Source organism: Microvirga splendida (assembly GCF_016427565.1).
Taxonomy (GTDB): Bacteria; Pseudomonadota; Alphaproteobacteria; order Rhizobiales; family Beijerinckiaceae; genus Microvirga; species Microvirga splendida.
The window spans coordinates 1-110,238 of the sequence record NZ_JAELXT010000004.1 but is presented as its reverse complement, the minus strand read 5'-3'; the positions used below and the strand labels follow the sequence as shown (position 1 = coordinate 110,238).

The window sequence follows — 110,238 nt, the reverse complement described above, 5'->3', positions numbered from 1 at the left end:
CGTCCTCCATGACGGGCAGGAAGGCGTCGAGCTGGGCGCGGTTGAAGCGGTGGATCTCATCGACGAAGAGCAGCGTGCCCTTGCCCATGGAGCGACGGTGGCGGGCGGCCTCGAAGACCTTCTTGAGATCCGCCACGCCGGAGAAGATCGCGGAGATCTGGTCGAAATGCAGATCCGTCTCATGGGCCATCAGGCGCGCCACGGTCGTCTTGCCCGTGCCGGGCGGGCCCCAGAAAATCAGGGAGCCCAGGGACTTCGAGGCGATGAGCCGGGTGAGGATGCCGTCGGGACCCACGAGATGGTCCTGGCCGACCACTTCGGAGAGCTTGGTCGGCCGCATCCGGTCCGCCAGCGGACGGGGTGCGCTCTGGTCGAGGCCAGCGGAGGAAAACAGGTCGCTCATGATGAACAGGGACTCAAATCTTGTCCCGTCATCCATACCCGATCCGCAGGCTGCCGTCGCGCTTCGAGCATCGGACCCAAAAGTGGATTTGCACTTTTGGGATCTATCCGATGCTTATCCTTTGAGAGCGCATCGTTCGGTGCGGACCCGGCGGGCCGCACGCTGCGCTAACGCCCCAAGACGGTGGTGAAGACCCGGCCTCCGCGGCTGACGGTGATCTCCCAATAGCCGCCGTTCCGGTTGATCAGTCGATCCGCATCCCGCGTGTTCGCAAGGCGCTCGCCGTTGATGGCGACGATCTGGTCGCCCTTCTCGAAGCCGACGCTGGCGGCGACACTGCGCTCCTCCAGGTCGACAACGACGACGCCGTCATCCGCGATATCGATCTGAAGCTCGTCGGCGACCGCCGGCGACATGTTCACGAGGGTCGCACCGGCAAACGGCGTGCGTCCGCGGCTGCGCACCGGATCCCGCGGCGGGTCCTCGGGCGGCGGCATGAGCCTCACCTGGAGGATCGCCTGCTTGCCGCCGCGCAGAATGGTCAGGGGAGCCTGCCCTCGAATCCCTTTGAGGGTGAAGCGGTAGCCGAAGGAATCCGGGTTATCGACCGGCTGCCCGTCCACGGCCAGAATGGCGTCGCCGCGTTTGAGGCCGGCTTCGGCCGCGGGGCCCCGGGCATAGACGGCGGTGACCAGAACGCCCGCCGGGCGCTCCAGTCCCAAACCGCTCGCGATATCGCCGTCCACGGGCTGGAGGCGGGCGCCGAGCCAGGGACGGACGACGTTCTTCGCCCCGCCCCTGGCGGAGTCGAGCACGACACGGACCATGCTGGACGGAACGGCAAAGCCGATGCCGATGCTGCCGCCCGACCGGGAATAGATCGCCGTGTTGATGCCCACGACCCGGCCGTTCATGTCGATGAGGGCACCGCCCGAATTGCCCGGGTTGATGGCCGCGTCCGTCTGGATGAAGAACTGGTAGTCGGAGATGCCGACCTGGGTGCGCGCCAGGGCCGAGACGATGCCCTGCGTCACCGTCTGCCCGACCCCGAACGGGTTGCCGATGGCGAGCACGATGTCACCCACCTGCAGGGCTTCCGAATCGCCCAGCTCCACGGCCTGAAGGTTGCTGGCGTCTCGCAGCTTGAGCACGGCGATATCCGTGCGCGGGTCGCGCAGGAGGATGTCGGCCTCGAACTCCCGCCGGTCGGCGAGCGCCACCTTCACCTCGGTCATGTTCTCGATCACATGGTTGTTCGTGATCACCAGGCCCGACGGATCGACGATCACGCCGGAGCCGAGGGAGCTCTGCGACCGGCCCCGCGGCATGCCGGGTGCGTTGTCCCCGAAGAAGCGGCGGAAATACTCCTCGATGGCGGCATTCTGCCGGCGGTCGCTGCGCTTGGCGTAGACGTTCACGACGGCCCCTGCCGTCTGCCGGACGATGGGCGCGAAGGAGAGCTGAACCTGGGCCTTGCTCTCCGGCACGACCCGCTGGGTCTGGGCCTGCACCCCGGCTCCAAGAGCGAGCACGGCAACGGTAACGGCAAGGCGAAGCAGCGAAATGCGCATGGCCACGAATCCCTCGATCAGCGATGCCCCTCGATAAAACGCAAGGCACGAAAGTCCAAGCCTCAACGGGAGCATATGGGGAGACGAGCGCGCAAACAAAAAGGGCGGCCCGAAGACCGCCCTTGATCCGATTGGCTGCGCCGAGACTTACTCGGCGGCCTCGATGATCTCTTCCTTCATGGTCGGGCCCGAATCCTGGCCGCGCGCATCGACGTCGCGGTCAACGAACTCGATCACGGCCAGCGGGGCGTTGTCGCCGTAGCGGAAGCCGGCCTTCAGGACGCGGGTGTAGCCACCCTGGCGGTCCTGGTAGCGCTTGCCCAGCACGTCGAAGAGCTTCTTGACCATGGTCTCGTCGCGCAGCTTCGACATGGCGAGGCGGCGGGCATGCATGTCGCCGCGCTTGCCGAGGGTGATCAGCTTCTCGACGACCGGACGCAGGTCCTTGGCCTTCGGGAGCGTCGTGACGATCTGCTCGTGCTTGATCAGCGCAGCCGCCATATTGGCGAACATGGCCTTGCGGTGTTCGGTCGTGCGGTTGAAGCGACGACCACGGAATCCGTGACGCATTGGCTTTCTCCTAAATCTTCCGGCCGCCGTGCCAAGGGACGGACCGTCTCTCTTTTGATCCGCCGGTTTCCGGCGGGGCTTGATCGAAACCGCCCATCAAGGATAAGGGGCGGCTTCGGAATTCTCAGTAGTGCTCTTCGAAGCGCTTCGCGAGGTCTTCGATGTTCTCCGGCGGCCAGCCCGGCACGTCCATGCCGAGGTGCAGGCCCATGCCGGCGAGAACTTCCTTGATCTCGTTGAGCGACTTGCGACCGAAGTTCGGGGTCCGGAGCATCTCCGCTTCCGACTTCTGGATCAGGTCGCCGATATAGACGATGTTGTCGTTCTTCAGGCAGTTCGCCGAACGGACCGACAGCTCGAGCTCGTCGACCTTCTTGAGGAGCGCCGGGTTGAAGGGCAGCTGCGGCGCGGCGGCGGCAGCCTCTTCCTTGCGGGGCTCTTCGAAGTTGACGAAGACCTGCAGCTGATCCTGCAGGATGCGGGCGGCATAGGCCACGGCATCCTCAGGCGTCACGGCGCCGTTGGTCTCGACGGTCATGATCAGCTTGTCGTAGTCGAGAATCTGGCCCTCGCGGGTGTTCTCGATGCGATAGGAGACCTTCTTGACCGGGCTGTAGAGCGAGTCGACCGGGATCAGGCCGATCGGCGCGTCCTCGGTGCGGTTGCGCTCGGCGGGAACGTAGCCCTTGCCCGTGTCGACCGTGAACTCCATGCGGATCTCGGCGCCGTCGTCGAGGGTGCAGAGCACGAGCTCGGGGTTCAGGATCTGGACGTCGCCGACCGTGTTGATGTCGCCGGCCGTCACGGCGCCAGGGCCAGTCTTGCGGAGCGTCATGCGCTTCGCGCCTTCGCTCTGCATCTTGATGGCGATCGTCTTCACGTTGAGGACGATGTCCGTCACGTCCTCGCGGACGCCCGGGATGGAAGAGAACTCGTGCAGCACGCCGTCGATATGGACCGCCGTGACAGCGGCGCCCTGAAGCGACGACAGCAGGACCCGGCGCAGGGAGTTGCCGAGCGTCGTGCCGAAGCCACGCTCGAGCGGCTCCGCGACGACCGTCGCGATGCGCTTCGGGTCGTCGCCCGGAGAGACTTCGAGCTTGTTCGGCTTAATCAGCTCTTGCCAGTTCTTTTGGATCACAACCACACCTCATGAGGTACGGCTTGAAGGGAGGCTTCAGCCGTCCCTTTAAACCGGAACGCGCGTGGGTTTGGGCCCACGCGCAGGATAACCTTAGACGCGGCGACGCTTGCGCGGGCGGCAGCCATTGTGCGGGATCGGCGTCACGTCACGGATCGAGGTGACCGTGAAACCGGCCGACTGCAGGGCGCGCAGGGCGGACTCACGGCCGGAGCCGGGACCCGACACCTCGACCTCGAGGGTGCGCATGCCATGCTCGGCAGCCTTGCGGGCTGCGTCTTCAGCGGCGATCTGAGCCGCATAGGGGGTCGACTTACGCGAGCCCTTGAAACCCATCGCGCCGGCCGAGGACCACGAGATCGTGTTGCCCTGGGCGTCCGTGATGGTGATCATGGTGTTGTTGAACGAGGCGTTCACATGCGCCACGCCGGAAACGATGTTCTTGCGTTCGCGGCGGCGGACGCGGGTAGCTTCTTTAGCCATTCCAAAGATCCTTCAAGCGCGCCCGTCATGCCAGGCGCTCGGGAGAGAGGGCCACCCGCCGGGGGTGGCCGCAAAAAATTACTTCTTCTTGCCGGCGATCGGCTTCGCCTTGCCCTTGCGGGTGCGGGCGTTCGTGTGGGTGCGCTGGCCGCGGGTCGGCAGGCTGCGGCGGTGGCGCAGGCCACGGTAGGCAGCCAGATCCATCAGGCGCTTGATGTTCATGGAGACTTCACGGCGCAGATCGCCTTCGACGATGTAGTCGCGGTCGATCGTCTCGCGGATGGCCAGAACTTCGGCGTCGGTGAGCTGGTTCACGCGGCGCTCGGCCGGGATGTTGACCTTCTCGACGATCTCCTGGGCCTTCTTGGGCCCAATGCCGTGGATATACTGAAGCGCGATCACAACGCGCTTGGCGGTCGGGATATTGACGCCTGCTATACGGGCCATCGTCCGTCTCCATGTGGGAAGCAATAAGCTTCGGTTTATGTTTATCGCGCGTCCGGTGGAGGCCGGCCCTTGCGCGGGCTTATGCGAAACACAACAATCCAGAGCGGCCCCTCATGAAGCCCTCTGGATATGCAGGTTCTTGTGCAAGAGCTTGCCCCTAACGGAAATTAACCCGCCGGTCAAGCCCCCTGCCCCTCAGCGACCGAGGATTTCCTTGATCGCCTGGGTCACGTCGTCGATGGGCTTCATGCCGTCGACGGTCTTCAGCATGCCCGTGCGCTCGTAATAGGCCGAGAGCGGGGCTGTCTGATTCCTATATGCTTCGAGCCGGGTCTTGAAGACCTCGGGGTTGTCGTCCTTTCGGACCGGCTCCCCGCGCGCCTCGGTTTCCTGGGCGCGCCGGACGATGCGGTCGACCAGCTCGGTCTCGTTGACCTTGAACTCGATCACGGCATCCAGCTTCAGGCCCTTGGCGGCCAGCATGGAATCGAAGGCTTCGGCCTGGGCGACGGTGCGCGGGAAGCCGTCGAGGATGAAGCCGTTCCTGGCGTCCGGCTCCTCGATTCGGTCCGCAATGATGCCCACGACGATGTCGTCGGACACCAGCTCGCCCCGATCCATGACAGCCTTGGCCTTGAGGCCGACCGGTGTGCCGGCGGCCACGGCGGCGCGGAGCATGTCGCCGGTGGACAGCTGGGGAATCCCCAGCCGCTCGACCAGACGCACAGCCTGAGTGCCTTTGCCGGCCCCTGGCGGCCCCAGCAGGATGATCCTCATCGACGCCCCCCTGACTTCGTCGAGAATGCTCGCCTTCAGGCGAGGTGTCCATTCCTAGAGCTGCCCCCTTGCGGGGATCAGCTCTCTTCTTCCCCTTGGCGCATTGTCCGGCGGCGGACCGGGTCCGCTTCGCCTGAAAATGCCTTAGCGTCTGCGCGCGCCCTTGAGCTTCGCCTTCTTGACGAGACCCTCGTACTGGTGCGCCAGCAGGTGACCATGCACCTGAGCGACCGTGTCCATGGTAACAGACACCACGATCAGAAGCGAAGTGCCGCCAAAGTAGAATGGCAGGGCCGCGTAGGACACCAGCAGTTCGGGAATCAGGCAGATGATCACCAGGTAAATCGCGCCCAGCACCGTGATGCGGGTGAGAACCTGGTCGATGAAGTCCGCCGTCCGCTCGCCCGGACGGATGCCCGGAATGAAGCCGCCCTGCTTCTTCAGGTTGTCAGCCGTCTCGGTCGGATTGAACACGATGGCCGTATAGAAGAAGGCGAAGAACACGATCAGCGCCGCATACAGGAACATGTAGGCGGGCTGGCCGTGGCCGAGATAGGCGGTCAGGGTGGAGATGAACCCGGTCCCGTCGCCGGTGCTCTGGAAGCTGGCGATGGTGGCCGGCAGCAGGAGCAGCGAGGAGGCGAAGATCGGCGGGATCACGCCCGAGGTGTTCAGCTTGAGCGGCAGGAACGAGGTCTGGCCGTCATACACCCGGTTGCCGACCTGGCGCTTCGGGTAGTTGATGAGGAGGCGGCGCTGGGCGCGCTCCATGAACACCACGAAGTAGATGATGGCGACGGCCATCACGATCACGCCGATGATCAGGCCCGTCGAGATCGCGCCCTGACGGCCGAGCTCCAGGGTGCCGGCGATGGCCGACGGCAGGTTCGCCACGATGCCGGCGAAGATGATCAGCGAGGTGCCGTTGCCGATGCCCCGGGACGTGATCTGCTCGCCCAGCCACATGAGGAACATGGTGCCGCCGGTGAGCGTGATCACGGTGGAGATCAGGAAGAACGGACCGGGCGCATCCACGATGCTGCCGGAGCTCTGCAGGCCCACCGCGATGCCCCAGGACTGGAACACCGCCAGCATCACCGTGAGATAGCGGGTGTACTGGTTGAGGATCTTGCGGCCGGCCTCCCCTTCCTTCTTGAGCGCCTCGAGGGAGGGCAGCACGGAGGTGAGGAGCTGGATGATGATCGAGGCCGAGATGTACGGCATGATGTTCAGGGCGAAGATCGCCATGCGCTCCACGGCGCCGCCCGAGAACATGTTGAAGAGGCCGAGCACGCCGCCGCTGGCGTTCTGGAAGCTCTGCGCCAGGGCTTCCGGGTTGATGCCGGGCAGCGGGATGTAGGTGCCGAGACGATAGACGATGAGGGCGCCCAGGGTGAACCAGATGCGCTTCTTCAGCTCATCGGCCTTGGCGATGGCGCCGAAATTGATGTTTGCCGCAAGTTGCTCGGCTGCTGAGGCCATAGTGTTGTCCCCGAAATACTTGAACCGTGACGGTCATCACGCAAACGGCGGCCACGCGATCAGACGCGGGCCGCCGCTTGGATCCTAGTCAATGTGGGCGCTGGCTCACGCCTGCGCAACGCCACCCAGCAGGGTGACCGAGCCACCAGCCTTCTCGATCGCTTCGACGGCCGACTTCGACGCGCCGTGAACCTGGAAGGACAGCTTCGTCTTGAGTTCGCCGACGCCGAGGATCTTCACGCCGTCGCGCGGCTTGGAGACCACACCGGCGGCCACCAGTGACTCGACTGTGACGGCAGCGCCCTTGTCGAGCTTGCCGGCTTCGATCGCCTGCTGGATGCGGCCGACATTGACCTCGTTGAGGTCGATCTGGTTCGGCTTGTTGAAGCCGCGCTTCGGCAGACGACGGTGCAGAGGCATCTGACCGCCTTCGAAGCCCTTGATGGACACGCCGGTACGGGACTTCTGTCCCTTCACGCCGCGACCACCGGTCTTGCCCTTGCCGGAGCCGATACCACGGCCGACACGCATGCGGTTCTTGGTAGAACCTTCGTTGTCACGAATTTCGTTGAGTTTCATGACGCTCTCCTCACTGCCCGTCGACAACGCGCACGAGGTGCTTGACCTTTTCGATCATGCCGCGAACTGCCGGCGTGTCTTCCAAGGTCGAAGTACGGTGAAGCTTGTTGAGCTTGAGACCGATCAGCGTCTGGCGCTGCTTGGCCTCGCGGCGGATCGGCGAACCGATCTGCTCAACGGTGACGGTGGATGCTGCAGCAGCAGGCTTCTTTGCCATGGTTACAGCCTCCCTTACGCTTCAGCGCCAGCGGCTTCGCTGGTGTCTGCATCGCGGCGGCGAGCCTGCAGCGTCGAGACCTTCAGGCCACGGCGAGCGGCGACCGAACGCGGGCTGTCCTCGTTCTTGAGCGCGTCGAAGGTCGCGCGGACGAGGTTGTAGGGGTTCGACGAGCCGAGCGACTTGGCGACCACGTCCTGCATGCCCACCACCTCGAAGACGGCGCGCATCGGGCCGCCGGCGATGATGCCGGTACCCTGCGGAGCGGCACGCAGCACGACCTTGCCGGCGCCGTGGCGGCCGTTCACGTCGTGATGGAGCGTGCGGCCTTCGCGCAGCGCAACGCGGATCATGGAGCGCTTGGCAGCGTCCGTGGCCTTGCGGATGGCTTCCGGCACTTCGCGGGCCTTGCCGTGGCCGAAGCCGACGCGGCCCTTCTGGTCGCCGACGACGACGAGAGCAGCGAAGCCGAAGCGACGGCCGCCCTTCACCACCTTGGCGACGCGGTTGATGTGGACCAGGCGGTCCACGAATTCGCTGTCGCGCTCTTCGCGATCAGCACGTTCTCTTGGTTCTCTAGCCATGAGACCTCTCACTTGCGCGGGCGGCGGGCCCGCTCGCTAAGGGTTGCTTGGATTACACCCGCCGTTAGAAATCCAGACCGCCTTCACGGGCAGCGTCGGCCAGAGCCTTGACGCGGCCGTGATAGAGGTAGCCCGAGCGGTCGAAGATGACCTGCTTCACGCCGGCAGCAACCGCGCGCTCAGCCACGAGCTTGCCCACTTCCTTCGCCGCATCGACGGTGGCGCCGGTCTTGAGCTTGCCCTTCAGGTCAGCCTCGAGGGTCGAAGCCGCAGCGACCGTGTGGCCGCGAACGTCGTCGATAATCTGGGCGTAGATCTGCTTGGACGAACGGAAGACCGACAAACGCGGACGACCATTCGCTGCCTTCTTGATCGCACGGCGCACACGGGCCTTGCGGCGATCTTCAGCGCCTTTCTTCTCAGCCATGATACGTCGTCCTTACTTCTTCTTGCCTTCCTTGCGGAAGATGAACTCGTTGGCATACTTGACGCCCTTGCCCTTGTAGGGCTCCGGACCGCGGTATTCGCGGATCTCGGCGGCGGTCTGACCAACGACCTGCTTGTCGATGCCGGCGACGATGACTTCCGTGGGCTTCGGCGTCGTGATCGTCACGCCGGCCGGGATCGCGTAGTCGATGTCGTGGCTGTAGCCCAGCGAGAGCTTCAGCACCTTGCCGGCAACGGCGGCCTTGTAGCCGACGCCGTTGATCTCGAGGCGCTTCTCGAAGCCCTTGGACACGCCTTCGACCAGGTTCGACACCTGGGCGCGGGACATGCCCCACTTCGCACGGGCCGTCTTGGACTCGTCGCGCGGGTTCACCGACACGGCGCCGTCCTCAAGAACAACCGACACTTCCTCGGGAACGAGGAACGACAGTTCGCCCTTCGCGCCCTTAACCTTCACCATTTGACCGTCGACGGTCGCCGTCACACCTGACGGAACCGGAACGGGCTTCTTGCCTACTCGGGACATTTTCGAATCTCCGTGGTTCTGTGCGGGTGCCTGGCCTTAGAAGACCTTGCAGAGCACTTCGCCGCCCACGTTCTTCTCCCGGGCCTCGTGATCGGCCATCACGCCCTGGGGCGTCGAGAGAATGGTGACGCCCAGGCCGTCGGCCACGCGAGGCATGGTGTCGACGGAGGCATACACGCGGCGGCCCGGCTTGGAGACGCGCTCGATCGAGCGGATCACCGGCTGGCCGTCATAGTACTTCAGCTCGATCGAGAACTCGGTCCGGCCATTGCCGAACTCCGTCTGCGAGAAGTCGCGGATGTAGCCCTCGCTCTTGAGAACCTCAAGAACGCGAGCCCGCAGCTTCGAGCCGGGGGTGGAAACGGTACCGCGACGGCGCATCTGCGCGTTGCGGATGCGGGTGAGCATATCGCCCAACGGATCGTTGATCATATGATGCCCTCCCCCTTACCAGCTGGACTTCACGAGGCCCGGAATCAGGCCCTTGTTGCCGAGCTCGCGCAGAGCGATACGGGACATGCCGAGCTTGCGGTAGTAAGCGCGCGGGCGGCCCGTGATCTCGCAACGGTTGCGGATGCGGGACGGGCTCGCGTTGCGCGGGAGCTCGGCCAGCTTGAGGCGCGCCTCGAAGCGCTCCTCCATGGACTTCGACTCGTCGTTGGCGACCGCCAGGAGGCGCTCGCGACGGCCGGCGAACTTCTTCACCAGCTCACGACGATGCTTGTTCTTCTCAATAGCGCTTTTCTTAGCCATGCTTTTATCTCCAGTGTCCGCGTTTGAGGACAGTTATCCTCACTGCCGGAACGGGAAGTTGAAGTGACGCAGCAGGGCGCGGGCTTCGTCGTCGGTCTTGGCCGTCGTCGTGATGATGACGTCCATACCCCAGACCTGCTCGACCCGGTCGTAGTTGATCTCAGGGAACACCAGGTGCTCCTTGATACCCATTGCGTAGTTGCCGCGGCCGTCGAACGACTTGGGGTTCAGGCCCCGGAAGTCGCGGACGCGCGGGAGTGCGATGGTCACAAAGCGGTCCAGGAACTCGTACATGCGAGCCTTGCGCAGCGTAACCTTGGCACCGATCGGCATTCCCTCGCGGACTTTAAACTGCGAGATCGCCTTACGGGCCTTCGTGATCACCGGCTTCTGGCCGGCGATGAGAGCGAGATCGGCAGCGGCGACCGATGCCTTCTTCGAGTCAGCGGTCGACTCGCCAACGCCCATGTTGAGGACGATCTTCTCGATCGTCGGCACTTCCATGGGGTTCTTGTAGCCGAATTCTTCAATGAGCTTCGGACGCACCACTTCCTCGTAGTGCTTCTTCAGCCGCGGCGTGTAGCCGTCCACCTGAGCCTTAGCCATCGATCAGGTCCCCCGAACGCTTGGCGAAACGGACCTTGCGGCCGTCTTCGAGAACTTTGAAACCAACCCGGGTCGGCTTGCCGTCCTTCGGGTCCGCGTAGGCCAGGTTCGACAGGTGGATGGCGGCCTCTTTCGAGACGATGCCGGCCTCCTGGCTTGCCGTCTGGCGCTGGTGACGCTTCACGACGTTGACGCCGCGGACGACCGCGCGCTCTTCCTTCGGAAGCACCTGGACAACCTCACCGGTCTTGCCCTTGTCGCGACCGGTCAGAACGACGACCTTATCGCCCTTCTTGATCTTCGCGGCCATTAAAGCACCTCCGGCGCAAGCGAAATGATCTTCATGTGATTCTTGGCGCGCAGTTCACGGGGAACGGGGCCGAAGATACGAGTGCCGACCGGCTCCTTCTGATTGTTGATCAGAACGGCGGCATTACGGTCGAAACGGATGACCGAGCCGTCAGCGCGGCGGATGTCCTTGGCGGTGCGCACGACGACCGCCTTCATGACGTCGCCCTTCTTCACGCGGCCGCGCGGGATAGCTTCTTTCACGGATACGACGATGATATCGCCCACGGAAGCGTACTTACGCTTCGAACCGCCGAGAACCTTGATGCACATCACGCGACGGGCGCCGGAATTGTCGGCGACGTCAAGATTCGTCTGCATCTGGATCATGGCTTTGATCCTTTCCTTTGTTTCAGACAGGTTTCCAGGCCGGCAGGATTGCCTCCCGGACTACGCCTGACGGGGATCTGATGTCCCCTGCCCTTCATATGTCGAGAAAGGCGGCCGTATACACGAACCGCCCTCGTTAGACAACCCCTAAGGGAAGGCTTTTAGGCCTTCGCTTGGTCGACGAGCACCCAGGTCTTGAGCTTGGAGAGCGGCCGGGTCTCTTCGATGAAGACCGTGTCGCCCACCTTGGCATTGTTGTTCTCGTCATGAGCATGGTAGTTCTTCGTCTTACGCACGGTCTTTTTCAGAACCGGGTGCGTAAAGCGACGCTCCACCTTCACGACGACCGTCTTGTCCTGCTTGTCGCTGACAACGACGCCCTGCAAAACGCGCTTCGGCATCTTGATCCCCTTTAAGCCTTCGCCCCAGCGGCCTTCTGGCGCTGCAGCGTCTTGACGCGGGCGATGTCCCTGCGGACTTCGCGAACACGTCCGGTGTTCTCGAGCTGGCCGGTCGCGCGCTGGAAGCGGAGGTTGAACTGCTCCTTCTTCAGGTTCAGCATCTCGTCCGTCAGCTGGTCGGGCGACATCGCCTTGAGGTCGGAGGCTCTCTGCTTAGACTTCATGATCCCCTCCTTACTCTGCAATGCGCTGGATGAAGCGCGTCTTGATCGGAAGCTTCGCAGCGCCGAGGCGCAGGGCCTCGCGAGCGATATCCTCAGGCACGCCGTCGATCTCGAACATGATACGGCCAGGCTTCACCTTGGCCGCCCAGAATTCGGGAGCGCCCTTACCCTTACCCATACGCACTTCGGTCGGCTTCGACGACACCGGCACGTCCGGGAAGATGCGGATCCACACCCGACCCGCGCGCTTCATGGCGCGGGTAATGGCGCGGCGAGCCGCCTCGATCTGGCGAGCGTTGACACGCTCGGGTTCCATCGCCTTCAGGCCGAACTGGCCGAAGTTGAGGTCCGTACCGCCCTTCGCAGTGCCGGAAATGCGGCCCTTGAACTGCTTACGGAACTTGGTTTTCTTCGGTTGCAACATGGCAAACCTCTCCTGACCTCTCGGTTACGCCGCTTGCTCGCGGCGGCCACCGGAGCGGCCTCCTTCGTCGTTCATCCGCTTGTCCTGGGCCATCGGGTCGTGCTCAAGGATTTCGCCCTTGAAGATCCAGACCTTGATGCCGCAGGTGCCATAGGTGGTGAAAGCCGTGGCCGTTCCGTAATCCACATCCGCACGCAGGGTGTGCAGCGGAACGCGGCCCTCGCGGTACCACTCAAGGCGGGCGATTTCAGCGCCACCCAGACGGCCCGAGCAGTTGATACGGATGCCCTCGGCGCCCAGACGCATGGCCGACTGAACGGCACGCTTCATGGCGCGGCGGAATGCAACGCGGCGCTCGAGCTGCTGGGCGATGGAATCGGCCACCAGCGTCGCGTCGACTTCCGGCTTGCGGACTTCGACGATGTTGATCGCCACATCCGCGTCGGTCATCTTGGCGACGAGCTTGCGGAGCTTCTCGATGTCGGCACCCTTCTTGCCGATCACCACGCCCGGACGACCCGAGTGGATGGTGACGCGGCACTTCTTGTGCGGACGCTCGATGACGATCTTCGAGACGGCGGCCTGCTTCAGCTGCTTCATCAGCGCTTCGCGGATCGCCATATCCTCATGCATCAGCTTGGCGTACTCGCCCTTGCCGGCGAACCAGCGCGAGTCCCAGGTCCGGTTGATGCCGAGCCGAAGACCGATCGGGTTAACTTTCTGACCCATCTGGTTCTCCTTTATGCCTGTTCGGCAACTTCCCGAACCACGATCGTGAGGTTCGAGAACGGCTTTTCGATACGAGCACCCCGGCCACGGGCCCGGGCGTGGAAGCGCTTCATGACGAGCGCCTTGCCGACGAAGGCCTGGCTGACGACGAGATCGTCCACATCGAGGTTGTGGTTGTTCTCGGCGTTGGCAATGGCGCTCTCGAGGCACTTCTTCACGTCGCGAGCGATGCGCTTGCGGGAGAACTCGAGATCGGCGAGAGCCGCAGAAACCTTCTTGCCGCGGATAAGGGCCGCAACAAGGTTGAGCTTCTGGGGGCTGACGCGCAGCATGCGAGCGACGGCTTGTGCCTCTGTGTCGCTCAGTGCGCGAGGAGTCGCGGCCTTACCCATCTTACTTCCTCTTCGCCTTCTTGTCCGCCGCGTGGCCGTGGAACGTGCGGGTCGGCGAGAACTCGCCAAACTTGTGACCCACCATTTCCTCGCTCACGTTGACGGGAATGTGCTTCTGTCCGTTGTAGACCCCGAACGTGAGGCCAACGAACTGCGGGAGGATCGTGGAGCGGCGGCTCCAGATCTTGATAACCTCGTTGCGGCCCGAGGAACGGGCAGCCTCGGCCTTCTTGAGGAGGTAGCCGTCGACGAACGGACCCTTCCAAAGCGAACGTGCCATGACGTGCCTCTATCCTTACTTCTTCCGAGCGTGACGGCTCGACACGATGAACTTGTCGGTCCGCTTGTTCGAACGGGTTTTCTTGCCCTTGGTCGGGACGCCCCAGGGGGACACCGGATGGCGACCACCGGACGTGCGACCCTCACCACCACCGTGCGGGTGGTCGATCGGGTTCATGGAAACGCCGCGGTTGTGCGGACGCTTGCCAAGCCAGCGGTTACGACCAGCCTTACCGATCGAGGTGTTCATGTGGTCCGGGTTCGACACCGCGCCGACGCTGGCGAAGCACTGGCCATGGACCAGGCGCTGCTCGCCGGAGTTCAGGCGGATCGTCACGTAGCCCTGGTCACGACCCACGATCTGGGCGTAGGTGCCGGCGGAGCGGGCGAGTGCGCCACCCTTGCCGACCTTCAGCTCCACATTGTGGATGATCGTTCCCACCGGCATGTTGCCGATCGGCATCGCGTTGCCCGGCTTGATGTCGACCTGCTCGCCGGCCGACACCTGATCGCCGACAGCCAGACGCTGCGGGGCCAGGATGTAGGCCTGCTCGCCGTCGGCATAGCCGATGAGCGCGATGAAGGCGGTGCGGTTCGGATCGTACTCGATCCGCTCCACGGTCGCCACATCGCCCATACGGCCACGACGCTTGAAGTCGACCAGGCGCAGGGTGCGCTTGTGACCACCGCCACGGAAGCGGACGGTCACGCGACCCAGGTTGTTGCGGCCGCCGGAGGAGCTCTTGCCCTCCGTCAGCTTCTTGACCGGCTTGCCCTTGTAGAGCTCGCTGCGGTCCACGATCACCAGCTGGCGCAGGCCGGGGGTGATTGGTTTGAAGGTTTTCAAAGCCATCGGATCACTCTCTCAACCGATCAGAGGCCCGTCGTGACGTCGATGGTCTGGCCCTCAGCGAGGGTTACAACCGCCTTCTTCACGTCCGACCGCTGGCCGCGGGTGCCGCGGAACATCTTCACTTTGCCCTTGGTGAGGATCGTATTCACGCTCTTCACCTTGACATCGAACAGCTTCTCAACCGCTTCCTTGATCTGCGGCTTCGTCGCATCCAGTCGAACCTTGAAGACGACCTTGTTCTGTTCGGACAGGGCCGTGGCCTTCTCGGTGATGACCGGGCTCACGATTACATCGTAATGGCGCGGGTCCAGGCTCATTTGAAGCGCGCCTCCAGCGCATCGACAGCCGCCTTCGTGAGAACGAGCTTCTCGCGACGCAGGATGTCATAGACGTTGATGCCCTGCACCGGCAGGACGTCGATGTTCGGGATGTTGCGAGCAGCCCGCTGGAAGTTCGTCTCGATCTCGGCGCCGCCGATGATCAGGGCGTTGCCGAGGCCGAGCTTGCCGAAGCGCTCGACGAGAGCCTTCGTCTTGGGCTCGGAGAGCGTCACGTCGTCGATTACGACGAGCGAGGCGTCCTTGGCCTTGGACGAGAGCGCGTGCCTCAGAGCAAGAGCGCGGACCTTCTTGGGCAGGTCGTGCGCATGGCTGCGGACCTGCGGGCCGAAGGCACGACCGCCGCCCCGGAACTGGGGAGCGCTCGCGGCGCCGTGGCGGGCGCTGCCGGTGCCCTTTTGCTTGTAGACCTTCTTCGTGGTCCGATCGATGAGCGAACGGTTCTTCACGGCGTGCGTGCCGGCCTGGCGCTTCGCGAGCTGCCAGCGGACGCAACGGGCCAGAAGATCGGCGCGCGGCTCGAGACCGAAGATGGCCTCGTCCAGGTCGACCGAACCTGCGGTTTTGCCCTCAAGCGTGGTGACATCAAGTTTCATCACGCATTCTCCTCTTGGGCCTGCTCAGCCTGGGCGGCCGGCGCAGCATCGTTGGCCGTGCGGAACTTGCCGGGCATCGGCACTTCCGCGGGCAGCTTGCGCTTCACCGCGTCGCGGACGAAGATCCAGCCGCCGGCCACGCCGGGAACGGCGCCTTCGACGAGGATCAGACCGCGCTCGACGTCGGTCGACACCACGCGCAGGTTCTGCGTCGTGACGCGCTCGACACCCAGGTGACCCGGCATCTTCTTGTTCTTGAACGTCTTGCCCGGATCCTGGCGTCCACCGGTCGAACCGATCGAGCGGTGGGAGACCGACACGCCGTGCGTGGCGCGCAGTCCGCCGAAGTTCCAGCGCTTCATGCCGCCGGCGAAGCCCTTACCGGTGGTGATGCCCGTGACGTCCACGAACTGACCGGCAATGAAGTGATCAGCGGTGATCTCTGCGCCGACCGGGATGACAGCATCCTCGGAGACGCGGAATTCCGCGAGCTTGCGCTTCGGCTCGACCTTGGCGACGGCAAAATTGCCGCGCTCGGCCTTCGAGACGTTCTTCACCTTGGCCTTGCCGACGCCGACCTGCAGCGCGGTATAGCCGTTCTTTTCCTTGGTCCTGTGGGCGACGACCTGGCAGCTGTCGACCTTAAGAACCGTGACGGGGATGTGTTCGCCGGCATCCGTGAAGATGCGGGTCATCCCGAGTTTCTGTGCAATGACGCCTGAGCGCATGTGCGTATCCTCTCGGCGTGTCTACCGAAAGCTCCTAGCCTAACGGCTTAGAGCTTGATTTCCACGTCCACACCAGCAGCGAGATCGAGCTTCATAAGGGCATCAACCGTCTGCGGGGTGGGGTCCACGATATCGAGAACACGCTTGTGAGTGCGCATCTCGAACTGCTCGCGCGACTTCTTGTCGATGTGCGGCGAGCGAAGCACCGTAAAGCGCTCGATGCGCGTCGGCAGCGGGATGGGCCCGCGCACCTGGGCGCCGGTCCGCTTCGCGGTCGACACGATTTCCCGTGTCGAAGCGTCGAGGATCCGATGGTCGAACGCCTTAAGGCGAATACGAATGTTTTGACCGTTCATGGTTGATCCATTCAACAAGGGAAGCGGCTAGGCCGAAGCCCGGCCGCTGTCCTTTGATCCTCTTGATTAGTCCATCACGGCGGCGACGACGCCAGCGCCGACGGTGCGGCCGCCTTCACGGATGGCGAAGCGCAGCTTCTCCTCCATGGCGATCGGCGCGATCAGCGTCACTTCCATGGTGATGTTGTCGCCCGGCATCACCATCTCGGTGCCCTCAGGCAGCGTCACCACGCCCGTCACGTCGGTCGTGCGGAAGTAGAACTGCGGACGGTAGTTGCCGAAGAACGGCGTATGACGCCCGCCCTCCTCCTTCGTCAGGATGTAGGCCTCGGCCTTGAACTTCGTGTGCGGCTTGATCGAGCCCGGCTTGCACAGCACCTGGCCGCGCTCCACGTCCTCGCGCTTCGTGCCGCGCAAAAGAACGCCCACGTTGTCGCCCGCCTGGCCCTGGTCGAGCAGCTTGCGGAACATCTCGACGCCCGTCACCGTCGTCTTCACGGTGTCGCGCAGACCCACGATCTCCACTTCCTCGCCGACCTTCACGATGCCGCGCTCGACGCGGCCCGTCACCACCGTGCCGCGGCCCGAGATCGAGAACACGTCCTCGATCGGCATCAGGAACGGCTGGTCGATCGGACGCTCCGGCTGCGGGATGTAGGCATCCACCTCGGCCATCAGCTTGAGAACCGCGTCGCGGCCGATCTCGGGCTGGCGGTCCTCAAGAGCGCAAAGAGCCGAGCCCTTCACGATCGGAATGTCGTCGCCGGGGAAGTCGTACTTCGACAGAAGCTCGCGCACCTCGAGCTCGACCAGGTCGAGCAGCTCGGCGTCGTCCACCATGTCGACCTTGTTCATGAACACCACCAGGGCGGGCACGCCCACCTGGCGGGCCAGCAGGATGTGCTCGCGGGTCTGCGGCATCGGACCGTCGGCCGACGACACCACCAGGATCGCGCCGTCCATCTGCGCCGCACCCGTGATCATGTTCTTCACGTAGTCGGCGTGGCCGGGGCAGTCCACGTGGGCATAGTGACGGTTGGCCGTCTCGTACTCCACGTGCGCGGTCGAGATCGTGATGCCGCGCGCCTTCTCTTCCGGAGCCTTGTCGATCTGGTCGTACGCCGTGAACTGCGCGCCGCCGCTCTCAGCCAGAACCTTCGTGATCGCCGCCGTCAGAGACGTCTTGCCATGGTCCACGTGACCAATCGTCCCAATGTTGCAGTGCGGCTTATTCCGCTCAAACTTTTCCTTCGCCATCGTGGCACCCGTTCCTTTGATCGTTCAATATTTGCTTAGTGGGTTCAGGCGTACTTCGCCTGAACCTCGGCAGCCACGTTCGACGGCACCTGCTCGTAGTGGTCGAACTGCATCGTGTAGCTCGCACGACCCTGGCTCATGCCGCGCAGGGTGTTGACGTAGCCGAACATGTTGGCGAGCGGGACCATCGCGTTGATGACCACGGCGTTGCCGCGCATGTCCTGACCCTGGATCTGACCACGCCGGGAGTTCAGATCACCGATCACCGAACCCGTGTAGTCTTCCGGAGTCGTGACCTCGACCTTCATCACCGGCTCGAGCAGAACCGAAGCGCCCTTCTGGAGGGCTTCACGCAGAGCCGCACGGGAAGCGATTTCGAAGGCCAGGGCCGACGAGTCGACTTCGTGGAAGGCACCGTCGACGAGCTCGACCTTGAGGTCCACCACCGGGAAGCCGGCGACGACGCCAGCACCCACGACCGACTGGAGGCCCTTTTCGACGCCCGGGATGTACTCCTTGGGCACCGCGCCGCCGACGATCTTGGACTCGAAGGAGAAGCCGGCGCCCTGGTCGTTCGGCTGAACGACGAGCTTGACGCGGGCGAACTGGCCCGTACCGCCGGTCTGCTTCTTGTGGGTGTAGTCCACCTCGGCCTTCCTCGAGATCGTCTCGCGGTAGGCCACCTGGGGAGCGCCGATATTCGCGTCGACCTTGTAGGTGCGGCGGAGAATGTCGACCTTGATATCGAGGTGAAGCTCGCCCATGCCCTTCAGGATCGTCTGGCCCGACTCCTGGTCGGTGGAGACGCGGAAGGACGGGTCCTCGGCGGCCAGCTTCGACAGGGCGAGGCCCAGCTTCTCCTGGTCGGCCTTCGACTTCGGCTCGATGGCGATCTCGATCACCGGCTCCGGGAACTCCATGCGCTCCAGGATCACAGGCTTAGCCGGATCGCAGAGCGTGTCGCCGGTGCGGACTTCCTTGAGGCCTGCGAGAGCGACGATGTCGCCCGCATAGGCTTCCTTGATGTCCTCACGGTTGTTCGCATGCATCAGCAGCATGCGGCCAACGCGCTCTTTCTTGTCGCGCGAGGAGTTGAGGAGCGTCTCGCCTGCATTCACCTTGCCGGAATAGACGCGGCAGAAGGTGATCGTGCCGACGAAGGGGTCGTCCATGATCTTGAAGGCGAGCATGGAGAAGCCTTCGTCGTCCTTCGGCTTACGGGTGGTCGGCTCTTCGGTCTTGAAGTCGATGCCCTGGATAGCCTCACGGTCTGCCGGGGACGGCAGGAAGTCCACGACGGCGTCGAGCAGGGGCTGAACGCCCTTGTTCTTGAACGCGGAGCCGCAGAGCACCGGGTGGAAGGCACGACGCTGCACGGCCGTGCGGATCAGACGGCGCAGGGTCGCCTCGTCCGGCTCCTGGCCGTCGAGATATGCAGCAAGAGCGTCGTCGTCCATTTCGACGGCGGCTTCGACGAGCTTCGCGCGGTATTCCAGCGCCTGATCCTTCAGGTCGGCCGGAATCTCGACTTCGTCGAAGTTGGCGCCGAGCGCCTCGCCGGACCAGATGAGGGCCTTCATCTTGATCAGATCGACCATGCCGCGGAAGTCGCTCTCGGCACCGATCGGGATCTGAAGGCAGACGGGCTTGCCGGCCACGCGCTTGATGATGTCGGCGACGCAGTTGAAGAAGTTCGCGCCGGTCTTGTCCATCTTGTTGACGAACACGACACGCGGAACGTCGTACTTGTCGGCCTGGCGCCACACGGTCTCGGTCTGGGGCTCGACGCCCTGGTTGCCGTCGAGAACGCAGACGGCGCCGTCGAGCACGCGCAGCGAACGCTCGACTTCGATGGTGAAGTCGACGTGGCCGGGGGTGTCGATGATGTTCAGGCGCTTGTCGTTCCAGAAGCAGGTGGTCGCAGCGGACGTGATCGTGATGCCACGCTCCTGCTCCTGCTCCATCCAGTCCATGGTGGCAGCACCCTCGTGCACTTCACCGATCTTGTGGGACTTACCGGTGTAGTAGAGGATGCGCTCGGTCGTGGTGGTCTTGCCGGCATCGATGTGCGCCATGATGCCGAAGTTGCGGTAGTCCTCAATCGCGTGCGTGCGGGGCATCGCTCAGCTCCTCAGACCTTTACCAGCGGTAATGCGAGAACGCACGGTTGGCTTCCGCCATACGGTGGGTGTCTTCGCGCTTCTTCACGGCATTGCCGCGGTTGTTCGATGCATCGAGCAGCTCGGCGGAGAGGCGCTCGATCATGGTCTTGTCGTTGCGGCCGCGGGCGGCCTGGATGATCCAGCGGATCGCGAGGGCCTGGCGGCGCTCGGTACGAACCTCGACCGGGACCTGGTAGGTCGCACCGCCGACGCGGCGGGAGCGGACCTCGATCGCCGGAGCGACGTTGTCGAGGGCTTGCTTGAAGACCTCGAGCGGGTTCGCCTTGGCACGGCTCTCGATGCTGTCGAATGCACCGTAGACGATGCTCTCGGCAGCGGACTTCTTGCCGTCGTACATGATGGAATTCATGAACTTCGTGACGACCACGTCACCGAACTTGGCGTCCGGGATGATCTCACGCTTTTCGGCGCTATGGCGACGGGACATGAGCTGACCTCAATGACAGTTGACGGCTTACTTCGGCCGCTTCGCGCCGTACTTCGAACGACGCTGCTTACGATTCTTCACGCCCTGGGTGTCGAGGACACCGCGGAGGATGTGATAACGGACACCCGGAAGGTCCTTCACGCGGCCGCCGCGGATCATGACCACGGAGTGCTCCTGAAGGTTGTGACCTTCACCCGGGATGTACCCGATGACTTCGAACCCGTTCGTCAGACGAACCTTGGCGACCTTACGCAGAGCCGAGTTCGGCTTCTTCGGGGTCGTGGTATAAACACGCGTGCACACGCCGCGCTTCTGCGGGCAGGCCTCAAGCGCGGGAACCTTATTCCGGCTCTTTTGCGCCGTCCGCGGCTTGCGGATCAGCTGAGAGATCGTTGGCATCCTGTGCCCTCTTTCACCAGCCACCGACCCGGTGGCCTTTGAGTGTCTTCAACGGTTGAACGCCGCACCTCGACGTTTCTGCGGGCCTTTTGGGCTGCACAAAACGAAGCCACGCCATTGACTTGGGTAAGCCCCTGGCGCGGTGCGATTGCAGAGGACCACGATCATTCTCACCGCGGTCGTGCCCTAAATCTGACGAGTGTCAGTCAAGGTTGAGTTCGGCAGCGTTTAGGTCGCATCGGTCGAAGCTAGGCGCCTCGACTGGCGAAAACCTACGGCCAGCCGGAAAGTCCGGTTTCTCTAGCGCCCGAGTCGCGCAAAGTCAACACTTTTCGGTAACGATCCAGAAAGGCGCCTCTCGACGGCGGGAGGCGGTCCGGTCTCTTCCTTCTATATGGGTTTCCCGCCATGCGCTACAAGGTTATGGAGTAACCATGAACAACAGGGGCGGACGGTGACAGCGGCGATCCATTTCGAGACCGAGGCTTTCGACGTGACTCATGGGAAACCGATGGGCCGCCACTTCGCCGGTCATGGCTTCCTCTCGGCCTTTGCCCGCCATTCCTCCGGCGATACGCCCACGGGATATGTGGGAAATGCCAAGCTCGGCGCGGAATTCTGCAGCTTCGTCAAGGAGTTCCGCCCGGAGAGCTCGCCGCGCTTCATCGTGGCCGCCAAGGCGGGCGCTCTCCGGCAGGTCGGCTGCCTCTTCACTCCCAGCCCGATCAACCCGGCGCAGACCTGGCAGCGGGAGCTTCACGGGGCACGGTCCTGGAGCCTGTGCGGGGTCAATCACACCCTCTCCTCTGCACGGGCCATGGATGGGCTCACCTCTCTCCTCACGGCTGCGGTGCAGCCCTGGGACGCGATCATCTGCACATCGACGGCCTCCCGCGCGGTGATCGAGACGCTGTTCGCCCGCCAGGAGGATCATCTGTCGCGGCGCCTGGGCGCCACCCGCTTCGTCAGGCCGCAACTCCCGGTGATTCCCCTCGGGGTCGATTGCGAGGCTCAAACCCGGCGGTCGGAGCGCAGGGACGAGGCGCGCTCATCCCTTGACATCGAACCGGGCGACTTCGTCGTCCTGTTCCTCGGGCGCCTCTCCTTTCATGCCAAGGCCAACCCCACGCCCATGTACCTGGCCTTGGAGCGCCTCGCCAAGCGTCACCGGGTCGTCCTGATCGAGTGCGGCTGGGCGGCCAACGACCACATCACCCAGGCCTTCTCAGATGCCAGGGCGAAGCTCTGTCCGTCGGTGCGCTCCATCGTGCTCGACGGCCGCGTCAACGATGTCCGGGACACGGCCTGGGCGGCGGCAGACGTCTTCTGCTCCCTGTCCGACAACATTCAGGAGACCTTCGGCCTCACGCCCATCGAGGCCATGGCGGCCGGGCTTCCGGTGGTGGTGACCGACTGGGACGGCTACAAGGATACCGTCAGGAACGGCATCGACGGATTTGCCATTCCAACCATGGCCGTTCCACCGGGTGCGGGCCAGCACCTTGCCACGCGCCATGCGCTCGAGGTCGACAACTACGATTCGTATATCGGCCAGGCTTCGACCGCCATCGCCGTGGACGTGGATGCGACGGCGGCGGCCTTCGAGCGCCTCGCAGCCGACCCGGACCTGCGCCGCCGCCTGGGCGCGAACGGGGCGGCCCGCGCCAGGGAGCGTTTCGACTGGAAAGTCATCGTCGAAGCCTATGAGGAGCTGTGGCGGGAACTTGCCGCGATGAGAACCGCCGGACAGGAAGCACCCTCCCCTGAATCCATGCGGGGGTTCTGGCCGGCTCGCCCCGATCCGTTCGAGCTCTTCGCCAGTTTTCCCTCTGTGCCCTTCTCCAACCAGCAGGTTTTTGCTCAGGCGGCCGACGTTACCGAGGCCGAGGTGCTGGAACGGCTGAGCCTGAGGGTTGCCCTGGTGAATGCGTCGCCGGATATCGCCTCCGCGTTTCTCCTTGCCGTGTGGAAGCTGGCCGGCAGCCAGGGCACGACAGTCCGGGGCGTCCTGGCCGCGCACCCGAACACCGCGCCGGCCCTGGCGGTCAGAGCCCTCCTGTGGCTGGCCAAGCTCGGCCTGCTCAAGGCCGTCCCCAGGGGCTAGCGGCTTGAGGCCCTCGCCCATGAAAAAGGCCGCCCGGAGGCGGCCTTTTTATTCTTGTCGTGCCCTGGCGGATTATTCGGCCGCGGGGGGCAGTTCGCTGACCTGAGCCTGGGACTCGGAGCGCTTCTGCTGCAGGATCAGCTCGTCGCGGTGGGTCGCGACGGCCTTGATCTGAGCGGTGAGCGCGCCCGTGCCGGCCGGGATCAGGCTGCCGACGATGACGTTCTCCTTGAGGCCCTCGAGAGTATCGACCTTGCCGTTGACCGCCGCCTCCGTGAGGACGCGGGTGGTCTCCTGGAAAGACGCCGCCGAGATGAAGGAGCGGGTCTGCAGCGAGGCCTTGGTGATGCCGAGGAGAACCGGCACGCCGACGGCGGGCTTCTTCTTCTCGGACACGAGGCGCTCGTTGATCTCCTCGAATTCGAGGCGATCCACCTGCTCGCCGGTGAGCAGCTCGGAGTCGCCGCCCTCGGTGATCTCGACCTTCTGCAGCATCTGGCGAACGATCACCTCGATGTGCTTGTCGTTGATGAGCACGCCCTGAAGGCGATAGACCTCCTGGATCTCGTTCACCAGGTAGGCGGCGAGTTCCTCGACGCCCTTGATCGCCAGGATGTCGTGCGGGGCCGGGTTGCCGTCGACGATGAAATCGCCGACCTCGACCACGTCGCCGTCCTGCAAGTGGATGTGCTTGCCCTTCGGGATCAGGTACTCCACCGGCTCGGAGCCATCGTGCGGGTTCAGCGTCAGACGACGCTTGCTCTTGTAGTCGCGGCCGAACTGGATCGAGCCGGACTTCTCCGCAATGATGGCCGCGTCCTTCGGACGACGGGCCTCGAACAGCTCCGCCACGCGCGGCAGACCGCCCGTGATGTCGCGGGTCTTGGCGCTCTCGGTCGAGACACGGGCGAGGATGTCGCCGGCCTTGACCTTCGAGCCCGGATCGGCCGCGAGGATCGCGTCCACGGGCAGCAGGTAGCGGGCGTCGCCGCCGCGGGCGACCTTGGCCACCTTGCCGCCGGCACCCTGGATGACCACCGCCGGACGAAGGTCGGCCGTGCGCGGAGAACCGCGCCAGTCGATGACCACGCGCTTGGCGATGCCGGTCGACTCGTCCATCGACTCGATCATCGACGCGCCGTCCACGAGGTCCTCGTAGCCCACCGTACCGTCGATCTCGGTGAGGATCGGACGGGAGTAGGGATCCCACTCGGCAATACGCTGGCCGCGCTTGATCGTGTCGCCCTCGTCCACCTTCAGGCGGGAGCCGTATTGCAGGCGGTGAACCGCCCGCTCGGCGCCGTCCGAACCGATGATCACAACCGCCACGTTGCGGCCCATGACGACGAGATCGCCGTCGGAATTGCGCGCAATGTTCTTGTTGCGGAAGCCGATGGTGCCTTCGAAGCTCGACTCGATGAAGGACGAGTCGGCGATCTGGGCCGCGCCGCCGATGTGGAAGGTACGCATGGTGAGCTGCGTGCCCGGCTCGCCGATGGACTGCGCCGCGATGACGCCGACAGCCTCGCCGTGGTTGACCGGGGTGCCCCGGGCCAGGTCGCGGCCGTAGCAGGTGGCGCAGACGCCGTTCTTCGACTCGCAGACGAGCACGGAGCGGATCTTCACCTCCTGGATGCCGGCAGCGCCGATCGCCTCGAGATGATGCTCCTCGATCATCGTGCCCTTGGGCACGATGACGGCGCCGTCCTGGGCCGTCAGGTCCTCGGCCGTGGAGCGGCCCAGGATGCGCGAGGCCAGCGACGCGACCACCTGGCCGGCGTCGATGATGGCGCGCATCTTGATGCCGCGCTCGGTGCCGCAATCCGGCTCACGGATGACCGCGTCCTGCGCCACGTCCACGAGACGGCGGGTCAGGTAACCCGAGTTCGCGGTCTTGAGCGCGGTGTCGGCCAGACCCTTACGGGCGCCGTGGGTCGAGTTGAAGTACTCGAGAACGTCGAGGCCTTCCTTGAAGTTCGAGATGATCGGCGTCTCGATGATCTCGCCCGACGGCTTGGCCATGAGGCCGCGCATGGCGGCGAGCTGCTTCATCTGGGCCGGCGAACCACGGGCGCCCGAATGGGACATCATGTAGATCGAGTTGACCGGCTTGTCGCGGCCGTTCTCGTCCTTCTGCACCGTGGAGATGCGGTTCATCATCTCGCCGGCGAGACGGTCCGAGCACTTCGCCCAGGCGTCGACGACCTTGTTGTACTTCTCGCCCTGGGTGATGAGGCCGTCCTGGTACTGCTGCTCGTAGTCCTTCGCGAGGGCACGGGTCTCCTCGACGATCTCCCACTTGTTCTCCGGGATCACCATGTCGTCCTTGCCGAACGAGATGCCGGCCTTGAACGCATTGTAGAAGCCGAGGCCCATGATGCGATCGCAGAAGATCACCGATTCCTTCTGACCGCAGTGCCGGTACACGGCATCGATCATGTTGGAGATCTCCTTCTTCGTCATGAGCTTGTTCACGACGTCGAAGGGGAGCATCGGGTGCTTCGGCAGGAGGCGCGAGAGCATGACCCGGCCGGCCGTGGTGTCGACGATCTTCGACACGGGCTTGCCGTCCTCGTCGAGGCCTTCCCAGCGGTAACGGATCTTCGTGTGGAGCGTGATGACCTTCTCGTTCAGGGCATGCTCGATCTCGCCCATGTCGGCGAAGGCCTTGCCCTGGCCGGGCTGGCCGTCGGACACGATGGAGAGATAGTAGAGGCCGAGAACGATGTCCTGCGACGGCACGATGATCGGCTGACCGTTGGCCGGGTGCAGGATGTTGTTGGTCGACATCATCAGCACGCGGGCCTCGAGCTGGGCCTCGAGCGAGAGCGGCACGTGGACGGCCATCTGGTCGCCGTCGAAGTCCGCGTTGAACGCGGCGCAGACGAGCGGGTGCAGCTGGATCGCCTTGCCCTCGATCAGGGTGGGCTCGAAGGCCTGGATGCCGAGACGGTGCAGCGTGGGCGCGCGGTTCAGGAGAACCGGGTGCTCGCGGATGACCTCGTCCAGGATGTCCCAAACCTCGGGCTTCTCCTTCTCAACGAGCTTCTTCGCCTGCTTGACGGTGGCGGAGAGGCCGCGGGCGTCGAGCTTGGCGTAGATGAACGGCTTGAAGAGCTCGAGCGCCATCTTCTTCGGCAGGCCGCACTGGTGCAGCTTGAGTTCGGGACCCACCACGATCACGGAGCGGCCCGAGTAGTCGACGCGCTTGCCGAGCAGGTTCTGGCGGAAGCGGCCCTGCTTGCCCTTCAGCATGTCGGCGAGCGACTTCAGCGGGCGCTTGTTGGCGCCGGTGATGACGCGGCCGCGGCGGCCGTTGTCGAACAGGGCGTCGACCGCCTCCTGGAGCATGCGCTTCTCGTTGCGGACGATGATGTCCGGCGCACGCAGCTCCATGAGCCGCTTCAGGCGGTTGTTGCGGTTGATGACGCGGCGGTAGAGGTCGTTCAGGTCCGAGGTCGCGAAGCGGCCGCCGTCGAGCGGCACGAGCGGACGCAGGTCCGGCGGGATCACCGGCACGACCGTCATGATCATCCACTCGGGCTTGTTGCCCGACTGGACGAAGGCCTCGATGATCTTGAGGCGCTTCATGAGCTTCTTGGGCTTCAGCTCGGAGGTGGTGACCGCGATCTCCTCGCGGATCTCCTGCGCGGTCTTCTCGAGGTCGAGCTCCTGCAGGATCCGGCGGATGGCCTCCGCGCCGATCATGGCCGTGAAGGAATCCTCACCGTACTCGTCCTGAGCGCGGATGTACTCCTCCTCGGAGAGGAGCTGACGGTCCTTGAGCGGCGACAGGCCCGCATCGACGACGATGTAGGACTCGAAATAAAGGATGCGCTCCAGATCCTTCAGGGTCATGTCGAGCAGCAGACCGATGCGGCTCGGCAGGGACTTGAGGAACCAGATGTGAGCGACGGGCGCGGCGAGCTCGATGTGGCCCATGCGGTCGCGACGGACGCGGGCCAGCGTCACCTCGACGCCGCACTTCTCGCAGATCACGCCCTTGTACTTCATGCGCTTGTACTTGCCGCACAGGCACTCGTAGTCCTTGATGGGGCCGAAGATGCGCGCGCAGAACAGGCCGTCACGCTCGGGCTTGAACGTACGGTAGTTGATGGTCTCCGGCTTCTTGATCTCACCGTAGGACCAGGACAGAATCTTCTCAGGGCTCGCGATCGAGATCTTGATCTGATCGAAGCTCTGCGGCTGGGCCGTCTGGTTGAAGAGATTCATGACCTCTTGATTCATCGCCGTCTCCTGAGCTGGAGGGCGCTAGATAAGCACCCTCACCGGCAATTGCATGGGGCCGCGGCATCATCGCCGCGGCCAAACGTCAAACTTGAAGCGTAGCGTTTACTCGGCTGCCTCGGACGGGGGCAGCTGCCCCGCTTCGTTGGCGGCCTTCTTGGAATTGGTCAGCTCCACGTTGAGGCCGAGCGAACGCATTTCCTTTACGAGAACGTTGAAGCTCTCCGGAATGCCCGACTCGAAGGTGTCGTCGCCACGAACGATGGCTTCGTAGACCTTCGTGCGGCCGGCCACGTCGTCCGACTTGACCGTGAGCATTTCCTGCAGGGTGTAGGCGGCGCCGTAAGCCTCCAGGGCCCACACCTCCATCTCGCCGAAGCGCTGGCCGCCGAACTGGGCCTTGCCGCCCAGCGGCTGCTGGGTGACGAGGCTGTAGGGGCCGATGGAGCGGGCGTGGATCTTGTCGTCCACGAGGTGGTGGAGCTTCAGCATGTAGATGTAGCCCACGGTCACCTTGCGATCGAAAGGCTCGCCGGTCCTGCCGTCATAGAGCGTGACCTGACCCGACGGATCGAGGCCGGCCTTCTGCAGCATGGTCTCGATGTCCGATTCCTTCGCACCGTCGAAGACGGGCGTGGCGAACGGAACGCCGCGGCGCAGCTTGTTGCCGAGTTCGGCCAGCTCATCGTCGGAAGCCTGCTCGATTTCCGGCAGATTGCCGTAGATCGACACCAGCTGATCGCGAAGCCCCTTGGATTGGCCCGACCGCATGTAGGCATCGACCGCCTGGGCGACCTGCTTGCCGAGACCGGCAGCAGCCCAGCCAAGGTGCGTCTCGAGGATCTGGCCGACGTTCATACGGCTCGGCACGCCCAGCGGGTTGAGCACGATGTCCGCATGCGTCCCGTCCTCGAGGAACGGCATGTCCTCGATCGGAACGATGCGCGACACGACACCCTTGTTGCCGTGACGGCCGGCCATCTTGTCGCCCGGCTGGATCTTGCGCTTCACGGCGACGAAGACCTTGACCATCTTCATGACGCCCGGAGGAAGCTCGTCGCCGCGCTGCAGCTTCTCGACCTTGTCCAGGAAGCGCTGCTCGAGACGCTTCTTCGACTCGTCGTACTGCTTCTGCATGGCCTCGATTTCGGTCATCAGAGCATCGTCTTCGACCGCGAACTGCCACCACTGCGACCGCGGGTGCTCGTTGAGGAGCTCGCGGGTGATCTTCGTGTCCTTCTTGAAGCCCTTCGGGCCCGCAACCGCGCTCTTGCCGGTGAGGATCTCGGCCAGACGCGCATAGGTGTTGCGGTCGAGGATCGCCTGCTCGTCGTCGCGGTCCTTCGCGAGACGCTCGATCTCCTCACGCTCGATGGCCTGGGCGCGTTCGTCCTTGTCGACGCCGTGACGGTTGAAGACGCGGACTTCCACAATGGTGCCGGTCACGCCCGGGGGCACGCGCAGCGAGGTGTCGCGAACGTCGGAGGCCTTCTCGCCGAAGATGGCGCGCAGAAGCTTCTCTTCCGGCGTCATCGGGCTCTCGCCCTTCGGCGTGATCTTGCCGACGAGGATGTCGCCCGCATGGACCTCGGCGCCGATGTAGACGATGCCGGCTTCGTCGAGGTTCTTCAGCGCTTCTTCCGACACGTTCGGAATGTCGCGCGTGATTTCCTCAGGACCCAGCTTCGTGTCGCGGGCCATCACCTCGAACTCCTCGATGTGGATCGAGGTGAAGACGTCTTCCTTCACGATCCGCTCGGAGAGCAGGATCGAGTCTTCGAAGTTGTAGCCGTTCCACGGCATGAACGCGACGAGCACGTTCCGGCCGAGCGCCAGCTCGCCGTACTCGGTCGACGGGCCGTCGGCGATGATGTCGCCCTTGCGCACGAGGTCGCCGGCGCGCACCAGCGGCTTCTGCGTAATGCAGGTCGACTGGTTGGAGCGCTGGAACTTCTGCAGGCGGTAGATGTCGACGCCCGGACGGGTCGGATCCGTGTTCTCCGTCGCGCGGACGACGATACGGGTTGCGTCCACCTGGTCGACGACGCCGGTGCGGCGGGCCGCGATGGCGGCGCCGGAATCCCGGGCCACGACCGCTTCCATGCCGGTGCCGACGAACGGAGCGTCCGCCTGCACGAGCGGCACGGCCTGACGCTGCATGTTCGAGCCCATGAGGGCGCGGTTCGCGTCGTCGTTCTCGAGGAACGGGATGAGCGCGGCCGCAACGGACACGAGCTGCTTCGGCGAAACCTCCATGAGGTCCACGCGGTCCGGAGCCACGACGATGTTGTCACCGGCGCGGCGGCAGATCACGAGGTCTTCCGTGAGGGTGCCGTTGGCATCGAGCGTCGAGTTGGCCTGGGCGATGTTGTACTTCGCCTCTTCCATGGCCGAGAGGTAGATCACCTCGTCGGTCACGCGGCTGTCGCGCACGCGGCGGAACGGCGTCTCGATGAAGCCGTACTTGTTGACGCGGGCGAAGGTGGCCAGCGAGTTGATCAGACCGATGTTCGGGCCTTCCGGCGTCTCGATCGGGCAGATGCGGCCGTAGTGAGTCGGGTGCACGTCGCGCACCTCGAAGCCGGCGCGCTCGCGGGTCAGACCGCCCGGGCCAAGCGCCGAGAGACGACGCTTGTGCGTGACCTCGGAGAGCGGGTTGGTCTGGTCCATGAACTGCGAGAGCTGCGAGGAGCCGAAGAACTCGCGCACGGCGGCGGCCGCAGGCTTCGCGTTGATCAGGTCCTGCGGCATGACGGTGTCGATATCGACCGACGACATGCGCTCCTTGATCGCGCGCTCCATGCGGAGCAGGCCCAGACGGTACTGGTTCTCCATGAGCTCGCCGACCGAACGCACGCGGCGGTTGCCGAGGTGGTCGATGTCGTCGATCTCGCCCTTGCCGTCGCGCAGGTCCACGAGCGCCTTCGTCACCGCGAGGATGTCCTCGCGACGCAGCGTGCGCACGGTATCCTCGGCGTCGAGGTCGAGGCGCATGTTCATCTTCACGCGGCCCACGGCCGAGAGGTCGTAGCGCTCGGCGTCGAAGAACAGCGAGTTGAACATCGCTTCCGCGGTGTCGAGGATCGGCGGCTCGCCCGGTCGCATGACGCGGTAGATGTCGAACAGCGCGTCCTCGCGGGAATTAGCCTTGTCGATGGCCAGCGTGTTGCGGATGTAGGGGCCCACGGTGACGTGGTCGATGTCGAGAACCGGGATCTCGGTGAAGCCGGCTTCGCCCAGGCCCTTCAGCAGCTTCTCGGTGATCTCGTCGCCCGCTTCGGCGTAGATCTCGCCGGTCTGCGGGTTCACGAGATCCTCGCCGATGTACTGGCCGTAGAGGTCCTCGTCCGTCGCGCGCAGGTTCTTGAGGCCCTTCTCGGCCAGCTGGCGGGCCGCGCGGGCGGTCAGCTTCTTGCCGGCTTCGAGCACGACCTCGCCGCTGGCGGCGTCGATCAGATCCACGGAAGCCTTGAAGCCCTTCATGCGCTCCGCATCGAACGGCACGAACCAGGCGTCGCCGTCACGGGTATAGGTGATGCGGTTGTAGAAGGTGGTGAGGATCTCCTCGCCGTCGAGGCCCAGCGCGTAGAGCAGCGACGTGACCGGCAGCTTACGCTTGCGGTCGATACGCGCATAGACGATGTCCTTGGCGTCGAACTCGATGTCGAGCCAGGAACCGCGATACGGGATGATGCGGGCGGCGAACAGCAGCTTGCCGGAGGAGTGCGTCTTGCCCTTGTCGTGGTCGAAGAACACGCCCGGCGAACGGTGCATCTGCGAGACGATCACGCGCTCGGTGCCGTTCACGATGAAGGTGCCGTTGTCGGTCATGAGCGGCATGTCGCCCATGTAGACGTCCTGCTCCTTGATGTCCTTCACGGAGCGGGCGCCGGTATCCGGGTCCACATCGAACACGATCAGGCGCAGCGTGACCTTGAGCGGCGCAGCGAAGGTCATGCCCCGCTGGCGGCACTCGTCCACGTCATACTTCGGCGGCTCGAACGTGTACTTCACGAACTCGAGCAGGGCAGTATTCGAAAAGTCCGAAATCGGGAAAACCGATTTGAAGACGGCTTGCAAGCCCTCTTCCGGCCGGCCACCCTTTGGCTCTTCGACCATCAGGAACTGGTCGTAGGATGCCTTTTGAACCTCGATGAGGTTCGGCATCTCCGCCACTTCCTTGATTTTCCCGAAGAACTTGCGAATGCGCTTCCGGCCGATCAGTGTATTGGCCATCTGGACCTCGTTCCTCATACACGGCTAATCGAGAACCCCGGGATCGGGACCCTGGATTAGCCGCCCGGCAGAAAGGCCGGTTTTTCGAACCAATCCGGGCTCGGTGCGAGCCCTTCCAACAAGCCGTCAAAGAAGCCCGGCCTCTTTGACGACACAACGGCCCCAAGCGAAAATGCCTGGGACCGTGTGTTTTTGAGCCCCGATTTCTCGGGGATAACCCTGCGGCCCCGAAGCATCGGACCCAAAAGTGGATCCCACTTTTGGGATCAATCCGATGCTCCACTCCTTAGAGAGAGCATCGTTGGGCGCGGAAAACCGGAAACCACTTTTCCGCACGATGCACTAGGGCCGCAAAATTACTTAAGCTCGACCTTGGCGCCGACCTTCTCGAGGGTCGCCTTGATCTTCTCGGCTTCGTCCTTGGCAACGCCTTCCTTAACGGGCTTCGGCGCACCTTCGACGAGGTCCTTAGCTTCCTTCAGGCCCAGGCCTGTGATGCCACGGACTTCCTTGATGACCTCGATCTTCTTGTCGCCGGCCGAAGCCAGGACGACCGTGAACTCGGTCTGCTCTTCAGCAGCCGGAGCACCGGCGCCAGCGCCGGGAGCGGCAGCAACGGCAACAGCAGCGGCGGCGGAGACGCCCCACTTCTCTTCGAGCATCTTCGAGAGCTCAGCGGCCTCGAGAACGGTCAGCGACGACAGATCGTCAACGAGCTTGGCAAGATCAGCCATTTTCTAGTTCCTTAGGTTCAGTTCGAACGATTGATGGTTTTGAGGTACGGCCTCACGCCGCTTCGCCTGTTTTGGCATAGGCCCCGAACACGCGGGCGAGCTTCGCCGCCGGCGCAGTGCTGAGCTGAGCGATCTTCGTAGCCGGAGCCTGGATAAGGCCGACCAGCTTGCCGCGCAGTTCATCAAGGGACGGCAGAGTGGCAAGCGCCTTCACTCCGTCCACGTTCAGGGAGGTCGCGCCCATTGCGCCGCCGAGGATCACGAGCTTGTCGTTACCCTTGGCGAAATCGACAGCGACCTTTGGAGCCGCGACCGGATCGCTCGAATAAGCGATCAGGGTCGGGCCTTTCATAAGGCCCGAGATGGACGCGACGTCCTTGCCTTCGAGAGCGATTTTGGCGAGGCTGTTTTTTGCGACCTTCACGGTGGCGCCGGCCTGCTTCATCTGCGCGCGCAGCTTCTGCATGTCGGCGACCGTGAGGCCAGCATAGTGGGCGACGACGACAACGCTCGTGGTGTTAAACACGTCGTTGAGAGTCGAGACGAGCTCGCGCTTTGCTGCTCTTTCCACTGGGCTCTCTCCGGTTGGCGGGAATATCCGCCGGTTGCATTTGCCGTTCAAGGCCCGGACTTGCATCCGAGGCATCCTGAACGACGCTCTCGCAAGCCCTGTCCCCCAAATGAGCCTGGCGGCACACCGGGTGAGATGGTTCGAACCGACTCCCGTCATCTGCGTTAAGCAGATGGTAAACTCGGCTTCCCCGTCTATGCAGGCCCTCTCGAATTAAACCGGCAAGCCGGCACCTGCAGTCTTGGACAGGACATAGCCGGAACGCGCCAAAAGTTGCCTCTTGGCTCGCCGGCCTGTCACCGCCCCGTCTCCGGGACGGATTCTCAGCCTGACGCTCACGCAAAAGCGGAGCCTCGGCCTATGTTGGAAACTCAACGCGTTCTATTAAGCCTTTTGGAGGCATTTGCCAAGGGGCTTTTTGCCGGGCAGTCGATATTGTTTGACGTTACGGAGTTGCATTAAGCCGCCGTCCCGCCCCCTCATTATCCCAGATGGCCCATATAGCGCTGGCCATATCTTACTTCCTGCCCCCCATTCTCCACAGGCTCTCACCAGCAGGGGAGCGATGGAAGCATTTGTAGCGAGTTACTTCAGGAAAACGAAGCTATCCAGCCGGAACTCGCCATCACGCGTGAACAGGCAATTGAAATTACCGCTTTGGATGACCCACTTCGTATCAGGCAGGATGTCCCGAATTTCGAAGTCGACACCGCGAGTACTCAGGAAAGCGGCGAAGTCGCGAAGGCTCATTTCGGGCCTTAGCTCTTCCAAATCTATATTGAACTCATCCGGCAGCATGATCCGGCTTTGATCGACGGAACCGGCATAAATGTAGATGTGATAAAGGGCCCAGGTGCGATCATCTACTCGCTGTCTGAAGACGAGGCACAAATCGTCAGCCGTCAGGAACCTTGCGGTTTCATTTTGGTCTTCTTCGTAGGCGCCCACAAGGCGGGACACAACGTCGTCGTAGTTCATTCCAAGTTCTACGATCGGAAAAGTCCCCGTTTTGAGGACTTCACTGATACGAATTGCCTTGTCCGAGGCCGACATAGCCGCATCCCTCTTTAACCTGACTCGGCCACATACCGATTTCGGATCCGGTCAAGCTATGCCATTACGACTGAAGCAGCAAAAAGGCCCGGCACTTTCGTACCGGGCCTTTTTTGAACCTTGGGGGTTCTCGTCTTAGCCGTTGAGAACCGAAGCCGGATCGACCTTCACGCCCGGGCCCATCGTCGAGGAGACGGCGACGCGCTGGATGTAGGTGCCCTTGGCGCCGGTGGGCTTCGCCTTTGAGACGGCATCGGCGAACGCCTTGATGTTCTCCACGAGCTTGCCCTCGTCGAAGGACGCCTTGCCGATGCCGGCATGCACAATGCCAGCCTTCTCGACGCGGAACTCGACGGCGCCGCCCTTGGCGGCTTCCACGGCACCCTTCACGTCCATGGTGACCGTTCCGACCTTCGGGTTCGGCATCAGGCCGCGCGGGCCGAGCACCTTACCGAGGCGGCCGACGAGCGGCATCATGTCAGGGGTGGCGATGCAGCGGTCGAAGTCGATCGTGCCGCCGTTGACGGTCTCGAACAGCTCCTCGGCGCCCACGATGTCGGCACCGGCCGCCTTGGCCTCATCGGCCTTGGCGCCGCGGGCGAACACGGCCACGCGAACCGTCCGGCCGGAGCCGTTCGGCAGGTTGCAGACGCCGCGGACCATCTGGTCGGCATGGCGGGGATCGACGCCGAGGTTCATCGAGATCTCGATGGTCTCGTCGAACTTCGCCTTGGCGCGTTCCTTGATCAGCTTCACCGCGTCCTGGATCGGATACAGCTTGGTGGCATCGACGCCCTCGCGGGCGGCACGGATGCGCTTGCCTTCTTTCACAGCCATCATGCCCTCCTTATGCCACTTCCATGCCCATCGAGCGCGCGGAGCCCTCGATCATGGCCATGGCGGATTCAACGGTGTCGCAGTTGAGATCGACCATCTTCTTCTCGGCGATCTCGCGGATCTGGTCGCGGGTCACGCGGCCCACATTGCCGCCCTTGCCGGGGGTCTGCGAACCCTTGTCGATCTTCGCGGCCTTCTTGAGCCAGTACGAGACCGGGGGCTGCTTCATCTCGAAGGTGAAGGAACGGTCCTGATACGCGGTGATGATCACCGGGATCGGGGTGCCCTTCTCCATCTGCGCCGTCTTCGCATTGAAGGCCTTGCAGAATTCCATGATGTTCAGGCCGCGCTGACCGAGCGCCGGACCGATCGGCGGCGACGGGTTGGCTGCGCCTGCGGGCACTTGAAGCTTAACGTAGCCCGAGATTTTCTTTGCCATAGGACTGCTCCTAATGGACCACCCGCCCGGAGCCAACCAGGCGGAATGGCAGTTGCAGATCGCGGTGCAGCCTGGATTTCCCGGATGGCGACCGGGCAGACCTCCCGCGGATGAAAGGCCCTGTCAAAGGACCTGGAAAGTGCCACCAATCAGGTGCCACTTCCTTCCGGTCAGACCTTTTCGACCTGACCGTATTCGAGTTCGACCGGCGTCGCGCGGCCGAAGATGGACACCGCCACCTTGAGGCGGGCCCGGGCGTGGTCGACTTCCTCGACGACGCCGTTGAACGAGGCGAACGGGCCGTCCGACACGCGAACCTGCTCGCCGATCTCGAAGCTGACGGATGGCTTGGGGTGATCGACACCCTCGGCCACCTGGCCCTTGATCCGCTCGGCCTCACGATCCGGGATCGGAACCGGCTTGGACTTATCGGCGCCCAGGAAGCCCGTCACCTTGGGCGTATTCTTGATGAGGTGGTAAACCTCGTCGGTCAGGTCGCACTTCACCAGGACGTAGCCCGGGAAGAACTTACGCTCGGTATCGACCTTCCGGCCGCGGCGCACCTCGACGACCTTCTCGGTCGGCACCATGACCTCGTCGAACTTGTCCTCAAGGCCGCGCTGGGCCGCCTGGTCCTTGATCGACTGGGCGACCTTGTTCTCGAAGTTCGAATAGGCGTGGACGATGTACCAACGCTTCGTCATTCCACCCACCCCTTAACTACCAAAGCCGAGCAGCACCGAGCGGACGCCCCAGCCGATCACCTGATCGACGACCAGGAAGAAGATGCTGGCAAGAACCACCATCACGAACACCATCGCGGTCGTGATCATGGTCTCCTTGCGCGTCGGCCAGGTCACCTTCGCGGCTTCCGAGCGGACCTGCTGTATGAAATCGAACGGGTTCGTCTTCGCCATTTCACTGCGCCCGCACCGCCTTTGAGAGCGGCGGCGAACGTCCTCTGAGGGCACGCTTGAGCCCAAATTGAAGGGGCGCGAGGCTGCTTTTTCAAGCCTCGCGCCACCTGTTCAAACCATCTGCGGGCCGCTCTTTAAAGCAAAATGCCCGCTTTGTCGACCGCTGGCAGGAGTGGAGGGACTCGAACCCCCAACCCCCGGTTTTGGAGACCGGTGCTCTAGCCGATTGAGCTACACTCCTCCGGCGGTCAACAGGCGGCGGGTTCCCGCCGCCTGGATCTCATTAGTCCATCACGGCGGCGACGACGCCGGCGCCGACGGTGCGGCCGCCTTCACGGATGGCGAAGCGCAGCTTCTCCTCCATGGCGATCGGCGCGATCAGCGTCACTTCCATGGTGATGTTGTCGCCCGGCATCACCATCTCGGTGCCCTCAGGCAGCGTCACCACGCCCGTCACGTCGGTCGTGCGGAAGTAGAACTGCGGACGGTAGTTGCCGAAGAACGGCGTATGACGCCCGCCCTCCTCCTTCGTCAGGATGTAGGCCTCGGCCTTGAACTTCGTGTGCGGCTTGATCGAGCCCGGCTTGCACAGCACCTGGCCGCGCTCCACGTCCTCGCGCTTCGTGCCGCGCAAAAGAACGCCCACGTTGTCGCCCGCCTGGCCCTGGTCGAGCAGCTTGCGGAACATCTCGACGCCCGTCACCGTCGTCTTCACGGTGTCGCGCAGACCCACGATCTCCACTTCCTCGCCGACCTTCACGATGCCGCGCTCGACGCGGCCCGTCACCACCGTGCCGCGGCCCGAGATCGAGAACACGTCCTCGATCGGCATCAGGAACGGCTGGTCGATCGGACGCTCCGGCTGCGGGATGTAGGCATCCCCCTCGGCCATCAGCTTGAGAACCGCGTCGCGGCCGATCTCGGGCTGGCGGTCCTCAAGAGCGCAAAGAGCCGAGCCCTTCACGATCGGAATGTCGTCGCCGGGGAAGTCGTACTTCGACAGAAGCTCGCGCACCTCGAGCTCGACCAGGTCGAGCAGCTCGGCGTCGTCCACCATGTCGACCTTGTTCATGAACACCACCAGGGCGGGCACGCCCACCTGGCGGGCCAGCAGGATGTGCTCGCGGGTCTGCGGCATCGGACCGTCGGCCGACGACACCACCAGGATCGCGCCGTCCATCTGCGCCGCACCCGTGATCATGTTCTTCACGTAGTCGGCGTGGCCGGGGCAGTCCACGTGGGCATAGTGACGGTTGGCCGTCTCGTACTCCACGTGCGCGGTCGAGATCGTGATGCCGCGCGCCTTCTCTTCCGGAGCCTTGTCGATCTGGTCGTACGCCGTGAACTGCGCGCCGCCGCTCTCAGCCAGAACCTTCGTGATCGCCGCCGTCAGAGACGTCTTGCCATGGTCCACGTGACCAATCGTCCCAATGTTGCAGTGCGGCTTATTCCGCTCAAACTTTTCCTTCGCCATTGATCTCTACCTTACAGAGGCCAGGAACAAAAAACCCAGGGGCGTCCGATATTGCGGTTGGGCTCTTTGTGCAAGAGCCAATTTCGATATTGCAGAACCTAATGCCCGATAACCTGACCCGATGGCTCGCCAAGGACCAGGTTATCGAACACCCATCCGGGGCGGTTTCGGCCTGTATAAAGGCGCTGCAGGCCAGAATTACAAGCGAGACAGGAAGTGTAGAGGAGGTGGAGCGGGTGAAGGGAATCGAACCCTCGTATTCAGCTTGGAAGGCTGCTGCTCTACCATTGAGCTACACCCGCATGCCCTTCTGATTGGGTGGTGGGGGAAGTAGGACTCGAACCTACGAAGGCATAGCCAGCGGATTTACAGTCCGCCCCCTTTGCCGCTCGGGACATTCCCCCTTAGAACCCAACCCGAACGCACAACGCCGAGGCTGTTCCGCGGACCGCTTCACTCAGGGCTCGGCGCTCCGTGGCGCTCTTATGGTGAGGTGGATGGCCGGTGTCAACCTCAAAGCGCGATGAAATCGGGTGGTCGTGAACGGCGGCTCCCTATGCTATGGCGCTCTGAACGATACGTGAGATCCAACGAGCATGAGCGAGCGCCCCTTCCCCTCCCGCAAGCCCCGATTCCAGCGCCCTCATGGGAAGCAGGGGCGTCGAGACCCCAAGGCCTGGCGGCCGAACTTCGAGATCGACACGACCATTCTCTATGGCTGGCACCCAGTCTTCGAAGCCCTGCGCAACGGCAACCGCACGATTCGCCGCCTTCTGGCGACCGAGAACTCCGCCCGCCGCCTGAGCGAGGAGTTGAATGCCCCGCTGCCTATCGAACCTGAGATCGTCCGGCCGGACGAGATCAACCGCCTGCTGGAGCCGGATGCCGTCCATCAGGGCCTCTATGCCGAGGCGGATCCCCTGCCCTCCCCGTCGGTCGATACCTTGAGCGGCAAACGCGTCGTGCTAGCCCTCGACCAGATCACCGATCCCCACAATGTCGGCGCCATTGTCCGCACCGCGGCAGCCTTCGACGTGGAGGCCATCATCACCACGGCCCGGCATAGCCCCGCGGCGACAGGGGTCCTGGCCAAGTCCGCCTCCGGGGGCCTCGAGCATGTGCCCTTCATGATCGTTCGCAATCTCAGCGACACCCTGACGGCGCTGGGGGAGCGCGGCTATCAGCGAATCGGGCTCGATTCCACCGGCGAAGCCGATATGGACGAGGTGGAGATCCGCCTCCCCGTCGTTCTGGTGCTCGGCTCGGAGGGCAAAGGATTGCGCCAGAGAACGCGGGAATGCTGCGACGTGATCGGCCGCCTGGACATGCCGGGCGCCATCAAGAGCCTGAATGTCTCGAACGCCGCCGCAATTTCCCTTTTTGCTGTGGTCAGAGGCGCCTCCCGCAACGTCAGGAAATAGCCTCATCCCGGACACTAAGTGTCTGAGGCATATCGATAAAGGCCGAGCAGCAGCAACTTCTTAGACGGAAGTCGCAAATACCAATTGGGAATTGTGGAAAGAAAGGCCGGAGGTAGCCTCCCGTTCGATGGATTCTTGGCTGCGCAGAGCAGTCACGATGCCTCGGCTCAAAGCTCGATAGCGGAGCTTGCGGCCCAGAACCCGGATCAGACCGGGCACATCAATGGAAGGGAACCCTATGGCAACAGCAGCAACCACGCCGCATTCGGCCGCCGCACCGCGGCCGATGACGCGGGAGGAGAGGAAGGTCATCCTGGCCTCCTCCCTCGGCACCGTCTTCGAATGGTACGATTTCTATCTCTACGGCTCTCTGGCCACGATCATCGGCGCGCAGTTCTTCTCCGCCTTCGACGTGACGACCCGTAACGTCTTCGCGCTCCTCGCCTTCGCGGCCGGCTTCCTGGTCCGCCCGTTCGGCGCCATCTTCTTCGGCCGCATCGGTGACCTCGTCGGCCGCAAGTACACCTTCCTTGTCACGATCCTGATCATGGGCTTCTCGACCTTCCTGGTCGGCCTGCTGCCCAGCTACAATCAGATCGGCTGGCTTGCTCCCGTCATCCTGATCGCGCTGCGCATGCTCCAGGGCCTCGCCCTGGGCGGCGAGTACGGCGGCGCTGCGGTTTACGTGGCCGAGCACGCGCCCGTGGGCCGTCGCGGCTTCTACACCAGCTTCATCCAGACCACGGCCACGGTCGGCCTGCTGCTGTCCCTGGCGGTCATCCTCGTTCTCCGCACCTGGATGGGCGAGAAGGGCTTCCAGACCGGTGAAGGCTGGCCCATCGCCGGCTGGCGCATCCCGTTCCTGCTCTCTGTCGTGCTTCTTGGCATTTCGGTCTGGATTCGTCTCCAGATGAACGAATCGCCGGCCTTCAAGAAGATGAAGGAAGAAGGCACCCAGTCGAAGGCGCCCCTGAAGGAGGCGTTCGGCCAGTGGGGCAACGCCAAGATGGTGCTCATCGCTCTGATCGGTCTCGCCATCGGTCAGGCCGTGGTGTGGTACACGGGCCAGTTCTACGCCCTGTTCTTCCTCCAGAGCATCCTGAAGGTCGACCTGCTCACCTCGAACGTGCTGATTGCCTGGTCGCTGATCCTCGGCACCGGCGGCTTCATCGTGTTCGGCATTCTCTCCGATAAGATCGGCCGCAAGCCGGTGATTCTCGGGGGCTGCCTGATCGCGGCGATCACCTACTTCCCGCTCTTCGGCGCGCTCACGAACATCGCCAGCCCAAACCTGAACCAGGCTCTGGAAACGGCGAAGGTCCAGGTCGTGGCCGATCCGGCTGCATGCGGTTCGGTGTTCGACCCGGTCGGCATCCGCAACTTCACCGCGAAGTGCGACATCGCCCGCGTGGCTCTGGCCCGTTCGGCGGTCAAGTACGAGCTCGTTCCGGCTGCCGCCGGCACCGAGCCGCGGGTAACCTTCAACGGCAGGGATATCCCGATTGCTGATGGCATTCCGGCCAACATCACGGCGTTCTCGGCCGCGGCTGGCGAAGTGGGCTACCCGAAGGCCGGCGACCCGAGCATCCTGAAGGTGAACGGCTTCTTCTCGGCCCTCAGCAACCCTCAGGCCCTGAAGGCCATCGGCATCCTCTGGATCCTCGTGATCTACGTCACGATGGTCTACGGTCCGATCGCGGCGGCCCTGGTGGAGTTCTTCCCCACCCGTATCCGCTACACCGCGATGTCCCTGCCCTACCACATCGCCAACGGCTGGTTCGGCGGCCTGCTGCCTCCCACCGCCTTCGCGATGGTGGCGGCCACGGGCGACATCTACTACGGCCTGTGGTACCCGATCGTGATTGCCCTGGTGACCTTCGTGGTCGGCCTCCTCTTCGTGCCGGAGACCAAGGACCGGGACATCATGACCTACGAGGGCGCGAGCGCGAGGCGCTGAGCATCCTGACAATCTCTGAGAAACAGGAAAGCCCCGCCGAAAGGTGGGGCTTTTCATTGAATCCGACGAAAACGCCGGTCAGTAGCAGGTGGTCACGCGGCGAACGATCCAGCCCTCGCCCTCGACGAACATGCGCTTGCGGGAAATATCGCAATAGGCATCGCTGCCGGTGTTGGCTTGGACCGACGACGTGGTCTCCACATCCTTGGCGGAAACTGCCGTCACTGCCGCCTTGGACGGCTTTGCAGCGGCACCGTGGCTCGCCGGCGCAGCCTGCGCGGCTCCGACCAGACCTAAACCAGCGAAGACCGACAGAATGGCGAGAAGCTTGATGCCGCTTTGCAGCGGCGAAACTCTCGGCTGAACAGAAGCCCCTGAGGCTTTCATAGGACCAACTCCTTGGATTACCATTTGCTTGACAATTCCAGAAACAAGGGTTGGTTTCGGTGTGCTGGAGCACTTAATATTTACATTTGGATGGAACTTGCGTCCCGCTTCGCGTGCTGCTACCTCAGCCACAGGACTTCAGCCGGTGTAGCACAGCGGTAGTGCAGCGGTTTTGTAAACCGAAGGTCGGGAGTTCGATCCTCTCCACCGGCACCATCCTTTTTCGAAAGCATGGATTGTAAAAAGCCCCGGCAAAATACCGGGGCTCCGTGCTTTTCAGTGCTCAGGCATGAATTAGCCGCCACCGGCGGAACCACCGCTGGATCCGCTCCCCTGGCCGCCTGAGCCGCCGGTGTTCTGGTTACCTGTCGCGGGCCCTCCAGCGGGGCCTCCACTTTGCCCGGTGGAACCGCCCGTATTCTGGTTGCCCGTCGTGGGCCCACCGGTACTTCCCGTCGTGTTCGGCTGCTGGAGATTGTTGGTGCTCGGCCGGTCAGGCGTTCCGGTCAGGGGCTGACATATGCCACCGACCTCCCGCTCGCCGGGCATACAGGCTCTCGTGGCTGGGGTCGTCTGAGCGCTTGCCGCTCCGCTCACGCTTGCAAGGAGAAGTCCGGCGAGTACTGGTCTTATATAGCTGCTCATGGTCTATCCTCTCGTCAGGCCTTCCTACCGACGGGCGAGAGCGCATTTTGTTTCCATGTGAGCTCGATTTTTGGCTCGCTCGGCCCGGCCTCAAATGGATGTCGCTTTCGGGAGCCATCGGGAGCCATGCCACCCGCCGAGGTAGCCCGTCTTCCCAGGCAGTGATTTTCGCGATCACACCTAAGCTCCTCCCGCTTGCACCGGAGGCACCCATGGAAGCGATCCTGCTGAACATGATGGGCTCGGCCGCACTCGCTTCTGCGGTCATCGCCGGGGTCTTGGCGACGCGGCTGTCACGGGAGATGGCCTGCCCCTCGGGCAGCCACCCCGAGTCTCCGCGACCCGACCGAAGCACGAGCAATTGAGCAGCACGCCGCAGCCGCAGCAACGATCCAGCGGCGGGAGCGTCCCTGTACGCTGAGACCCGAGATTTCTAGCGAATCTGCTCCTTGCCCCAGTTCTTGTGCGCGACCTCGTCGGAGATCTTCTGCTCGGTTCGCGTCAGCCTGCGGCGTCGGCTGCTGGCTACGGCCATGAAGATGCCGATCAGCAACGGACCGCCGACGATCACCAGTGCCCAAACCCAACCATCGGCTATGTCCCACATCGTCCTACTCCTTCGGTGGGCCGGCAGATGCGGCCCTGACTGTCCTTAGAGGGCTAACCGGAATGGAAAGTCCTTGTTCCGCCCGGCACTGCGCATAGGCAAAGCTGCGATCCGGGATTAGACAGGCGGACCACCGACAGCGCCTCGTATCCCGGCGGAGTTCCATGCTGGTTGCCATCTCAGATCCTGACGATTCGCGAATCGAAGCCTACCGTGCCGTTCGGGAGAGGGATCTCGCTGGGCGCCAGCACCGCTTCGTGGCGGAGGGCGAGGTGGTTCTGAGGGTTCTGCTCAGGCAGCCCCGCTTCGAGATCGAATCGCTTCTCCTGGCGGAGGGCCGGGTGGAGACCTTGAGCGACGCGCTCGCCCTCCTTCCCTCGAACGTTCCGGTTTACACGGCGAACCGGCAGGTCATGGACGCGATCGTCGGCTTCCCGATCCACCGGGGCATTCTCGCCGTTGCCCGGCGCCCGTCCCTGCCTCCGGTCGAAGCCCTTCTTGCAAGCCTGCCCGAGAAGGCGCTCGTGGTCGGGCTGATCGGGCTCGCCAACCACGACAATGTGGGCGGGATCTTCCGGAATGCCGCCGCCTTCGGGGCCGATGCCGTCCTGCTCGACCAGGAAACCTGCGACCCGCTCTACCGAAAGGCCGTGCGCGTCTCCGTCGGCGGAGCCCTGGTGGTCCCGTTCACGCGGGCTCCGTCGGCGGATGCTCTTGTGCAGGCCCTGGAGGCCGCCTCCTTCGAAGTGATGGCCCTCTCCCCCTCAGGCATGCAGGTTCTCTCGCAGGTCCGACCGGCCCGGCGAACGGCCCTGCTCCTCGGGGCCGAGGGGCCGGGGCTTCCGCCCGAACTGCTGGCGCGGGCCCGAACCGTCTCTATCCCCATGGCCGGAGGCTTCGACTCCCTGAACGTCGCGACCACGAGCGGCATCGCCCTGCACCATCTCACTCAAGGCAGATAAGAACCGCGACCTGTCGCGCTCGCTGACTTGTGAAAGACGGTTCCCTTGCCTGAAAGCATGGCCGTTCTAGGGTTCTGCTCTCACGCCTGGAGACGCTCATGACCATCACACGCCGCACCGTTCTCGCCAGCACCGCTCTTGCCGTCGCGCCCATGGCCGGGCCAGCCCTGGCCCAGACGGCCTCCTCGGCCCCCGCATCGACCCCTGCCCAGGGATCGGGCTCACGCCAGGCGCCGGGCTTCTACCGCTACAAGGTCGGCGACATGGAGGTGACGGCGATCAATGACGGCTTCGCCCAGCGTCCCCTTGAGGGCTTCGTTCGCAATGCGGAGCTGCCCCAGGTTCAGCAGGCGATGCAGGAGGCCTTCCTGCCCACCAACGCATTGCCGATCCCTTTCAACACCCTCGTGCTCAACAACGGCGGCCGGTTGACCCTCATCGACACCGGCAACGGCGACATGGGAGCCCCGACCTCCGGTCGCATGATGGCGAACTTCCGGGCCGCCGGCTTCGACCCTGCCCAGGTGAACACGGTCGTGATCAGCCACTTCCACGGCGATCACATCAACGGCCTGCGCCTGAAGGACGGCACAGCCGTTTTCCCGAATGCGGAGGTGATGGTCCCGGCGGCGGAATGGGCCTTCTGGATGGACGATGCGCGCATGAACCAGGCGCCGGAGGGCATGAAGGGCGCCTTCCAGGGCGCACGCCGCGTCTTCGGCCCCATCGCGAACGATGTGAAGCGCTATGAGATGGACAAGGAGGTCGTGCCGGGCCTCACCACCGTGGCCGCTCCCGGCCATACGCCCGGTCACACGGTGTACATGCTGTCTTCCGGCAACGACCGGATGATGATCATGTCCGATACCACGAACCACCCGGCCCTGTTCGTGCGCAATCCGGACTGGTCGGCGGTGTTCGACATGGATGCCGACCAGGCCCGCGCCACCCGCCGCCGCCTGCTGGACATGGCCGCATCCGACCGGGCGCAGGTCGCCTTCTACCACGCTCCGTTCCCGGCCACGGGCCACATCGCCAGGGAAGGCAACGGCTACCGGTTCGTGCCGGTGCAGTGGAGCCCGGCCGTCTAAGGCAGCTCGCCGGCGGTCTCCGCAACAAGCCACTCCAGGGTGGCCGCATCCCCGCCGGTCGGCTCGATGAAGAGAACGACCGGCGTTTCGTACGGGTGGCGTTCCCTCAGCGCCCGATGCACCTGATCCTGAAGGCCCTTGCGGGTCTTCAGGATGGCAACGGCCTCCTGCCCCCGCTCGATGGCCCCCTTCCACGCATAGACGGACCGCATCCCCGGCAGCACGTTGATGCAGGCGATCAGCCGGTCGCGAACCAGCCCCTCCCCGATCGACAGCGCGATGTCCACATCGGGAAAGGTCGTATAGACGAGTAGCGGGCGATCCATGCTATGCCTTTCCTCCGCAGCCTATGGAATGCAGCGAGGGTAACTGGGCATGGCCCGTCGTTTCAACAACATCGCATTCGTGGCCAGCGCCGCCCCTGACGCTCAGAGTGCGCTCCAGGTCCTGCAGGACCGCTACGCGAACGTTTCGCCGGAACTGGCCGATGTCATCGTGGCGCTCGGCGGCGACGGGCTGATGCTGCAGAGCCTCCACCAGTTCATGGGGACGGCCAAGCCCATCTACGGCATGAACAAGGGCACCGTCGGCTTCCTGATGAACGATTTTCGGGAGGATGACCTGTTCGAGCGCCTGGAGGCGGCGGAGCGCAGCGTGGTTCACCCGCTCCTGATGGTCGCCTGGGACGTGATGGGCGTGTCCCACACGGCACGGGCCATCAACGAGGTCTCGATGCTGCGCCAGACCTATCAGGCCGCCAAACTGCGGGTGAGCGTCGATAACCGCGTGCGGATTCCAGAACTGAGCGCGGACGGCATCCTGGTGGCGACCCCGGCCGGGTCGACCGCCTACAACCTGTCGGTCGGCGGGCCGATCCTGCCGCTGAACGCGCCGTTGCTCGCCCTGACGCCGATCTCCGCCTTCCGCCCGCGCCGCTGGCGCGGCGCCCTGCTTCCGGATTATGCCAAGATCCAGATCGAAGTTCTGGAGTCGGGAAACCGCCCCGTGAGTGCGGTCGCCGACCACACCGAATTCCGCAATGTGTCCCGCGTGGATGTCTCCATGGACCGCAGCGTCGATCTCGTGATGCTGCACGATCCGGGCCACAGCCTTGACGAGCGCATCCTGCGGGAGCAGTTCGGATATTGACGACCAGGAAGGCACGGGCTCCAACGTGCCGATCAACAATGCGAGGTCAACGTTATGAACGACGAGAGCAGGCACCCGAGAGGCGGCCTCTATTTCGAGGACTTCACAATCGGCACCACCATCAAGCACCGCCTGACCCGGACGGTGACGCAGATGGACAACATGCTGTTCTCCAACATGACCCTGAACCCGCAGCCGCTCCACATCGATGCGCATTTCTGCGCCACGGAAACCGAATGGGGCAAGCCGCTCATGAACTCCCTGTTCACCCTGGGGTTGCTCATCGGCATTTCCGTCAACGACACGACGGTCGGCACCACCATCGCCAATCTCGGCATGACGGATGTGACGTTCCCGGCGCCCGTGTTTGAGGGCGACACGATCAATGCGACCACGGAGATCGTGACCAAGCGCGAATCCAAGTCGCGTCCCGATGCAGGCATCGTCGAGTTCATCCATCGCGCCTACAAGCAGGACGGTACCCTCGTGGCCGAGTGCCGCCGTCAGGCCTTCATGCGCAAGAGGAGCGCCTGATGCGCTCTTTGCTGTTCGTGCCGGGCGACAGCCCCCGGAAGCTCGAGAAGGGCCTGACATCCGGAGCGGACGTCCTCCTCATCGACCTCGAGGATTCGGTGGCCTTGTCCGCCAAGGAGGAAGCACGGCGCGTCACGGCAGAGTTCCTCTCCGCGCAGCGCACGAACACCGAGCGCCCCCGTCTTTTCGTGCGCGTCAACGGCCTGACGACCGGCCTCATCGATGCGGATCTCGACGGCGTGATGCGCGCCGGGCCCGACGGGGTCGTTCTGCCGAAGACCGTCGGCGGCACGGACGTGGCGCATCTGGGCGCCAAGCTCGCCGTGCGCGAGGCGGAGTTCGGCCTCGATGATGGCGCTACCCGCATTCTTGCCATCGCGACCGAGAACGCAGCGGGCGTCTTCGCGCTCGGTACCTTCACGGGCGCGAGCCACCGGCTCATGGGGATTGCCTGGGGCGGCGAGGATCTGTCCGCCGATCTCGGAGCCGAGACAAACCGAAATGCGGATGGCGCCTACACGGACCCGTACCGCCTCGCCCGCTCGCTCACCCTGCTGGGCGCCACGGCTGCGAGCGTCGATGCGGTCGACTCCGTCTTCACCAACTTCCGCGACATGGCAGGGCTGGAAGCCGAGTGCCGCGAGGCACGGCGCGACGGCTTCGTCGCCAAGATGGCAATTCATCCGGCCCAGGTTCCGATCATCAACGAAGCTTTCACGCCGTCTCGGGAGGCGGTCGAACGGGCTCAAGCGGTGATCGAGGCTTTCAAGGCCACTCCGGGAGCCGGCGTTGTCGGCGTCAACGGCGAGATGCTGGACCGGCCACACCTGCTGCGGGCCGAGCGCCTGCTGAGGCGCGCTGGAAAGCATTAAGGGGGCTTGTCCGGGAAAGCCGGACGAGCTTGCGGCACCATCTTTGCTACTTACAAGCAAGAACAAACTATACTTCAACCATCAGTTATAATTTCAGCGATCTATTCCTTAGCCCTAGCCATCATCAAGCATAAAGCCGCAGAGTAAGCAGCCAAAACAACCTTGATCCTCTTCAAACAGATAGTCGACATCTGTTCGATTCCCCATCGATATGAAGAGCACTCCGCTCTTCAACTGCATCGTCAACGCTTGGCGAGCGGAATGTTATTGGCATCGTCAGAGGACGCCACGCACAAACAGGCACGGGGGTTCGGATGTCCGATGCGATTGTTGCGGTCTTCAATGAAGCGACCACTTGGGCTCAAGTCCTGACCGCCATCGAAAGCAATGCCGCAGCGCTTCTCGAGACCTTCCATATAGAGAAGCTCGCCTCCTTACGGGCCGACGGAGATCGCGAACAAGCGCTCGGTCTCGGGGTCAACGAGATCAAGATCTTGTTTGGGAATTTCGCATCCCTCACGCAGATCAAGGCGGTCGTAGAGCGGCAGATCGATATCGAATATGCCAAGCACGATTTCGTCTTCGCCTTTCGAACGGCGGGCACCGCGGAGGACATCCGGATCGCCCTGGAACGGATTCAACCGCTCTACGACGACCGGGAAGGTATCATCCAGGAATGGTCCTCAAGCGATGACCCGATCGTCAGAGCCCGGGCTGCCGAACTCGAAGCCGAACTCTACACGACGGTTTTGAGAACAATCTCCGCCCGGCTCGGCGACGGAGCCTACCTCGATGCTCTGGCGGCCCAAATGATGTTAGCCCATCAGGAGAATGGGCCTTTCGATAATCTCGACAGCGTTGTCCAGGCTCTCGACGATGCCACTGATGCGCTCGAATCCAGGAGCATCATCACGTCCTTCAATGAAGCGGCAGACTGGGAGGCGATGCTCGCCGCGATCATAGGCAACGCATCTACTCTGCTCGATCCCTATCATCTCGCAAAGCTTGAGCAGCTTTATGTTGACGTTGCGTATGTGGAGGCGATCGGGCTTGGGGTGATTGAAATCAAAACGCTGTTTGGAGACTTCACCTCGCCTGAGCAGATTACAGCGGCAGTAGGGAGGCAGATCGACATGGTACATGGCCGTTTTGCAGCTCTTACGGCGATCAATGGCTCGCAGGACGCCAATTCCATGGGTTTGGCACTGAGTATCCATGTCGCACGGATCAATCAGCACCGGCAGGCCCTGATTGCCGAGTGGCTCGCCAGTAGTGACCCGGATGCAGTTGTGCGGGCAAATGAGCTGAAGGCTGAAGCCTATACCACCATACTGAGCGAAGTCAGCTCGCATCTGGGTAACGAAGATTATCTGGCGGAGCTTGCCGACAGGATGCAGTCCGCACTCCAGGGCGATTTGTTCCACGACACAGATGCTTTGATCGCTGCGCTCGACTTGGCAGACAGGGCTATCGATGCTGCTCACGACGCCGTAATCTCCGGCGCCAGTTCCGGCGCGATGAGTGAGGACGACCAGCAAAGCATCGGGGGGCTCCTGACCATCGAGGACGGCGATTGGGGCGAAAGCCGATTCAAGGCCGTCGCAGAAAGCGAGCTTCAAAAGGAGTACGGGACATTCACCTTCGACAGCACCACCGGTGAGTGGACCTTCACGCTCAACAGTGCAGCACAATCCCTCGGGAAGAATCAGCAGATAGAGCAGACGCTGACGGTTGAATCCTTGGATGGAACCGCAGCCACCACGATAACGGTTACCGTCACGGGGCAAAACGATGCCCCGGAGGCAGCGGAAACGGGCAACCGCGCTTCAAGCGCTGAAGACACCGTCATGACGGGACAGGTTCCTCCTGGCGCGGACATCGACGGTGGAGAGCTGACCTACACGCTGGTACAGCCCGTCCAAGGCCTGAAATTCAATGATGACGGAGCCTTCAGCTACCAACCGGTGGCCAACTTCAATGGCACCGTGACATTCCAGTATCAGGTGGTTGACGCCGACGGTGCCCAGAGTCCGCCGAGAACGTTCACGATCACCGTCAGCCCGGTGAACGACAGGCCGCACGACATCGTTCTGTCGAACACCGCCGTGGAGGAGAATGCCACGGCCGGAACGCTCGTGGGAGCGCTTGAGGGATTCGACGTCGACCGTGACACCCTTACCTTCTCCCTGACGAACGATGCCGACGGGCGCTTCGCCATCAGCAATGGTCGAGTCGTGGTGAAGGACGGTGTCAGGCTCGACCATGAACAGGCGACGGCACACACGCTGACTGTCCAGGTGAAGGACGGGTCCAATGCCGCCTACCAGGAGACCTTCATCGTCGATGTGAAAGACGATCCACGCGAGAGAGCCATAGGCTCGTCCTCTTCAGATCTTCTCAAGGGCGGCTCAGGCCGCGATACGCTCTGGGGCAGACTCGGCAACGATCAGCTGACAGGTGGGTCAGGCAAGGACGTCTTCGTGTTCGACACCAAGCCACACAAGAGCAGGAACAAGGACAAACTCGTCGATTTCAAGGTCGAGGACGACACGATCTGGCTCGACAACAAAGTCTTCACCAAGCTCGGCAAACAGGGGACGGAAAAGAAACCGGCCAAGCTGATCAAAGATTTCTTTGTCAAGGGCGCCAAGTCCAAGGACAAGAACGACTACGTGATCTACGATAGCAAGAAGGGCAAACTCTTCTACGACCCTGATGGCTCCGGGAAAAGCAAGCAGGTGGAGATCACCGCTCTCTCCAAGAACCTGAAGATGACTGAAAAGGACTTCCTCGTCATCTAGGGCGGATAAACACCCTTAGTTGAGGTCAGATAGGTCGGAGAAGCGGGAAAGCAGACTGACCAATTGGGCTTGGTGATGCGTGCTCGTCTTGGCGAAGATCGATTTCAGATGATAGCGAACGGTATTGGCACCAATGCCGTGCTCGCTCGCGATCTGCTGTGTGTCCAGGCCTTTTGCAAGCTCTGCGGAGATACGGATTTCGGAGGGCGTCAGCTGAAACATCTGCTGCAATGCTCTTGCGTCGAGGATCCGCTGCTCTGCTGGATCGCTGAGCAACAGAAGGCCGGAGGCTCCCTGGAAAACATCGGATGCCTTGCGCACAATGGGATGAGCATGAACGACAAGGGGAAGTTCGTTGGGGCGGTGCAGCAGGGCGGACGTAATGGACTTTTCACCGCGCTCGCCAAGCGGCTGTGTGCAGGTAGCCACAAGCTCCTGCAGGGTCTTTCTGTTCTCGCGGTGCCTTGACCGGAGGCGTGATGAGGTGACCTCGATGTGGCTCCCGACGTAACCCTCAGCTTTCTTGTTCATGCGAATAACGCGGCCAAGCCAGTCGATCAGGATTGCGCCACAGGCTAGCCGCTCTAGGCTGTCGACGAGACCTTCGGCATAGGAGATGCGAGCCTTCGCGGCGAGGCGAGCGGCCCTTTTCACATGCGGGAGGTCGCGCTGAATGCGGGCGAGATCCGCCTGCAGGAACGGATCTCTGCCGGCTTTCCGATGAACGGAGAGGGTGATCTGGGACCCGCCTCCCTCAGCCAGGAGACCACCGGCGAACCAGTTAAACCCCATAGAGTCGAGAAAGTCGCGATAGAAAGGAAGCTGTTTCAGTTCATCCGGCGTGAAAAGATCGAGATCGGTGGCGAGTTCATTGCCTTTGCGCACAAAGGCGAGACCGCGGACTGCCCGGATATCTTGCTTGTGCCAACCTTGACTGACGAAGCGACTGCAGAACTCCTCCATCCCGTCGGATGGCAGATAGCCGCTCAGGCACTCGGGGTACGAGGACACGATGATGCCGTCTGCGCCCCAGGCCTCAGTTGCCTGGTTCAGCGCCTCCTTCCACAGCTCTGGAATGATGGCAGCCTCATAGAAAGCTTCTGTCACCGGCATCTGCGGTCAACTCTACACTAAAAACTACCGACCAGCCCGAAAGGTCTTCTTAAACCCTGCCGGTTAAGGATGTTGGCATCCCTTGACGGCTGTAGCCTTACCAAACTGTATGCCCTTGAGCACCTGCCCAAATAGGCAGGCACTTCCCTCGGGACACTACTTATTTATACAGTTTTTGAAACGTTATCAACTCCCCATATGGGTAATGAGCGACTCCCCATCGCTGTGCTCTTTAACGTTACGAAACCACACATCGCCCTCTCCCCGCGTGGTTGTTAGCGGCAGGGCAGACAAAGAACCGAGAAACGCTGAAGCGGCCGGCCCAGGTGGCCGCCGCTGTGAGAACCTCGCCAGCAGGCGAGTTTGGGGGATTTCAAATGTCTGACGCTTTGATTGCCGCATTCAACACGGCCGCGACCTGGCAAGATGCTTTGGCTGCGATCAAGAACACCGAGTACTCCGCAATTCTGTTCACTGGGGAAACCCGTGACGCATACCTGCAGAAGCTCGTCGACCTTCCCGACGATCAGGGCCGCGAACAGGCTATCGGCATGGGAATTGTCCAGTTCAAGCAACTCTTCGGCAACTTCACTTCGGTCGAAGGCATCGCGGAAGCAGTCAAGAGCCAGATCGACACTGAGCATGCCAAGTTCGAATTCATCACCGCACTTGATGGCGCCACAACGGCCACAGAGATGGCTGCCGCTATCAAGGAGACGGTGGAACTAGTCAATCAGCATCGCCAGGATCTGATCGCCTTCCTGCTGGCCGATGGCCTGAATTCCGAGGCCGTCAATCTTGCCGGTGTTCTTCAGCAGTCTGCCTACACCACTGTTCTGGCAGAGATCGTGACCCACCTCGACGACGATGCATATATGGCACAATTGGGTGCCCGTATGCTGACGGCCCGAGATGCCCTTGAGGGCGGCCAATTCTTCGGCGACAGCAGAATTATCCCAGCGCTTGCCACGGCCGACGAGGCCATTGATGCTGTGGTGGTCGCGTTCAACGAGGCCGACACCCCAACCGAGGTCTTGGCGGCCATCAAGGACAACGCCTCAATTCTTCTCGGCACAGATCACGTTTTGAAGCTCGATGAGCTTCCTGACAACCAAGGCCGTGAGGTTGCCATTGGTCTGGGAATCCTCGAGATCAAGACACTTTTCAACGACTTTGCATCTCTCGATTCTATCGTTGCTGAAGTCCGGCGCCAGATTGACGTCGAGCACGCCAAGTACGTGTTCATCAACGCTCTCGACGCAGCCACGACGGACGAAGGTATGGCGGCCGCCATCAAGTCGACCGTCGAACTCGTCAACGATCACCGTCAAGACCTTATAAATGAGTGGGATGCCATCGAGGGCAATGACGCTCTCGACGCCCGCGTCACGGCTCTCAAGGCCGACCCGTACACGAAGGCTCTCGCCGAGATTGCAACCCACGTGAACGATGCAGCTTACATGGCTGAGTTGGGTGCCCGCGTGCTGGCAGCCCGCGAGAATCTTGCAAACGGCAAGTTCTTCGGCGTGGTCAAGATCTCCGATGCTTTCCTCGCCGCAGACGCTGCGATGAAGGCGGAGTTGCTTGAGGTAATCAACGACGCCACGACCGACGCCCAAGTTCTGGCGGCCATCAAAGCCATCCCCTCGCTTATGCTTGACGCGGATGCCCTCGCCAAGCTGAACGAACTGCCCGACAACCAGGGTCGTGAGAAGGCCATCGGCTTGGGTATACTTGAGGTCAAGACTCTGTTTGGTGATTTTGCCTCCTTCGAGGCTATCACGGCCGAGGTAAGGCTGCAGATAGACGTCGAGCACGCCAAATTCGAATTCATCACCGCGCTTGATGCTGCGACCACAGCCGAGCAGATGACGGTCGCCATCCGGGAAACGATTGAGCTCGTCAACAACCATCGCCAAGAACTCATCGAGAAGTGGTCTTCAAGCTCAGATCCTGACGCGGTCGCCCGTGCGGCAGTCCTTGCGGACTCCGCATTCACCAAGGTCTTGGCCGACGTCGTGACGGACCTCGACGACGATGCCTATATGGCCGCGCTTGGAGTTCGCATGCTGGCGGCCAGGAACGACCTCGAAGGCGGCAAGTTCTTCGGCGACGGTAAGATCGTCACGGCGCTCGCCGCGGCTGATCGTGCTATCGAGGCCCCCGTTGTCGCACCAACCCAGGACGTCACCACGAACGAGGACACCGTCTTTGTCGGCGAGATCGGCGCCACTGATCCGAATAATGATGTACTGGAATACTCCCTCAAAGAGGGCGCCCATCCGCAGAAGGGTACGGTAACCTTCTCTGCCGACGGCAGGTTCACCTACACGCCGGCAAGCAACGTAAACGGCACGGACACCTTCACCATCCTGGTGCAAGATTTAGATGACGGGTACACAACCGAGCAGGTCGTCACCATCACAATCAATGCAGTCAACGACGCGCCCGCCGATATTACCCTGTCCAGCAACAAGGTGCAGGAGAACTCGGTCGTCGGAACCCCGGTCGGCCAGCTCACCGGCTCTGACCTTGAAGGCGATGCCCTCACGTTCGCTCTGGTGGACAATGCTGGTGGGCGCTTCGCTCTCAAGACGGAGAATGGCGTAACGTCCATCGTCGTCGCTGATGGCTCCAAGCTCGACTATGAGCAGGCCACGTTCCACACGATCCGCGTTCGGGCGACGGACTCGGAGAACAACTCCTATGAGGAGACCATCACCATCGACCTGACGGACGTTGCCGGCGAGAAACTCACCGGCACCTCGACCTCTGATGTCCTCTCGGGCAACGTGGGCAACGATGTGCTCAAGGCTGGCGCCGGCAACGACACGGTCTCCGGCGGCGCAGGCAACGACAAGCTTTATGGTGGCTCGGGCAGCGACAAGATCTGGGGTGGCCTTGGCAAGGACACCCTGAAGGGTGAGTCGGGCAGGGACACGTTCGTGTTCGACACCAAGGCGGCCAAGTCGAACGTGGACAAGATCCTCGACTTCAAGGTCAAGGACGACAGCTTCTGGCTCGACAATGCCGTGTTCAGCAAGCTCGGCAAGAAGGGCACCGAAGCCAACCCTGCGAAGCTCAACAAGAAGTTCTTCACAATCGGCGACAAAGCCAAGGATAAGAACGACTACGTGATCTACGACAGCAAAAAGGGCAAGCTCTTCTACGATGCCGACGGCTCCGGCAAGGGCAAGCAGGTGGAGATCGCCACCCTGTCCAAGAACCTCAAGATGACCGAGAAGGACTTCTTCATCATCTGATCCAGCCGACGTTCGAAGCCTGAACAAGCGAAAGGCCCGCGATGGTTTCCCATCGCGGGCCTTTTATATTCTCGGGCGGAGAGGCTCGGCCGGTGAGAACCGAGGCTCGGAGTGTCAGCCCCCTGGCCGCGTGATCGAGAACTTGGTTTCCGGGGTGGCCACGAAGTAATCGCGGTAGCCGGAACGGGCGATGGGACGCATGGCGGCCGTGTCGACGAGGCCGTCGACGATGTAGCGGTCGTCGATATGGATCCCGACCACCTGGCCGATCACGAGAAAGTAGGACGGATCGCCGCCGCCCAACGGATTGAGCGGCACGGTCTGGAGCCACCGGCATTCGAGCGCCGCCGGTGCCCCCGCCACCCGCGGCGGCCTCACCAGCCGGGACGGTGCGGACCCGAGGCCCGCATGCTCCATCTCGCTCTCGCCGCGCGGCAGAACCGCCGAGGTAAGGTTCATCTTCTCCCGCAGGTCGTAGGTCGCCAGGTTGCAGACAAACTCACCCGTCTCCTCGATAAAGGTGAGCGCGTCCTTCTTCCCCGCCGAGGAGAAGGCCACCATGGGCGGGCGCTCGGAAACGGCGTTGAAGAACGAATAGGGCGAGAGGTTCACCTCGCCCTTTGCGCTCATGGCGGTGATCCAGCCGATGGGCCGGGGCGTGACGATAGCCTTGAACGGATCGTGCGGCAGGCCATGGGCGTTGGCTGAGGTTTCGTAGAACATCACATTAATACCGAGTCACGATATCATCGAGGCTGGGCCGGTCCCGGTCGCCTGGGGTCTCCTTGGCCGTGCCGATATGGATGAATCCGGCGATCCGCTCATCAGGCTTCAAGCCCAGTGCGTCGAGCACCCGCCGGTCAAAGGCGGCCCAGCCGGTGAGCCAGGAGGCGCCGTAGCCGAGGGCCGTCGCGGCGTTGAGCAGGTTCATGCAGACGGCGCCCGCCGAGAGGACCTGCTCCCAGTCGGGGATCTTCACGTGCGGCACGACGCGGGACACCACGGCGACCACCAGGGGCGCCTGGGCGAAGCGCCCCCGCTCGGCCGCTACCTTGTCCTCGCCGGCCTCCGGGTTGTCCGCCTGGAAGGCTGCGGCCAGCACCTCGCCGAGGCGCTGGCGGGCCTCGCCCTGGATGAGGATGAACCGCCAGGGAACCAGTTTGCCATGGTCCGGCACCCGCGAGGCTGCCCTCAGGAGGGTCGCGATCTCCGGCTCGCTCGGCCCCGGCTCGCCCAGCCAGCGCGGCGGGACGGAGCGGCGCTGCAGAAGGCGGGAAAGGCTATCGTTCATGGGCTCTTCATCCGGCTTGAATAATGTGGAACAATGAAGGTGATGCTCACGAAGGCTGCGAGCAAGGCGGGCCTCAGGCCTGCCATGGTCTCGCCGTCTTGATGCGCTTGAGGGAGCGCGGGCGTCCAAAGGACGGGCCGCTGCCACAGAAGAAGCAGCAGCGGATGTATAGGGGGAGTGCGGTCAGACGCCAAGCAGGTTTCAACCCTGGCGGTTCCGGCAGCCTGCGGCGGCAGGTCGAGGGGCAGTGCCGGAGGGTGAGACGGACCGGCGCGACGCCGCTTGAAAGCAATGCAGACATCCTTATTCGGATCCGATAGCCACGCCTCTCCGGACGCCTGGTCGCGGCGCGAGACGCTCATTGCCTTCGGTCTCATCCTGGCCGCCTGGGCGCTCGCCGCCTCGGTCTGGCCCCTGACCGGAACGGTCGTCCCCTGGGATTCCAAGAACCAGTTCTACCCGACCCTGCGCTACCTGGGCACCGCCCTGGCCCACGGGGAACTGCCGCTCTGGAACCCCTACCATTTCGGCGGCCACCCCTCGGCGGCGGACCCTCAATCCCTTCTCTTCACGCCCACCATGCTGCTGTTCGGGTGGCTCGTGCCCGAGCCGTCCATGCAGGTCTTCGACGTGGTAGTGTTCGCCCATTTCCTGCCCGGCGCCCTCGCCTTCGTGCCGATCTTCCGCCGGCGCGGCTGGCACTCGGCCGGCGCCGTGGCGGCCGCGCTGGTCTTCATGCTTGGCGGCTCGGCCACGGCCCGGCTCCAGCATACGGGCATGATCTTCAGCTACGGCTTCTTCCCCCTGGCCTTCTGGCTCCTGGAGGAGGCGCTCGACCGCCGCTCCTATCGCTATGGCGTGCTGTTCGCGCTGAGCGCGGTCCTCATGGTCCTCGGCCGGGATCAGGTCGCCTTCCTCTGCGCCCTGACCCTCATTGCGGCAGCCGCTCACCGCGTCTGGACCGCTCCCCGTCCCCTTGCCTATCTCCGGTCCCGCTTGGGACTGCTCCTCTCCATGGGAGCCATCGGTGCCGCGCTGATGGCGGTGCCGGTCGTCCTGACGATGCAGTTCCTCGCCACTTCGACGCGCCCCTCCTTCGGCTTCGGCGTGGCCGCCATGGGGTCGCTTCCGCCTGAGAGCCTGGCCACCGTGCTCTTCGGCAATGTGTTCGGCTCCCTGCGCTGGACCTACGATTACTGGGGTCCCGACTGGCACAGCCTCGCGGAGGGAACCTGGACCGACCGGGCGACGAACTACCTCTTCATCGGCACGATCCCGGCCCTCCTGCTGATCTGGCACGGCATCGCCGGAGGGCGCCTGTTCGCCCGCGAGTTCCGCTTCTTCCTCGCGACCGGCATCGCCGCCCTGCTCTACGCCCTCGGGCGCTACACCCCTGGCTTCGAGTTCATCTTCGATCACATGCCGGGCGTGAACCTCTACCGCAGGCCGGCGGACGCCACCTTCCTGGTCAACATCGCCTTGGCCTTCGCGGGCGGATATCTGGTGCATCGCTATGCGGTGGAGGGTCTCCCGAGATGGAACCGGCCCTCCCTCGGCCGCTTCTGGGCCGTCCCGCCCCTGCTCGCCTTGGGGCTCGTGATGGCCGCCATCGCCAGCGCCCTGTCCTTCGCGGTCAAGGGCGGGCATGTCTCTCCGGCCCTGATCGAGATCGGCGTGAGCCTTGCAGTTGCCGCCGCAGCGGCTCTGGCCATCGCCAAGATGAGCGGAGCTCCGCGCTGGCGTGGCGCCATGGCGCTCGTGCTGGTCAGCCTCACGGGCGCCGAGCTGATCGGGCGCCATGCGGCCTCCGCTCTCAATGCGGAACCGGCCGAGCGCTACACGGTCTTCACCAAGCTGCCGCCCGAGCAATTGCAGGGCCTCCAGATTCTCAAGCGCGAACTCGCCGAGCGGAATGCCCGTGGCGAATACCCCCGCGTCGAGATTCTCGGCCTGCAGGGAGCCTGGCAGAACGCATCCATGGTGCTCGGGATTGAGGATATCATCGGCTACAACCCCCTCCGCCTCGCCGATTACGAGCGGGCCATCGGGCCGGGAGAGAATGCCGAGGACCCCAACCTGCGCCAGTTCCCGACCAGCTTCCGCGGCTACGAATGCGATCTCGCGAGCCTGCTCGGGCTCGACTACCTCGTCCTCGACCGCCCCGCCGACAAGCTGCCCCGTCACTTCCCACGCCTGACCGATGCCGAGGTGGTCTACGGTGCCGGGCGCATGTGGATCTACCGCCTGAACGCCTCCGGTCCACGCGCCTATGTGGCCCATCATCTGAGCCCGGTGGATTCGGAGGCCGTGCTCGGCGAGGAGGAACTGCCGGAGTTCAACCGCGAGACGGAAGCCCTCATCGATCATGAAAGCCTGCCGCTCCTCAAAGCCCGATACTCCCCGGCCGGCTCCAAGACGGAAGAAGCCAAGGGCCAGGCGCGCATCGTCAGCTACCAGAGGAACTCGGTGACGCTCGAGGTCGAGAGCAGCGCCGACGGCGTGCTGGTGCTGCACGACATCCATTATCCCGGTTGGGAAGCCTGGGTGGATGGCGAGCGCCGCCCGATCCTGCGGACCAATCTCCTGTTCCGCGGGGTCGAGGTCGGCCCGGGACGGCACCGGGTCGAGTTCCATTTTCGCCCGATGTCCCTGGAAAATCTTGTTGCAGCCGCGTCCGATATCGTGAAGAGCGAGGACGAGACGATTCAAACCGCCATTGCCTCCCCGCTCCGGTAACGGGCGCACTTTTCGAATGATGCTCCTTTTCGTGAACCCACGCTCCTGCATTCCCGGTCTTCTGGCTCTCCTGGCCGCGTGCCCAGTCTCGGCCCAGTCTCCTGCCGTGCCGTCCATGTCCCAGAACCTGCCCCCGATCTCCATCGGGCAGGTGACGGTGAATGCCGGGGCCACCTTTGCCGGGAGCAACGAGCCGATCCGCTCGGGGTTGGTCTGGCGGATCTACGAGGATCGCGGGGACGCCTCCCAGCCGGTGATCGTCGCCCGCTCCACCAGCCCGGCGCCGAGCTTCACGCTCTCGCCCGGCAACTACATCGTGCATGTGGCGTACGGGTTCGCCAGCGCCTCGAAGCGCATCAGCGTGCAGCGCGGCAATCTCAACGAACGCCTGGTAATCAATGCGGGCGCCCTTCAGCTGAAAGGCGCGGTCAGCGGGAGCCCGATCCCGGCAAACCGCCTCGCCTTCTCGGTCTATGTGCCCGAGGCGCAGAACTCGGAAGGGCGGCTCGTGATCGCAGACGCCAAGGCGAACGAGATGATCCGCCTGCCCGAGGGGACCTACCACATCGTTTCCACCTACGGCGATGCCAATGCCATCATGCGTAGCGACCTGAAGGTGGAGTCGGGCCGCGTCACCGAGGCAACCCTCAACCACCGAGCCGCCATCGTGACCATGAAGCTGGTCGCATCGGAAGGCGGCGAAGCCTTTGCCGGCACGGCCTTCAGCGTGCTCACCCCCGGCGGCGACGTGATCCGTGAGGCCATCGGGGCGTTCCCGTCCGTGACGCTGGCCGAGGGCGAATACATCCTGATCGCCCGACACGAGGGCAAGGTCTATACCCGCGAGTTCAAGATCGAGAGCGGCCTCGACCGCGACATCGAGGTTCTCGCCAAGCCCTGATTCCTGAACCTTTCCGGCCTCGCGGCATTGACCGAACACCGATGACAGGTCGCGCCGCGCATGAGCCCGCACTCCCAAGGCGTGACCTTGCAGGAGAGGAAGCTCATGAAAGTCGCAGAGATCATGACCCGCAACGTGCGCGTGGTGAGTCCGGAACGGACCATTCAGGAAGCGGCACGGCTCATGGATGAAATGAATGTCGGCGTCCTGCCCGTCTGCGACGGGCGGCGCCTGCGCGGCATGGTGACGGACCGCGACATCACCGTCAGGGCCACGGCGGCCGGCCTTGCCCCGGATAGCACCCGGGTGCGGGACATCATGTCCGACAATGTATGGTGGTGCTTCGACGACGATGATGTGGACCACATTGTCCAATTGATGAGCGACCACCAGATCCGCCGCCTGCCCGTGGTCGATCACGACAAGCATCTCGTCGGCATCGTGGCGCTCGGCGATCTGGCGACCGACGTCGAGGATGAGGCCTCCCAGGCCCTGCATCGCATTTCCATCCCGTCCGAGCCCGACCGCTCCGGCACGCCCACGCGTGCCCGCGCCGACCAGACCCGAGGCGGCGGAGAGGCCCGCCTGACGGCGGATGAGCGCCGCGAACTGGAGCGGCGCATGAGCGACGCGAGCCGGGATGATGATTACCGGCACCGCCCGCACGATTACCGCGCGCACGGCCGTGGCCAGGAGGATCGCTCCCGGAGCCGGAACAGCAGGCTGTTCCGCTTCCGTGAGGAGGACGACGTGCGCGCCGCCTTCGGCAGCTTCGGCTATCCCGGCCAGGAAGGCGCCCGCGACTCCCGCATGCGCGGCGGCTTCGGCGGCGAAGGCTACCAGAGCTACGGCGACGAGTTCGCCGGTCGCGGCTCCGCAGGCAGGGGCCTTCACCCCCCGCGCTACGGCGCTTCGACCATCACGGGCGAACGCGCCCGGCCCGGCGACGACAGCAGCGAGGACGACCGCCGCATGCAGGATCGCGAACGGACTTGGAGCCTCGTCAACGAGCGCCGGGACCACAGCAACTACGGCATGGGACCCGGCAACACCCGCTTCGGCAACGACGCCACGGCCAGCCGTGGCGAGGTCCGCCGGGGCGAGCACCAGGGCCGCGGTCCGAAAGGCTACCAGCGCTCGGATGACCGCATCCGCGAGGACATCAACGAGCGCCTGACCGACGATGCCATGCTCGACGCCTCGGAGATTGAGGTGCAGGTCCAGAACCGGGAGGCGACGCTGACCGGCACGGTGCGCGACCGCAACGAGCGGCGTCGGGCCGAGGACATCGCGGAATCCGTCTCGGGCGTGACCCACGTGCAGAACAACCTGCGCGTCGGCCAGCGCCAGGGCACGCATGCCACGGGCACGGAGGCCGGGGATGCGGGCGCCGCCACGGGCAATCCCGGCAGCGGGTCGGCTGGAACGACGGCCGACACCGCACCGGGCGGCCGCACCAGCGGACGGCAGCGCCAGACGAGCTAAGGCCGCCTCCTCTCATTCTGCTCTCATCCTGAGAGGCTGGCTCAGACAGGACCGGCAGCCCCCTCGCGTCATCACCGGCCTTGTGCCGGTGATCCCGATGCGGTGAGGCGCAACGCTTTTCAGCATCGGGATGGCTGGGACTGATTCCCGGATCAAGTCCGAGGACGGCCGTGACGGAAACTGAGGCATGTTCCGTTTTATGAGCCAGCCTCTCAGGATGAGGTTGAGTTTGATAAAAAAGGCGGTGCTTCCGGTTGGAAGCACCGCCTTCATTTGCTCAAACGAATTTTAAGCGACCGTCCGCTCGACCACGTGATGCCCGTCGAGCGTCGCGTGGCCTTCCGGCTCAGAGACCGCTCTCGCAACCCGCCTGAGATCCGGTGTCACGGCCTCGGCCGCGAGCGCCTTCAAGGCTTCATCGAGGGTCATGGTCTTCTGCTCGGGGCTGCCGAGGCGGCGGATGGAAACCGTCCGTTCGGCGGCCTCCTTGCGACCCACCACGAGAAGCACGGGCACCTTCACGAGCGAATGCTCGCGGACCTTGTAGTTGATCTTCTCGTTGCGCAGGTCGGCCTCGACGCGCAGGCCGGCGGCCTCGGCGGCGCGCACCACCTCCATGGCGTATTCATCGCCCTCGGACGTGATGGTAGCGACCACCGCCTGCACCGGCGCGAGCCAGAGTGGGAAGTGACCGGCGAAGTGCTCGATCAGGATGCCGGTGAAGCGCTCCATGGAGCCGCAGATCGCACGGTGCACCATGACAGGCGTCTTCTTCTGGCCGTCGGCATCGACATAGAAGGCACCGAACCGCTCCGGCAGGTTGAAGTCCACTTGCGTGGTGCCGCACTGCCAGTCGCGGCCGATGGCATCGCGCAGCACGTACTCGAACTTCGGCCCGTAGAAGGCGCCCTCGCCCGGGTTGATCGCGGTCTTGATGCGCCCGCCCGACTGATCCTCGATCTGCTTCAGAACGCGGGTCATCACGTCCTCTGCATGATCCCACATCTCGTCGGTGCCGACGCGCTTTTCAGGGCGCGTGGAGAGTTTCACGACGATCTCGTCGAAGCCGAAATCGGCGTAGGTGGAGAGGATCAGGTCGTTGATCTTCAGACACTCGTCCGCAAGCTGCTCTTCCGTGCAGAAGATGTGCGCGTCGTCCTGCGTGAATCCGCGCACGCGCATAAGGCCATGCAAAGCGCCGGACGGCTCGTAGCGGTGCACGTTGCCGAACTCGGCCAAGCGCAGCGGCAGGTCGCGATAAGACTTGAGACCATGCTTGAAGATCTGCACGTGGCCCGGGCAGTTCATCGGCTTGATCGCGAAGACCCGGTCGTCCTCGGTCTGGGTGGCGAACATGTTCTCGCGATACCAGCCCCAGTGACCGGAGGTCTCCCACAGGGCCTTGTCGAGGATCTGCGGGGCGTTGACCTCCTGATAGGTGCCCTTCAGGCGGCGGCGCATGTAGGAGATCAGCTCCTGGAACACCGTCCAGCCCTTCGGATGCCAGAAGACGACGCCCGGCCCCTCCTCCTGGAAGTGGAACAGGTCCATCTCGCGGCCCAAGCGGCGGTGGTCGCGCTTCTCGGCTTCCTCGAGCTGGCGGATGTAGTTGTCCAGCTCCTCCTGAGAGGCCCAGGCGGTTGCGTAGATGCGGGTCAGCATCGCGTTGTTCGAGTCGCCGCGCCAATAGGCGCCCGCCACCTTCATGAGCTTGAAGGCGTTGCCGATCTTGCCGGTGGAGCCCATGTGAGGGCCGCGGCAGAGGTCGAACCAGTCGCCCTGGAAGTAGATCTTAAGGTCCTGGCCTTCCGGGATCGCGTCGACGAGCTCGACCTTGTAGGACTCGCCCTTCTCGGCAAAGATTTTCTTGGCCTTGTCGCGGCTCCACACTTCCTTCGTGAAGGGCTTATCGCGCGCGATGATCTCACGCATCTTCGCCTCGATGGCCGGGAAGTCCTCCGGGGTGAAGGGCTCGTTGCGCGCGAAATCGTAGTAGAAGCCGTTCTCGATCACCGGGCCGATGGTCACCTGCGTTCCCGGGAACAGCTCCTGCACCGCTTCCGCGAGCACGTGCGCGCAATCGTGCCGGATCAGTTCCAGCGAGCGCGGGTCCTCGCGGTTGAGAAACTCGATCTTGGCATCGCGGGTGATCGGGTCGGCGAGATCGGCGACCGTGCCGTCGAGGGCCATGGCGACGGTGCGCTTGGCCAGCGACTTGGCGATGCCTTCCACGATCTCGCGGCCGGTGATGCCGGATTCGTACTGGCGCTGGGCGCCATCGGGAAATGTCAGGGTGATCATGTCAAAACGTCTCCTTGGCTCACTCCTGCCAACGAAGCAGGTAAGCGTGGTCCCCACGATCGGGGTTTTTTAGAAATCGCGGCGGTCGTTAGGTTCGACCGCCTCACAGGTAATCGCGGAGGGATTTTTCGGCGCATTCACGCCCCTCCAGCGACCATAAGCCCACGGCTTATACCAGGAGGCGCCCCCGGGCAACGTTTCAGGCACCAGATCGAGCCCGTGGGTGCCGAAGGGCCCGCAGCGGCAGATCCGCGCCACGCCCATCCAGCCCCCGGGCCAGAAGCCGTGCCGCTGGATCGCTTCGTCCGTGTATTCGGAGCACGAGGGCAGATGGCGGCACTGGCGGCCGATAAGGCCGGACAGGGTCAGCTGGTAGCCTCGGATCGCCCAATGGGCCGCCTTCTGAACGGGGCTCGGCATTATTCCGTGCCCGCAGCCCGGCGTGCTTCGATCTGGTCGAGGGCATCCACGACGGCGTCGAAGGTGAGCAGGATGGAGGCGTGGCGGGCCTTGTAGTCCCGCAGGGGCTCCAGAACCTTCAGATCCTCCCACTTGCCCTCGGGCGCATCTCCGCCGGCCTTGAGCAGGCGGGTGGCCGCCTCGCGGATGTCCCGCAGTTCCCCCACCGTCGAGCCGACCACATGGCGCCCCAAGATGGAGGACGAGGCCTGACCCAGGGCACAGGCCTTCACGTCGTGGGCGAAAGCCGTCACCACATCACCGTCAAGCTTCAGATCGACCGTCACCGTCGAACCGCAGAGCTTGGAGCGCGCCGTCGCCGAGGCATCGGCGTCGGGCAGCCGCCCGAGATGCGGGATGTCGGCGGCGAGTTCGAGAATGCGTCGGCTGTAGATATCGTTCAACATAACGGGATGTGACATTACGTTTGGGAATATACCCTTTAACTCCGGCTGGGTATCTAATACACAAAATGGGTATCGAACCCATATGATGGTAGCTGACCTCCGAAACGAGCCTCTGACCAGCGCGAGCGGAGAAGAAGCTAGAAAATTTGGAAGCCGCAACGCTTCCTGAATTGAAGAATGACGAAAGGGGCCCCTTCGTGAGTGATGTCGTCAAGTCCTTGTCCGTGCGCCTGAATCCAGCCGCCGACAAGCCTGTTGCGGCCCCGACCCGGGAGGAGGCCGAGGCGGCGGTCCGCACCCTGCTCCGCTGGGCCGGCGATGACCCGACGCGGGAGGGGCTTCTGGACACGCCCAAGCGCGTGGCCAAGGCCTTCCGGGAATTCTATTCAGGATACGACCAGGATCCGGCCGAAATCCTCGACAAGGTCTTCAGCGAGGTCGAAGGCTACGACGATATCGTGCTCGTGCGCGACATCCCCTTCTACTCGCACTGCGAGCATCACATGGTGCCCTTCTTCGGCGTGGCGCATGTGGCGTATTACCCCACGAAGGGGGTGGTCGGCCTCTCCAAGCTCGCTCGCCTCGTGGACGCCTATGCGCGCCGCCTGCAGACCCAGGAGACCATGACGGCCCAGATCGCCTCGGCCATGGTCAAAGCACTGGAGCCGCGCGGCGTGGCGGTGATGATCGAGGCCGAGCACATGTGCATGTCCATGCGCGGCATCCAGAAGGCTGGCGCCCTGACCTTGACGACCCAGTTCACAGGTGTCTTCAAGGAGGACCCCGCCGAGCAGGTGCGCTTCCTCACCCTGGTGCGCAACGGCCGGGGCTGAGGCCCTCACATGACCCTATCCACTCCGTTCCCACCCCCCGGCTCCAAGGCCGAGCTCGAGGAGGGCAGCACCCTGTCTCCCCGCTTCGGAGCGGACGGGCTGGTCACGTGCATCACCACGGATGTCGCGACGGGCGAGATCCTCATGGTCGCGCACATGAATGCGGGGGCCCTGGCGAGGACCCTCGAGACCGGCGAGGCCTGGTACTGGTCCCGCTCCCGCGGGGAGCTCTGGCACAAGGGCGCTACAAGCGGGCAGGTCCAGACGGTTCTGGAGATGCGAATCGACTGCGATCAGGACGCGCTCCTGCTGAAGGTGAAGGTCGCGGGCGACGGCGGCTGCTGCCATACGGGGCGCCGCTCCTGCTTCTACCGCAAGATGGAGATCACGGACGGCAAGCCCCGCCTCGTGGTCGATTGACAGCGCCAGCCCTCGCGAAATGCGGGGCTGCCCTCCTCCATGAAACGAGTGCAGATTCCCGGCATACGCGATAGGGACGCCGCATGACACGACGTGACCTTCTCCTCGCGCGGGTGGCGGCCAGCGCCATCTTCTTCGGCAACGGCTTCGGCATTGGCACCTGGGCGGCGCAGCTTCCCCGGTTCAAGGTGTCTCTCGGCCTGTCCGACGGGCAGCTCAGCCTCGGGCTCTTGGCCTTCTCCCTTGGGGCCGTGGCGCTGATGCCGGTGATCGGCTGGGCCGTCGCGGTTGTCGGCAGCCGGGCGATGACCCTGGTGGCGGCCTTCTCCTTCGCGGCCGCCCTGCTCCTGCCGGGCCTTGCGCCGAGCCTGCCGCTCTTCGTCGCCGCCTCCCTTGTGGCGGGAGCCTGCAACGGCACCATGGACATCGCCATGAACACCAACGCCACCGTGGTGGAGAGGACCTGGGGCTCGGCGATCATGTCATCCTTCCACGCCTTCTTCAGCCTCGGCGGCCTGGCGGGAGCAGCGGCGTCCGGTCTCCTCATCCGGTTCGACGTCGGGATCGTCCCGACCCTGCTGATCTGCTGCGGCGCCATGGCGTTGCTGTTCCTCGTGACGGGTTTCTGGACTATGAACGAGACGGAGAAGGCGTCCGACGGGCATGGCTTCGCCTGGCCTCGCGGTCCGGTCATTCTCCTCGCGGTGCTCGCCATGTTCTGCTTCATCGTCGAGGGCGCCGTCGTCGACTGGTCGGCGATCTACCTTCAGACGGTGGCCGGCGCGAGCCTGGAGGCGGCCGTTTCTGGCTTTGCAGCCTTCTCGCTCAGCATGACGATCTGCCGGTTCATGGGGGATTTCGTCGTGCGCCATCTCGGCCGGGTCCGTACCCTGCAGGTCGGAGGCCTGCTCTCGGCCCTCGGACTCGCCCTGGCGATGATCCTGCCCTCGCCCCTGGCCGCGTCCATCGGCTTCGCCCTGGTGGGTATCGGCCTCGCCAACACGGTGCCGGTTCTTTTCAGCACAGCCGGTCAGATGAAGGGCATTCCGCCGAGCATGGGAGTCGCCATGGTGGCGACGTTCGGTTACGGCGGATTGCTGCTCGGGCCGCCGCTGATCGGCTTCGGCGGGGAACTCCTCAGCCTGCGGGCCATGCTCGGCCTGCTGATCGCCTTCGCCTTCATCATCATCATAATGTCGCAGCGGGCTCTTCAGCGTCCCACTGTTCAGTTTTCCTGAACCAGTCCTAGTTGAAACATGAGGGCATGTTCATGCGGGTTTCATGTGGGACCGGCATGAATGGACAGCATGCCTTGGAGTCGATCAATGTTGTGGGACGGGATTGCCCGGCGCAGCGCCGGTTCGGGGGGTGGCGGCGGAGTGGCGGAGATCAAGGTGCCTGCCGAACGGGAGGTTCGGGGCAAGACCCGGATCGGCCTGGCGCTCGGCGGAGGCGCGGCACGCGGCTGGTCCCATATCGGCGTCCTGCGGGTCCTTGAAGAGGCCGGAATCGTGCCGGACGTGATCGCCGGCTGCTCGATCGGCGCCGTCGTCGGCGGCTGCTATGCGGCCGGCAAGCTCGACGAACTGGAGGCCTTCGCCCTCTCCCTGACCAAGCGTCGCGTCATGGGCCTCCTCGATTTCCACTTCAGCGGCGCGGGCCTCATCGCCGGCGGCCGCCTGCAGAGCCTCCTCGACCGGGACCTGACGGATCGCCGCGTCGAGACGCTGCCGGTCAAATTCTGCACCATCGCGACCGAGCTGGTGAGCGGCCACGAGATCTGGCTGACGCGCGGCCCCTTGGTTCAGGCCATGCGCGCCTCCTACGCCCTTCCCGGCGTGTTCGACCCTGTCCTGATCGGCGGGCGCTGGCTCATGGACGGCGCGCTGGTCAATCCTATTCCGATCACGGCCGCCCGCGCCCTGGGGGCTGACATCGTGATCTGCGTGAACCTCAACGGCGAGGTGCGCGTGCGCGGCACGGTGATCCAGTCTTACGATGCCGGAACAAGCGACGAGCAGGAAATCGAGCAGGTGATCGACGAAGCCCCGCGGCGCTGGGGCATTTTTCCGGGCAGCCGCGGAGAGAAGCAGAGCAAGCCCAATGCGCCGGGCATGGCGACCGTGATGGTGGACGCCTTCAACATCACCCAGGATCGCATCGCCCGCTCGCGGCTGGCCGGCGACCCGCCGGATATCATGGTCGCGCCGAAACTCGCCAAGATGGGACTGTTCGAATTCCACAGGGCCCAGGAATGCATCACCCTGGGCCGGCAGGCCACGGAACGCGCCCTGCCGGACATTCTCGAACTGCTGCAGGAATCGCAGCCGCGGTAGCGCATCGTGCGGAAAAGTGGTCCCGGTTTTCGCTAGCGCGGCCCGCTGGGTCCGGTCCACACGATGCGCTCTTCTAAGAAGGAGCATCGGATAAGCCCCAAAAGTGCAAGTCCACTTTTGGGTCCGATGCTCTAGGCGGTCGCGATATATTCCTTGATCGCCGTCGCCTCCGCCTCGACCTCCTCGAGACGCTCCTTCACCACGTCTCCGATGGAGACGATGCCCACGAGGCGCCCGCCCTCGACCACAGGGACGTGCCGGAACTTCTGCTGGGTCATCAGTTCCATCACATCCGGAATGGAGGTCTCCCCGGTGCAGGTCAGCACCTTCTCCGTCATGAAGCGGGAGACGGGCTCCTCCAGGGCCTTTGCGCCATGGGTGGCGACCGCCCGGACGATGTCCCGCTCGGAGATGATGCCTGAGACCGGCCTCTGACCGTCGACGATGAGAAGGGCACCTATCCTGCGCTCGGCGAGAACCCTGGCCGCTTCGCTCAAGGTCCGGCTGGGTTCGATGGTCGCGACGTCGCGACCTTTGAGCGAAAGAATGCGATTGACGATCATTGATTCCCTCCCGTTGCGCGAACGGCGAAGGACCGTCAGCCTTCGCATCCGCAGGCTGAAGTCGGGCTCACCCCCATGACTTTGGGCGATCACCCTACGTCAGAGAAGGAATGATCGGTGGAAACCGTGTCGGTTTCAAGCCGAGATCCGCTTGGCTCGCGCAGGAAGCGGGTCGACCAGAGGGAAAAGGAGAAGACCTGCGAAGAAGCCGCCGAGATGCGCTTCCCAGGCGATGCTCGCATCCGTGAGCCCCAGAGGCTGGACGAAGGCGAACACATAGTTGGCGGCGAACCAGATCCCGAGGAAGATCAGGACCTGCCGGTTGCGGACCATGTGCGCCAGGGTTTCACGAGGCCGCTCATGAGGCTGCGTCAGGCGCCCCTCCCAGTGCCATGAGGCGGGGGCGAACATGAACCAGGATGCCGCCGCCATCAGGCCCGACACGGCTCCGGATGCCCCGATCATCGGCAAGACCTGCAAGGGGTTCATGGCAGCATAGACAATAGCTCCGGCCACCGCCGCAGCCGCTGACAGAACGAAGAACCGTCCGGCGCCGCAGCGGCGGACGATGGGCGTCCCGAAGGCCGCCAGCCAGACACTGTTGATCAGCACATGCGCCCAGGACCCATGGAGGAAGGCGTAGGACAAAGCCGTCCAGGGCCGTCCCTCCTGCCCCTCCAGAACGTACTGGGCCAGAGCCATCAGGGGGGTGATCGTGTCTTCCGGCACGCCTTCGCGCAGAGCGCGCATGACGTCCTCGACCTGAAGGCTCCCGAAGGCCACCGACCAGCGGGCCGGAATCACCGACCAGTCGATGATCAGCATGAAATCCGATTCTTCGGACAGCAGCAGCCGCGCGGCGTGGATGCCGATCAGCGCCAGAAGGCACAATGTGATGACGGCCGGAAGGTTGAGGATCGGCTCACGGGCGCGGGTGGGGTTCGGCGACATGCAATGCTTTTGTATGAGACAGCCAGCCGGGCAATCCGGGCGGGCATGATGAAAGGCTGGTGCGACCTAACCCCTATTTGGTCGCTCGGTCGAGAAAATCCAACAACTTAGCTATGGCCAAGCTTAACGGAGAGGAAGTCCGGCCTTCCTGGCGCGTGACCGTTAAAGATTTTTGTTAACCATAACGGAACCGGCTGAAGCGCGACGCGTTAACTCACCTTTTACTTTCCGCTTGAGCCTAAAATGCAACCATGTCAGTTTGGTTAAAAGAACATTAACCGGCTGGTGGGGCATGCGGCAGGATTATTTCAAGAACGGCCTTTTCTGTGGCGCGAATGAGAAGTCGGCGTTTTCCGGCAAGTTCATCAAAACAGTTCTCCTGGGTTTCTCTCTCCTCTTTTCCGGCGCTGCCGCTCAGGCCCAAACCCTGGCGTCACTGCCCGTGAGCAGCGTCCCGATTTCGAGCGTCGGCATGGCCAAGCCCATCCTCGGCTGGTCACAGTTCTGCGAGAAGTTCCAGTCCGAGTGCACCGTCGACGTGACGGAGGCCGACAGGATCGATCTGACGCCTCAGACTTGGAAGACGATCGTGTCGGTCAACCAGCGCGTGAATTCCGGCATCAAGGCCGTGACGGACGCGGATCACTTCGGCGTGGTCGACACCTGGGGCTTCCCCGATGACGGTAAGGGCGATTGCGAGGACTTCCAGCTCCTGAAGCGCCGCCTTCTCGTGGAGGCCGGCCTGCCCCGCCGCGCCATGCGCATGACGGTCGTGATCGACGAGCTCGGCGAAGGTCACGCGGTGCTGATGGTCCGCACCAACCGGGGCGACTTCGTCCTCGACAACAAGACCTCCTCGGTCCTTCCCTGGCACCGCACGGGCTATGTCTACATCAAGCGCGAGAGCCAGGACGCGGTCGGCTGGGTCTCCCTGGGCGGCATCGTGTCGTCACCGACCACCACCGCGAACCGGTAAAAAACTCAAAGCCGGCGCTTTCAGACGCCGGCTTTTTCCATTTCCCAATCGATGTCAGAAGACTTGGGGCGGATCAGTCGATCCGCCTCATTTTTTTAGCGAAACGCTGCCAGTTCTCCACGTAGCTCCTGGCCGACAGCCGAAGCCGCTCGACGGCCTCTGCATCGAGCACCCGGATGGCCTTGGCCGGAGCGCCGACGATCAGGGAGTTGTCCGGAAACTCCTTGCCCTCGGTGACGAGCGCATTCGCCCCCACGAGGCAGTTCGCGCCGATGCGCACATGGTTGAGCACGGTGGCGCCCATGCCGATCAGGGAATTCTCCCCGATTGTGCAGCCATGGAGAATCGCCTTGTGGCCGATGGTGCAGCCCGCGCCGACGGTCAGGGGCGCACCCATATCCGTGTGGAGCAAGGCCCCTTCCTGGATATTCGTGGCCTCGCCGATATCGATGAGTTCGTTGTCGCCCCGCAGCACGGCGCCGAACCAGATTCCCACATCGCGCCCGAGCCGCACCTTGCCGATCACATGAGCGTCCGGCGCGATCCAGAAGCGACCGGACTCGGGGAGGATCGGAGCAGCATCGTCGAGGCTGTAGATCGGCATCGGTGATCCAGAACGAAAAGCAGCAGAACCTCGGGGAAGGCCTGCTGCGAAAAGCGTTTAGTCCTCGAGGTCCGTATCGAGGATCGCCATGGTGAAGTTGAAGGAACGGTCCCCATCCTCGTCGTCGACGAAGAGAACGCCGACGAATTCCTCACCGATGTAAACTTCCGCCGAATCGGTCTTCTTGGGCCGGCCGACGACGCGGAGTGAGTGGTTCGCAAAGGTCTGGCGCAGGTAGCGCTCGACTTTAGCCATCTCGGTTTTATCCACTACAGGTCCTTTCTTATTGTCACGGTTGCTGCACTTGCCATGCCGGGCAAACGCGAGCAAGCCGCCTTGGGTCCCGGATGGGAGCCTTCCTCAGATTCCGTCCGTCTCGGAGAAGCAATGGTCCATGGACCGGGCCGGCTCCGCGCACCCGGCCGTGCCGATGACCTTGGCGGGAACGCCCGCCACCGTGGCGTTATGGGGCACAGGCTTGAGCACGACAGACCCGGCGGCGATTCTGGCGCAATGGCCGACCTCGATGTTGCCCAGGATCTTGGCGCCTGCGCCGATGAGAACGCCCTGGCGGATCTTGGGATGCCGGTCGCCCCGCTCCTTGCCGGTGCCGCCCAGCGTCACGTCCTGGAGCATGGACACATTGTCCTCGATGACCGCTGTGGCGCCGACCACGAGCCCGGTGGCGTGGTCGAGGAAGATACCCCGGCCGATGCGGGCTGCCGGGTGGATGTCCGTCTGGAACGCCTCGGACGAGCGGCTCTGGAGATAGAGGGCGAAATCCTGCCGTCCCCTCGTCCACAGCCAATGGGCCAGGCGGTGTGTCTGGATGGCGTGGAAGCCCTTGAAGTAGAGCACAGGCTCGACCGCCCGGGTGACCACGGGATCCCGGTCGAGCACGGCGCTGATATCGGCCCGCATGGCCGTTCCGATGCTGCGGTCGTTCTCCACGGCCTCGGTAAAAATCTGCTCGATGATGTCGGCAGGAACAGCCGCATGGCCAAGGCGGGAGGCGACCCGGTGAATCACCGCAGCCTCGAGGCTCGGCTGATGCAGGATGGCACTCAGAACGAAGCCGGCCATTGCCGGCTCGGCCTGGACGATGGCCTCGGCCTCGGAGCGGAGACGGTCCCAGATCGGGTCGACCGTTCCGGCCACGGCATCCGGGGCTCCCGGCTTCAGGCGCGTCTGTGTCATGGTCGTCTCCTGCCGGCTTCGCAATCGCCTCAGGTCTAGATAAGAAGCCCCTGCCCCTTACCACAGATCCAAGCGAGCCATGACCTACTCTTTTTCGCCGGCGTCGTCCAAGCTTGCCGTGTCCTCCAGCGCCGGCATCGCAACGGTGACCATCGACAACCTGCTCAAGCACAACGCGCTGGACCTGGAGATGTGGAAAGCCTTCCCGGCTCTCATGGAGGCTCTCGACCGGGATCCCCAGGTCCGGGTCGTCATCCTAAGAGGTGCCGGGCAGGAGTCCTTCGCCTCAGGGGCGGACATCGCAGAATTCGCCACGGTTCGGGCTGATGCCGAGGGCGGACGGCTCTACGAGGCGGCCAATGAAGCGGCGTTCTGGGCCGTCGCCCATTGCTCGAAACCGGTCATCGCCATGATCCGCGGGTTCTGCCTCGGCGGCGGCTTTGGCCTCGCCCTCTCCTGCGACCTGCGGGTCGCCTCGGAGAGCGCCATCTTCGGCATCCCGGCAGCACGGCTCGGGGTGGGATATCCTCCGGGCGCCATGAAGCTCGTGACGGCGGCCGTGGGCGCTCCCGCGGCCAAGGACCTGTTCTTCACCGCACGACGGATCGGCGCCCAGGAAGCCTATCGGCTGGGGGTCGTGCAGCGGCTGGTTCCCGATGCCGAGCTGGAGCAGGCAATCCAGGCGCTCGCCGAGAGCATCGCGGAGAACGCTCCCCTGACGATCAGGGCCGCCAAGGCCGCCATCGACGATGCGGTCGGCGTCGGGCACCCGAATGTCGATCCCCTCGCTCTCGCGGATCGGTGCTTCGACAGCGCAGACGCCGTGGAGGGTCGCGAGGCCTTTCTGCGGAAGCGCCGGCCGGTGTTCACCGGGCGATAGGTTCAGGCGTTGCGGCGATACACGAAGTAGCGGCCCTCCGGCACGCTCGTCTGGGATGAGATGTCGGTGCAGGAGGGCATCTCGAAGGCACGATCCGCGATCAGCAGCCCTCCCGGCTGGAGCAGAGAATCGAGCAGCGGCGACAGCCGCAGGGCGAGCTGGCGGTTCGCCGCCTCGTCGCCGGTTCCGATGTCGGTGTGGATCAGCGCCGCCGATCCTTGCCCCACCCGCTCGATGAAGATCGGCAGGGTCTCGAAGATATCGCCGACGATCAGGTAGCCCTCAGGCGGATAGCAATCCGGATGGGCCGCCGGAGAGCGCTCGAAGGCGTAGATCTCGCGGCCGGGCAGCTTGGTTCGCAGATGATCGTAGGTTCGACCGTTGCCGAGGCCGAGTTCGAGAACGAGGCCTGTCGGGCCGATTTCGCCGGCCGCCCAGTTCAAGAGGTCGCGCTGGGCCGTCAGCCGTCGGATCACGGAATCGAGTCGGGTCATTGGTCACTCCTGCCGCAGGGATATGGGGAGGAGCCCTTCAAAGCAAAGGTTAGGCGGTCACGGACGCTGCGCCAGGAAGTCGAGCACACCCTGCTTGTGCACCTTGTCGCCCACGGCGAGATTGTGGTCGCGCCCCGGAATGTCGAGCGCCGTGGCGTTCGGGATCAGCCTCGCGAGTTCCGGCCCCGAGCCCGACACGTCGTCCCTGGTGCCGACCGACACCAGGGTCGGCAGCGTGATGGAGGCGACCTCTTCTCTCGTCAGCACCTGCCGCGACCCGCGGATGCAGGCGGCCAGGGCCTTGAGGTCGCTCCCGGTCTGCTCGGCGAAGGCCCGGAACATGCGCTGCATGGGGTCGGTCAGGTCGGCGAGAGAAGGCACCTCCATGGCATCGGCGATGCCGAGCGGCAGGCCGACGCCTTCGACGAGATGAATCCCTAAGCCGCCGAGGAGCATGGAGCGCATCCGCTCCGGCGCCGTGAGCGCCATATGGGCGGTGATCCGCGCCCCCATGGAATAGCCCATCACGTCGGCCCGCTCGATGCCGAGATGGTCGAGCAGCCGGCAGCCGTCCTCCGCCATGCGGTAGGAATTGTAGGCCTCGGGATCGTAGAGCTTCTCGCTCTGCCCATGCCCCCGGTTGTCGAAGGCGACGACCCGGTATCCGGCCCGCGTCAGGGTCTTCACCCAGAGCGTATTGCCCCAATTCACCGCATGGTTCGAGGCGAAGCCGTGGATGAGCAGGATCGGATCGCCCTGCCCCTCGTGAGGCGGAACGTCGACATAGGCGATGCTCACGCCGTTGGAATTGAAATAGCGCATCGGACCGGCTGGGGTTGGAGCCTGAGGGAAAGCCGGTGCAACCTAAGCACCGGAGGCGCGGGATGCAACGCTTGGAAATTTGCTCTAGGCGCATGGCCGATCGGCCATTATGGTGCGCCAAATTTCAACGCTTCAGAGCAACGGCAATGGCTGACAAAGGCACTCCCCACTTCCACAACGATCCGGGCGTTCCCGTCATTCACGTGGGCTCGAAGGAGTTCATGTGCATCGGCGCGACGCCGCCCTTCGATCATCCCCATGTGTTCATCGACATGGGCTATGATACGGAGACGATCTGCTCCTACTGCTCGACCCTGTTCAAGTACGACCCCTCGCTGAAGTTCGACGAGGCTCGCCCGGCCCAGTGCGTCTGGGAGCCCGATTTCGCCGGCTCGGCAGCTTCGCGCTAAGTGTCCAAACTATCGATTGCAGTCGTCGGCGCCGGCATCGGCGGCCTGACGGCGGCTCTGGCCTTGGCCCGGCAGGGCCACACGGTCACGCTCGTCGAGCGCCGGACCGGCTTCAGCGAGGTCGGGGCCGGCCTCCAGCTTTCGCCCAATGCCAGCCGCATCCTCATCAGGCTTGGCCTCGGCCCGGCGCTTCGCCGTGTGGCGACGGAGCCGGAGCGGGTCGTGGTGCGCGCCATCCGCTCAGGCAAGCCCATTGGCGAGGTGGCGCTGGGGGCCTTCATGCGCGAGCGGTTCGAGGCGCCCTATTGGGTCGTGCACCGGGCCGATCTCCAGACCATCCTGCTCGATGCCGTCCGCTCGGAGCCGTCGATCCGCCTTGTCATGGGTCGGGCAGTGGAGAGCGTCGAGAGCGACCCTTCTCAAGCCGCCCTCACCTGGATCTCCGCCGGCGGTGCCCGGGAGACCATCACCGCCGACCTGATCGTCGGGGCTGACGGCGTCTGGTCGAAGGTGCGCCAGCAACTCGGCGACGGGACGCAACCCACCTATCGTGGCTATATCGCCTGGCGGGCCACCTTGGACCGCAGCGCCGCCCCGGCCAAACTCGCCGGCGACGAGACCGGCCTCTGGCTCGGCCCGCAGGGCCATGTGGTGCATTACCCCATTGCCGGCGGCAGGCTCGTCAATGTCGTGGCCATCGAAAGGAATCCGGCGCCCGTGGACGGCTGGGCCGCTCCCGGCCGGCGGGAGGACCTGCTCGCCCGCTATGCCTCTGCCGCCCCTGCCCTGCGTGAGCTTCTCGCGCAGCCGCAGGAATGGCTGCGCTGGTCCCTGTTCGACCACCCGGCCGAGCGCCTCGCCAAGGGCCGGATCGCTCTTCTCGGCGATGCCGCGCACCCCGTCCTGCCCTTCCTCGCCCAAGGCGCCGCAATGGCAATCGAGGAGGCGGCGACCCTCGCCTCTCTGCTGCGCGAGGCCCGGTCCGACATCCCGCAGATCCTCTCGGCCTATGAAAGGCAGCGCCTCGGCCGCGCAGCCCAGGTCCAGAAGGAGGCCCGCACGAACGGGCGCATCTACCATGCCGGTGCCCTGATCGCGTTCGGGCGCGACAGGGTCATGCGCCACCTGGGCTCCGAGGGCATGACGAAGCGTTACGACTGGCTCTACGGATTCCGCACCCCGGAGTGATGCAGGCACCGGCGCGCACGCTTTGACTTGCGCTCGAGCCCGCCTCCCGATAACCCTCTTCTCCGAAGCGGACGTGGCGAAACCGGTAGACGCAAGGGACTTAAAATCCCTCGGGCTATGCCCGTGCGGGTTCGACCCCCGCCGTCCGCACCAACCCCCTCGACAATTCTCAGCCTCCAGGAAGCTATCGTGCTTCGAGGCCTTCGATTACCTGTTGGGCTAAAAGACCCGCTTTGTGAATCCGATGGGATGTTCAGAAGCGGCAAGGCTCAGGTAGCGGTCTTTTGATGCAGAGTGGAACGCCGGAGCCATCAGCAAAGTTGATGATGTTGCCGACCTTTGGGCGGCGCCAGACCGTCGAGTTGCTCAAGGAGCGTTCCATGCCCACCGTCATTGCCATCGAAGCCAAGCCCGTTGAATTTGAAGGGCTGAACACCGGTTTTTTCCATCTCTACCTCGTCAAGACGGTCACGGATGAGCAGGGGCGTGTCGTCTCGGAGAAGGTCATTCGAGGCACCGCAGGATCGAACGGCGATCTTGAGACGCTGGCGGATGCCAACCTGGCTACCTCGCCCGACCGGAGAGGCTCGGATACCCCTGAGGAGAGGCACCGCAAGGTCCTCGATCTCGGCACAAGGGACGCCGACGACGTCTGGAAGGTAATGGTGCGGCATGCCAACAACATCGAGAACGCGGACCTCGACTACAGCATCGACATCTTTCGCGAAGCTCCCGGAGGAGACCTGAACAGCAACTCGGTCGTCGCATCGGTGCTCCATTCGGTCGGCCTGAACTTGAGCGCAAGCTTCCCGGACGGGATCAGCCGGTCGGATGCTCCTCTCTACGGCCAGCTCCAATACATGTACGTGGACGATGCGCTCTTCGGAACAGCGAATAGGGACTGGATCTTGGGCGGCGTCGGGAATGATCGCCTCTATGGTGGCCATGGGAATGATCGCCTCTACGGAGAGGATGGCAATGACCGCCTTCACGCCAGCAACGGCAATGATGCCCTGTATGGCGGCGACGGAAATGACCGCGCGGATGGCCGAGCCGGCAACGATGCTGTGTACGGGAACAGCGGCAATGACCGTCTTTATGGTAGCTTCGGAGATGATTATCTCAGCGGCGGAAGTGGGAACGATCGGCTTTACGGCGAGGCAGGCGCAGACATCCTCCGAGGCGGTTCGGGTCGGGATGTCTTTGTCTATAATGCCGTTCCAATTGGCCCCGAAGGCGTTGACACTATCCGAGACTTTTCGGTCGCCAATGACACCTTCTGGCTGAACAACCGGGCATTCGCCGCCCTGGGCAGCGAAGGCCGGCTGAAGTCGGGAGTGTTCCGCACGGGTGATCAGGCGCGGGATTCGACGGATCGCATCATCTACGATCGTGACGACGGGATGCTGTACTACGATGCAGACGGGACCGGCGCGAGCGAGCAGGTTGCGGTCGCAAAGCTCTCCGATGGTCTGAGACTGACGTCTCTGGACTTCCTGATCATCTAGCCGGAAACCACAGGAGCCGGGGAACGCCGGTGGTGTGATCGAAAGATGCTGATGTGCATGCCAGCACATCAAGCAATCCGGCTGACCGATATGGTCGAGAGTGCAGTCGATCAGCACCATTGGAGACGAACGATGCTCTCCGGCTTCTTCTCGCCTCGCCGAATGGGTGTAGCGGCAATCTTGGTCATTGCATCGACAAGTGCCGATGCATGGGCGCAGAGCAATCCGCTGACCTTGAGAATGTCATGCGCTCAGGCGCGGAGCCTTGTCGCTTCGCAAAGAGGCATTGTCCTCAACACGGGCCCTCTCACCTACGACCGCTATGTCGGATCGTACGGCTCCTGCGCTGTCGGGGAAACTCTGGACCCAGCATGGGTTCCGACGGCCGATACGGCCCAATGCCCCATCGGATACCGTTGCGCGCCCCGCTCTCCGCCCTCACGGAACTAGGCACCCTCTGGGGTCACAGGAGTCCTCCGATTGCGGTTATACATTAGCCGCTGGAGGCCGTTAGCGGCTGTGCCAAGCCCTGAGGGCCAGCAGAGGCGTCAGAATCGGCCAGCCGAACCCTGCGATCAGGATGTGGTCGAGGCCGATCTTCTCCTCGTCGTTGATCATGGTGGAGACTGCAAGGAGCAGAATCACGCCGGACAAATAGATCATCAAAACTTCACGCATCCCGCAGCCCCGCAGCAATCTTGAAGCTGAGCTTTGACGCATGACGGGGATCAAGCCAATGCGACCGGCAGTCGCCTGCTTCGCTACGAAGGCGTGAGACGCTGGGATGAAGCGTGCAGGATCTCTGCCGAGACCGACACAAGAAACTTTACTGGATGAAAAATTCAAATTCGTCAGAAACTTAACCGCAACTCAATCGGACCTCGCCCGTTCCTCGATCACCACGAGCAACTCCCAGGGAGGTCATCGATGCCAAAGCGGCACCACCCTTATGCCGCAGGAGGCAATGCCGGTTGGAGCATCGGCTCCAATGGCCTGACGGCAGCCGGGCAATCCGAACTGCTGAAGGATCTTGGGCGTCAACTTCAGCACAATTACCAGGGCATCCTGAAGGAGCCTGCGCCGGATCGCATCAGGCAATTGCTGGAGAGACTTGAAAGGGCTCACCGCCGCGAAAGGGGTGAGGACCACTGAGACCATCGGCCCAGGATCCGGTCCTCACCTCTCTCAGCGAGTATCAGCGCCTGCGGCGCTTCCGGGGATGAGCGTGGCCCTCGGAGTCCGACTCTTTCGGAATGAGGCTATAGATCAGAAACCCCGCCAGAATTCCGGCCCCGAGCAGAACGAAGGGATACGACTTGGCGGTCTGAACGACCCCGGATGCGGTCTGCCGCATGGCATAGACCGGCCTGGAGGCATCATGGATCAGGCGCTCGGCCCGTCTGACATTCTCCTGTCGGGTGTGGATCTCCAGGTCGTAGCCCTCGTCGTCGTCATGGCGATGAAGCTCGATGCTGTTGCGGGCGAAGCCGGCCGAGACAAGGCGCTGGATCGCCTGGTTGGCCTCGCTGCGAGACTGGAAAGATCCTGTAGCAATAGACGTGTTCGGCATCAGTCAATCCTCTTTGAACTGCAGACGCCAATTCCCGGCAAGCGCCTAGGTTCCACGCCTGCCCGATACACGGTGCGGAAACGTATCGAAGCAGAAGGCCTTCAGTGCCCGCGATAGGATTGAGACGCGGCCCTCTCGGCCTCCATCAGAACCTCAAGGGCTCTCCAAGGCTTCGGCAGGAAACGGACGTCCCGCGGAACATCCCCCGCCTCATCGTCGAGGGGCCCGCCGGATGTCAGCACTGTGCGGACCCAAGGCCATTTGAGCCGGACAGTCCGCGCAAGGTCCAACCCGTTCATGAGACAGGGAAGCCGGAGATCGGCAAAGAGGAAGGCGACTTCCTCCGAATGTCGGTTCAGGTAATCCAGAGCCTCCTCCGCGCTGGACGCTTCGACGACCTTCAGATCGGTTTCCTCGAGAAGAGCTGCCGCTAAGCCCCTGACCTCGAAATCATCCTCGACGATCAAAGCTACACGATAAGGCTCTATTCCCTGTCCCATACGTCGTCTCCTCTTCCGGTTTGCAGTTCCTTGAGCCCTGTTATGCAAGGAGCAACGATCCTCAGGCTCTTTTGTCTGACGGGAGAAATCCGGCTCCGGAAACGCGATGCGGACAGCCGGTACGATACGGTCCGAACTCATCATGCGATCGGAAGCGGCAGGGCTTTCGAGCGCACTTTCTACAGGACCGTGAATAATCAACTTTCCCGAGCGCAGGCGCGATCGGGCTAATACCCTCATCACAGAACGGTGAATACCGCCGTCTGTTTCAGCTTGGCCTTACAGAAAATTTCCTGAACAGTCTTTTTGCCCTAGAGGAACCGTCCTCCAAGCTGTAGCTTAAGCTTGAACCGACTGTTCTCACGTGAGATCCCCACCGTGTTCAAGGAGACCCAGCTTCACCAGGAGTTCTTGGACCTGGAGCATCACATGCGGCTTCTCGACCGCAGGCTGGCCGATGCCCTCCACCGGATCCGTCATGGCTCCTCGGCGGAACTGGTCGAGCAGGCCCGCCAGGATGAACGGCATCTTCTTTCCGAACTGGACCGGCTGATGACGAGGATGCGGGCGATCGAAGGGCAACTCCTCCAGATCCAGAAGGGTGCGACGCGCCACTAAAGCATGGGACCCAGATGTGGACTTGCACTTTTGGGATCCATCCGATGCTTCCTTCTTGGAACAGAGCATCGTCGGGACCGACCCAGCGGGCCGCACGATGCTCTAGCGACAGCTGGAGCCGCAGGCCTGTGCGATACCGCACGTCGGAGCCGCTGCGCTGGGATCATCCTGCCATTCCTAACGCAAGGGAAGCCCAAGGAGCACGAGGGATGACCTTCAGAGAATGTTGTTCAGGGAGCGACGTTGAAGTCGCAGGAGGGGCTGAAGCGCTGCACCGGCGGTGCATTCCGCTGTTCCCGGTCTTGCTCGTCCTCTTGGCCGCGACGAACGTCGCGTCAGCGGTGTTCGTTCTTCTGGAATGAATGGCCGCTCCTCCGCAACTCTCGGCAGCATCATCACAGGTAGTCGCACCGGGCGAGAACTGCAGGACAGCGCATGCAATGCGAAGGTCTGTCCTGCAGGTTCACCGTTCGTCTTCAGCGCATACCGAGGAACGACAGGATAGCCAGAACCACGACGATCGCGCCGATAAGCCAGATGATGTTGTTCATGAGTATTCTCTCCCAAATGGAATTGACCTCATGCCAACGGTCAAGGTGCAGGTTCGTTCCTTGGCTCCGCGCACCGTCCTACTCGGAGCGGCACGCGATCAGACCGCCTCCGCTGACATGGCCCGAGGCGGCGATCTGCCTTTCGCTCATGCTCGTGCAGGCCTCATGGGTGAGTCCCTGGACCGGATCCGCCTGGATTCGGCTCTCCTGAATGCGGGTGGTCTCGTAGCCGGGACCTGACCGGTACTCCCAGGTGGAGACTCCCGCCGTCCCGATGCATCCGCCGAGCCCGAACGAGAGCAATGCGGCAGTGGCGGCGCCAAGGATCTTCGGCATGGTTTCACTCCTCCCGTGCGAGCGCTCAGGCGGCAGATAGCGCCCCACGCCGTTTTCGTCATGGCCTGAACGAAAAAGCCCCGGCAGCGGCGCCGGGGCTTTCCGATCGATGGGAGAAGGCCGATCAGAAGTCGCGCTGAATGCGCAGGCGGCCTTCCCAGGCATCATCGTCATTCGCGCCGACGATGCCGCGCGGGTTGAGGTTGGAGTAGAGAGCCTCCACGCCGATATCGAGACCGGCGACCGGCGACCAGATCACGTTGGAGCCGACGCGCCATTCGGTGAAATCGGCGGACGGAGCGGCGGTGCCGTACTCCACGCGGGCATAGGAGCCGAACAGGCTCTGCCGGATGGTGGGCGTCCAATAATGGTTCAGACCGCCGGCGAGCGACCAGCCACGACCGGTTTCGATCTCGCCATCGGGGCCGATATACGCGTCCAGGACCGTGCCCGAAGCGATGCCGACCGAGATATCGGGGTCGAAGCCGAGATAGCCGAGGGCGCCGTCCGCATAGGTGGCGGCAAGCCACAGGGCGTCGCCCTCGCCCAGCATCGGCAGGTTCACGTTGAACATGCCCGACATGGCCCAGCCGAGTTTGCTGTCGGGGTAATCGCCGCCGACAACCACGTTGCTGCGGACCTGGTGCAGGGCGCCGGAGAGCTGAGCCGAACCCCAGGTGCCGGTATACTTCAGGTTACCGACGAGGTCGGGCAGCCTCTGGCCGGCACCCAGGTCTGCCGCGTCGGCCAGGGCGGTGGTCGCGAAGGAGCCCTCTTCCAGCGACAGGGTGGCCGAGAAGCCGTTGTCGAAGGAGAAAGTGTAGGCCAGCAGGTTCACGTCCGGAAAGTCGTAGAAGCGAACCGTGCCCCAATTCTCGTTCGGGATATCGCCGTTGGTGAAGAACGAGGTCGTGCGACCGGCGGTCAGGCCGCCGAACTGGATGTAAGCCTGGGCGATGTTCGTCGAGGTGCCCGACCCATACAGGCCGGACTGACGGTCCATCTCCATACGGACGAAGGCGCGCAGGAGGCCGTAGGCGGTCGCCGTGCGGGCGTCGAGCTGGACGCGTCCGCGGGCCAGGAAACCGATCGTATCGTCCTCGCGATTCCTGGGTTCGAGATACGCGTATTCGGCACGGACGCGACCGCCGACGCGGAGGCAGGTTTCCGTGCCCGGGATGTAGAAGAAGCCTGCGCCATAGGTGGAGCAGACGCGAACGTATTCGACCGGTGCGGCCTTGACGACCGGCAGATCGGCAGCTTGTGCCCCCATGACAGCCGCGAGGCCGGCGACTGTTCCAAGGAAGAGGCTCTTGGCGAGCTTCATGATTGTCTCCAGAGAGATCCGGGTTCGAGCCCCGTTACAGTCTCGACCGTACCGGGCCTCAAAACCGACGCAATACAGGTCCGCTTCAGTTCCGCTCAAGCAATGCGCACCCTGCTCAATAGATAAGCATTCCGGGAGGATGCGCATGCTTATTCCCGAGTGTGTGGCCCAAATTCAACAAACCGAACCGGCCCCTCCAGAGGCCTCCGGACCGGACCGTCAGTCGCCGAAAAAGTCCAGCTCGAACTCACGGCAGGTGTATCCGACAGGGCATTGGGGCGTATCCCGGGTCGGCACGAAGGCGGGCTCGATCATCTCGGTGCGCAGGCAGAACCGCTGGTCCCTGACGTAGCGGTCATACGTGTATGTGCCGGTGCCGAGAACGACCGAGCCCCGCGCCAGGACGAGGCCGCGGGCTTGGTTGCAGGTCATGCTGGGCGTCATCGGCCGCGGCTGCTGAGCCTGAACGCTCGAGGCGGCGACCAGAAGCGCCAACACACAGACTGTCTTTCGCATCGTCATACCCGTCGCACGGACGGCCTCAGGAGAACACTTTTGCCTGAGACAACGCGTCAAGCAGAGCTTTGTTACCGAAAGGGCCGGTGGCCCGCAGAGGACATCGGGCCGCTGGAGCATCGTGCCGACCCGGAGGGCCGCGCTCAACGATGCTCTTATTCAAAGAGGAAGCATCGGATGGATCCCAAAAGTGCAAATCCACTTTTGGGTCCGATGCTTCAGAGCATCGGCTGCAGGCGCGTCGCCAGGTCGACCGCAGCGGCATAGTCGGTCTTTCCGGAGCCGAGAACGGGAATGCTCGACACGAGAATGGAGCGCGGGACCCACAGCTCGGGGAAGCCGTGTTCCTGGGCATGGGCCAGGAGCACGTCTCGATCCGCGTCGTGCTTGTCGGTGATGAGGACGATCTGCTCGCCCTTGCGCGGATCCGGGATCGCCACCACCACATGGCTGCTGTCGGGCCACAGGGACTGGACCGTCGCCTCGATGGCTGCAAGCGACACCATCTCGCCCGCGATCTTGGCAAAGCGCTTCGCCCGACCCCGGATCGTCACGATTCCACCCTCGACCGTCACGATGTCGCCGGTGTCGTGCCAGCCCTCGGCCGGTGCCCGGATTCCGCCCGGCGCAGACGGGTCGAGATAGCCCTTCATCACGTTCGGACCGCGCACGTGCAGGCGTCCGCCCTCATGGATTCCCTGCACGGGTTCCAGCCGCCACTCGATGCCGGGCAGGACATGCCCCACCGTCCCGGGATGGTTGTCGTCGGGAAGGTTGCAGGCGATGACCGGCGCGCACTCGGTGGCCCCGTACCCTTCCACGATGACCGTGCCGTGCTGGTCCCAGAGGCGGCGCGTCTCGTCCTTCACCCGCTCAGCCCCGGCGATCACGAAGCGCACGCTCGCCAGGTCGTCCTCGCCGGCCGCGCGGGCATAACCCTGCAGGAAGGTATCGGTGGCGAGCATCACCGTGGCGCGCGTTCCCGCGACGAGCTTCGGGATCTGCCGGTAATGCAGCGGGCTCGGATAGAGCACCGACTTCATGCCGTTGAGCACCGCTGTCAGGAGCCCTGCGGAGAGGCCGAAAGAATGGAAGATCGGCAGCGGGTTGAAGAAGACATCGTCGTCCCTCAGCACGTCGCCGGCGAGCGCCTTGACCTGATAGGCATTGGCCACGAGGTTGGCGTTCGACAGCACCACCCCTTTCGGCACCCCCTCCGAGCCGGAGGTGAAGAGCAGCACGGCCGGATCGTCGGGCTGAACCCTAGCCCCGGCATGGACGCGCCGCGCGATCCAGGAATCCACGAGGCCGCGCAGCTTGTCGAGGCTGGTGAGCTCGGTGCGGACATCCTCGAGCCACAGGATCCTACGCCCCTCTCCCAGGGCCTCGACGATGTCGTCGAGCTTGCCCTGCTCGACGAAGCGGCGCGACGTGACGATGGTGCCGATCCCGGCCACCTCGCAGGCGGCCTTGAGGTTCTTGATGCCGGCCGTGAAGTTCAGAAAGGCCGGCACGCGCCCGAAGGCGTTGAGCCCGAACAGGGTGACGGCGATGGCCTGCACGTTCGGCAGCAGCACGCCGACGGGCTCGCGCTCCTTCGTCAGGCCTGCAAGCTTGCGCCCGAGCACCAGCGAGCCGAGGACGAGGCGGCCGAAGGTGATCGGCTGGCGCTCCAGGTCCTCCAGGGCGACCTTGTTGCGGCCGAAGCGATCCCTGGCGTCGAGGAGCGCCCCGAACAGGGTTTTGCGCGTCCGCGCGATATCGAATTCGGCCACGGGCGCGCTCCTGACAGGTTAGCCGGCGGAGCCTTCGCGGATGGGCGCCTGGTAGGCCAGGCCCATGTCCCAGGGGAAGTAGATCCAGGTGTCCTGGCTCACTTCCGTCACGAAGGTGTCGATGAGGGGGCGTCCGGCCGGCTTGGCATAGACGGCGGCGAAATGCGCGTTGGGGAGCATGTCACGCACGATCTTGGCGGTCTTGCCGGTATCGGTCAGATCGTCGATCACGAGCACGCCCTTGCCCGTCCCGTCGCCCAGAGCCTTGATGGCGGGCGCGATGTCCTTGAGCACCCGCAGCTCGCCCTGGTTCTTGTAGTCGTGATAGCTCGCGATGCACACGCTCTCGATCAGGCGAACATCGAGCTCGCGCGCCACGATGGCGGCGGGCACGAGGCCGCCGCGGGTGATGCAGACGATCGCCTCGAAGGGACCGGCCGAGGCCAGGCGCCAGGCGAGCGCGCGGCAATCGCGGTGGAACTGGTCCCAGGAGACGGGGAAGGCTTTGGGAGAGGTCGGGGACATCGGCTGGCTCTTCGTTGGTGTGTGAGGAGAGAACTCTTAAAGGGGCGCCCGGTCACCTTTGAGGTGAACGAGATGATCGCGGATGGCCGCAGTCGCCTGAGCAACAGTCTCAGGATCCTTGCCGCGCACGACGATCTGGTTGCGGAAGCCGCTGGTCGAGAACGACGGATAGGACCCGATGGAGACGCTCGGGAACGACGAGGCGATCCGGCTCAGGCCCTCGGCATAGATGCCCTCGGCCAGCCCCTCCGCCTCGATGGTCTCGATGATCATGCGCGCGCCGGTCTCCAGGGTCGGGGCGATGATGTCGAGCATGGCCTGCATGATCGACGGCACGCCCGCCATGACGAACACGTTGCCGATGCGGAAGCCCGGCGCCTTGGAGATCGGGTTCTCGATCAGGCTGGCGCCGTCGGGAATCCGGGCCATGCGCATCCGGGCCTCGTTGAGCTCTTCGGGGGTGTAGCGCTCCCGCAGCATGGCGACCGCTCTGCCGTCGTGGCCGATCCCGACCTCGAAGGCCTTGGCGATGCAGTCCGCGGTGATGTCGTCGTGGGTTGGCCCAATGCCGCCGGTGGTGAAGAGATAGGTGTAGCGGGTGCGCAGAGCATTGACCGCCGCCACGATCTCCTCCTCCACGTCCGGCACGACGCGGACTTCCCGCAGGTCGACGCCGATCCCGGTCAGGTACTCGGCGATGTAGCCGATGTTCTTGTCCTTGGTTCGGCCCGTGAGGATCTCATCACCGATGATGAGAAGGGCGGCTGTAACGGAGACGGCCATGCGCAGCGATCCTTTTGAGGGGCTTTAGCCTCAGAAACGGCAATTCTCAAGCGCAGGCAAGGGTTCATCCCTGCGCCATCCCCGGCCTTACGCACTCCTCTACTATTCCTCGCCGTCAGCGCGGACTTGTATAGGGAATGGCCGTGACGGGAGGTGCTGATGTCAAAGAGCCAGCGCCTGTGGGCCCGCAGCTGATGCTGCGAGCCTGTGAGGCAATCGAGGGTGGCGCGAATGGCAGCCCGGCTCGATGATGGATGGTGATTGGGAAGAGCCGGAATGCCTCTTCGCGCACGGCTTCTTTAGGCGGACAAGCGGTGCCAGCCCGGTGACCGCTCAAGGCGGGGTCCGTCTGCTCGACGGGGGCCTTGAACCGATTCCGACTACCGGCACGCAGCCTGGGCCTCCCGTCGATGCCGCTTGCGAGGCAACACCACGGGACCGTGCCTGCCTCCACACTGCGACGCCTCGCGAGCGCGCCCCTCATTAGAGGCAGGTCTACACAACGATATAGCCGAGGTTAGGAGAATTGTCAAGAACGAAATGAGAACATGCGCCGCCTGCCCTCTCCCCTCTGCGGGAGAGGGGCCGTGCTTGCCATCAACGCCCCTCTGCCGGCTCGCTCCGCTCGCCACCCTCCCCCGCACTCAAGTCGGATGTTTCCGACTTGAGCACGAGGAATGTCCAGATCGGGAACACCCGATCTGGATGGGGGGAGGGACATCAGCGCTCTATCCTGCACGCGATCCCGGATCGGCTGCACCGTCCGGGATGACGGTGGTGGGGATGAAGTTGTTGGGGGGCATAGCGGGGGTCATTCCCGGCCGGAGATGGCGCAGCCATCGGAGGGGAAGGGAATCCACGATCAAGCGCTGCGCTATGGATCCCCTTCCCGGCCTGCGGCCGCCGGGGATGACAACGTGCGGAGCGGGTTGAACCGCCCCCTTCCCCCCTGCTACCAGGGTCTTTTCCAGTCGAATGTTGGTTTTGAATGCGTTTTCAGGAAACCCTGCTCGAGGGTCGTCTTATCGAGCGTTACAAGCGATTTCTGGCGGATATCGAGCTCGACACCGGCGAGGTGGTCACCGCCCATTGCGCCAATCCCGGGGCCATGATGGGCCTGAAGGAGCCCGGCAGCCGGGTGTTCCTCTCGCGGGCCACGAACCCCAACCGCAAGCTCAAGTACAATTGGGAGTTCGTGGAGATCGCGGCCGGCGGCGGTCCGCTCCAGCTCATCGGGATCAACACCTCCCGGCCCAACCTGCTGGTGGCCGAGGCCCTGCGGGAGGGGCGGCTTGAGCCCTTCGCCCGCTACGACCGGGTGCGGCCCGAGGTGAAGTACGGCAGGAACAGCCGGGTCGACTTCCTGCTGGAGAAGGACGGCGAGCCGCCCTGCTACCTGGAGGTGAAGAACTGCCACCTCATGCGCGAGGCGGGCTTCGCCGAATTCCCGGATTGCGTCGCCGCCCGCAGCGCCAAGCACCTCTACGAGCTGGCCGACATGAAGGCCGAAGGCGCGAGGGCCGCCCTCGTCTACGTGATCCAGATGGATGCCGAGCGCTTCGACGTGGCCCGCGACATCGACCCGGCCTACGACAAGGCCTTCCGGCACGCCCTCGCGGCGGGGGTGGAATCCTACGCCTATGTCTGCCGCATCACCCCGCAGGAGGTGACGATCGACCGGCCGGTGGCAATCGTGACGCCGCGATAGGGCTCCTAGGAAACGGGTTCACAAACACTCGGCCTCATCAGAGTCCGGCTCGTAGAAGACCGGCAGCCCTCCTCACGTCATCACCGGCCTTGTGCCGGTGATCCCGATGGCTTGAAACGCCGCGCTTCACAGGATCGGGATGGCCGGCACAAGGCCGGCCATGACGAGGGGCCATGACCCAAGCCGAGGCGTGTTCCTCTTCATGAGCCAGCCTCTCAGGATGAGGGCTCAGGTATGGCCGCGTTTGCGCCGGATTTTCAGGAACGCTCGAAAACCAGGTTCATCTTGGTTTCGAGGATCTGCCGGTAGCCTTTGCCCGTGAGGAGCCCGACCACGTCGGCCTGCCAGCGTTCCGGAACGTTCGCCACGATGAACACGGACGGGTAGAGCGAGGCCGGCGCATCCCGGAAGAACGGGCCGAGGACAAGGTCTTCCGCCCCCTCCACGTCGAGCTTGATCGCGTCCACGCGGGTCAGGCCCTCCCGGCTCAAAAGGTCGAGCAGGGTCACGGCCGGGACCCGGATCGCGTCCGTCTGGCTGGAGTTCACGATCTTGAGGCTCGCCTCGCCCCGGTTGAGCGGGTCGAGGAACAGGGTGAGCTCGCCCGTCTTGTCGGCGATCGCGCAATCGACGGCCTTGATCGTGCAGGAGGGGTTCTGGCGGATGTTGTAGATCAGCCGGTCGAAGATCTCCGGCTGCGGCTCGACGGCCAGGATCCGGGTCGAGACGGCGGGGCCGGCCTCCTGCGCCAGGAACAGGGCGTACCAGCCGACATTCGAGCCCACATCGATGAAGGTGAAGCCGTCCTTGATCCGCGAAGCCAGGATCTTGAGCTCGTCCGCATCGAAATATTGCGGTGTGAAGAGGAGCCGGCGCTCGCAGACGTTCTTATGGGGATAAAGCCGCATCCTGACGCCGAACGTCTCGAGATCGAGCGGCGGGCCTTTCAGCATCTTCATGGCCAGATGGCGCAGCATCAGGGCGAGCCGGCGCCCCGCCCAGCCCTCGGGCAACCCGCGCGTGCGGTCGATCACCCAACGGGTGAGACCTGAAGGCGCAAAGTCCCCGAAGGGGCGGGTATCATTCATGGGCGAGGAATCCAGAGCCACGAACCGGACGAACAGGGTTGCCTCATGACACCCCCGGGCGCCAATCGCAAGCGCGGCATCAGGTCTTTGCTTGCGTCAGCCGCGCCAATCCTTACATTCCGGACAACAGATCCAAGGATTGAGAATGACCGAAACCGATGTTGTCGAGCGCAGGCGCGGCGCCGAGATCCCGCTGCACGGCCCTGCCGATTTCGAGGGGATGCGACGCGCCGGCCGCATGGTGGCCGAGTGCCTCGACATGCTCACGGAATACGTGAAGCCCGGCGTGACGACCGAGTTTCTCGACAAGCTGGCGTTCGACTTCATCCGCGATCACGGCGCCTATCCGGCCTGCCTGCACTACCGCGGCTACACCAAGACGATCTGCACCTCGATCAACCACGTGGTCTGCCACGGCATTCCCAACGACAAGCCCCTGCGCGACGGGGACATCATGAATGTGGACGTCACGCTGATCCTCGACGGGTGGCACGGCGATTCGAGCCGCATGTACTATGTGGGCGAGGTGCCGCGCCGGGCGCAGCGCCTGTGCGAGATCACCTATGAGTGCCTCCTGCGCGGCATCGCGGCCGTCAAGCCGGGCGCCACCACCAACGACATCGGGGCTGCGATCCAGACCTATGCGGAAGCCGAGCGCTGCTCCGTGGTGCGGGACTTCTGCGGCCACGGCATCGGCAAGGTCTTCCACGACTCGCCCACGATCCTCCACTACGTGGAGCCGGCCTACAACGTGGAGCTGAAGGCCGGCATGTTCTTCACCATCGAGCCCATGATCAACTTGGGCAGACCGCAGGTGAAGGTGCTCGCCGACGGCTGGACCGCCGTGACCCGCGACCGCTCCCTCTCGGCCCAGTTCGAGCACATGGTGGGCGTAACGGAGACCGGCGCGGAGGTGTTCACCTACTCGCCCAAGGGCTTGGACAAGCCGTCGTAAAGTTAGCTCGACACTAGCCTGCCGCATCGCTTCTGGTCTACAAGGTAACAATGATGCTTCGGAAACCTCCCGGAGCCTCTTGAGGGCACGCAGCGACGACCGGCATGAGCGACGACCTTCCCCATTATCACGGCCATCGCGACAGGCTGCGCGCCCGCTTCATGGAAGTCGGCGGCGATGCGGTGCCGGATTACGAGTTGCTGGAACTCGTGCTCTTCCGCTCGATCCCGCGCCGGGATGTGAAGCCCATCGCCAAGGAACTGCTCAAGCGCTTCGGCTCCTTCGCCGAGGTGCTGGCCGCCTCCCCGGCCCGGCTCATGGAGGTGGACGGGATCGGCGAGAGCGTGGTCACGGACCTGAAGATCGTGGAGGCCTCCGCCCGGCGTCTCGCCAAGGGCGAGGTGGCCAAGCGCCCCGTCCTGTCCTCCTGGACCTCCGTTATCGACTATTGCCGCACCGCCATGGCCTTCATGGACAAGGAGCAGTTCCGCCTGCTTTTCCTCGACAAGCGCAACGCGCTCATCGCCGACGAGGTGCAGCAATCGGGCACCGTCGACCACACGCCGGTCTATCCGCGCGAGGTGGTGAAGCGCGCCCTCGAACTCTCGGCCTCGGCCCTGATCCTCGTGCATAATCATCCCTCGGGGGATCCCACACCCTCCTCCGCCGACGTCAAGATGACCCGGGAGATCATCGATGTGGCGAAACCCCTCGGCATCACCGTGCACGACCACATCATTGTCGGCCGCGAGGGCCATGCGAGCCTCAAGGGCCTGCGGCTGATCTGAGCTTGACCGCAGAACCAACCTCCCTCCGTCGCGTTACACCACCGTCAAAAACGCAATCGGGAGATGATGATGATAAAGCTGCTGACGGCGGGCCTGCTCGGCTCCACCCTCCTGGCCTCGGCCGCCATGGCCCAGACCGCGCCGTCCACGACGGCCCAGCCCTCCTCCGGCGCCAATGCGCCTGCCGGCATGAACTTCATGACCCGCCTCGAGGCCGGTCAGATGCTCGTCTCCAAGATCATGGATGAGGATGTGGTCGGCGCCGACAACAAGGACATCGGCGATCTCGAAGACCTGGTGTTCGACCGCAGCGGCCGCATCGTCGCCGTCGTGGTCGAGGTGGATGAGGGCCTCGGCGACCGCACCGTGGCCCTGCCCGTGAGCGCCGTCCAGATGAACGGTCCAGACGCGGCGACCACCGGTTCCGTCCAGGGCTCGAGCCCGAACTCCGCCCGCAGCAGCGACGACATGCGCATCGTCGTGACCATGCCGGTGGATCAGCTCAAGTCGGCTCCGGAATTCGAAGAAGACGACGACTAAGGCATTCCGATCCTGCGGCCGCCCAGGGTGGCCGCAGGCCCCCTCAGATCAGCGTGTCGATCCCGGTGAAGATCGCATAGACGAAGCCGAGGCTGAGGGTCAGGCCGATGGAGCCGATCAGAAGGCCTCCTACGACCACAAGGCCATCCCGTTCGACGAGCCCCAGGCCGACAAGGCATACGGCGAGGCCCAGGGGGATCTGCCCCACGAAGGGCGGCGCGAAGAGAAGCCCCAGCGACAGGACCAGAACGACCGCGCCCATGAGGCGCATGGCGAGCGGCGTGTCGAGGAATGTCATGCGCGGGCGGGAGATGCGCTCCAGGCGGCGGAAAGCGGGAACGGCCCGTCCGACCGCCCGCTCCACGTCCTTGCGGGCCATGGAGCGGTTCATGAGCTGGCTCGGAAGCCAAGGCGCCTCGCGGCCGAAAACGATCTGGACGGCGACAAGCGCCAGCAGCAGGCCGCAGACCAGCGGAATCGGCGGCGGCATGGGAAGGCAGTTGGGCAGCCCGAGCAGGACGATGAGGAGCGCGAAGGCCCTGTCCTGGAGCACCGCCATGATCTCGCGCACGGTGAGGCGCTCGCCTGGCTGGGACGCGAGGGCGAGCAGGATTTGGGACGTGCGCGCGTTGGAAAACAAGGAGCCCTGGCAGGTTCGAGGATGCTCAGGGCGCCTCTCTACCTGACTTAACGTCCGGGGCCAAGGCGTATCAATGAATGTTGATCTCTCCCTCGATGGCCCGGAACTCGGCGGGGCGGATCAGCTGCGCATGCGTGACGGTGACCGAGTGCAGGGGGCCTGCGAGCTCCCGTTTCCAGAAGTCGAGGAAGTCGATGAGCACGGGAAAGCGGGGAGCCAGATCGTATTCCTGCCAGATGTAGGTCTGAAGGAAGGTCGGGTGATCCGGCATGCGGTACAGGATCTGGGCGGTCGTCAGCCCGTAGCCTTCCATCTGGCGGATGAAATCATTTGAGACCATGCGAACTCCTTCTCAAGCCCAAGCGAGCCTTGTCGACAGGAATCCACCCGAAAAGCGCAGGCGGTCTCCTGCCCTATGCTCAAGGCTAAATCTTGAGTGCACTTTGAAGTTCCCGCAAGCGCATCGGACCCAAAAGCGGAAGGCACCTTCGGAATCCATCCGATGCTCATTATCCTAAGCGCATCGTCCGATGCGCGAATGGACTTGCACATCCCCGCGATCTTGCGTTGAGTGCTCGGGCCAGAGCCCGAACGGAAGCATCGTGAAAGGAGATCGCCGGGAATGCGCTTCGCCTTCGCGGGAATCGATTTTCTGGGAGATGTTTTCGAGACGTTCCTCGCCAGGGGCTGGGAGCCCGTCAAACTCTTCAGCCGCCCTTGCGACAGCATCTACGACTTCAACGACGTGACCCTGTCGCGCGCCCGCTCGCTGCGCCTGCCGGTGCAGATGTCGCGCATCCTCCCGGCCGACCTCGCCGGCCTGAAGGCCATGGGCTGCGAAGCCCTGGTGGTTGCAGGCTATCCGTGGCTGATCACCGGCTGGGAGCGGCATATCCCCCATGCGGTCAACTTCCACCCCTCGCCCCTGCCTCTGGGACGGGGTCCCTACCCGCTCTTCCAAGCCATCCTCGACGGTTTGCCCGAGTGGGGCGTGACGGCCCACGCGCTGGAGCCGGCCTTCGACACCGGCGCCATCGTGGCCCAGAAGCGCTTTGCCCTGAGCGGCGCGGAAACCCACGACACCCTGCTGTCCAAGTGCCAGATGGCCGCCAAGGAGCTTGCGGCGCAACTCGCCGAGGAGCTGCCCCGTCTCTGGGCCGAAGCCCGGCCGCAGGGGCCGGGCACCTACTGGCCCAGGGTCACGCAGGCGCAGCGGACGGTCGACTGGAACGGCAGCGTGCAGGACGTGCTGCGCACCATTCGCGCCTTCGGATCCATCGAAGCCTTTGCCCAGATCGAGTCCCGCTACGTCTATGTGCGGGAGGCCTCGGGCTGGGAGGAGCCGCACCGCTACAGGCCCGGCACCCTCGTCCACCGCCACCGCAGGCACATAGTGGTCGCCGCCCGCGACGGCTTCGTGCAGATCGACGGGTGGAGCCCCTATGCGCCGGGCTCGGCGAGGCAAGGATAGAAGGCCAGCCCTCTATCGCCGGCGCCTGATCAGCTTCCAGGCCTGGCGAAGGAGGAAGATATTGCGAAAGAACCTGAACATCGGATCACCTTTGTAAACCACGTGCTGGTCAAAGGCCTTCTCCGGTGGATGGTTCCAATCCCGTCGCACGCTCATCGCCGCGCGTGAATACCTTAGAGGCTGGCTCATAAAGGGCTGGCAGCTCTCCTCACGTCATCACCGGCCTTGTGCCGGTGATGACGTGAGGAGAGGCGCAACGCTTTTCAGCATCGGGATGGCCGGGACTGATCCCCGGATCAAGTCCGGGGCCGGCCATGACGGAAACCGAGGCGTGTTTCTCTTTATGAGCCAGCCTCTTAGGACAGCGGAGCGTCCACGGTGCACAGGACGCCGGCGGGATCGAATTCGATCCGGACGTTCCCGTTGAGCTCGCGCGCGAGGCTGCGTTCGATCAGGCGGGAGCCGAAGCCCTGTCGGGCGGGCGGCTGGACCGTCGGGCCGCCGCTTTCCTGCCAATGCAGGTGCAGGTGGCTTCCGGCCTCCCCTCGGACGACATCCCAGACGATATCGACCTTTCCCGTCGCGTTCGACAGGGCGCCGTGCTTCACGGCGTTGGTGGTCAGCTCCTGAAGCGCCATGGACAGGGCCAGGGCGATGCGGGGCGACAGGCGCGTCTCGGGCCCGTCGATGGTCAGGCGGTTCTCCCCCAGGGCTCTGTAGGGCTCGACGGCCTGGGCGACGACATCCTTGAGCTCGGCCCCTTCCCAGCTCTCCGTCGTCAGCACGTCATGAGCCCGTGCCAGCGCCATCAGGCGCCCTTCGAGAGCCTCCTTGGCCTCCAGCGCCGTCCCCGCATTGCGCAGGGTCTGAGCGGCGATGGACTGCACCGTGGCCAGGGTATTCTTCACGCGGTGGTTCAGCTCGTTGATGAGAAGCGTGCGCTGCTCCTCGGCCCTCTTCCGCTCGGTAATCTCGCGCTGGATGCCCCAGAGCCGCTTCAGCTGCCCCTCCTCGATGATCGCGATCATGCTGTTCTCGAAGTGCTTCGGATGCCCAGCCGCATCCTGCTCGACGGATTCCACGCCGGTGACACTGTACCCGGAGGCGATGATGCCCTTGAGATAGGCCCTGGCCCCGGGATCCGATGACGGCAGGGGAAAATCGAGGGTCTTGCCGATGAGGTCCTCGGCCCGGTCCAGCCCATACATGCGCGCCATGGCGTCGTTGCAGTCCACGAAGCGGCCGCTGCGATACGCCTGCTCGACCTGTTCCTCCACCGGCAGGCTCGTGTCGAGCGGGGGAGTGAACTCCAGGAGCCATATCCCCTCGGAGCTGTGGGTGATGAACGAGCGGTAGCGCTCCTGGCTGTCACGCAGCGCCGCCTCGGCATCCTTCTCGGCGGTAATGTCCCACTGGGCCCCGAGGGAGCGGACGAAGCGCCCGTTCGCATCCCGGACCAGCTTGGTGCGCGCCCTGATCCACCGCATCTCGCCGGTATCGGCGCGGGTGATCCGAAAATCGTATTCGAGGTGGCAATGGGCAGGATTGGCGACCACCCGGCGTGTCTCGGCTTCGATCCATTCCCGATCCTCAGGATGCACGAGGCAGATCCATTTCATGTACGAGAATGCATCGGCTTCGTCGTTCGGCAGCCCATAGAGATCCAGGTACTCCGGCGACGCGACGGCCTTGCCGGTTTCGCGATCGAATTCGAAGCTGCCGATCCGAGCCGCCTCCTGGACCTGCCTGAGCCGCTCCTCCGTGGGAGCATGGCTGGTTGCTTCGACCCCGGTCCCGTAAAAGCCGGCGACCCGGCCCATGTCGTCCCTGACGGGGGTGAGGGAGAACGTGAAGCCGCCGATGGGCCAGCCCAGCCGCCCGCCCGGTGAATCCGGTTGCCCGGCGGCGTCCTGCGCGTCCCCCGACAAAGCCGATTCGATCATCGCGCGATTCCGGCCCCAGATTTCGGGCCAGACCTCGCGCAAGGGCCTGCCCAGCGCTGCCGGATGGCCGGGTTCGAGGACCGACCGGAAGCTCTCGTTGTAGAGCAGCGTCAGCTCGGGGCCCCATACGAGAAAGGCAGGCTGCCCGGCGCCGATCATGAGGTCGGCAAGGGTGCGAAGGCTCTGGGGCCATGACGGCAGAGGACCGAGAGGGGTGGCCGCCCAGTCATGCGCCCGGATAAGGCGCCCCATCTCGCCCCTGCCCCGCAGCCAGGAGACGGCCCCGGCCGTCTCCGGTCCGCTGACGTCTTCGGGCTTTGTGAGAGGGGGCGCCTTCCCTGCCAGCAGGCCGTCGCTCATGGAGGGCCTGCGTGGTACGCCGGTGCGGCTAATCCTTCGACCATGGCAGGATCGGATCTGTTCCAGCTGCTCGGCATTTGTTGCTCGTAGCCCTGCGGATCGAGGGTTCAATGTGATAGAGCTACATAATCTCCTGATGCCTGGCTTCAAGGGACGGAGAAGATTCGCATCGGCTTGGCGGCATGACTCGGAAATCGCTGAGGTCGACCGATTGCGGGCCCGCAGAAAAGGGCACCTGCCCAGGGAGTTGGAATTGCGCGGAACCAAGCTTCCGTAACGGCATTAGCTCTCGGCGAAGGCCATGTGCCCCCAGGTCTTCGAGACCCTCAAGCCCTTCACCCCGGTGAAGGGCTTTTCCTTATCTCCGCAGCAAAAATCTCGCCCAGGTTGAACTCGCACTACCTCTTTGGAGTTAAGCCTCTGGAGGTACTGTTCACCTACAGCCCTCACAACTCAGGGCCGCCTCGCTGTCTCCCGGCAGGCCGGCCCTCTCTTTTGCCTTGCCCTGGAGCCCCCGAGCGGAAATTTCCCGCGAAGCTGAAACCACATCAGGGCTTGGTCATTGGGTCCGCGAGTGCTCTCCCGAGCCTTCAGGACCGGGAGGCCTCCTCATTTGCCGGCAACGGCAGGTGGGGAGGCCTTTCTCGCTCTACCCACAGGTCTCACAATTCGTGATAGTGCCGCCCCTGATAGACGAGAGGCGGCCTTTGCTCGCCGAGCCTGATGCGGACGATCTCGCCAATGATCACGTGATGGGTGGCGACCACGCGGGCATCGCCGATTCTGCAGTCGAAGGACACAAGACTCGTCGTCAGGGCGGGTGAGCCCGTGTCGAGAGTGCTCCACTCCCCCTGGCCGAACCGATCCGGCCCCTGGAGGCCAGCGCGGCCGGCAAAGACGGCTGCCAGATCCAAATCGGCGGCCGCAAGGGTGTTGACGCAGAAAACACGGTTCGAGAGCAGCGCCTGAGCGGAGCGGGACGCCGTGTTGATGCAGACGAGGAGCGAGGCGGGGCTGTCCGTCACGGGCGTGACCGCCGTTGCCGTGAACCCCGCGCGCCCGGCCTCGCCGTCCGTCGTGACCACATGAACGGCGCCCGCGACCCGGCTCATCCCCTCGCGAAAGAGAAGAGCGTCGGGGCTGCCGGCGGCCGCGGAGGTGGTGGAGGCTTGTGTCTTCAACATCATGATCCCGAACAGGCCTCTTTCACTCTTTCAGCACAGAGCACAAGGCCGTTGGCAACCATATGGCCCCTGAGCCGCCCCTTGGAAAGCGGCTGCATTTCGCCCGTCCGGCACCGTTCGGACGGATTTCCGGCGGGGATTCATCAATCTGAGCTATAGGAATCTTAACAGTACGTTGTGGAATGAAAATCGTTTTGCTAGAGACACCCGCACCTTACGTCAGGCTTGGCGATGTTCACGCATCGTGCTTTCCTTCATCGTTTCCCAAGAATGACCCCATTCCAGAGGGGCAAGGGTAGGACATGGAAATCTTTGTGCAGCAGCTCATCAATGGGCTGACTCTGGGGTCGATCTACGGCCTCATCGCCATCGGCTATACGATGGTCTTCGGCATCATCGGCATGGTGAACTTCGCCCACGGCGATGTCTTCATGCTCTCGGCGTTCATCGCGCTCATCTTCTTCCTGATCCTGACCACGTGGCTCGGAATCTCGTCCGTGGTGCTGGCCCTGTTCTTCGTGCTGATCATCGCCATGGTCCTCACCTCCCTGTGGGGCTGGACCGTCGAGCGCATCGCCTACCGGCCTCTTCGCGGCTCGTTCCGCCTGGCGCCCCTGATCTCGGCCATCGGCGTCTCGATCTTCCTGTCGAACTTCGTCCAGGTGGCGCAAGGCGCGCGCAACAAGCCCACGCCTCCGATGGTCCAGGACGTGATCGTCCTGTTCCAGGGCGAAAGCGGCTACAACGTCGCCCTGTCCTACAAGCAGGTCATCATCATGGTGGTCACGGCGGTGCTGCTGACGATCTTCTGGTACGTGGTCCAGAAGACCTCGCTCGGCCGCGCCCAGCGCGCCTGCGAGCAGGACCGCAAGATGGCCGCCCTGCTCGGCATCAACGTGGACCGGACGATCTCCCTCACCTTCGTGATCGGCGCCGCCCTCGCGGCCGTCGCCGGCACCATGTACCTGCTGTATTATGGCGTCGTGAGCTTCACCGACGGCTTCGTGCCGGGCGTGAAAGCCTTCACGGCCGCGGTCCTGGGCGGCATCGGCTCGCTTCCCGGCGCGGTTCTGGGCGGCCTGATCATCGGCCTCATCGAGACGTTCTGGTCGGCCTATTTCTCCATCGAGTACAAGGACGTGGCCGCCTTCTCGATCCTCGCCATCGTATTGATCTTCATGCCCTCCGGCATTCTCGGACGGCCTGAGGTCGAGAAGGTTTAAGGAGCCCGACCACCATGAACGCTCCTTCCATCACCACGACAGCCAAGACCAACACCGTGTCGAGGCATTTCGACATGGCTGCGGCCTTCAAGGACGCCCTCAAGGCCGCCTTGATCATGCTGGGCCTGTCCATCCCGATCCTGGTCTACAAGACGGACCAGAGCGGCGCCGACCTGTTCCTCACGCCCCGCTGGGGGCTCGTGGCGATCGTCTGCGCCATCGTGTTCGGCCTGCGCCTGGTGCTCCACGCCTTCACGGCATCGCGGGCCTATCGCCAGGCGACGCCGAGCCCTCATCAGGCGACGGAACCCGTCCACGCGATGCCGAGCGCGTTCCAGCACGTGTCCCGCTTCGCCATCCCCTTCTTCGTCGGGGTGGCGGTGACCTTTCCGATCCTGGTCTACCTGATCCAGGGCGGATTGAACGAGTCGCGCTACTGGGTCGACCTGGGCATCCTGATCCTCACCTACGTGATGCTCGGCTGGGGCCTGAACATCGTGGTGGGCCTCGCGGGCCTGCTCGACCTGGGCTATGTCGCCTTTTATGCGGTCGGGGCCTATTCCTACGCCCTGCTCTCGACCACGTTCGGCCTGTCCTTCTGGATCTGCCTGCCGCTCGCCGGCATCCTGGCGGCCTTCTGGGGCGTGATCCTGGGCTTCCCGGTGCTGCGCCTGCGCGGCGACTACCTGGCCATCGTGACGCTTGCCTTCGGCGAGATCATCCGCCTCGTTCTCATCAACTGGGTGGACCTGACCAATGGCGGCGCCGGCATCTCGTCGATCCCGCGCGCGACCTTCTTCGGCATTCCGTTCAGCTCGGGCGAAGGCGGCTTTGCCGATACCTTCGGGCTCGAATTCAACGGCATGCACAGGATGATCTTCCTGTACTACCTGATCCTGGCCCTGGCGCTGCTGACCAACTTCGTCACCATGCGGCTGCGCAAGCTGCCCGTGGGACGCGCCTGGGAAGCCCTGCGCGAGGACGAGATCGCCTGCCGGTCGCTCGGCATCAACACCACGAACACCAAGCTGACGGCATTCGCCATCGGGGCCATGTTCGGCGGCTTCGCGGGATCGTTCTTCGCGGTCCGCCAGGGCTTCGTCTCGCCGGAGAGCTTCAACTTCCTGGAATCGGCGATCATCCTGGCCATCGTGGTCATGGGCGGCATGGGCTCGCAGATCGGCGTGGCCATCGCGGCCATCGTGCTGGTCGGCGGCCCCGAAATCCTGCGCAACCTCACCTTCCTCCAATCCGTCTTCGGCTCGGGCTTCGACCCGAACGAATACCGCCTGCTGCTCTTCGGCGCCGGCATGGTGGCGATGATGGTGTGGCGTCCGCGCGGCCTGATCTCGGAACGTGAACCCTCGGTGATCTTGAAAGAGCGTAAGGCCATCTCGGGCTCGCTCGTGAAGGAAGGACACGGCTAATGCGCTGGCTGCAGGATCCCATCCTCGACGTACAGCATCTCACGATGCGCTTCGGCGGCCTGGTGGCCGTCAACGACCTCTCCTTCAAGGCGGGGCGCGGCGAGATCACCGCGCTCATCGGCCCGAACGGCGCGGGCAAGACCACGGTCTTCAACTGCATCACCGGCTTCTACAAGCCTACTGAGGGCATGATCGCCCTGCGCAAGCCCGATGGCTCGCACCTGCTCCTGGAGCGGCTGCCCGGCTTCGACATCAACTGGAAGGGTAAGGTCGCCCGCACCTTTCAGAACATCCGCCTGTTCTCCGGCATGACCCTGCTCGAGAACCTGCTGGTGGCCCAGCACAACCCGCTGATGATCGCCTCGGGCTTCACGTTCCTCGGCGTTCTCGGGCTCGGCGGCTATCGCAAGGCCGAGAAGGAGGCCATCGAGAAGGCCAAGTTCTGGCTGGAGAAGACCCGGCTCATCCACAGGGCCGACGAACCGGCCGGCGACCTCCCCTACGGCGACCAGCGCCGCCTGGAGATCGCCCGCGCCATGTGCACCGACCCGCTCCTGCTCTGCCTGGACGAGCCGGCGGCCGGCCTCAACCCGCGCGAATCCCTGGAGCTGAACCAGCTCCTTCTGTCGATCCGCGAGGAACAGGGCACCTCGATCCTCCTAATCGAGCACGACATGTCGGTGGTGATGGAGATCTCCGACCACGTGGTGGTGCTGGACTACGGCACCAAGATCTCGGACGGCCTGCCCGTTGAGGTCAGGAACGACCCCAAGGTCATCGCCGCCTATCTCGGCGTGGCCGACGACGAAGTCGAGCAGGTCGAAGCGGAGATCGGCGCATGAGCACCGCTGGAGCAGATATCGCGATGCAGAGTTCCCAGACTGCCGCTTCCCGCCAGCCGCTCCTCAGCGTGCGCGGCGTGAAGACCTATTACGGCAACATCATCGCCCTCAAGGGCGTGGACATGGACGTCAACGAGGGCGAGATCGTCACGCTGATCGGCGCCAACGGCGCCGGCAAGTCGACGCTGATGATGACGATCTTCGGCAACCCGCGGGCGCGGGAAGGCACGATCACCTATGCGGGCCAGGACATCACCAAGATGCCCACCCACGAGATCGCGCACATGTCCATCGCGCAGTCGCCGGAAGGCCGCCGGATCTTTCCGCGCATGACCGTGTTCGAGAACCTGCAGATGGGCGCTTCCATGAACGGGATGGCCCATTTCGACCATGATCTCGAGCGCGTCTGCACCCTGTTCCCGCGCCTGAAGGAGCGCCTGCAGCAGCGCGGCGGCACGCTCTCGGGCGGCGAGCAGCAGATGCTGGCCATCGCCCGCGCGCTCATGAGCCGCCCGCGCCTGCTCCTCCTCGACGAGCCGTCGCTGGGCCTTGCTCCGCTGATCGTGAAGCAGATCTTCGACATCATCAAGGAGCTCAACGAGAAGGACGGCATGACGGTCTTCCTCGTGGAGCAGAACGCCTATCACGCCCTGAGGCTGGCCCATCGCGGATATGTGATGGTGACGGGCAACATCACCATGAGCGGCACCGGCAAGGAACTGCTGAACGATCCGCAGGTCCGCGCGGCCTATCTCGAGGGAGGACATCACTGATGCAGGGCATCCTTTACGAAGAACCCTCGATCTGGCTCTTCCTGCTCATCACCGTGATCATGGGCGGCTGGGCGGCCTGGATGACCGGCCGCGCCATCGCCCTCACCTGGCGGCCGTTCTGGACCCTGATCCTGTACCTGTTCGTTCTCGGCGCCGCGGTGCGGTTCATCCACTACGCCCTGTTCGGCGGAACCCTGCTGTCGATCCACTACTATGCGGTCGACACCATCGTGCTGCTGATCATCGGGTCGCTCGGCTTTCAGTATCGCCGGGCCCGGATGATGACCACCCAGTACAGCTGGCTCTATGAGCGGAGCGGCCTGTTCTCCTGGCGGGAAAAGGCTTCTACGACCAAGGGCTAAGGCGGAAAAATTCCAGCGTGACATCCGCTTAAAAACAAGCATGATGGCATCTGGATGGCGGGGAAGACCCGCCAAACCGGCCCCACGAGGAAGAGGGGCCTATAAAACCACCCAGAGGAGTGACCTCATGAAGAAAATGCTGTTGACCGGCGTGGCGCTTGGTCTTGGCCTCGCCTTCTCCAGCGCTGCCAGCGCCCAGATCAAGATCGGCGTTGCTGGCCCCATCACCGGCCCGAATGCTGCCTTCGGCGCTCAGCTGAAGAACGGCGCCGAGCAGGCTGTCGCCGACATCAATGCCGCTGGCGGCATCAATGGTCAGAAGGTCGAGCTCATCGTCGGCGACGACGTGTGCGATCCGAAGCAGGGCGTTTCGGTGGCGAACAAGTTCGCGGCCGAGGGCGTGAAGATGGTCATCGGCCACTTCTGCTCGGGCGTCTCGATCCCGGCTTCGCAGGTTTACGAAGAGGCCGGCATCGTTCAGATCTCGCCCGCTTCCACGAACCCGACCTACACCGAGCGCGGCATGTGGAACACCTTCCGCACCTGCGGCCGTGACGACCAGCAGGGCGGCGTTGCCGGCGCTTATCTCGCCGACAAGTTCAAGGGCAAGAAGGTCGCGATCATTCACGACAAGACCCCCTACGGCAAGGGCCTCGCCGACGAGACCCAGAAGACCATGAATTCCAAGGGTCTGAAGGAAGTCGTCTATGAAGGCGTCAACACGGGCGAGAAGGACTACTCCGCTCTCGTGTCGAAGCTGAAGCAGGCCGGCGTCGACGTCGTCTACTTCGGCGGCCTCCACACGGAAGCCGGCCTCATCATCCGCCAGATGCGCGATCAGGGCCTCCAGGCTCCGATGATGTCGGGTGACGGCATCGTGTCGGCCGAGTTCACCTCGATTGCCGGCCCGGGCGCCGAGGGCACCCTGATGACCTTCGCTCCCGATCCGCGCAAGAACCCGGCGGCTCAGGAAGTCGTGAAGAAGTTCCGCGACAAGAACTACGAGCCCGAGGCTTACACCCTGTACTCCTACGCTGCGGCCCAGGTTCTGGCCGACGCTGCGAAGCAGGCTGGCAGCACGGACGGCAAGAAGGTTGCGGACGCCATCAAGTCCGGCAAGCCTTTCAAGACCGTGATCGGCGATCTTTCCTTCGACAAGAAGGGCGACATCACCCGTCCTGACTACGTCGTGTATGTCTGGAAGAAGGGCGCCGACGGCAAGATCGACTACACCGGCAACGAAGTCGGCATGTAATCGACCGGCCTCGAGCCGAACAATCGAGAACCCGCCCTGGCGACAGGGCGGGTTTTCTTATGCCAGATCCTCACTCAGGCGCACCCGCACATGCCCGCTCTTGCCCTTACCCTGCTTGAAGCCCCCTACGCCGTCTGCCGTTTTCCGGCCGGTGCGCCGGTTCCCGCCCCCTCGCCCGGCGCCTTCTCGCTCCTGGTCCAGGCCGTCGAGGAAACCACCCTCGTGTGCCCCCTTCACCAAGCGCCCCCCGAGGCCGAAACGGACGCGGGCTGGCGCTGCTTCAGGATCGTGCAGAGCTTCGACTTCAGCGTGCCGGGGATTCTCGCGTCCGTGCTCGAACCCCTGGCCAGGGCCGGCATCGGCATCTTCGCCACCTCGACCTTCAGCACCGATTACGTGCTGGTGAAGGAGCAGGATGCGGACCGCGCCGTGGCGGCCCTGCAGGCCGCAGGGCACCGGGTCGACGGCTGACGTCAGGCCCTTTCGATCCTGGCCGCGAAGCATCCGCGGCGGGCGAAGTGGGCGTCCACATGCGCCACGTCCGGATTGGCCAGGAAGCGCTCGATGAGGCGCAAAACCTCCTCACCCTCGCCCACCTCGGCATCGACGATGAAGGCGTTGGCATCGTAGGCGCGCAGGGACAGAAGCCGGTCCCGCAGCATCGGCGGCAGCTCGCCGCGATAGCTTCCTGTCTTCGCAGAACGGCTGACGAAGATCGGCCCGGCCGAGCGGTAGGGCGAGGTCGGGGTCGTCTGGTGCGCATGGTTGAGCAGCAGCAGCTCCTCCCCTTCTTCGACCCGCTGCAGGGCGATCCGGCAGGGGTACATGTCGGGGGCATCGGCGACGACCCGCTTGGCCCCGAGAGCGGCGAGGCTGGCCTCATCCATCTGGAAGAGGGGTGCGAAGGCCTCGTTTTCGAGGCCGCGAATGTGAAACGTCATGGGTGATCTCCTGTGAGAGATCCCCAGAATGGACGGCCTGCTCTGGGCCTGCGACCCGATTCCTGTGCGACCTTATCCCAACCGTCCGAGCGCCGGGAACGTCTCCAGCAGCCAGAAGGACATGTTGGTGATCCAGCCGGTGAGAAAGGCGACGCCGGTCAGGACGAGGAGGACGCCCATGACTTTCTCGATCAGCAGGAAGCGCGAGCGCATGCGCTTGAGAAGCGCGACGAACGGCTTCATGGCAAAGGCGGCGAGCAGGAACGGGATGCCCAGGCCGGCCGAATAGGCGGCCAGCAGCAGGGCTCCCCGGGACACGCTGTCCTCCGAGCCCGCCACGGTGAGAATCGCCGCCAGCACCGGGCCGATGCAGGGCGTCCAGCCGAAGGCGAAGGCCAACCCCATCACATAGGCGCCCCAGAGCCCGACCGGTCGGGTCACGCTGAACCGCGCCTCGCGATAGAACAGGCCGATGCGGAAGACCCCGAGGAAGTGCAGGCCCATGACGATGATCGCGATGCCCGCCACCGTGCTCAGGACGTCGAGATACTGCCGGATCACCTGCCCCAGGGCGGAGGCCGTGGCGCCGAGCAGCACGAACACGGTGGAGAAGCCCGCCACGAACAGGAGCGCCGCCAGAACCGCCCGCCTGCGGACCGCGCGGTCGTCGCCCGCGCTCAGCTGGTCGAAGGTGGTGCCGGCGAGAAACGACAGGTAAGGCGGCACCAGCGGCAGAACGCAGGGGCTTAAAAAACTGATGAGGCCGCCAAGGGCCGCGGCCGGATAGGAAACGCTGAGCATGACAGCCTTCTATCCCGTCGCCCCGGCTTTAGAAAGCCGCTGAAGCGCCGCTTCGCCAGCTTGTGAAGAGGGCCGGTTTCCGCTTTGCTTAAGGCCATGACCCAGACCCGCAATCTCATCACCGACGTGGCAGGCCTTCGCATCGGCAATGCCCACGACGCGGCCCTCGGCTCCGGCGTCACGGTGGCGCTCTTCGACGAGCCCGCCGTGGCCTCCTATTGCGTGATGGGCGGCGCACCGGGCACCCGCGACACGGACCTGCTGGAGCCCGACAAGGTCGTGCCCGGCGTCAACGCCATCGTGCTCTCCGGCGGCTCCGCCTTCGGGCTGGACGCGGCAAGCGGGGTTCAGGCCTATCTGAGGGAGAAGGGAATCGGCTTCGGCGTGGGCTCAGCCCTGGTGCCCCTCGTGCCCCAGGCCATCACCTTCGACCTGCTCAACGGCGGCAACAAGGAGTGGGGGCGCTATCCGCCCTATCGGGAGCTGGGCTACGAGGCCGCTCAGACGGCGGCACAGGACTTTGCCCTCGGCACCCAGGGCGGCGGATACGGCGCCACGACCGTGAACCTGAAGGGCGGCCTCGGCTCTGCCAGCACGACGACCAGCTCAGGACATACCGTCGGAGCGCTCGTGATCGTGAACGCCCTCGCCTCGACAATCATCGGCCAGGGGCCGCATTTCTGGGCCGGGGGCTTCGAGCACGGCGACGAGTTCGGCGGCCTCGGCCTTCCGGAGCGGATCACGCCGGAGATGCGGCAGCTCGACTGGAAGGGCCGCAGCCGGGAGAGCCCCCCGCCGGTCTCGACCACCATCGCCCTCGTGGCAACGGATGCGGTGCTGACCAAGGCCCAGGCCAAGCGCCTCGCCATCGTGGCTCATGACGGACTGGCAAGGGGCCTGCGCTTCGCCCACGCGCTTTACGACGGGGACACGATCTTCGCCGCGGGCACGGGCCGCAAGCCCATGCAGGACGAAGCCGGCGACCTTATCGAAATCGGGGCCCTGGCCGCCGACTGCCTGACCCGCGCTATCGCCCGCGGCGTCTACGAGGCCACGGCCCTGCCCTATCCCGATGCGCAGCCGTCTTGGAGAGATCGCTACGGGATGGATGCATCTCCCTAGGAGGCGAACGCCACCCGCCTTCCCGCTTGGCTGAGTTCCGGGTCATGGCGGAGCTGCCACAGGAAGCTCGCCACGCGGCTCTCGAGCCTGCTCTGGGTTCTGCCGAGCGTGCGGTCGAGGACCGCCTGAACGTTCTCGGTCGTGGCCAGCAGGGCGGCGGCCATTCGCGGGGATGCGGCCGCGATGTGCCGTGCCCAGCGCTGAGCCTCGCCGGCATCGATGGCGAACCGGGTCCGCACCAGATCCATGAGCCGGTTCTCCGAATGGGCCGGCCGGATCATCAGCAATGTGGCCTCACAGCCGAACAGGTCCTGGGCAGCCCCGCAGATGGGGACCAGATAGGCGACCGCCGGCCCGTGCTCCTCCGTGGCCGGCAGCCGGATCGGGCCGCGCAGCTGATCGAACAGACCGGCCGTGATCCGCCTCAGGCTGTCGCTCAAGACCCGTTGCGCATTGTCATCCGTGAAGGCGACCCGGTCGCCGGCCCTCACATGGATCTGAGACAGCCGGCTCTCCATGAGGCTGTTGCAGGCCAGCAGCCGTCCGTTCCGGGTGAGGACGGCCGCCGGAACATCCATGAACTGCAGGGAGGATACGACGGAGCGAGCCTGCCGCGTTCCGAGGCGGCTGAACAGGAGCGAGGCGCGGGCGAGATGCGACCTCAGCCTGTCGAGTCTGATCCTCAGCTCGTCGCTCATGGGCCCGTCACCATAGGGGCGCTCGAACCGTATGGCGATGTGGCCGCCTCCGGGAATCTGCATGATGGCCCCGGCGGACCAGCCGGCTCCGCGCGGCCGGATGAAATCCCGATACAGAGGGCTGGAATCGAGCTCGCCCGGCGCGTAGATCTCGGTCTCGTCGAAGAACCGGAGATGCTGCCGCTGGCCGGCCCTGTCGGACCAGTCATTCCGCAGATGCCAGCCGCCGGCATAGAAGTCCTGCATGATGGGGCAGAAGCGGTCTGTGGCCACCCAGGATCGTTCACCGGCTCCCGAGACCACGCTCATGGAGCCGCCCTCGGTCCCTGCAAAAGCTGAAATCTGCTCGAGAACCTGGAACCAACCCTCAGGAATGATGGCAGCTTCGTAGATGTCTCTGATCAGCGACTGATCGCTCGCCAACATTCGCCCCCGTAACGTTGGAGCGGATCATAATCATTCCGACCCCCCTTTCAAGCGTTTTCCCCTCCAAATGGATAGGATAACGTTCCGACAGGGGAAAAGCGCAACCGGGGGTGGAAAAATCTTCTAGAACCGATCCGCCCGGTAGGGGTTCGGATCCACTGCCGGTGTCTCGCCCGTGATCATCTCGGCGAGCAGCAGACCCGTCACCGGGCCGAGGGTGAGGCCGTGATGGGCGTGACCGAAGCCGAACCAGAGGTTCTTGTGGCGGGGCGCCGGGCCGATGATCGGCATCATGTCCGGCGTGCAGGGGCGCATCCCCATCCAGGGCTCCGGATCCACCCGCTCGCCCAGGGGGAAGAACTCGCGCGCGATCGGCTCGGCCCGACCGAGCTGCACCGGGGTCTTGGGCGCATCGCGGTGGGCGAACTCCGCCCCTGTCGTAAGCCGGATGCCCTTGGACATCGGCGCCAGGAAGTAGCCGCGGTCGAAATCGAGGGTCGGCCGGTTGAGCACCGCATTGCCCTGCGGCTTGTAGTGCATGTGGTAGCCGCGCTTGACCGCCAGCGGCAGGTTGTAGCCGAGGCGCTTGGTCACCACGTCGGCCCAGGCGCCGAGCGCCACCACGACGGCGCCGGCTTCCACAGGCCCCCGCTCGGTCTGGACGCGCCAGCCGGTCGGGGTCTCCTCCAGGGTCTTCGCATCGCCCGCCGCCAGCTCGCCGCCGAGGCGCTCGAACAGGCCCACATAGCCCATGGTCAGCATGTGCGGGTCCGACACGGAAGCCGGATCGGTCCAATGGATGCCGCCCTTGGTCTCCACCTTGAGGTGCGGCTCGCGCTCGGCCACGCCCCTGGTGTCGAGGGCATCGAAGTTCACGCCGAAGTCGCGCTTCACCTCTTCCGCGTCCCTGAACTGCTCGTCGCGGCTCTTCTCGTCGCGAAACACCTTCATCCAGCCGGTCGGGCGGATCAGGTGCGTGGAGCCGGATTCCTCGGCCAGCGCCATGTGCTCCCTGACGCTGCGCTCGATCAGGGGCGCGTACATGCGCGCAATCGCCTTGTGCTGGGCGGGACGCGAATGCATCCAGTACTGCCACAGGAAGGGCGCGAGCTTGGGGATCGCGGCCCAGTGGTAATGGGCGTCGATGGTGTTGTTGAGCGCATAGCGCAGGAGCGCGCCGAAATCGTGCGGGAAGCCGTAAGGGTAGACGCCCTCGCGCTGGATCAGGCCGGCATTGCCGAAGGAGGTCTCCTCGCCGGGCTTGCGCTTGTCCACCAGCAGAACCGACCGCCCGCGCTTCTGCAGGTGCACGGCGATGGACACGCCGACGATGCCGGCCCCGAGAACAACCACATCCTTACGCATGAAGGCCCTGCCCCATCTCAGGCGCCCCTCATGGGTGAAAGGCGCATTCGTATCGTTCAACCGAGGCCATCTTTACTCCTCCTGGACCGAGGCCGTCCACGGATTTCCTGCTGCAAACCGACCTCTCCCCAGGTGAGTGGTATTGGATTGGTTCTTGTTTGTGCCCTATCGACCCGTTGCCGTCGGGGCAGGCTCGTGCTACCGGCGCGGCCATGACACGCCCCCTTCTCATCGCCCCCTCGATCCTGGCCTCCGACTTCTCCAAGCTCGGCGAGGAAATCCGCGCCATCGACGCTGCCGGCGCCGACTGGATCCACATCGACGTGATGGACGGTCATTTCGTGCCGAACATCACCATCGGGCCCGACGTGGTGAAGGCCCTGCGCCCCCACACCTCCAAGGTTTTCGACGTGCATCTGATGATCGCGCCGGTCGATCCGTATCTCGAGGCCTTCGCCAAGGCGGGCGCGGACATCATCAGCATCCATGCCGAGGCAGGCCCGCACCTGCACCGCTCCCTCCAGACGATCCGGGCGCTCGGCAAGAAGGCCGGCGTGGTGCTCAACCCCGGCACCCATGAATCCGCCATCGAGCCCGTGCTCGACATGGTCGACCTCGTCCTGCTGATGACCGTCAACCCCGGCTTCGGCGGCCAGGCCTTCATCGGCTCCGTCTGCGACAAGGTCCGCCGGATCAAGACCATGATCGGCGACCGGGACATCGACATCGAGATCGACGGCGGCGTGACGGCCGAGACGGCCCCCCTGGTCGCCGCCGCCGGCGCCAACGCGCTCGTGGCCGGCTCCGCCACCTTCAAGGGCGGCCCATCGGCCTACGCGGCCAACATGGCGGCCATCCGCGAGGCGGCGGCAAAGGCGCGTTAAGCGCCCTGCCGCCGCGCCAGCGGTCAGTAAACGCTGAAGTCGCTGTTCGTCATCTTAAGGTTTTTCGTGAGGGTGGCGAACTTGATCTGAGCCACGCCGCCGATGCCATCGGCGTCATAGTAAAGGGCTCCGGCCTTCTTGTCGTAGATGATGCGGTCGCTCTTGTCGTGAGCCTTTGACCCGGTATGAAAGGCAGAGTCCTTAAGCCACCCACGCTTCAGCTTTGCGAAGGCCGCATCGTCCAGATAGATGGTGTCGTTCTTGACCGAGTAGCCGATAACCCGGTCCAAATTGCCTTTCTTCTTCGGCGCGGAGTCGAACACAAAACCATCCCGTCCCGTCCCGCCCGTCAACGTGTCGTTTCCGTCTCCGCCATAGAGCCAGTCATTCCCAGCGCGTGCACTCAGCACATCGGATCCCAGATTGCCCCGCAGTGTGTTGGTCCCGGCACTTCCATAGATCCTGTCGCCGAACTGGCCGCCATAGACGCTCTCGATATCCGTGAAGCGATCGGTTCCGCCGAAGCCGTCGAGGGCTACTCCACTGACGAGATCGACCCTCACGCCACCGAGGCCGCCGCGGGTCTTGTCGACCGAATAGGAGATGGTGTCCGCACCTGCTCCGCCCGCTATGACGTCGTCACCGCCCATGCCATGGAAGATCTCATCGCGGGATGAGCCGTTGAGAGTGTCGGAATTGCCCGTTCCGCGAATCCCTTCGATGCTGACGACGGTGTCCGTCCGGCCCCACTGATCCCTGACCCACCCCGCCGCAAGGTCCGCCACGATCGCACCTGGACCGGCATAATCCACATAGCTGAGCGTATCGAAGCCCTCTCCCCCATCCAGGGTGTCGGCTCCCTCGCCGCCGGAGAGGAAGTCGTTGCCGGCAAGTCCATAGATCTGATCGTTTCCGCTCAGGCCGAAGAGGGTATTCTCAAGGTTGTTGCCGACCAGATTGTCCGCATAATAGGTCCCCTCGAGCCCCTCGATGGAGATCAGGCGGTCCATGCCGCCCCAAGGATCGAAGATGTCTCTCTGGCGCAGATCGATTCGGGCCCCGAGGCTGTTCTCGTCTCCACCGACGACCTCATAGTTCCAGTAGGAGACGAGATCATAGCCGGCGCCGCCATTGACCACGTCGTTGCCGGAGCCCGGCGTCACGTCGTCGTCTCCGGCACCGCTGCTGATGTTGTCGTCGCCGTCGTAGCCGTAGAAGGAATCACGGCTGGCACTGCCGATCAGGACATCGGAGCCGCTGAAGAGATGGCTGATCAAGCCGATCTCACTGTACATGTCGACGCCGAACATGGGGCCGATCTCGCCCAAGGCGATGCTCAGCCCGCTGATTTCCGCGACTTTCCTCTCATAGGCGCTGTCCCAGAGAGCGATGCTCGTGATCGTCCCGGCTATCCAGGGATTCTCCTGGTCGCGGTCGTATTGAAAGCCGTATCCGGTCAACACGACGCGGTTGAGGTCCGACGTGCTAAGCACGATCGTCGTGGGCGACGTGTACCGGACCGATCCTTGCCCCACTCCATTGAAGAAGGAATTGATCCGGAAAAGCTCGTCAGGATAGTTGGCCGTGGTGATCAGGACGCTCATGGAACTCGCTCGTATTTTATAACGTATCGAGAATTACCTCTTTCGGCGCGACTGTCCAGGCGCAATCCGAGGTTGTTGCCCCGTTCCGACAGATGCCGCCCTGTCCCCGCTTGCCTTGGAACGGGTCATCCAATAGCGAACAGGACATTATTTGCAGACAGAGCCCACGCGCATGCCGAACAGGCCTGTCCGCTCGTCTTGAGCCGCTTGCAGGAGATGCCACCATGATCCCCCGTCATAGGGGTCAAGCTTCGCGTTTTCGTTTGAGATCAGCCCTTTAGGGTTTCAGTAGATTCGGACGGCCATCGTC

Annotated in this window: 116 protein-coding genes and 5 tRNA genes (1 of these 121 only partly in view); 40 read left to right on the top strand and 81 right to left on the bottom strand. The window is 63.9% G+C overall.

The window, feature by feature from the left end:
- The 33 genes from JAO75_RS06170 to rpsL all read right to left on the bottom strand — a co-directional run.
- Positions 1–403, bottom strand: the start of a protein-coding gene (locus JAO75_RS06170; RefSeq protein ID WP_199047555.1) for a replication-associated recombination protein A. The gene continues 905 nt to the left of window position 1, outside the view; only the first 403 of its 1,308 coding nucleotides appear in the window; its start codon is at positions 401–403; the stop codon falls past the left edge of the window.
- A 167-nt stretch (positions 404–570) separates the two neighbouring features.
- Positions 571–1,974 (bottom strand): Do family serine endopeptidase, encoded by a 1,404-nt coding sequence (locus tag JAO75_RS06165; RefSeq protein WP_199047553.1) that lies wholly within the window; start codon positions 1,972–1,974, stop codon positions 571–573.
- 147 nt (positions 1,975–2,121) lie between these two features.
- Positions 2,122–2,544: a 50S ribosomal protein L17 gene (gene rplQ, locus JAO75_RS06160; RefSeq protein ID WP_199047551.1), complete on the bottom strand. Its 423-nt coding sequence runs from the start codon at positions 2,542–2,544 to the stop codon at positions 2,122–2,124.
- A gap of 124 nt (positions 2,545–2,668) precedes the next feature.
- The gene (locus tag JAO75_RS06155) at positions 2,669–3,691 is read right to left on the bottom strand and encodes a DNA-directed RNA polymerase subunit alpha (RefSeq protein ID WP_425523153.1); all 1,023 of its coding nucleotides are present in this window, start codon (positions 3,689–3,691) and stop codon (positions 2,669–2,671) included.
- A gap of 87 nt (positions 3,692–3,778) precedes the next feature.
- Positions 3,779–4,168, bottom strand: a complete 390-nt coding sequence (rpsK, locus tag JAO75_RS06150; protein WP_009764323.1) for a 30S ribosomal protein S11 — start codon at positions 4,166–4,168, stop codon at positions 3,779–3,781.
- Positions 4,169–4,246: 78 nt separating this feature from the next.
- Positions 4,247–4,615, bottom strand: a complete 369-nt coding sequence (gene rpsM / locus JAO75_RS06145; protein ID WP_099511408.1) for a 30S ribosomal protein S13 — start codon at positions 4,613–4,615, stop codon at positions 4,247–4,249.
- 195 nt (positions 4,616–4,810) lie between these two features.
- Complete coding sequence (locus JAO75_RS06140; RefSeq protein WP_199047548.1) at positions 4,811–5,392, bottom strand: adenylate kinase; 582 nt, start codon at positions 5,390–5,392, stop codon at positions 4,811–4,813.
- A gap of 144 nt (positions 5,393–5,536) precedes the next feature.
- On the bottom strand, positions 5,537–6,874 hold the full coding sequence (gene secY, locus JAO75_RS06135; RefSeq protein WP_199047547.1) for a preprotein translocase subunit SecY: 1,338 nt from the start codon (positions 6,872–6,874) through the stop codon (positions 5,537–5,539).
- A gap of 105 nt (positions 6,875–6,979) precedes the next feature.
- Positions 6,980–7,453, bottom strand: a complete 474-nt coding sequence (gene rplO, locus JAO75_RS06130; protein ID WP_199047546.1) for a 50S ribosomal protein L15 — start codon at positions 7,451–7,453, stop codon at positions 6,980–6,982.
- A gap of 10 nt (positions 7,454–7,463) precedes the next feature.
- Positions 7,464–7,670: a 50S ribosomal protein L30 gene (gene rpmD, locus JAO75_RS06125; protein ID WP_199047545.1), complete on the bottom strand. Its 207-nt coding sequence runs from the start codon at positions 7,668–7,670 to the stop codon at positions 7,464–7,466.
- 14 nt (positions 7,671–7,684) lie between these two features.
- Positions 7,685–8,254, bottom strand: coding sequence for a 30S ribosomal protein S5 (gene rpsE, locus JAO75_RS06120; RefSeq protein WP_099511403.1), 570 nt, complete (start codon positions 8,252–8,254; stop codon positions 7,685–7,687).
- A gap of 64 nt (positions 8,255–8,318) precedes the next feature.
- Positions 8,319–8,681 carry a 50S ribosomal protein L18 gene (gene rplR, locus JAO75_RS06115; RefSeq protein ID WP_036353000.1) on the bottom strand — a complete coding sequence of 121 codons (363 nt, stop codon included), beginning with the start codon at positions 8,679–8,681 and terminating at the stop codon, positions 8,319–8,321.
- Positions 8,682–8,693: 12 nt separating this feature from the next.
- Entirely contained in the window at positions 8,694–9,227 is a 534-nt protein-coding gene (rplF, locus tag JAO75_RS06110) for a 50S ribosomal protein L6 (RefSeq protein ID WP_199047544.1), read from the bottom strand.
- 36 nt (positions 9,228–9,263) lie between these two features.
- Positions 9,264–9,659: a 30S ribosomal protein S8 gene (rpsH, locus tag JAO75_RS06105; RefSeq protein ID WP_199047543.1), complete on the bottom strand. Its 396-nt coding sequence runs from the start codon at positions 9,657–9,659 to the stop codon at positions 9,264–9,266.
- Between the two features lie 15 nt (positions 9,660–9,674).
- On the bottom strand, positions 9,675–9,980 hold the full coding sequence (gene rpsN / locus JAO75_RS06100; RefSeq protein ID WP_199047541.1) for a 30S ribosomal protein S14: 306 nt from the start codon (positions 9,978–9,980) through the stop codon (positions 9,675–9,677).
- 39 nt (positions 9,981–10,019) lie between these two features.
- Positions 10,020–10,586, bottom strand: a complete 567-nt coding sequence (gene rplE / locus JAO75_RS06095; RefSeq protein ID WP_036352985.1) for a 50S ribosomal protein L5 — start codon at positions 10,584–10,586, stop codon at positions 10,020–10,022.
- Positions 10,579–10,896 (bottom strand): 50S ribosomal protein L24, encoded by a 318-nt coding sequence (rplX, locus tag JAO75_RS06090; protein ID WP_199047539.1) that lies wholly within the window; start codon positions 10,894–10,896, stop codon positions 10,579–10,581. Before rplX ends, rplE begins: the two co-directional genes overlap by 8 nt.
- Positions 10,896–11,264, bottom strand: coding sequence for a 50S ribosomal protein L14 (rplN, locus tag JAO75_RS06085; protein ID WP_009764309.1), 369 nt, complete (start codon positions 11,262–11,264; stop codon positions 10,896–10,898). The genes rplX and rplN overlap by 1 nt, the downstream gene beginning before the upstream one ends.
- Before the next feature lie 161 nt (positions 11,265–11,425).
- Positions 11,426–11,665 (bottom strand): 30S ribosomal protein S17, encoded by a 240-nt coding sequence (gene rpsQ / locus JAO75_RS06080; protein WP_199047538.1) that lies wholly within the window; start codon positions 11,663–11,665, stop codon positions 11,426–11,428.
- An 11-nt stretch (positions 11,666–11,676) separates the two neighbouring features.
- Complete coding sequence (gene rpmC, locus JAO75_RS06075) at positions 11,677–11,889, bottom strand: 50S ribosomal protein L29 (protein ID WP_199047537.1); 213 nt, start codon at positions 11,887–11,889, stop codon at positions 11,677–11,679.
- Positions 11,890–11,899: 10 nt separating this feature from the next.
- Positions 11,900–12,313, bottom strand: a complete 414-nt coding sequence (gene rplP, locus JAO75_RS06070) for a 50S ribosomal protein L16 (protein WP_036352973.1) — start codon at positions 12,311–12,313, stop codon at positions 11,900–11,902.
- A 24-nt stretch (positions 12,314–12,337) separates the two neighbouring features.
- Positions 12,338–13,042, bottom strand: a complete 705-nt coding sequence (rpsC, locus tag JAO75_RS06065) for a 30S ribosomal protein S3 (protein ID WP_199047536.1) — start codon at positions 13,040–13,042, stop codon at positions 12,338–12,340.
- An 11-nt stretch (positions 13,043–13,053) separates the two neighbouring features.
- Positions 13,054–13,434, bottom strand: a complete 381-nt coding sequence (gene rplV, locus JAO75_RS06060; protein ID WP_036352967.1) for a 50S ribosomal protein L22 — start codon at positions 13,432–13,434, stop codon at positions 13,054–13,056.
- A 1-nt stretch (position 13,435) separates the two neighbouring features.
- Positions 13,436–13,714: a 30S ribosomal protein S19 gene (gene rpsS, locus JAO75_RS06055; RefSeq protein WP_036352963.1), complete on the bottom strand. Its 279-nt coding sequence runs from the start codon at positions 13,712–13,714 to the stop codon at positions 13,436–13,438.
- A 15-nt stretch (positions 13,715–13,729) separates the two neighbouring features.
- Positions 13,730–14,566 (bottom strand): 50S ribosomal protein L2, encoded by an 837-nt coding sequence (gene rplB / locus JAO75_RS06050; RefSeq protein ID WP_199047535.1) that lies wholly within the window; start codon positions 14,564–14,566, stop codon positions 13,730–13,732.
- Positions 14,567–14,586: 20 nt separating this feature from the next.
- Positions 14,587–14,883, bottom strand: a complete 297-nt coding sequence (locus JAO75_RS06045; protein ID WP_027317106.1) for a 50S ribosomal protein L23 — start codon at positions 14,881–14,883, stop codon at positions 14,587–14,589.
- Positions 14,880–15,500, bottom strand: a complete 621-nt coding sequence (gene rplD, locus JAO75_RS06040; RefSeq protein WP_199047534.1) for a 50S ribosomal protein L4 — start codon at positions 15,498–15,500, stop codon at positions 14,880–14,882. Before rplD ends, JAO75_RS06045 begins: the two co-directional genes overlap by 4 nt.
- Positions 15,500–16,228 (bottom strand): 50S ribosomal protein L3, encoded by a 729-nt coding sequence (gene rplC, locus JAO75_RS06035; protein ID WP_199047532.1) that lies wholly within the window; start codon positions 16,226–16,228, stop codon positions 15,500–15,502. Before rplC ends, rplD begins: the two co-directional genes overlap by 1 nt.
- A gap of 47 nt (positions 16,229–16,275) precedes the next feature.
- The gene (rpsJ, locus tag JAO75_RS06030) at positions 16,276–16,584 is read right to left on the bottom strand and encodes a 30S ribosomal protein S10 (protein ID WP_009764298.1); all 309 of its coding nucleotides are present in this window, start codon (positions 16,582–16,584) and stop codon (positions 16,276–16,278) included.
- 66 nt (positions 16,585–16,650) lie between these two features.
- Positions 16,651–17,841, bottom strand: coding sequence for an elongation factor Tu (gene tuf / locus JAO75_RS06025; protein WP_199047530.1), 1,191 nt, complete (start codon positions 17,839–17,841; stop codon positions 16,651–16,653).
- A 44-nt stretch (positions 17,842–17,885) separates the two neighbouring features.
- Entirely contained in the window at positions 17,886–19,961 is a 2,076-nt protein-coding gene (fusA, locus tag JAO75_RS06020) for an elongation factor G (protein ID WP_199047528.1), read from the bottom strand.
- Positions 19,962–19,980: 19 nt separating this feature from the next.
- A complete protein-coding gene (rpsG, locus tag JAO75_RS06015) occupies positions 19,981–20,451 on the bottom strand; it encodes a 30S ribosomal protein S7 (protein ID WP_199047526.1) in 471 nt (156 codons plus the stop codon).
- 27 nt (positions 20,452–20,478) lie between these two features.
- Entirely contained in the window at positions 20,479–20,850 is a 372-nt protein-coding gene (rpsL, locus tag JAO75_RS06010; protein WP_009764294.1) for a 30S ribosomal protein S12, read from the bottom strand.
- Between the two features lie 454 nt (positions 20,851–21,304).
- Between rpsL and JAO75_RS06005 the strand changes: the two genes are divergently transcribed.
- The gene (locus JAO75_RS06005; RefSeq protein WP_199047524.1) at positions 21,305–22,954 is read left to right on the top strand and encodes a glycosyltransferase; all 1,650 of its coding nucleotides are present in this window, start codon (positions 21,305–21,307) and stop codon (positions 22,952–22,954) included.
- Between the two features lie 72 nt (positions 22,955–23,026).
- Here the strand turns inward: JAO75_RS06005 and rpoC are convergent, their stop codons facing one another.
- From rpoC to JAO75_RS05940, 13 genes are all read right to left on the bottom strand, one after another.
- Entirely contained in the window at positions 23,027–27,202 is a 4,176-nt protein-coding gene (rpoC, locus tag JAO75_RS06000) for a DNA-directed RNA polymerase subunit beta' (RefSeq protein WP_199047522.1), read from the bottom strand.
- Between the two features lie 105 nt (positions 27,203–27,307).
- The gene (gene rpoB, locus JAO75_RS05995) at positions 27,308–31,438 is read right to left on the bottom strand and encodes a DNA-directed RNA polymerase subunit beta (RefSeq protein ID WP_199047520.1); all 4,131 of its coding nucleotides are present in this window, start codon (positions 31,436–31,438) and stop codon (positions 27,308–27,310) included.
- Between the two features lie 356 nt (positions 31,439–31,794).
- Positions 31,795–32,172 carry a 50S ribosomal protein L7/L12 gene (gene rplL / locus JAO75_RS05990; RefSeq protein WP_091139863.1) on the bottom strand — a complete coding sequence of 126 codons (378 nt, stop codon included), beginning with the start codon at positions 32,170–32,172 and terminating at the stop codon, positions 31,795–31,797.
- A 52-nt stretch (positions 32,173–32,224) separates the two neighbouring features.
- A complete protein-coding gene (rplJ, locus tag JAO75_RS05985) occupies positions 32,225–32,743 on the bottom strand; it encodes a 50S ribosomal protein L10 (RefSeq protein ID WP_036350581.1) in 519 nt (172 codons plus the stop codon).
- A gap of 585 nt (positions 32,744–33,328) precedes the next feature.
- A complete protein-coding gene (locus JAO75_RS05980) occupies positions 33,329–33,796 on the bottom strand; it encodes a hypothetical protein (protein ID WP_199047518.1) in 468 nt (155 codons plus the stop codon).
- A 135-nt stretch (positions 33,797–33,931) separates the two neighbouring features.
- Positions 33,932–34,633, bottom strand: a complete 702-nt coding sequence (gene rplA / locus JAO75_RS05975; RefSeq protein WP_199047516.1) for a 50S ribosomal protein L1 — start codon at positions 34,631–34,633, stop codon at positions 33,932–33,934.
- 10 nt (positions 34,634–34,643) lie between these two features.
- On the bottom strand, positions 34,644–35,072 hold the full coding sequence (rplK, locus tag JAO75_RS05970) for a 50S ribosomal protein L11 (RefSeq protein ID WP_099511377.1): 429 nt from the start codon (positions 35,070–35,072) through the stop codon (positions 34,644–34,646).
- Positions 35,073–35,242: 170 nt separating this feature from the next.
- The gene (nusG, locus tag JAO75_RS05965) at positions 35,243–35,776 is read right to left on the bottom strand and encodes a transcription termination/antitermination protein NusG (protein ID WP_183450861.1); all 534 of its coding nucleotides are present in this window, start codon (positions 35,774–35,776) and stop codon (positions 35,243–35,245) included.
- Between the two features lie 12 nt (positions 35,777–35,788).
- Positions 35,789–35,989: a preprotein translocase subunit SecE gene (gene secE, locus JAO75_RS05960; RefSeq protein WP_199047514.1), complete on the bottom strand. Its 201-nt coding sequence runs from the start codon at positions 35,987–35,989 to the stop codon at positions 35,789–35,791.
- A 164-nt stretch (positions 35,990–36,153) separates the two neighbouring features.
- Positions 36,154–36,230: transfer RNA gene (locus tag JAO75_RS05955), tRNA-Trp, on the bottom strand.
- A 42-nt stretch (positions 36,231–36,272) separates the two neighbouring features.
- Entirely contained in the window at positions 36,273–37,463 is a 1,191-nt protein-coding gene (gene tuf, locus JAO75_RS05950; protein WP_199047512.1) for an elongation factor Tu, read from the bottom strand.
- A gap of 228 nt (positions 37,464–37,691) precedes the next feature.
- Positions 37,692–37,765, bottom strand: a tRNA-Gly gene (locus tag JAO75_RS05945).
- 17 nt (positions 37,766–37,782) lie between these two features.
- A tRNA-Tyr gene (locus JAO75_RS05940) sits at positions 37,783–37,867 on the bottom strand.
- A gap of 192 nt (positions 37,868–38,059) precedes the next feature.
- Here JAO75_RS05940 and JAO75_RS05935 point away from each other — a divergent pair.
- Complete coding sequence (locus JAO75_RS05935; RefSeq protein WP_199047510.1) at positions 38,060–38,884, top strand: TrmH family RNA methyltransferase; 825 nt, start codon at positions 38,060–38,062, stop codon at positions 38,882–38,884.
- A 238-nt stretch (positions 38,885–39,122) separates the two neighbouring features.
- Positions 39,123–40,841, top strand: a complete 1,719-nt coding sequence (locus tag JAO75_RS05930; RefSeq protein WP_199047508.1) for an MFS transporter — start codon at positions 39,123–39,125, stop codon at positions 40,839–40,841.
- A 78-nt stretch (positions 40,842–40,919) separates the two neighbouring features.
- On the opposite strand, the gene JAO75_RS05925 is transcribed toward JAO75_RS05930, so the two are convergent.
- A complete protein-coding gene (locus JAO75_RS05925; protein ID WP_199047770.1) occupies positions 40,920–41,228 on the bottom strand; it encodes a hypothetical protein in 309 nt (102 codons plus the stop codon).
- Positions 41,229–41,369: 141 nt separating this feature from the next.
- On the opposite strand from JAO75_RS05925, the gene JAO75_RS05920 reads away from it, so the two are divergent.
- Positions 41,370–41,444, top strand: a tRNA-Thr gene (locus tag JAO75_RS05920).
- 862 nt (positions 41,445–42,306) lie between these two features.
- On the opposite strand, the gene JAO75_RS05915 is transcribed toward JAO75_RS05920, so the two are convergent.
- Positions 42,307–42,480: a hypothetical protein gene (locus JAO75_RS05915; protein WP_199047506.1), complete on the bottom strand. Its 174-nt coding sequence runs from the start codon at positions 42,478–42,480 to the stop codon at positions 42,307–42,309.
- A gap of 164 nt (positions 42,481–42,644) precedes the next feature.
- Between JAO75_RS05915 and JAO75_RS05910 the strand changes: the two genes are divergently transcribed.
- Both JAO75_RS05910 and JAO75_RS05905 read left to right on the top strand, forming a co-directional pair.
- A complete protein-coding gene (locus JAO75_RS05910; RefSeq protein ID WP_199047504.1) occupies positions 42,645–43,442 on the top strand; it encodes a TrmH family RNA methyltransferase in 798 nt (265 codons plus the stop codon).
- 98 nt (positions 43,443–43,540) lie between these two features.
- The gene (locus JAO75_RS05905) at positions 43,541–44,533 is read left to right on the top strand and encodes an MBL fold metallo-hydrolase (RefSeq protein ID WP_199047502.1); all 993 of its coding nucleotides are present in this window, start codon (positions 43,541–43,543) and stop codon (positions 44,531–44,533) included.
- Here the strand turns inward: JAO75_RS05905 and cutA are convergent.
- Positions 44,530–44,859: a divalent-cation tolerance protein CutA gene (gene cutA, locus JAO75_RS05900; protein ID WP_199047500.1), complete on the bottom strand. Its 330-nt coding sequence runs from the start codon at positions 44,857–44,859 to the stop codon at positions 44,530–44,532. The two genes, JAO75_RS05905 and cutA, sit on opposite strands and share 4 nt — an antisense overlap.
- Positions 44,860–44,908: 49 nt before the next feature.
- Between cutA and JAO75_RS05895 the strand changes: the two genes are divergently transcribed.
- The 4 genes from JAO75_RS05895 (at position 44,909) to JAO75_RS05880 (ending at position 49,889) form a co-directional block, all read left to right on the top strand.
- The gene (locus JAO75_RS05895) at positions 44,909–45,682 is read left to right on the top strand and encodes an NAD kinase (RefSeq protein ID WP_199047498.1); all 774 of its coding nucleotides are present in this window, start codon (positions 44,909–44,911) and stop codon (positions 45,680–45,682) included.
- Between the two features lie 54 nt (positions 45,683–45,736).
- Positions 45,737–46,216 (top strand): MaoC family dehydratase, encoded by a 480-nt coding sequence (locus JAO75_RS05890; protein WP_199047496.1) that lies wholly within the window; start codon positions 45,737–45,739, stop codon positions 46,214–46,216.
- Complete coding sequence (locus JAO75_RS05885; protein ID WP_199047494.1) at positions 46,216–47,088, top strand: HpcH/HpaI aldolase/citrate lyase family protein; 873 nt, start codon at positions 46,216–46,218, stop codon at positions 47,086–47,088. Before JAO75_RS05890 ends, JAO75_RS05885 begins: the two co-directional genes overlap by 1 nt.
- A 314-nt stretch (positions 47,089–47,402) precedes the next feature.
- Complete coding sequence (locus JAO75_RS05880; RefSeq protein WP_199047492.1) at positions 47,403–49,889, top strand: Ig-like domain-containing protein; 2,487 nt, start codon at positions 47,403–47,405, stop codon at positions 49,887–49,889.
- A 15-nt stretch (positions 49,890–49,904) separates the two neighbouring features.
- Here the strand turns inward: JAO75_RS05880 and JAO75_RS05875 are convergent, their stop codons facing one another.
- A complete protein-coding gene (locus JAO75_RS05875) occupies positions 49,905–51,002 on the bottom strand; it encodes a helix-turn-helix transcriptional regulator (protein ID WP_210340178.1) in 1,098 nt (365 codons plus the stop codon).
- Between the two features lie 377 nt (positions 51,003–51,379).
- On the opposite strand from JAO75_RS05875, the gene JAO75_RS05870 reads away from it, so the two are divergent.
- The gene (locus JAO75_RS05870) at positions 51,380–54,265 is read left to right on the top strand and encodes an Ig-like domain-containing protein (RefSeq protein WP_199047488.1); all 2,886 of its coding nucleotides are present in this window, start codon (positions 51,380–51,382) and stop codon (positions 54,263–54,265) included.
- 114 nt (positions 54,266–54,379) lie between these two features.
- On the opposite strand, the gene JAO75_RS05865 is transcribed toward JAO75_RS05870, so the two are convergent.
- Positions 54,380–54,988, bottom strand: coding sequence for a flavin reductase family protein (locus JAO75_RS05865; RefSeq protein WP_199047486.1), 609 nt, complete (start codon positions 54,986–54,988; stop codon positions 54,380–54,382).
- A gap of 4 nt (positions 54,989–54,992) precedes the next feature.
- Positions 54,993–55,556, bottom strand: a complete 564-nt coding sequence (locus JAO75_RS05860) for a nitroreductase family protein (RefSeq protein WP_199047484.1) — start codon at positions 55,554–55,556, stop codon at positions 54,993–54,995.
- A 291-nt stretch (positions 55,557–55,847) separates the two neighbouring features.
- On the opposite strand from JAO75_RS05860, the gene JAO75_RS05855 reads away from it, so the two are divergent.
- The 3 genes from JAO75_RS05855 to JAO75_RS24765 all read left to right on the top strand — a co-directional run bounded on the left by JAO75_RS05855 (position 55,848) and on the right by JAO75_RS24765 (position 60,678).
- Positions 55,848–58,292, top strand: a complete 2,445-nt coding sequence (locus tag JAO75_RS05855) for a glycosyltransferase family protein (protein WP_199047482.1) — start codon at positions 55,848–55,850, stop codon at positions 58,290–58,292.
- A 16-nt stretch (positions 58,293–58,308) separates the two neighbouring features.
- Positions 58,309–59,193: a hypothetical protein gene (locus JAO75_RS05850; RefSeq protein WP_199047480.1), complete on the top strand. Its 885-nt coding sequence runs from the start codon at positions 58,309–58,311 to the stop codon at positions 59,191–59,193.
- A gap of 105 nt (positions 59,194–59,298) precedes the next feature.
- On the top strand, positions 59,299–60,678 hold the full coding sequence (locus JAO75_RS24765) for a CBS domain-containing protein (RefSeq protein ID WP_246742385.1): 1,380 nt from the start codon (positions 59,299–59,301) through the stop codon (positions 60,676–60,678).
- A gap of 288 nt (positions 60,679–60,966) precedes the next feature.
- Here the strand turns inward: JAO75_RS24765 and thrS are convergent, their stop codons facing one another.
- The 3 genes from thrS to JAO75_RS05825 form a co-directional block, all read right to left on the bottom strand.
- Positions 60,967–62,979, bottom strand: coding sequence for a threonine--tRNA ligase (thrS, locus tag JAO75_RS05835; RefSeq protein ID WP_199047478.1), 2,013 nt, complete (start codon positions 62,977–62,979; stop codon positions 60,967–60,969).
- A gap of 69 nt (positions 62,980–63,048) precedes the next feature.
- On the bottom strand, positions 63,049–63,399 hold the full coding sequence (gene yidD / locus JAO75_RS05830) for a membrane protein insertion efficiency factor YidD (protein WP_199047476.1): 351 nt from the start codon (positions 63,397–63,399) through the stop codon (positions 63,049–63,051).
- Positions 63,399–63,845 (bottom strand): iron-sulfur cluster assembly scaffold protein, encoded by a 447-nt coding sequence (locus JAO75_RS05825; RefSeq protein ID WP_199047474.1) that lies wholly within the window; start codon positions 63,843–63,845, stop codon positions 63,399–63,401. Before JAO75_RS05825 ends, yidD begins: the two co-directional genes overlap by 1 nt.
- 197 nt (positions 63,846–64,042) lie before the next feature.
- Between JAO75_RS05825 and folE the strand changes: the two genes are divergently transcribed.
- The 4 genes from folE (at position 64,043) to JAO75_RS05805 (ending at position 67,434) form a co-directional block, all read left to right on the top strand.
- Positions 64,043–64,678, top strand: a complete 636-nt coding sequence (folE, locus tag JAO75_RS05820) for a GTP cyclohydrolase I FolE (protein WP_199047472.1) — start codon at positions 64,043–64,045, stop codon at positions 64,676–64,678.
- Positions 64,679–64,687: 9 nt separating this feature from the next.
- Positions 64,688–65,098 (top strand): phosphoribosyl-AMP cyclohydrolase, encoded by a 411-nt coding sequence (hisI, locus tag JAO75_RS05815; protein WP_199047470.1) that lies wholly within the window; start codon positions 64,688–64,690, stop codon positions 65,096–65,098.
- Between the two features lie 83 nt (positions 65,099–65,181).
- Positions 65,182–66,336, top strand: coding sequence for an MFS transporter (locus JAO75_RS05810; protein ID WP_199047468.1), 1,155 nt, complete (start codon positions 65,182–65,184; stop codon positions 66,334–66,336).
- A gap of 87 nt (positions 66,337–66,423) precedes the next feature.
- Positions 66,424–67,434 (top strand): patatin-like phospholipase family protein, encoded by a 1,011-nt coding sequence (locus JAO75_RS05805; RefSeq protein WP_199047467.1) that lies wholly within the window; start codon positions 66,424–66,426, stop codon positions 67,432–67,434.
- A gap of 131 nt (positions 67,435–67,565) precedes the next feature.
- On the opposite strand, the gene JAO75_RS05800 is transcribed toward JAO75_RS05805, so the two are convergent.
- Both JAO75_RS05800 and JAO75_RS05795 read right to left on the bottom strand, forming a co-directional pair.
- A complete protein-coding gene (locus tag JAO75_RS05800; RefSeq protein ID WP_199047466.1) occupies positions 67,566–67,997 on the bottom strand; it encodes a CBS domain-containing protein in 432 nt (143 codons plus the stop codon).
- Positions 67,998–68,132: 135 nt separating this feature from the next.
- The gene (locus JAO75_RS05795) at positions 68,133–68,948 is read right to left on the bottom strand and encodes a rhomboid family intramembrane serine protease (RefSeq protein WP_199047465.1); all 816 of its coding nucleotides are present in this window, start codon (positions 68,946–68,948) and stop codon (positions 68,133–68,135) included.
- A 292-nt stretch (positions 68,949–69,240) separates the two neighbouring features.
- Between JAO75_RS05795 and JAO75_RS05790 the strand changes: the two genes are divergently transcribed.
- Positions 69,241–69,924 (top strand): transglutaminase-like cysteine peptidase, encoded by a 684-nt coding sequence (locus JAO75_RS05790; protein WP_199047464.1) that lies wholly within the window; start codon positions 69,241–69,243, stop codon positions 69,922–69,924.
- A gap of 73 nt (positions 69,925–69,997) precedes the next feature.
- On the opposite strand, the gene JAO75_RS05785 is transcribed toward JAO75_RS05790, so the two are convergent.
- The 3 genes from JAO75_RS05785 to cysE form a co-directional block, all read right to left on the bottom strand.
- Positions 69,998–70,528 carry a gamma carbonic anhydrase family protein gene (locus JAO75_RS05785; protein ID WP_199047463.1) on the bottom strand — a complete coding sequence of 177 codons (531 nt, stop codon included), beginning with the start codon at positions 70,526–70,528 and terminating at the stop codon, positions 69,998–70,000.
- Between the two features lie 57 nt (positions 70,529–70,585).
- Positions 70,586–70,798 (bottom strand): DUF3126 family protein, encoded by a 213-nt coding sequence (locus tag JAO75_RS05780; protein ID WP_199047462.1) that lies wholly within the window; start codon positions 70,796–70,798, stop codon positions 70,586–70,588.
- Between the two features lie 90 nt (positions 70,799–70,888).
- Complete coding sequence (gene cysE, locus JAO75_RS05775) at positions 70,889–71,725, bottom strand: serine O-acetyltransferase (protein WP_199047461.1); 837 nt, start codon at positions 71,723–71,725, stop codon at positions 70,889–70,891.
- 79 nt (positions 71,726–71,804) lie between these two features.
- Between cysE and JAO75_RS05770 the strand changes: the two genes are divergently transcribed.
- Complete coding sequence (locus tag JAO75_RS05770; RefSeq protein ID WP_199047459.1) at positions 71,805–72,605, top strand: enoyl-CoA hydratase; 801 nt, start codon at positions 71,805–71,807, stop codon at positions 72,603–72,605.
- A gap of 2 nt (positions 72,606–72,607) precedes the next feature.
- Here JAO75_RS05770 and JAO75_RS05765 read toward each other — a convergent pair whose 3' ends face one another.
- Both JAO75_RS05765 and JAO75_RS05760 read right to left on the bottom strand, forming a co-directional pair.
- Entirely contained in the window at positions 72,608–73,099 is a 492-nt protein-coding gene (locus JAO75_RS05765) for a class I SAM-dependent methyltransferase (RefSeq protein ID WP_199047457.1), read from the bottom strand.
- A 57-nt stretch (positions 73,100–73,156) separates the two neighbouring features.
- A complete protein-coding gene (locus JAO75_RS05760) occupies positions 73,157–73,921 on the bottom strand; it encodes an alpha/beta fold hydrolase (RefSeq protein ID WP_199047455.1) in 765 nt (254 codons plus the stop codon).
- 146 nt (positions 73,922–74,067) lie between these two features.
- Between JAO75_RS05760 and JAO75_RS05755 the strand changes: the two genes are divergently transcribed.
- The 4 genes from JAO75_RS05755 to JAO75_RS05740 all read left to right on the top strand — a co-directional run bounded on the left by JAO75_RS05755 (position 74,068) and on the right by JAO75_RS05740 (position 77,027).
- Positions 74,068–74,331, top strand: a complete 264-nt coding sequence (locus JAO75_RS05755; protein WP_199047453.1) for a zinc-finger domain-containing protein — start codon at positions 74,068–74,070, stop codon at positions 74,329–74,331.
- On the top strand, positions 74,332–75,519 hold the full coding sequence (locus JAO75_RS05750) for an FAD-dependent oxidoreductase (protein WP_199047451.1): 1,188 nt from the start codon (positions 74,332–74,334) through the stop codon (positions 75,517–75,519).
- 67 nt (positions 75,520–75,586) lie between these two features.
- Positions 75,587–75,672 (top strand) — tRNA-Leu (locus tag JAO75_RS05745).
- 227 nt (positions 75,673–75,899) lie between these two features.
- Positions 75,900–77,027, top strand: a complete 1,128-nt coding sequence (locus tag JAO75_RS05740; protein ID WP_199047449.1) for a calcium-binding protein — start codon at positions 75,900–75,902, stop codon at positions 77,025–77,027.
- A gap of 510 nt (positions 77,028–77,537) precedes the next feature.
- Here the strand turns inward: JAO75_RS05740 and JAO75_RS05735 are convergent.
- Positions 77,538–77,690, bottom strand: a complete 153-nt coding sequence (locus JAO75_RS05735; protein ID WP_199047447.1) for a hypothetical protein — start codon at positions 77,688–77,690, stop codon at positions 77,538–77,540.
- A gap of 264 nt (positions 77,691–77,954) precedes the next feature.
- On the opposite strand from JAO75_RS05735, the gene JAO75_RS05730 reads away from it, so the two are divergent.
- A complete protein-coding gene (locus tag JAO75_RS05730) occupies positions 77,955–78,179 on the top strand; it encodes a NepR family anti-sigma factor (protein WP_199047445.1) in 225 nt (74 codons plus the stop codon).
- A gap of 43 nt (positions 78,180–78,222) precedes the next feature.
- On the opposite strand, the gene JAO75_RS05725 is transcribed toward JAO75_RS05730, so the two are convergent.
- Positions 78,223–78,597 carry a hypothetical protein gene (locus JAO75_RS05725; protein WP_199047443.1) on the bottom strand — a complete coding sequence of 125 codons (375 nt, stop codon included), beginning with the start codon at positions 78,595–78,597 and terminating at the stop codon, positions 78,223–78,225.
- 101 nt (positions 78,598–78,698) lie between these two features.
- The gene (locus tag JAO75_RS05720; protein ID WP_246742384.1) at positions 78,699–79,241 is read right to left on the bottom strand and encodes a response regulator; all 543 of its coding nucleotides are present in this window, start codon (positions 79,239–79,241) and stop codon (positions 78,699–78,701) included.
- A gap of 285 nt (positions 79,242–79,526) precedes the next feature.
- Here JAO75_RS05720 and JAO75_RS05715 point away from each other — a divergent pair, with 285 nt between their 5' ends.
- The gene (locus JAO75_RS05715) at positions 79,527–79,715 is read left to right on the top strand and encodes a hypothetical protein (protein WP_199047441.1); all 189 of its coding nucleotides are present in this window, start codon (positions 79,527–79,529) and stop codon (positions 79,713–79,715) included.
- 629 nt (positions 79,716–80,344) lie between these two features.
- On the opposite strand, the gene JAO75_RS05710 is transcribed toward JAO75_RS05715, so the two are convergent.
- The 6 genes from JAO75_RS05710 to JAO75_RS05685 form a co-directional block, all read right to left on the bottom strand.
- On the bottom strand, positions 80,345–80,602 hold the full coding sequence (locus JAO75_RS05710; RefSeq protein WP_199047439.1) for a hypothetical protein: 258 nt from the start codon (positions 80,600–80,602) through the stop codon (positions 80,345–80,347).
- A 124-nt stretch (positions 80,603–80,726) separates the two neighbouring features.
- Complete coding sequence (locus JAO75_RS05705; protein ID WP_199047437.1) at positions 80,727–81,929, bottom strand: porin; 1,203 nt, start codon at positions 81,927–81,929, stop codon at positions 80,727–80,729.
- Positions 81,930–82,148: 219 nt separating this feature from the next.
- Positions 82,149–82,427 (bottom strand): hypothetical protein, encoded by a 279-nt coding sequence (locus JAO75_RS05700; RefSeq protein ID WP_343234560.1) that lies wholly within the window; start codon positions 82,425–82,427, stop codon positions 82,149–82,151.
- Positions 82,428–82,663: 236 nt separating this feature from the next.
- A complete protein-coding gene (locus JAO75_RS05695) occupies positions 82,664–84,220 on the bottom strand; it encodes an AMP-binding protein (RefSeq protein WP_199047433.1) in 1,557 nt (518 codons plus the stop codon).
- Positions 84,221–84,238: 18 nt separating this feature from the next.
- Positions 84,239–84,745, bottom strand: a complete 507-nt coding sequence (gene gpt, locus JAO75_RS05690; RefSeq protein ID WP_036347378.1) for a xanthine phosphoribosyltransferase — start codon at positions 84,743–84,745, stop codon at positions 84,239–84,241.
- A 36-nt stretch (positions 84,746–84,781) separates the two neighbouring features.
- Positions 84,782–85,528: a competence/damage-inducible protein A gene (locus JAO75_RS05685; protein ID WP_199047431.1), complete on the bottom strand. Its 747-nt coding sequence runs from the start codon at positions 85,526–85,528 to the stop codon at positions 84,782–84,784.
- A gap of 988 nt (positions 85,529–86,516) precedes the next feature.
- Here JAO75_RS05685 and sfsA point away from each other — a divergent pair.
- Positions 86,517–87,236 (top strand): DNA/RNA nuclease SfsA, encoded by a 720-nt coding sequence (gene sfsA, locus JAO75_RS05680; RefSeq protein WP_199047429.1) that lies wholly within the window; start codon positions 86,517–86,519, stop codon positions 87,234–87,236.
- A 257-nt stretch (positions 87,237–87,493) separates the two neighbouring features.
- Here sfsA and JAO75_RS05675 read toward each other — a convergent pair whose 3' ends face one another.
- Positions 87,494–88,324, bottom strand: a complete 831-nt coding sequence (locus JAO75_RS05675) for an FkbM family methyltransferase (protein WP_199047427.1) — start codon at positions 88,322–88,324, stop codon at positions 87,494–87,496.
- 145 nt (positions 88,325–88,469) lie between these two features.
- On the opposite strand from JAO75_RS05675, the gene map reads away from it, so the two are divergent.
- The 3 genes from map (at position 88,470) to JAO75_RS05660 (ending at position 90,607) form a co-directional block, all read left to right on the top strand.
- A complete protein-coding gene (gene map / locus JAO75_RS05670; protein ID WP_199047425.1) occupies positions 88,470–89,279 on the top strand; it encodes a type I methionyl aminopeptidase in 810 nt (269 codons plus the stop codon).
- A gap of 104 nt (positions 89,280–89,383) precedes the next feature.
- A complete protein-coding gene (gene radC, locus JAO75_RS05665; protein ID WP_199047423.1) occupies positions 89,384–90,067 on the top strand; it encodes a RadC family protein in 684 nt (227 codons plus the stop codon).
- Positions 90,068–90,136: 69 nt separating this feature from the next.
- Positions 90,137–90,607, top strand: coding sequence for a PRC-barrel domain-containing protein (locus JAO75_RS05660; RefSeq protein WP_199047421.1), 471 nt, complete (start codon positions 90,137–90,139; stop codon positions 90,605–90,607).
- Between the two features lie 43 nt (positions 90,608–90,650).
- On the opposite strand, the gene JAO75_RS05655 is transcribed toward JAO75_RS05660, so the two are convergent.
- Positions 90,651–91,247, bottom strand: coding sequence for an exopolysaccharide biosynthesis protein (locus JAO75_RS05655; RefSeq protein ID WP_199047419.1), 597 nt, complete (start codon positions 91,245–91,247; stop codon positions 90,651–90,653).
- Positions 91,248–91,317: 70 nt separating this feature from the next.
- Positions 91,318–91,587, bottom strand: coding sequence for an usg protein (locus JAO75_RS05650; RefSeq protein ID WP_199047417.1), 270 nt, complete (start codon positions 91,585–91,587; stop codon positions 91,318–91,320).
- Positions 91,588–91,869: 282 nt separating this feature from the next.
- Between JAO75_RS05650 and JAO75_RS05645 the strand changes: the two genes are divergently transcribed.
- Positions 91,870–92,718, top strand: coding sequence for a methionyl-tRNA formyltransferase (locus JAO75_RS05645; RefSeq protein ID WP_199047415.1), 849 nt, complete (start codon positions 91,870–91,872; stop codon positions 92,716–92,718).
- Between the two features lie 356 nt (positions 92,719–93,074).
- Here JAO75_RS05645 and JAO75_RS05640 read toward each other — a convergent pair whose 3' ends face one another.
- Complete coding sequence (locus JAO75_RS05640) at positions 93,075–95,021, bottom strand: PAS domain-containing sensor histidine kinase (protein ID WP_199047413.1); 1,947 nt, start codon at positions 95,019–95,021, stop codon at positions 93,075–93,077.
- Between the two features lie 662 nt (positions 95,022–95,683).
- Positions 95,684–96,208, bottom strand: a complete 525-nt coding sequence (locus tag JAO75_RS05635) for a flavin reductase family protein (RefSeq protein ID WP_246742383.1) — start codon at positions 96,206–96,208, stop codon at positions 95,684–95,686.
- Between the two features lie 299 nt (positions 96,209–96,507).
- Between JAO75_RS05635 and JAO75_RS05630 the strand changes: the two genes are divergently transcribed.
- The 7 genes from JAO75_RS05630 (at position 96,508) to JAO75_RS05600 (ending at position 102,558) form a co-directional block, all read left to right on the top strand.
- Positions 96,508–97,428, top strand: coding sequence for a branched-chain amino acid ABC transporter permease (locus tag JAO75_RS05630; RefSeq protein WP_199047411.1), 921 nt, complete (start codon positions 96,508–96,510; stop codon positions 97,426–97,428).
- 14 nt (positions 97,429–97,442) lie between these two features.
- A complete protein-coding gene (gene livM, locus JAO75_RS05625; RefSeq protein ID WP_199047409.1) occupies positions 97,443–98,855 on the top strand; it encodes a high-affinity branched-chain amino acid ABC transporter permease LivM in 1,413 nt (470 codons plus the stop codon).
- Positions 98,855–99,697: an ABC transporter ATP-binding protein gene (locus tag JAO75_RS05620; RefSeq protein ID WP_199047407.1), complete on the top strand. Its 843-nt coding sequence runs from the start codon at positions 98,855–98,857 to the stop codon at positions 99,695–99,697. Before livM ends, JAO75_RS05620 begins: the two co-directional genes overlap by 1 nt.
- Positions 99,694–100,470 carry an ABC transporter ATP-binding protein gene (locus JAO75_RS05615; protein WP_199047405.1) on the top strand — a complete coding sequence of 259 codons (777 nt, stop codon included), beginning with the start codon at positions 99,694–99,696 and terminating at the stop codon, positions 100,468–100,470. The genes JAO75_RS05620 and JAO75_RS05615 overlap by 4 nt, the downstream gene beginning before the upstream one ends.
- Positions 100,470–100,832 (top strand): DUF6867 family protein, encoded by a 363-nt coding sequence (locus JAO75_RS05610; protein ID WP_199047403.1) that lies wholly within the window; start codon positions 100,470–100,472, stop codon positions 100,830–100,832. Before JAO75_RS05615 ends, JAO75_RS05610 begins: the two co-directional genes overlap by 1 nt.
- Before the next feature lie 127 nt (positions 100,833–100,959).
- Entirely contained in the window at positions 100,960–102,087 is a 1,128-nt protein-coding gene (locus JAO75_RS05605; protein ID WP_199047401.1) for a branched-chain amino acid ABC transporter substrate-binding protein, read from the top strand.
- 90 nt (positions 102,088–102,177) lie between these two features.
- Positions 102,178–102,558, top strand: a complete 381-nt coding sequence (locus tag JAO75_RS05600) for an ACT domain-containing protein (RefSeq protein ID WP_199047399.1) — start codon at positions 102,178–102,180, stop codon at positions 102,556–102,558.
- A gap of 2 nt (positions 102,559–102,560) precedes the next feature.
- On the opposite strand, the gene JAO75_RS05595 is transcribed toward JAO75_RS05600, so the two are convergent.
- Together JAO75_RS05595 and JAO75_RS05590 are read right to left on the bottom strand one after the other, a co-directional pair.
- Positions 102,561–103,028: a DUF1203 domain-containing protein gene (locus tag JAO75_RS05595; RefSeq protein ID WP_199047398.1), complete on the bottom strand. Its 468-nt coding sequence runs from the start codon at positions 103,026–103,028 to the stop codon at positions 102,561–102,563.
- A gap of 72 nt (positions 103,029–103,100) precedes the next feature.
- On the bottom strand, positions 103,101–103,829 hold the full coding sequence (locus JAO75_RS05590; RefSeq protein WP_199047397.1) for a cytochrome c biogenesis CcdA family protein: 729 nt from the start codon (positions 103,827–103,829) through the stop codon (positions 103,101–103,103).
- Positions 103,830–103,925: 96 nt separating this feature from the next.
- On the opposite strand from JAO75_RS05590, the gene JAO75_RS05585 reads away from it, so the two are divergent.
- Positions 103,926–104,951 carry a P1 family peptidase gene (locus tag JAO75_RS05585; protein WP_199047396.1) on the top strand — a complete coding sequence of 342 codons (1,026 nt, stop codon included), beginning with the start codon at positions 103,926–103,928 and terminating at the stop codon, positions 104,949–104,951.
- Here JAO75_RS05585 and JAO75_RS05580 read toward each other — a convergent pair.
- A complete protein-coding gene (locus JAO75_RS05580; RefSeq protein ID WP_199047395.1) occupies positions 104,948–106,075 on the bottom strand; it encodes a hypothetical protein in 1,128 nt (375 codons plus the stop codon). The two genes, JAO75_RS05585 and JAO75_RS05580, sit on opposite strands and share 4 nt — an antisense overlap.
- 123 nt (positions 106,076–106,198) lie before the next feature.
- On the bottom strand, positions 106,199–107,440 hold the full coding sequence (locus JAO75_RS05575; protein ID WP_199047394.1) for an NAD(P)/FAD-dependent oxidoreductase: 1,242 nt from the start codon (positions 107,438–107,440) through the stop codon (positions 106,199–106,201).
- Positions 107,441–107,652: 212 nt separating this feature from the next.
- Between JAO75_RS05575 and rpe the strand changes: the two genes are divergently transcribed.
- Entirely contained in the window at positions 107,653–108,324 is a 672-nt protein-coding gene (gene rpe, locus JAO75_RS05570; protein ID WP_199047393.1) for a ribulose-phosphate 3-epimerase, read from the top strand.
- A gap of 23 nt (positions 108,325–108,347) precedes the next feature.
- Here rpe and JAO75_RS05565 read toward each other — a convergent pair whose 3' ends face one another.
- Positions 108,348–109,928 (bottom strand): calcium-binding protein, encoded by a 1,581-nt coding sequence (locus tag JAO75_RS05565; RefSeq protein ID WP_199047391.1) that lies wholly within the window; start codon positions 109,926–109,928, stop codon positions 108,348–108,350.
- Positions 109,929–110,238 lie beyond the last annotated feature (310 nt).

What these genes read in the sequence shown, in the direction of transcription:
- rplV (WP_036352967.1), bottom strand. Translation starts at nt 13,434, where the DNA reads ATGGGTAAGGCCGCGACTCCTCGCGCACTGAGCGACACAGAGGCACAA.
- JAO75_RS05760 (WP_199047455.1), bottom strand. Translation starts at nt 73,921, where the DNA reads ATGCGCTATTTCAATTCCAACGGCGTGAGCATCGCCTATGTCGACGTT.
- JAO75_RS05645 (WP_199047415.1), top strand. Translation starts at nt 91,870, where the DNA reads ATGCGCTTCGCCTTCGCGGGAATCGATTTTCTGGGAGATGTTTTCGAG.
- JAO75_RS05885 (WP_199047494.1), top strand. Translation starts at nt 46,216, where the DNA reads ATGCGCTCTTTGCTGTTCGTGCCGGGCGACAGCCCCCGGAAGCTCGAG.
- rpmD (WP_199047545.1), bottom strand. Translation starts at nt 7,670, where the DNA reads ATGGCAAAGAAGCCTGCTGCTGCAGCATCCACCGTCACCGTTGAGCAG.
- JAO75_RS05735 (WP_199047447.1), bottom strand. Translation starts at nt 77,690, where the DNA reads ATGATCTATTTGTCCGGCGTGATTCTGCTCCTTGCAGTCTCCACCATG.
- rpsN (WP_199047541.1), bottom strand. Translation starts at nt 9,980, where the DNA reads ATGGCTAAGAAAAGCGCTATTGAGAAGAACAAGCATCGTCGTGAGCTG.
- rpoC (WP_199047522.1), bottom strand. Translation starts at nt 27,202, where the DNA reads ATGAATCAAGAGGTCATGAATCTCTTCAACCAGACGGCCCAGCCGCAG.
- JAO75_RS05575 (WP_199047394.1), bottom strand. Translation starts at nt 107,440, where the DNA reads ATGCGTAAGGATGTGGTTGTTCTCGGGGCCGGCATCGTCGGCGTGTCC.
- JAO75_RS05790 (WP_199047464.1), top strand. Translation starts at nt 69,241, where the DNA reads ATGCGGCAGGATTATTTCAAGAACGGCCTTTTCTGTGGCGCGAATGAG.
- rplA (WP_199047516.1), bottom strand. Translation starts at nt 34,633, where the DNA reads ATGGCTGTGAAAGAAGGCAAGCGCATCCGTGCCGCCCGCGAGGGCGTC.
- hisI (WP_199047470.1), top strand. Translation starts at nt 64,688, where the DNA reads ATGACCCTATCCACTCCGTTCCCACCCCCCGGCTCCAAGGCCGAGCTC.
- JAO75_RS05980 (WP_199047518.1), bottom strand. Translation starts at nt 33,796, where the DNA reads ATGTCGGCCTCGGACAAGGCAATTCGTATCAGTGAAGTCCTCAAAACG.
- JAO75_RS05850 (WP_199047480.1), top strand. Translation starts at nt 58,309, where the DNA reads ATGATGCTCCTTTTCGTGAACCCACGCTCCTGCATTCCCGGTCTTCTG.
- JAO75_RS05795 (WP_199047465.1), bottom strand. Translation starts at nt 68,948, where the DNA reads ATGTCGCCGAACCCCACCCGCGCCCGTGAGCCGATCCTCAACCTTCCG.
- JAO75_RS05855 (WP_199047482.1), top strand. Translation starts at nt 55,848, where the DNA reads ATGCAGACATCCTTATTCGGATCCGATAGCCACGCCTCTCCGGACGCC.
- JAO75_RS05635 (WP_246742383.1), bottom strand. Translation starts at nt 96,208, where the DNA reads ATGATGTTGAAGACACAAGCCTCCACCACCTCCGCGGCCGCCGGCAGC.
- rpe (WP_199047393.1), top strand. Translation starts at nt 107,653, where the DNA reads ATGACACGCCCCCTTCTCATCGCCCCCTCGATCCTGGCCTCCGACTTC.
- rpsG (WP_199047526.1), bottom strand. Translation starts at nt 20,451, where the DNA reads ATGTCCCGTCGCCATAGCGCCGAAAAGCGTGAGATCATCCCGGACGCC.
- cysE (WP_199047461.1), bottom strand. Translation starts at nt 71,725, where the DNA reads ATGACACAGACGCGCCTGAAGCCGGGAGCCCCGGATGCCGTGGCCGGA.
- rpsL (WP_009764294.1), bottom strand. Translation starts at nt 20,850, where the DNA reads ATGCCAACGATCTCTCAGCTGATCCGCAAGCCGCGGACGGCGCAAAAG.
- rplL (WP_091139863.1), bottom strand. Translation starts at nt 32,172, where the DNA reads ATGGCTGATCTTGCCAAGCTCGTTGACGATCTGTCGTCGCTGACCGTT.
- JAO75_RS05870 (WP_199047488.1), top strand. Translation starts at nt 51,380, where the DNA reads ATGTCTGACGCTTTGATTGCCGCATTCAACACGGCCGCGACCTGGCAA.
- JAO75_RS05865 (WP_199047486.1), bottom strand. Translation starts at nt 54,988, where the DNA reads ATGTTCTACGAAACCTCAGCCAACGCCCATGGCCTGCCGCACGATCCG.
- JAO75_RS05800 (WP_199047466.1), bottom strand. Translation starts at nt 67,997, where the DNA reads ATGATCGTCAATCGCATTCTTTCGCTCAAAGGTCGCGACGTCGCGACC.
- rplX (WP_199047539.1), bottom strand. Translation starts at nt 10,896, where the DNA reads ATGGCCGCGAAGATCAAGAAGGGCGATAAGGTCGTCGTTCTGACCGGT.
- JAO75_RS05710 (WP_199047439.1), bottom strand. Translation starts at nt 80,602, where the DNA reads ATGCCGAAGATCCTTGGCGCCGCCACTGCCGCATTGCTCTCGTTCGGG.
- JAO75_RS05905 (WP_199047502.1), top strand. Translation starts at nt 43,541, where the DNA reads ATGACCATCACACGCCGCACCGTTCTCGCCAGCACCGCTCTTGCCGTC.
- rplF (WP_199047544.1), bottom strand. Translation starts at nt 9,227, where the DNA reads ATGTCCCGAGTAGGCAAGAAGCCCGTTCCGGTTCCGTCAGGTGTGACG.
- livM (WP_199047409.1), top strand. Translation starts at nt 97,443, where the DNA reads ATGAACGCTCCTTCCATCACCACGACAGCCAAGACCAACACCGTGTCG.
- rplO (WP_199047546.1), bottom strand. Translation starts at nt 7,453, where the DNA reads ATGAAACTCAACGAAATTCGTGACAACGAAGGTTCTACCAAGAACCGC.
- JAO75_RS24765 (WP_246742385.1), top strand. Translation starts at nt 59,299, where the DNA reads ATGAAAGTCGCAGAGATCATGACCCGCAACGTGCGCGTGGTGAGTCCG.
- JAO75_RS05620 (WP_199047407.1), top strand. Translation starts at nt 98,855, where the DNA reads ATGCGCTGGCTGCAGGATCCCATCCTCGACGTACAGCATCTCACGATG.
- rplR (WP_036353000.1), bottom strand. Translation starts at nt 8,681, where the DNA reads ATGGCTGAGAAGAAAGGCGCTGAAGATCGCCGCAAGGCCCGTGTGCGC.
- JAO75_RS05600 (WP_199047399.1), top strand. Translation starts at nt 102,178, where the DNA reads ATGCCCGCTCTTGCCCTTACCCTGCTTGAAGCCCCCTACGCCGTCTGC.
- JAO75_RS05890 (WP_199047496.1), top strand. Translation starts at nt 45,737, where the DNA reads ATGAACGACGAGAGCAGGCACCCGAGAGGCGGCCTCTATTTCGAGGAC.
- rpoB (WP_199047520.1), bottom strand. Translation starts at nt 31,438, where the DNA reads ATGGCCAATACACTGATCGGCCGGAAGCGCATTCGCAAGTTCTTCGGG.
- rpmC (WP_199047537.1), bottom strand. Translation starts at nt 11,889, where the DNA reads ATGAAGTCTAAGCAGAGAGCCTCCGACCTCAAGGCGATGTCGCCCGAC.
- JAO75_RS05650 (WP_199047417.1), bottom strand. Translation starts at nt 91,587, where the DNA reads ATGGTCTCAAATGATTTCATCCGCCAGATGGAAGGCTACGGGCTGACG.
- JAO75_RS05875 (WP_210340178.1), bottom strand. Translation starts at nt 51,002, where the DNA reads ATGCCGGTGACAGAAGCTTTCTATGAGGCTGCCATCATTCCAGAGCTG.
- JAO75_RS05860 (WP_199047484.1), bottom strand. Translation starts at nt 55,556, where the DNA reads ATGAACGATAGCCTTTCCCGCCTTCTGCAGCGCCGCTCCGTCCCGCCG.
- JAO75_RS05935 (WP_199047510.1), top strand. Translation starts at nt 38,060, where the DNA reads ATGAGCGAGCGCCCCTTCCCCTCCCGCAAGCCCCGATTCCAGCGCCCT.
- JAO75_RS05765 (WP_199047457.1), bottom strand. Translation starts at nt 73,099, where the DNA reads ATGACCCGACTCGATTCCGTGATCCGACGGCTGACGGCCCAGCGCGAC.
- JAO75_RS05705 (WP_199047437.1), bottom strand. Translation starts at nt 81,929, where the DNA reads ATGAAGCTCGCCAAGAGCCTCTTCCTTGGAACAGTCGCCGGCCTCGCG.
- tuf (WP_199047512.1), bottom strand. Translation starts at nt 37,463, where the DNA reads ATGGCGAAGGAAAAGTTTGAGCGGAATAAGCCGCACTGCAACATTGGG.
- JAO75_RS05895 (WP_199047498.1), top strand. Translation starts at nt 44,909, where the DNA reads ATGGCCCGTCGTTTCAACAACATCGCATTCGTGGCCAGCGCCGCCCCT.
- JAO75_RS05770 (WP_199047459.1), top strand. Translation starts at nt 71,805, where the DNA reads ATGACCTACTCTTTTTCGCCGGCGTCGTCCAAGCTTGCCGTGTCCTCC.
- rpsK (WP_009764323.1), bottom strand. Translation starts at nt 4,168, where the DNA reads ATGGCTAAAGAAGCTACCCGCGTCCGCCGCCGCGAACGCAAGAACATC.
- tuf (WP_199047530.1), bottom strand. Translation starts at nt 17,841, where the DNA reads ATGGCGAAGGAAAAGTTTGAGCGGAATAAGCCGCACTGCAACATTGGG.
- secE (WP_199047514.1), bottom strand. Translation starts at nt 35,989, where the DNA reads ATGGCGAAGACGAACCCGTTCGATTTCATACAGCAGGTCCGCTCGGAA.
- JAO75_RS05615 (WP_199047405.1), top strand. Translation starts at nt 99,694, where the DNA reads ATGAGCACCGCTGGAGCAGATATCGCGATGCAGAGTTCCCAGACTGCC.
- JAO75_RS05715 (WP_199047441.1), top strand. Translation starts at nt 79,527, where the DNA reads ATGCGGCTTCTCGACCGCAGGCTGGCCGATGCCCTCCACCGGATCCGT.
- JAO75_RS05910 (WP_199047504.1), top strand. Translation starts at nt 42,645, where the DNA reads ATGCTGGTTGCCATCTCAGATCCTGACGATTCGCGAATCGAAGCCTAC.
- rplC (WP_199047532.1), bottom strand. Translation starts at nt 16,228, where the DNA reads ATGCGCTCAGGCGTCATTGCACAGAAACTCGGGATGACCCGCATCTTC.
- JAO75_RS05725 (WP_199047443.1), bottom strand. Translation starts at nt 78,597, where the DNA reads ATGCCGAACACGTCTATTGCTACAGGATCTTTCCAGTCTCGCAGCGAG.
- rplP (WP_036352973.1), bottom strand. Translation starts at nt 12,313, where the DNA reads ATGTTGCAACCGAAGAAAACCAAGTTCCGTAAGCAGTTCAAGGGCCGC.
- gpt (WP_036347378.1), bottom strand. Translation starts at nt 84,745, where the DNA reads ATGTCCCCGACCTCTCCCAAAGCCTTCCCCGTCTCCTGGGACCAGTTC.
- JAO75_RS05930 (WP_199047508.1), top strand. Translation starts at nt 39,123, where the DNA reads ATGGCAACAGCAGCAACCACGCCGCATTCGGCCGCCGCACCGCGGCCG.
- nusG (WP_183450861.1), bottom strand. Translation starts at nt 35,776, where the DNA reads ATGACGAAGCGTTGGTACATCGTCCACGCCTATTCGAACTTCGAGAAC.
- rpsC (WP_199047536.1), bottom strand. Translation starts at nt 13,042, where the DNA reads ATGGGTCAGAAAGTTAACCCGATCGGTCTTCGGCTCGGCATCAACCGG.
- rplN (WP_009764309.1), bottom strand. Translation starts at nt 11,264, where the DNA reads ATGATCCAGATGCAGACGAATCTTGACGTCGCCGACAATTCCGGCGCC.
- cutA (WP_199047500.1), bottom strand. Translation starts at nt 44,859, where the DNA reads ATGGATCGCCCGCTACTCGTCTATACGACCTTTCCCGATGTGGACATC.
- sfsA (WP_199047429.1), top strand. Translation starts at nt 86,517, where the DNA reads ATGCGTTTTCAGGAAACCCTGCTCGAGGGTCGTCTTATCGAGCGTTAC.
- JAO75_RS05590 (WP_199047397.1), bottom strand. Translation starts at nt 103,829, where the DNA reads ATGCTCAGCGTTTCCTATCCGGCCGCGGCCCTTGGCGGCCTCATCAGT.
- thrS (WP_199047478.1), bottom strand. Translation starts at nt 62,979, where the DNA reads ATGATCACCCTGACATTTCCCGATGGCGCCCAGCGCCAGTACGAATCC.
- JAO75_RS05675 (WP_199047427.1), bottom strand. Translation starts at nt 88,324, where the DNA reads ATGAATGATACCCGCCCCTTCGGGGACTTTGCGCCTTCAGGTCTCACC.
- JAO75_RS05595 (WP_199047398.1), bottom strand. Translation starts at nt 103,028, where the DNA reads ATGACGTTTCACATTCGCGGCCTCGAAAACGAGGCCTTCGCACCCCTC.
- fusA (WP_199047528.1), bottom strand. Translation starts at nt 19,961, where the DNA reads ATGCCCCGCACGCACGCGATTGAGGACTACCGCAACTTCGGCATCATG.
- JAO75_RS05785 (WP_199047463.1), bottom strand. Translation starts at nt 70,528, where the DNA reads ATGCCGATCTACAGCCTCGACGATGCTGCTCCGATCCTCCCCGAGTCC.
- JAO75_RS05605 (WP_199047401.1), top strand. Translation starts at nt 100,960, where the DNA reads ATGAAGAAAATGCTGTTGACCGGCGTGGCGCTTGGTCTTGGCCTCGCC.
- secY (WP_199047547.1), bottom strand. Translation starts at nt 6,874, where the DNA reads ATGGCCTCAGCAGCCGAGCAACTTGCGGCAAACATCAATTTCGGCGCC.
- map (WP_199047425.1), top strand. Translation starts at nt 88,470, where the DNA reads ATGACCGAAACCGATGTTGTCGAGCGCAGGCGCGGCGCCGAGATCCCG.
- JAO75_RS05740 (WP_199047449.1), top strand. Translation starts at nt 75,900, where the DNA reads ATGCCCACCGTCATTGCCATCGAAGCCAAGCCCGTTGAATTTGAAGGG.
- JAO75_RS05730 (WP_199047445.1), top strand. Translation starts at nt 77,955, where the DNA reads ATGCCAAAGCGGCACCACCCTTATGCCGCAGGAGGCAATGCCGGTTGG.
- JAO75_RS05720 (WP_246742384.1), bottom strand. Translation starts at nt 79,241, where the DNA reads ATGATGAGTTCGGACCGTATCGTACCGGCTGTCCGCATCGCGTTTCCG.
- JAO75_RS05925 (WP_199047770.1), bottom strand. Translation starts at nt 41,228, where the DNA reads ATGAAAGCCTCAGGGGCTTCTGTTCAGCCGAGAGTTTCGCCGCTGCAA.
- JAO75_RS05565 (WP_199047391.1), bottom strand. Translation starts at nt 109,928, where the DNA reads ATGAGCGTCCTGATCACCACGGCCAACTATCCTGACGAGCTTTTCCGG.
- JAO75_RS05630 (WP_199047411.1), top strand. Translation starts at nt 96,508, where the DNA reads ATGGAAATCTTTGTGCAGCAGCTCATCAATGGGCTGACTCTGGGGTCG.
- JAO75_RS05580 (WP_199047395.1), bottom strand. Translation starts at nt 106,075, where the DNA reads ATGTTGGCGAGCGATCAGTCGCTGATCAGAGACATCTACGAAGCTGCC.
- JAO75_RS06140 (WP_199047548.1), bottom strand. Translation starts at nt 5,392, where the DNA reads ATGAGGATCATCCTGCTGGGGCCGCCAGGGGCCGGCAAAGGCACTCAG.
- radC (WP_199047423.1), top strand. Translation starts at nt 89,384, where the DNA reads ATGAGCGACGACCTTCCCCATTATCACGGCCATCGCGACAGGCTGCGC.
- JAO75_RS05915 (WP_199047506.1), bottom strand. Translation starts at nt 42,480, where the DNA reads ATGTGGGACATAGCCGATGGTTGGGTTTGGGCACTGGTGATCGTCGGC.
- rplB (WP_199047535.1), bottom strand. Translation starts at nt 14,566, where the DNA reads ATGGCTTTGAAAACCTTCAAACCAATCACCCCCGGCCTGCGCCAGCTG.
- JAO75_RS05805 (WP_199047467.1), top strand. Translation starts at nt 66,424, where the DNA reads ATGTTGTGGGACGGGATTGCCCGGCGCAGCGCCGGTTCGGGGGGTGGC.
- rpsM (WP_099511408.1), bottom strand. Translation starts at nt 4,615, where the DNA reads ATGGCCCGTATAGCAGGCGTCAATATCCCGACCGCCAAGCGCGTTGTG.
- JAO75_RS05880 (WP_199047492.1), top strand. Translation starts at nt 47,403, where the DNA reads ATGTCCGATGCGATTGTTGCGGTCTTCAATGAAGCGACCACTTGGGCT.
- JAO75_RS05810 (WP_199047468.1), top strand. Translation starts at nt 65,182, where the DNA reads ATGACACGACGTGACCTTCTCCTCGCGCGGGTGGCGGCCAGCGCCATC.
- rpsJ (WP_009764298.1), bottom strand. Translation starts at nt 16,584, where the DNA reads ATGAACGGTCAAAACATTCGTATTCGCCTTAAGGCGTTCGACCATCGG.
- rplD (WP_199047534.1), bottom strand. Translation starts at nt 15,500, where the DNA reads ATGAAACTTGATGTCACCACGCTTGAGGGCAAAACCGCAGGTTCGGTC.
- JAO75_RS05640 (WP_199047413.1), bottom strand. Translation starts at nt 95,021, where the DNA reads ATGAGCGACGGCCTGCTGGCAGGGAAGGCGCCCCCTCTCACAAAGCCC.
- rpsH (WP_199047543.1), bottom strand. Translation starts at nt 9,659, where the DNA reads ATGATCAACGATCCGTTGGGCGATATGCTCACCCGCATCCGCAACGCG.
- rplE (WP_036352985.1), bottom strand. Translation starts at nt 10,586, where the DNA reads ATGGCTAAGGCTCAGGTGGACGGCTACACGCCGCGGCTGAAGAAGCAC.
- JAO75_RS05585 (WP_199047396.1), top strand. Translation starts at nt 103,926, where the DNA reads ATGACCCAGACCCGCAATCTCATCACCGACGTGGCAGGCCTTCGCATC.
- rplK (WP_099511377.1), bottom strand. Translation starts at nt 35,072, where the DNA reads ATGGCAAAGAAAATCTCGGGCTACGTTAAGCTTCAAGTGCCCGCAGGC.
- JAO75_RS05755 (WP_199047453.1), top strand. Translation starts at nt 74,068, where the DNA reads ATGGCTGACAAAGGCACTCCCCACTTCCACAACGATCCGGGCGTTCCC.
- JAO75_RS06165 (WP_199047553.1), bottom strand. Translation starts at nt 1,974, where the DNA reads ATGCGCATTTCGCTGCTTCGCCTTGCCGTTACCGTTGCCGTGCTCGCT.
- JAO75_RS05685 (WP_199047431.1), bottom strand. Translation starts at nt 85,528, where the DNA reads ATGGCCGTCTCCGTTACAGCCGCCCTTCTCATCATCGGTGATGAGATC.
- yidD (WP_199047476.1), bottom strand. Translation starts at nt 63,399, where the DNA reads ATGCCGAGCCCCGTTCAGAAGGCGGCCCATTGGGCGATCCGAGGCTAC.
- JAO75_RS05610 (WP_199047403.1), top strand. Translation starts at nt 100,470, where the DNA reads ATGCAGGGCATCCTTTACGAAGAACCCTCGATCTGGCTCTTCCTGCTC.
- rplQ (WP_199047551.1), bottom strand. Translation starts at nt 2,544, where the DNA reads ATGCGTCACGGATTCCGTGGTCGTCGCTTCAACCGCACGACCGAACAC.
- rpsE (WP_099511403.1), bottom strand. Translation starts at nt 8,254, where the DNA reads ATGGCTAGAGAACCAAGAGAACGTGCTGATCGCGAAGAGCGCGACAGC.
- JAO75_RS05660 (WP_199047421.1), top strand. Translation starts at nt 90,137, where the DNA reads ATGATAAAGCTGCTGACGGCGGGCCTGCTCGGCTCCACCCTCCTGGCC.
- JAO75_RS06045 (WP_027317106.1), bottom strand. Translation starts at nt 14,883, where the DNA reads ATGAGCCTGGACCCGCGCCATTACGATGTAATCGTGAGCCCGGTCATC.
- rpsQ (WP_199047538.1), bottom strand. Translation starts at nt 11,665, where the DNA reads ATGCCGAAGCGCGTTTTGCAGGGCGTCGTTGTCAGCGACAAGCAGGAC.
- rpsS (WP_036352963.1), bottom strand. Translation starts at nt 13,714, where the DNA reads ATGGCACGTTCGCTTTGGAAGGGTCCGTTCGTCGACGGCTACCTCCTC.
- JAO75_RS05825 (WP_199047474.1), bottom strand. Translation starts at nt 63,845, where the DNA reads ATGTTGAACGATATCTACAGCCGACGCATTCTCGAACTCGCCGCCGAC.